Origin of the sequence: Bradyrhizobium sp. IC4059, from assembly GCF_020193615.1 — a bacterium.
Classification (GTDB): Bacteria; Pseudomonadota; Alphaproteobacteria; order Rhizobiales; family Xanthobacteraceae; genus Bradyrhizobium; species Bradyrhizobium yuanmingense.
This window is the reverse complement of sequence record NZ_JADYVH010000002.1, coordinates 1-115,343: the sequence shown is the minus strand read 5'-3', so window position 1 is coordinate 115,343 and position 115,343 is coordinate 1. Positions and strand designations below refer to the sequence as shown.

Below are 115,343 nucleotides of genomic sequence, written 5' to 3'. Positions count from 1 at the left end.
CCGGATAATCCGGATCGAGCGGCAGATAGGCGCCTCCGGCCTTCAGAACCGCGAGCAGCGCGATGATCATGTCCGGGCTTCGGCTCAAGGCAATGCCGACCAGCCGATCCGGACCGACGTTCCAGAGGCGAAGGCGTCGTGCGAGCGCGTTCGCACGCGCGTTCAACTCGCCATAGGAGATGCGCTGGTCGCCGCAGACGATGGCAATGGCAGACCGCGCCTGCGCGGCCTGTGCTTCGATATGCATCACGACGTCGGCGCAGGATGATGCGGAGGTCAGCCGCGCTGCGCCACTCCATTCGAGAGCTCGTCGCGCGTCCTGCTCGACTGCCGCAGAGAGATCACCGAGCGCACATTCCGAATTCGCCGCAATCCGTTCCAGCAGGGCGTGGAGAATGTCGCGAAGGCGCAGGATCGCCGCCTCGTCGACCCGGCTCCGGTCATAGTTGAATTCAATGTTCAGCCGATCGCCGGCGGCGAACACCGCGACCGCCAGCGCATAGTTCGTCGGCGTCACATGCGCCACACGTCCCAGCCGCGGACCACCTTCCCCGCCTCGCAGCACCCCCTCGTCGATCGGATAGTTTTCGAACACCAGGATACTGTCGAACAGCGGCTGCCCGGCACGGCCGGCGAGGCGCTGAATGTCGTAGAGCGGCGTCCAACCGTGCTCGCGCAGCGCCAAATTCTGTTCCTGCAACTGGCGCAGCCAATCGCCCACGATAGCTTGCGGGCTGGTCGCATCGACGATGGGAAGCGTGTTGATGAAGAGGCCCACCATCTCCTCTGAACCGGGCAATTCGGCCGGACGGCCCGAGATGGTCACGCCGAAAGAGACCGCGGACTGCCCTGAATGACGCCGCAGCAGCTGTGCCCACGCGCCCTGGATGAGCGTATTGAGCGTCACCCGTTCATGCCTGGCAAAGGACTTCAGCCGCTCGGTCAATGCCGCGTCCACCGCAAGCCCGGCGCTGGCATGGCCTTCGGCGAGGGATGTTTTGGGGGGCGTCAGTGTGTTCGCGAGCAATGTGGGCGCCTCAAGCCCTGCCAGAGCCTCGCGCCAGAACCTCTCGGTGCTCTCGCGATCGCGGCCCTGCAACCATGCAATGTAGTCGCGATAGCCGCCCTGCACGGCCGGCAGCGGGCGGCCGCTCGCCTGCTGCAACACCTCGGCCACTAGCCGGGCCGAGCTCCAACCATCGACGAAGATGTGATGATGGGTCCAGATCAGCCAGTGCCTCTCGTCGTCGAGACGGATCAGACGGATACGCTGAAGCGGCGGCTGCGAAATGTCGAAGCCCATCTCGCGCTCACGCCGGGATATCTCCGCCAGCGCGGCTTGCAGATCCGGAGGCGCGCTGCCGCGCCAGTCCTCCTCGACGAACGGCACCGTCACATGACGATGCACCATCTGCTGCGCTGCGCCCGACAGGTTCTGCCAGACAAATCCGGTCCGCAGGGCCGCATGCCGGTCGCTGACTATCTGCCACGCGGCTTTCAGCTTGCCCGCATCGACGCCGAACAGTTCGAGCCCGACCTGATTCACATAGGCGTCGTTGGCACCGTCGCGCAGCGCATGAAACAGCATGCCCTGCTGCATCGGCGAGAGCGGATAGATGTCCTCGATGCCGCGCAGATCCAGGTTCGCAGCCAACCGGTCGAGGTCGGCTTGAGCGAGCCCAGACAACGGGACATCCGATGGCGTGAGGCCGAACGCTCCGTTGCAGCAATGGGCGATCAGTTCGCGCAGTGCGTCCTTGTAATGTGCGGCGAGCCGCTCGACCGTCGCGTCCCGGTAGCGCTTGCGTCCGTATCCGAGAGATAGTTCCAATCGGCCGTCACGCACGAGGCCAGTGATGTTCAGCCAGCCGCGCATGGGTGCCGTGGCGCTACGCGAGGGACCTGCACTCTCCGCTGCGAAGGAGAAGCGCTGGTTGGTGCCTATGTTGGCGTCAAAGCGGCCTAGATAGTTGAAGACGATCTGCGGCTCCGCCAATTGAGCCAGAGCATGGCGCTGCTGCTCGGAGCCGAGATGGCGCAACACGCCATAGCCGATCCCGCGATTTGGAATCGCGCGAAGCGTCTCCTTGACCGCCTTGATCAGCGACGCCTCGTCGCCTGCATCTTTCAGCCGGACCGGGAAGGCCGTCGTGAACCAGCCGACGGTGCGGGACACATCAGCATCTGGGAAGATCTCCTCGCGGCCGTGGCCTTCGAGCTCCACGGTGATCTCGTCGTGCTGGCTCCAGCGCGACACCGTGCGCACGAGACCGGCGAGCAGGAGATCGTTGGCCCCGGTCCGATAGGCAGCCGGCGCCTGTTCGAGGAGCTGCGACGTCAGATCGGCATCCAACACCAAGGACACCTCGCCGCCATCACCGACGCGATCGACATCGCCATGGTCGTCGTTGCATGGCAGGCGTGCGCCGGCGCCACGATCCAGCCAATACGGCAATTCGGCCGCGATCTCCGCCGTTGCCGCATAGGCATGCAGCCGCTCGCTCCACGAGGCAAAGGAGTCGCTCTTCGGCGGCAGCGCGACGGGACTGCCACGCTGCAGCTGGTCATAGGCCAACGCCAGGTCTTCCAGCAGGATACGCCAGGACACGCCATCGACGACGAGATGATGGATCGCAAGCAGCAAGCGTTGGCTACCATCCGCCAGGTCCATGCCGACCGCGCGCAGCAGCGTTCCGGAAGACAGTGAGAGGCTTTCCTGCGCGGCACGGGCGAGCGCCGTGATGTCCGTCGCGCCGCCGACGCCCGCGTGAATCCATAACAGTTCGGATGACGCCGGTGCCGGGCCCTGCTCCGCCCGCCAGGCGCCATCCACCTGCTTGAACCGCAAACGCAGCGCATCGTGATGGTCCGAGATGGCCGCAAGCGCGCGCCGCAGCGTCTCCCAATCGACCTGCATACGGGGCAGCAGCAGAACCGCCTGGTTCCAGTGATCCCGGTTGGCAATGTCCTCGGCGAAGAAGCGCGTCTGAATCGGCATCAGATGGGGCATGCCAGATGCGGTGTCGCCGACTGACGCCTTGGCCGCCGGTCTCTCCTTTTTGGTCGTCCCCGCCGATATCACGGCGACCGTCGCCAACCCGGCAATCGTCTGCTGGCTGAAGATCTGCTTCGGAGTGAGCCGGATGCCGCGCTTGCGCAAGCGGGCGATGATCTGCAGGCTCAGAATCGAATCGCCGCCGAGTTCGAAGAAATTGTCATTACGGCCGACGCGCTCGCGAACGAGCACCTCGCACCAGACCGCCGCGATGGCAATTTCAATATCCCCCGCAGGCGCGGCATAGCCGGCCGACGCCCCCTCTTCGGCCGGTTCGGGCAAGGCGCGACGATCGACCTTTCCATTCGGCGTCAGCGGCAATTGCGCCAACATGACGATGTGTGACGGAACCATATAGTCCGGCACGATTGCAGCCAGCTGTTGCTTGATCGCATCGGCCTGTGGAGCGGCGCCGCTCTCAGCCACGCAATAGGCGATCAGCTCCTGGCGCTCACTTTCACCGATGGCGCGTGAAACGACCACTGCGTCACCGATTCCCTGCAGCGCCTTGATGACGCGCGCGACCTCGCCCAACTCGATGCGATAGCCGCGCAACTTGATCTGGTCATCAGAACGACCCAGGAATACCAGCCGGCCCTCGCGGTCGCAGCGGACACGATCCCCGGTTCGGTAGAGGCGCCCGCCCGCGGCGCCGAACGGATCCGGCACGAAGCGTTCCGCGGTCAGGCCCGCCGCGCCGCGATAGCCCCGCGACAGCCCAGCGCCGCCGACATAGAGCTCGCCAACGACTCCGATCGGCACCTCGTTCAAGGCGTCATCGAGGACATGGACGCGCAGATTGGCAAGAGGCAGACCGATTGGAACCGGACCGTCCTCGCAGCCTGCCGCGCACTCATGCGTCACCGCACCGACGGTCGTTTCCGTGGGCCCGTAATGATTCAGGATCCGGCATTCCGGCCGCATGCGCCGGACGTCGTCCAGCAGCGCGCCATCGCACGCCTCGCCGCCCAGGACGAGCGCGTCGCGGGGGAGCAGATCGGCCGAGCGCGAGGCCTGAAGCAGCCCTCGCAGATGGCTCGGCACGATCTTGAGAATGTCGACCTCGCCCTCGCGCATCGCTTGCGCAAACGCATCCGCATCGAACACGGCCTCCGGTGACAGCAGATGCAACGTGCCGCCGGATGCGAGCGCACCGAACAGGACAGTGTGGCCGAGGTCGGCCGCCACCGTCGAAACCATCGCCATGCTCGCCGACGGGCGCGGCTTCAGGCGCTGCAACAGGGCTTGCACGTAATTGGCCAAGGCCCCGTGCGAGACGCTGACGCCCTTAGGCGCGCCGGTCGATCCGGAGGTATAGATGACGTAAGCGGTCTGCGCCGGGTGAATGATCGTGTCGAGCGGCAGGCTCGATACCTCGGCGCGCGCCGCTTCCGCCTCCGCGTCGAGCACCAGGCAGCCCAGCTCGCGCGCATCCGTCAATTTGTCGCCTGCCGCAAGCATGATGTCGATGCCGCCGTCGGTCAGGATACGGCGGACGCGCTCCAACGGCCATTTCGGATCGAGCGGGACATAAGAGCCGCCCGCCTTCAGCACACCGAGCAAGGCGACGACAAAGGCCGGAGAGCGCTCGATCCACAGCGCAACCGGTGTCTCGCGTGCCACGCCCTTCGCGATGAGGGCGTGTGCGATACGATTTGACCGCTGCTCGAGCGCCGCAAAGGTCAGTTGCCCCCGGCCGCATCGAATGGCGATGGCGGTCTGTCGATCGACTGTCGCCGCGCGATGAAGGCTCACCACATCGGCGAAGCCGAACGCCGCAGCCTCACTCGGCACGGTCTGCCGGTGTCCGTCGTCGATGACGAAGTCCGATATCCGCCGCTCGGCGTTGTCGGCGATCTGGCGCAGCATCGAACCGAATTGCGCCGCCAGCCGTGCAATGGTCGGACGATCGAATAGGTCGGTGGCGTAGTTGAACGTGACCTTCATCCCGACGCCATCGATGACGTCGAGGGCGAGATCGAAATGCGAACCAGCGAGATCGACAATGTCGACGTCGGCAGCGAGCCCCTCCACGCCGGAGAAACCGCCCGGCGCCGTCATGTAGTTGAACTTCGCCTGGAACAGGGGATTTTGCCCACCGCTGCGTTCGGGCTTGAGGCCGTCGACCAGCATTTCGAACGGAAGATCCTGGTGCGTCAGCGCCTCGACCACCGACTCCCTGACCTGACGCAACAGGCTGGTGAAGCTCGCTTCGGCGGTCATCTCGGCCCGCAGCACCAGCGTGTTGACGAAACATCCGATCAGTCGTTCGAGCTGCGTATGCCGGCGCCCGGCGACCGGCACGCCGACACGCAAATCACTCTGCCCGGTGTAGCGCTGGAGCAGCGCGTAATATGCGCCGAGCAGCAGCATGAAGACGCTGACGCGCTGCTTGCCGGCGATCTCCCGGAGCCGGGACGCAAGCACGGCGTCGATGGCCAGACCGATCGTATCGCCGGCATGGCTCTGGATCGTCGGGCGCGGCCGATCATGCGGCGGCGCCAGCACCGGGTGAACATCGCCGAGCTTGGCGCGCCAATAGGCGAGCTGCCGATCGCCCTCGCCGCCCGCAAGCCAGCTTCGCTGCCAGGCCGCAAAATCAGCATATTGAATTGCCGGAACCGGCGGCACGCCTGCGCCTTGACCAGTACCGGCTCGATAGAGAGCGGCCAGCTCTTCGAGCAACACATCAAGCGACCTGCCATCGACGATGATGTGATGGGCCAGCAGCAGCAGTTCATACGTATCGTCCGCGAATTGAAGCAGCACGAAGCGCAACAATGGCCCGTTCACGAGATCGAACGGCTTGCCGAGCTCTGATCGCCTGACCGTCTCCGCGCGCTCGGAGCGCTCCCGCACAGAATAGGCGCGGAGATCCTCGTGCCGAATGCCGATGCTCATGACATCGTGGACGAGCTGCGTCCCACGGCCGTCTCTGGCGATGAACGTGGTGCGCAATATCTCGTGACGACGGACGATCTCGCCGAAAGCACGCGAAAGCACTGCACGGTCGAGCCGTCCCTTCAGACCGATTGTGCTCGCAACGGTATAGGCTGTCCCAGCAGGATCCATGTTCCAGAGGAACCAGAGCCGCTCCTGTGCGTGCGACAGCATCGTGCGATCGGCCGCGACGGCCCATGGGATCGGCGGGAGCGCCCGGCCAGCGCCGGTGCCCGCCAAAACATCGATCCGGCCAGCGAAGGCCGCAAGCGCCGGCGCGTCGAAGAAGGTGCGCAGCTCCACTTCCACGTTCAGGCGGTCGCGGATCGCCGCGGCTACTTGGCCAGCCGCGATCGAGTTTCCGCCCAGCACAAAGAAATCGTCCTCGCGATGCACCGCCGCGACGCCAAGCGCCTCGCACCACATCGCAGCGACGGCGCGCTCGGTATCAGTCGCCGGCACCGTCAGGGATGCAGTGCCGCGGCGACGCCCTCTCTCGAACACCGCGAAGCTGTCGAGCGTGTTGTCGGCGAGACGCGTTGCGCAGGCCGACCGCTGCAGCTTGCCGCTCGTCGTCAGCGGCATCGCTTGCGGGTTCAGCAGAACGATCACGGCCGGATATTCCTGCGCCTGCCGGAGCACGGCTTCGCCGATCGCATGTGCGAGCGCTTCCGGATTGCTACGCTTGAGCACGGCGCGGCTGAACTCCGCCGCCACTCCGATGGCTTCACGCCCCTCGACCTCGATGGGAAAGGCGGCAACCCGTCCGCTGCGGACGGATTCGACCTCGGCTTCGACCGCCTGCTCAACATCCGTCGGATAGACGTTCTGCCCGCGAACGATCAGCAGGTCCTTGAGACGACCGGCCACCACGAGTGCGCCGTCGCGAACGAAGCCGATGTCGCCGGTCCGCAGCCAACGCGCACCATCTCGCTCGACGAAGGCTTGATGCGTGGCCTCGACATTGTTCCAGTAGCCGAGCGCGACACTGGGACCGGTGACCCAGATCTCGCCCACCTCATTCGCCTCGGCCACCGCCGATTCGTCGACGCGCATGATGCGCACGGCGTGACCAGCAGCAGTTCGACCACATGCCACGAGGTCCGTGCCTTCGCTGGCGCTCGCGATGCGGCCGGCGGCGAGTTCCGCGGTGTCGAGCGTGTAGCTGACGGTCTCGGCGGTGATGTCGCTGGCCGTGACCAGCAGCGTCGCCTCCGCAAGTCCATAGCAAGCCGTCAACGCCCGTCGATCGAACCCGGCCCGCGCAAACCGGTCGCCAAATTTCTCGAAGGTGGTGCGGCGGACGAACTCCGAGCCCGAGAACGCAAACCTCCACCGGCTGAGGTCGAGCCGACGGATGGTCTCTTCCGAGATGCGGTCGGTGCAGAGTGAGTACGCGAAGTCGGGGCCACCGCTCAACGTGCCGCCGTGACGGTCGATGGCCTCGAGCCAGCGCCGTGGCCGCTCCAGGAAGTTCCGTGGCGACATCAGGACGCCGGTAAAGCCCGTGAACAGCGGGTTCAGAAGTCCGCCGATCAGCCCCATGTCGTGATAGAGCGGCAGCCAGCTCACAAACACGTCGTCCGGCGTTCCGCCACAAACCGCTTCGATGGCACGCTCGTTGGCCGCCAGATTGCCGTGAGAGACGCAAACGCCCTTCGGCTGCGAGGTCGAGCCGGATGTGTACTGGAGGAACGCGATCCCATCGGCCGCAGGCCGCGTCTCGCGCCAGTCCGCCGCGAGATCGGGCGAAATCGTGTCCACCGCAACGATCTGCACGTCGGCGAGCTCGGGCAATGCCGCCTCGATGAGGCCGCGCAGCCCCGTCTCCACCAGGATGAAGCGCGGCGCGGCATCTCGCAGGATACCGTTGAGTCGTCCCGCATAGCGCTCGGGGCCGCCCTCAGGCGGATAGGCCGGCACGGCGATTACGCCCGAATACAGGCAGGCATAGAATGCGACGGCATAGTTGATCCCGCTCGGAAGCAGGATCACCGCCCGCTCGCCCGTACCGCCCATCTGCTGAAACCAAGCCGCAAGCGCCCTGATCCGAGCGTCGAGCGCGGCGAACGTCAGCTCGTCGGCGACGTCGTCGCCTTCGAGGAACCGCAAAGCCATCTTCTGCGGTCGCAAAGCGGCATGCTCTCGCAAGCGTTCGACGAGGTTGGATCTATCCATCTTCGAAAATTCCTGTCCGGCCGCGCGCCGGAAATCCCCACGCCGAGTGCCGCCGATCACCCCTGCCGATGAGCTTCGGCCATGGCGACGATCACCTTGCGCGGCCCCTTGAACGGGGCACGCGCGTGCGCGGTGAGCATGTTGTCGAGCATCACGACGTCCCCAGCCTGCCAGGGAAAGCTGATCTTGTGCCTCTCCAGAACGGTCCGGACCGTTGACAATGTTTCGTCCTCGATCGTCGAACCGTCGCCATAGAAGACGTTGCGCGGCAAATCGGCTTCGTCGTCGACCACGTCGAGCAGACTCTCGCGCACCTCCGGGTCGAGATTGGAGACGTGGAACAAATGCGCCTGGTTGAACCAGACCCGGTCACCGGTGACGGGGTGCTGCGCCGTGCCCTGACAGATCTGGCGCGTGCGGAGCTCGCCGTCTTCCTTCCACTCGCATTCGATGTCGTGGCGAGCGCAGTAAGCCTCCACCTCCGATCTGGAGTCGGTGCCGAACACCTGCTGCCAGTCGGCGTCGAGCCCGTTGCCGTAGTTCCGCACATACATCACGCCCTTCTCGGTAAACCGCTCGCGAATGGCCGGCGGCATGTCGCGATAGATGGCGCGGCTGTCGGCGATCGGCGTCTCGCCGCCTTCCAGCGCCGGCTGCATGCAGTAGAACCAGATCTTCATCGGCCAATCGCGGGTATAGGCCTGCTCGTTGTGCAGCGGGATATGCTGGTGCGGCGGATACTCCGTGGACGTGTAGACGCCTGAGGTCACCTGCGAACGCGGCGTCGACCCGAACTCGTAGGTCAGCAGCGGGTGGCCGAAATCGGCCGCGAAGGCTCGAAACGCATCGGGACCATCGAGCGCGAAATCGCGAAACACGATGCCGCCGCTGTCGGTGAGGTACCGGTCGATCGTTGCACGCAGCATGGGAAGGGATTCGCCGAGCGGCTGCCCGGCCTCACCTGCCCTAAGCAGCATGGGAAGAGCCTTGCCCTCAATGAGTGGCTGGACGGAGAACGCGCTCATGATCCTCGCTCCGATGCAAACCGGTCGATCGCCCCGATTGCCGGGCCAGCGCCCAGCCGATCCGGTCGATCAGTTCGGCCTGCTGTGTGTGAATGAAGAAGTGATGCCCGGGCAGAATATCGAGCCTGAATGCCGCCGAGGTCTCCAGCCGCCAAGCCTCGAGTGCTTCGCGGCTGGTCTCGTCGTCCGCTCCGCCAAAAACGTGTACGGGGCACGGCAATGGACGCCGCGGCCGGTAGGCATAGGCTCCGCACATCAGAAAATCTGCGCGCAGTACCGGCAGCGCGGATCGCATCAACTCGGCATTCGACAGCGCCTCGTCGGGTGTGCCCTGAAGATCACGCAGCTCCTGCATCAGCGCCTGGTCGCTCAGGGGATGGCGCCACTTGCTGCCGTCCCGAACCGCCGGCGCTTCCGCACCCGAGGCGAAGAGAATGGCCGGCGCAGGCACTCCGCTATCGAGCAGGCCATGTGCGAGCTCGAACGCGATCACGGCACCGAGGCTGTGCCCGAACAACGCATAGGGCCCGTCGAGCTGCGCCGCGAGTTCACCAGCCAACTGCGCCGCCAGCACGCCCGGATCGGTCGCCAGCGGCTCGTCCATGCGCGCACCACGCCCGGGCCATTCGACCGGCCGAACGTCGATCCATGACGGCAGCAGCCTGCGCCACCGCGCATAGAACATGGCACTGCCGCCGGAATAAGGCAGACAAAGAAGCCGCATCGGACGACCAGACTTCGCTGACTACGTCGTCTGCTGAGGCGACGCGCCGTCCATGAACTTGCGCAAGCTGAGCGGGCGCATGTCGGTCCACACCTGCTCGATATGGTCGAGACATTCCTTCTTGCTGCCTGACTTGCCCACCGCCTTCCAGCCGGCCGGAATCTCCTTGAACGTCGGCCAGATGGAGTATTGCTCTTCGTGATTGACGACGACGGTGAAGGTGACGTCGTCTCTGTCGAACACCATCATGGCGCGATCCCCTTTTCGGAAAGCGAAAGCAGAGACGTTTGACTAGGTCAGAAGCCGACGAGGGTCAAAGCAATATCGACGCGCCTTTTTGTAAGACCTCAAAACTGGCGACGGGCGGACACAATGCAACCTCCGCGCTTGCGCGCCAATACGCGGAAAACTATTGGGATTTCAGGACGCGACGAAGATTGCTGCAATTCTAACTGCGCAAGGAGGAACTTTTCCGATGTGGCATGATGGTGCGCAATTTTATTGCAATGTCATCAGCTGCATTGAATAGGTCATGACAAGACAATGCCGCCGCGGACCAACCGCGGCGGCATCAACTCCGTTCGTCCATGAAAGCGGTCTAGAAATTGAAGGTGGTAGAAAGCAGATAGGTCCGAGGCGCGCCGAGCGTGATGACCCCACTATAGGCCGAAGCCCAGTACGCCTTGTTGCCGACGTTTTCGATATTTGCGCGCACCACGATCGGCTTTCCGTTCCAGGGCGACGTGAATGTATATCGCGCCCCGATATCGACGCGCGTCCACTCCGGCAAAGTCAGCGTATTCGCGGCGTTAACGTACTGTGATCCGGTATAGATGACCTTGCTCGTGAACGTGAGACCACGAACAAACGGCGTATCCCATTCCGCGCCCATATTGACGTTGACGACCGGCACGCCAACTGCCGTCCTTCCGTCGGTGAGCCCGCCTTGAGTTCTCTCCTGCACCCCGTCGATCAAGGCGACACCACCGAGAACACGGATGTCGGGCGTGACTTCGCCGAACACGTTTAGTTCCACGCCGCGGTTTCTCTGTCTGCCGTTGAGTTGTTGAGACGCTGAGACGCCCGATGCCACTGAGATAATGCTCGGTTGGCTTATGTCGAACACGCTCAGTGTCGTCGTGAAACGCCCTGCATCGATCTTCATGCCCACTTCAGCCTGTTTCGTCTGCGCCGGCGGGAATACGGTCCCGACGTTGCTAAAGTTGCCGGAAACGACGACCGGCGTCTGGAGACCTTCGATGTAGTTTGCGTAGAGCGCGACGTTCTCGACAGGCTTCACCAGAACTGCGTATGCCGGGCTCCAGACCGACGTGTCCTGCTGTGGTCGGCTCGAGGCTGGCGTGAGGAAGTTCGCCACTTCCGAGCCCGCGGTCTGACGACGAACGCCAAGCGTGACTTGAACGCGATTGTTCAGAATCGACATGGTGTCGGAGGCGCCGACGCTCGAAAGGGTCACGCCCGTCTTCTGATTGGCAGATACTATCGAGAAATTGGGTTTCGCTATGTTGGTCGGTTCTGTGTACAGGTTCCAGAAAATCAGATCCGCGAGAGCATTGTTCGATCGCGTCAAAACCCTCTGATTGTAGGTCCGGTCGTTGATTGAGTAGTTGACGTTTAGCGCATGGTTTACGGGACCAGTGTCAAACGTTGCTCGGATACCAGCCTCACCTGCGAGCGTCTCGAACGTTTCCTTGCCGGCAAACGGCCGCGACCACAGACCTCCCAACTGGGAGACGCCGGGTGGAGATGTCAATGCGCCGGGCGCGACATTGGAGATGTTCGGCGAGGGATAGGCGTAGTTGATGTTGCTATCGTGATAGCCGAACGCTCCGTAGGCGGTCATCCAGTCGGTGACATCCACCTCGCCTCGGGCGGTGGTAAAGAAGTCGGTCGGCGCATAATAGGCCCACGGAACCTGGAAATTCAGTCCGGCTTTTGGTGGCGGAGGAATAACTGTCGTCGTGGCAGGGACATTGAAGAAGCGTAACGGCGGATTTAGGTTGTCAGCCTGATAACCGATATCGACCGCCGCGCGTACGCGTTCTCCGCGGTAATCGAGGCCCAGAACCGCGTTTCCAAATTCATCCGTCTGTCTATTCCAAGGGGTATTTCCGTTCGAGTACGTGCTGTTCAGCCGAACACCCCACTCCTTGTGTTCCCCATAGCGGCGACTGACATCAACGATCCCGCCAAACTGCGATCTTGAAGCGTAAGTTGCTGTGAGCTGGGTAATATCGAAGTCGGGCGCATGCTTGGTGATCAGATTGACGCTTCCGCCGACCGCACCTCCGCTCGAAACGCCGGTACCGCCGGCAGTCATCCCATTGAGCAATGCGCTCGGGCCCTTCAGCACTTCAACGCGCTCCACGAAATTTGCGCCCGAAGAATAGTATGGTGCGATTCCATAGAGGCCGTTCAGCCCATAGTCGCCGCTGTCGTAGTAAAAGCCACGAATAAAGAGACTGTCCGCACCGCCACCGGCTGCCTGAACGACCCTGACCGAGGGATCATTCGCCAGGACATCACGGATCGTGCGCGCTTGCTGGTTCTGTATCAGCTCCGCCGTATAGCTCGTCTGGTTGAACGGCGTGTTCATCACGCCGCGATTGCCGAGCAGACCGAGACTCCCGCCGGTTGCAACCTGGCCGCCTGCGTAGGCGGGCGGCACCGTGCCGACCGTTCCGGTCGAGGGCACCACATAGGGAACGGGTGCAGCCTGGCGCGGAGGCGCCGCGGCGACTGATCGCTGTCCACGCGAGGCGCGCGTCGACTGTGATCTCTGGACCGGCTGACGAACTCTTGGCTTGGGGGCATCCACGGTCACGGGCGGCAGATTGGATTGCGCAACCGCATGCTGAAGGTCACCCGAAGATTCCATCGACAGTGCGAGATAACTCACCGCGCCCAACGATAGTGTACGCACGATTTTCCTGGCCGAGAGTTCACGCATCATTCCTGCGCCCCAATTCCACTTGCAAGCACGTCCCCGTCGCTTCCTAACATACGACGGTGCTGCGAGAAGGAATTGGGACCTAGAAATTATCTAAGGTTGCACGACGAAACCGTCGTGATCGGAGAAGCGATTTCCTGCTTCGAACTTCACTGCAAATTTTCGAAAGCTTCTAGTTTCAAATCGTTCTAAGTGCCGATCCAACATGTGACATGCAGGCGATACGCTGTCACTCCGTCCGGAATTCTCTATTTAGCCAAGCAGGTTGCGTATGGTGCGTATGAATATTCTTGCACCAACTTCTATCAACTGATCCGGAAAGTCGTAGTTCGGCTCATGCAGCCCGGGATGCTCTTTGCCGGCTCCCAGGAAAAACATCGCCGACTTCGAACGGGAGCCAAAACGTCCGAAGTCCTCGGAGCCACGCAGTGGAAGGCCCTCCGCCGAATGTCGCACCCCCTCTGCGTCCAGCGCGCTTCTAAGCTGGGCAACAGCATCGACGTCGTTTGCGCAATAATTGAAGACGTCGCGATAAGCGATTTCCGTGCTCAGCCCCTCACCGGCCGTCACGCTTCGAACCAAGTCTTCCGCCTCCAGGCGGAGCCGTTCCATCATCACGTCGGTGCATGTTCTCAGTGTCGCCCACAATTCGCCGAAGCCTGGCGCGATACCGAACGCAGGCTCCCCAAGTCTTGCGTGGGTGACCGTCAGCATTGAGAAGTCGTCGTCTAGCTCCGTCCCGCGCCCGAGCGCGGGTATCTCCAGCAGAAGCCTGGCGAGCGCGTCTTTCGGGGAGATACCGAGCGCCGGATTCGACGCGTGCGTCGTTCGTCCTGATAATCTGATCTGCATTCCTTGCGAGGCGCAATTCACCAAACCTTCGGCAAGAGAGACCTGTCCAAGACCGAGGCCGGGAAGGTTATGCAGCGCGAAGACAAAGTCGGGCCGCACCTGCTCAAACTTCGCGTCAGCCAGAACGGCGGCCGCACCGGACCCGTCCTCCTCGGCTGGCTGAAACAGGAGTGCTACGCGACCTCGGCTTGGACGTTGCTGGCTCAGATCTTGCGCTACGGCCGCCAGAATTGCCATATGACCATCATGACCGCAGAGATGGGCCTTTCCTGCTACCAGTGATCGATGCTTGAGTTCTGGTTTTTCCTGGATCGGCAGTGCATCCAGTTCGGCCCGAAGCATGATCGTCGGGCCAGACTCACGTCCATCATAGATTCCAAGCACGCCGTGACCACCGAGGCCCGAAACGATCCTGTCGGCACCCGCCGCCTGAAGACGGGCCCGCACGGCTTCCGCGGTTTTTGCCTCTTGCCCCGACAGTTCCGGCACGGCGTGAAGATGGCGTCGCCATGCCACCAATTCATTCAGATCGTTCTCGGTCAGGAACATTGGGCTTCTTTCTCACTCATGACCGGCGGCGAAACGCCTGTTGTAGTCGCTGCACTGCTCTCGTCAATTCGATCGCGCGGAAGCCGAGCTCAGTATCACGCCTCAGACCGTCTGCTCAAATTTGCAGTCGATAGATTTTTGTGCATCTCCCGGTGCACACATGGTGCACACGCCGCCCCTTAGCCGATTGAAAATATTGAGCTCTCGCTCCAATCCATCACGGGCGCCGTAGAGAGCTTTCCATCGTGCGAGCCTGCGGCCGACGCCTTCGTCAGCGCGGCACGACGGCCGTCGCCTCGATCTCGACACGCGAGGATGGCTCGACGAGACGCACGATCTGCACCAGCGCCATGCTGGGGTAATGGGTGCCAATGACCTCGCGATAGACTTTGCCGAGTGCCTTCAGGTTCGACACATATTCGTCCATATCCACGACGTACCAGGTCAGGCGCACGAGGTGGTCCGGCCGCGCGCCCCCCTCTGCCAGAATCGCGACGATGTTCTCGAGCGTCTGGCGGACCTGCGCAACGAAGCCGTCCGCAAATCGCCCGGCGACGTCCCAACCAACCACACCACCCGTCATGACGAGTCGTCCTTCGGCCATGACGCCGTTCGCATACCCCTTCGGCTGCGGCCAGCCGCTGGGCTGAAGCAGTTGCAGACCACGCGTCGCGGGAACTTCCGGCTTGCTGATCGTGCTCATGCGTCGCTCTCAATCCTCTCAGCGCGGCTTCAACAGCTCGCGTGCGACAATCAATTTCTGGACCTCGGTCGCGCCCTCGTAGATGCGCAGCGCGCGGATTTCGCGGTAGAGACTTTCGACGACCTCTCCCTTGCGCACGCCGCGGCCGCCGAACATCTGGACGGCACGGTCGATGACGCGCTGCGCGGTCTCGGTGGCGGTCAGCTTCGCCATGGCGGCTTCGCGCGTCGCCGGAAGCTTCTGGACATCGCGGCGCCAGGCCGCGCGGTAGGTCAGCAGCGCCGCCGCGTCGGTGTCGGTCGCCATGTCGCCGAGCGCGGCCTGGGTCAGTTGAAGATCCCCCAGCGTCGCACCGAACATGTTTCGGCTGCGGGCATGCGACAATGCCTCGTCGAGCGCGCGACGGGCAAAGCCGAGGGCTGCGGCGGCGACCGATGCGCGGAAAATATCCAACGTCTGCATCGCGAGCTTGAACCCGCCCCCGGGCGCGCCGAGCCTACGGCTCGCGGGAATCCGGCAATTAGTAAAGCGCAACGTCGCCAGCGGGTGCGGCGCGATGACGTCGATGCGCTCGGCAATGCTAAAACCGGGATCATGCGGAAAGACGACGAAGGCCGAAATGCCGCGGGCGCCCGGCGCCTCGCCCGTTCGCGCAAACAGCGTATAGACGTCGGCAATGCCGCCGTTCGAGATCCAGGTCTTCTCGCCGTCGATGACGTAGTTGTCGCCGTCGACCCGCGCCGTGCAGGACATCGCCGCGACGTCCGACCCCGCCTCCTTCTCGGAGAGCGCGAAGGCCGCGAGCCATTCGCCGGAACGCACCTTCGGCAGCACGGCCTTGCGCAACTCCGCCGAGCCACCCAGTGCAATCGCTCCGGAGCCAAGCCCCTGCATGGCGAAAGCAAAATCGGCGAGGCCATCGGCATAGGCCAGCGACTCGCGCGACAGGCAGATCGAGCGGGAATCGATCGACGTCGCATCGCCATCGGGCGCCGCGACCGCGCAATCGAGCAACCCCGCCGCGCCCATCGCGCGCACAAGCTTGCGACAGGCACCATCCACATCATTGTGATCGATCTTGTCGAGGGCTCCCGACTGCACGAAGCGATCGAGCGCCTCGCCGATCGCAAGATGGCGGAGCTCGAAGAACGGCCAGTCCAGCCATTCGCGCCGGATCATCTTTACCACGGAGTTCATCCGATCCCTCCTTCGCTCACTGCGCGGCCACGGCAGCGGCACGCGCCAGATTGGCTTCGTATTGTCCCTTGGCGGACAGATATTGCTTTGGCCAGTTGACCGCTGTGATCCCGATGCGCGCGGCTTCGTGCAGCGTCCAGGCCGGGTCGGCGAGATGCGGCCGCGCAATCGCGCAGAGATCCGCGCGGCCAGCCGCGAGAATCGAGTTGGCGTGATCGGCCTCGGAGATCGCACCGACTGCTATCGTCTCGATGCCGACTTCGTTGCGGATCAGATCGGCGAATGGCGTCTGGTACAGGCGGCCGTAGATCGGCCGTTCCTCCTTCCAGACCTGTCCCGAGGAGCAATCGATCACGTCTGCTCCCGCCTTCTTGAACATCGCAGCGAAGATCGCGGCGTCGGCCGGCGTGTTGCCGCCTTCGGTCCAGTCATGGCAGGACAGCCGCACCGACATCGGCCGATCGGATGGCCACGCCGCGCGCATCGCCCTGAAGACCTCCAGCGGAAAGCGCGCACGATTTTCGTGGTTGCCGCCATATTCGTCAGTCCGCCGGTTGGTCAGCGGCGAGAGGAAGCTCGACAGCAAATAGCCATGGGCGCAATGAAGCTCGAGCCAATCGACACCGGCGTCGGCAGCACGGCGCGTTGCGGCGACGAAATCGTCGCGGACGCGGTCCATGTCGCTGCGGTTCATCTCCCGCGGCAACTGGCTGTGCGGCAGATAGGGCAGCGCGGAAGCCGAGATCAGAGGCCAATTGCCTGAAGCCAGCGGTTGGTCAATCCCCTCCCAGGCGAGCCGGGTCGATCCCTTCCGCCCGGCATGGCCGAGCTGGATGCCGACCTTGGCATGTCCGAGGCTATGGACCAGATCGACCAGCCGGCGCCATTGTGCCGCTTGCTCATCATTCCAGAGCCCGAGACAGCCCGGCGTAATCCTGGCATCCGGTGAGACGCAGGTCATCTCGGCAAAGATCAACGCGGCGCCGCCCATGGCGCGCGCTCCGAGGTGGGCGATGTGGAAGTCGTTGATCAGCCCGTCCTTCGCCGAATACATCGCCATCGGCGAGACCATGATGCGGTTCGCCAGCGTGAGGCCGCGCACGCGGTGCGGCGTCAGCATCGGCGGCGGTACCCGTTCGCCGTCCTCGACGGCGATGCCCGAGCGCGCGGCAAACCATCGCTCGAATCCTTCCAACCAGGCACGGTCGCGCAGGCGCAGGTTTTCATGGCTGATGCGCTGGGAACGCGTCAGCATCGAATAGAAGAATTGCGGCGGTTCGAGCGTATCAGCATAGCGCCGGCCGACCACCTCGAACCATTCCATCGCATTGCGCGCGGCGTTCTGGATGCGCGCCACGTCGACGCGGCGTACTTCCTCGTAGGCCTCCAGCACGGTCTGGATGCGGTCGCGCCCGTGACCATGGCGATCGAACTGGTTGGCGAGCTCGATGGCGTCGTCGAGCGCGAGCTTGGTGCCCGACCCGATGGCGAAATGCGCGGTGTGCGCGGCGTCCCCCATCAGCACGACATGGGAGCGGCCGTTGAACACGCTCCATTTGCCGCAGATCAGGCGGCTGAAATTGAGCCAGGCCGAGCCGCGCAGATGGCGGGCGTTGGTCAAGAGCTTCGCACCGTCGAGCGTCTCGGCGAAGATCTTCTCGCAGAAGTCGATTGACCCTTGCTGATCGAGCTCGCCCAGCCCGTGAGCATTGTAGGTCTCTTCCGTGGTCTCGACGATGAAGGTCGAGGTCTCCGCGTCGAACTTGTAAATGTGTGCCTGGAACCAGCCGTGCTCGGTCCTCTGGAAATCGAACGTGAAGGCGTCGAACGCCTTCTTGGTACCGAGCCAGATGTAGCGGTTCGGCCGGATCACCATGTCCGGCTGGAACTGTTCGGCATAGCGGGCGCGAATCCTGGAATTCACACCGTCGGTGGCCACGATCAGGTCGGCGTCGGGGAATTCAAGATCGGACTCCACCTCACGCTCGAAGGCGAGCTCGACACCCAGAGCCTCGCAGCGCCTCTGGAGAATGTTGAGCAGATGCTTGCGACCAATGCCGATGAAGCCGTGGCCGGTCGTGCGCTGGCGCGTCCCCTTGAAGATCAGCTCGATGTCGTCCCAATGATTGAAGGCGTCCTCGATCTCGGCCGCGCTTTCGGGGTCGGCAAGACGCATCGCAGACATCATGGCATCGGAGAATACCACCCCCCAGCCAAACGTATCGTAGGGCTTGTTGCGCTCGACGACCGTGACGACATGTTCCGGATGTCGACGCTTCATCAGGAGGCCCAGATAGAGGCCGGCCGGCCCGCCGCCGATACAGACTATGCGCATGATCCCTCGCTTTCGCGCGTTGCGCCGAGCTCTCACCCAATTATTTTAAGTATAAAATATTTCCTCGACGCGTGCCTTGTCAAGGCGGTTCTGCAAAGGCCCTGAAGGGCACGCCCCTCGCCGCAGCGTCGATCTGAATTTTAGTGTAAATCGGATGCACGGCGGCGCCGATTCCGGATCCCTCGGACCCAGCCTTGAATTTACTTTTGGCACGAACTATCTTGCCAATGTCCACGAGAGCTGCGCCAGCTTTCGTAAGCCACGAAGCCCGGGAGATTCGATTGGCACTCGCGAAGGAGTCCACCCCTGTTTCGGCCAAGAACGAGACGGATCAGGAGGCTGAGTACAGGGCTCAAACACGCCTTTGGCTCCGACTGCTCGCCTGCACGTCCCTCATCGAAAGCGAGTTGCGGCGCCGGTTTCGCGAAGAGTTCGACTTCACGATGCCCCGCTTCGACGTTCTCGCCCAGCTCGACCGCGAACCAAGCGGACTTGTGCTGGGAGAGCTGCCCAAGCGCCTGATGGTCTCCGCCGGGAACCTCACGCCAATCGTCGACCGCCTGGTCGCAGATGGATACATCACCCGCACGGCGTCGAACCTCGACCGGCGGGTGCAGATCGTCTGTATGACGGTCGAAGGCCGCAAGATCTTCAGGCGAATGGCCAAGAGCCACGGCGCGTGGCTTGCCGAGCTCCTGGCGGATTTCCCGGCAGATCGGTTCGATGGATTGATCGGCGAGCTCGACGAACTCAAGGCCGCCGTCAGGGACGCCTTGCAAAAACCTTGAGCGGATACGACGTCAGCGTCGTACCTTCACTCCGGCCGCTTCGCGATCCCATGTATCCGTCGTGACACCGGCATCGCGCAGCACGCCCTTCTTGATCTTGCCGTTCTCCGTCAGCGGCATCTGACCGAGGATTCGCACATAACGCGGAATAGCGAAATAGGCGATCCGTCCTTCGCAATGCCTGACGATGTCGACGGGCTGTAGCAAGTGGCCCGGTTCCAGCAGAATCGCAGCAGCAACTTCATCCTCACCCAACTCCGACGGCAGCGGGTAGACCGCGCAGGCAGCGACCGCGGGGTGCGCCTGGATCGCCTGCTCGACCTCCCACGAGGACACGTTCTCGCCGCGCCTGCGGATGGAATCCTTCATGCGATCGATGAAGCGATAATGCCCGTCGGAATCGCGAACGACCCGATCGCCTGAGTGGAACCACAGATTTCGCCAGGCCTCCACGGTCTTCTCCGGCATGCCGAAATAGCCGGACGCGAACGCAAAGGGTTCTCTCGCGCGAAGCACGAGCTCGCCGGCCTCTCCATCAGGCAGCGCGGAATCATTCTCGTCGACGATCCGCGCCTCAATGCCATCGGCCAGGTACCCCATCGTCCCCGCCCGATCCGACGGAATCGTGCCGGCGAACACGAAATTCGTCTCCGTCGACCCGTAGCCGTCGACCAGCGGTACGCCGAAGCGCTCGCGGAACGGGCCGTGGATTTGCGGCGGCACGCCGCCGCCAAGAGCGACACGAAGACGATGCATTGACTCGTCTGCGCTCTTCGGCTGTGCCAGGAGCATCGACGCCATCGCACCGAGCAGATAGCCGACCGTCGCATTGTGCTGTCGCGCGGCAGCCCAAAAGCCGGAAGCCGAGAACTTCGGCTCGAGCACGTACGTGCATCCGTTCAGCAGCGCCTGATAGAACGCATTCAGCGCGTTGGTGTGGAACAGCGGCAGCGTGGTGAACAGCACATCGCCCTCGCGGATTCCGAGCGCGCGCGCCGAATAGACGCCCCACCAGAACAGCTGCGCCTGCGGACAGCACACACCCTTCGCAGGCCCCGTGGTGCCCGACGTATAGAGGATCGCAACGGTGTCACCGGGACGCACGGCGCCGGCCGGGGCTGCGGCGCCAAGAGGCGGCAGCGGGACCGCGGAAAGCCTGGCACCGATTGCGTCGGCGGCAGCTCCGATGATCCAGGTCCGAGGCGGCAGCTCGACATCCGCCTCGACACTCTCGACCGCGCTGGCGAACTGAGCCTCGATGACGAGCAGCGCGGGACGCGAGTTGCGGAAAATGTGGGACAGCTGGAAGCCGCGCAAGGCGGTATTGATCGGGACCGCAATCGCCCCCAGCCACGCACAGCCGAGATAGACCTGCAAGAACTCCGGACGGTTCGAGCACATCAGCGCGACCCGGTCGCCCGGCTTGATCCCGGCATCGACCAGCGTCTGGGCCGACGCAGCCGCAATCGCCGCGGCCTGCGTAAAGCTCCAACGCGCCTCTCCGGCAACGAGCAGAAGGCGATCGCCGTAACGCTCCGCCTGCCGCGTGAGCATCGTCGAGAGGATACGCTCAGACGGCGGGAACGACGCTATCGCGCGCGCCCAGGCAGGGGCCGCGTTCTCGCCGCCGACCAGGTCGGTGATGTTCGCCAGCGCATCTTTCTCCATTGCGACCATGCTCGCACCTCAAGGCAACAGCTTGTACTTGCCGTCCTCGATCTGAACCATGATGCGCGAGCGATCGTCGACTCCATGCCGGTCCGCCGGCGTGTAAGTGTAGACGCCCTGCGTCCCGACGACCTCCTTGGTGGTGAACAGTGCCTGGCGAATCGCGGTACGGAACTCAGGTGAGCCTGGTTTGGCACCGGTTGCCAGCGCACGCTTGGCGGCGTCGGCGAAGATCAGCCAGCCGTCGAAGGAATAGGACGAGAATGAATCCGTCGGCGCCTCGCCATTGGCCTTTTCGAAGGCCGCGCGGAAATCCAGGGCGACCTTCTGGATCGGATTGCTGGCCGGAAGCTGCTCCGCCGCGGTCACAGGTCCCGTCGGACACATGATGCCATTGGCGGCTTTGCCGGCCAGACGAAGGAAATCGGCGCTGATCAGCCCGTGATTGCCGTAGAGCGGTCCCTTATATCCCCGCTCGGACAGAGCGATGACCGGCAGCGCGCCTGGCGTGCCAGTGCCGCCGAGCATGATGGCGTCGGGACGCGCGGCGAGTGCGCGCAGCACCTGAGCCGTCACCGAGGAGTCCGACCGGGCATAGCGTTCGTTGGCGACGACCTTGATGCCGGCGGCCTTCGCACTCTGCTCGAGCGAATTGTACATGAGATCGCCGAACGCATCGGAGAAACCGATGAAGGCCACGGTCGTCAAGCTCTTCGCCTTCATGTGGTCGACGATTCCTTGCACCAGAAGCGGCGTGGGCTGCGGCGTCTGCACGACCCAGGGGCCGCCGTCGCCTGATGGCACCGGTGCGATCGGCGACACCGCGATCATCGGAATCTTCATTTCGATGGCCGCAGTCGCCATCGCGAGCGTCTGGGGAGCGCCGGACGTGCCGATCAGGATATCGACCTTCTCTTGCTCGACCAGCTTGCGCGCAGTGCGTGCCGACGCGGTCGGATCGGAGCCGTCATCGAGCTGGATGACCCGCAGCTTCTCGCCGCCGATTTCGCCGATATAGGCCTGACCTGCGGCGACGCCCTTCGCGTTGGGAATGCCGATCGATGACACCGGCCCACTGAGGCCGGTAACGAATCCGACGAGGATCTCGGCTCGCGCGAATTGCGGAACGGCAAGCAGCAATGCAGTGGAAGCCACCAGGCTCTTGATCAAGTTCATGGCACCTGTCTTTCGGGAGAATTTCTTGGTCTGATTGGCGAGCGCCATTGATTGGGGCTCAAGTGGACGACACCAGAGCGATGACTCGAAGCGGGCTGCCGGAACCGTTCTGGATCTTTAGTGGCGAGGCCACGATGACGGCGCCGGTGGCCGGAAGCTGATCCAGGTTACACAGGCATTGCAGGCCGTAGCGGCCCGCGCCGTGCAGGAAGTGATGCGCCGGATAAGGCGGCTCGAAGTGTCCGGCCTGCCCCGCATCCGTGCCGATGGTTTCGGTGCCGAAACCGATGACACCGCGCTCCTCCACCAGCCACTTCATCACCGCCGGGTTCGGGCCCGGCGTATGCGCGCCGTCGTCCCTGAGATTGGAGTAGTCACGCCAGCCCTTCTTCGACCAGTCGGTCCTGAGCAGGACCCAATTCCGCTCAGGGATCCGGCCGTGCCTGGCTTCCCAAGCTTCGACAATCGGGACGGTCAGCAGGAAATCGGGATCCTGCGCCGCCTGCGCCGAGCAGTCGATGACACAGGCCGGTGCGATCATGTCCTTGGCCGGCATCGTGTCGACGGCATTGTTCGGCAGGTTCTTGCCGGTGAACCAGTGAATCGGCGCGTCGAAATGCGTGCCGGTGTGTTCGCCAAACGTAACGTTGTTCCAGTACCAGGCCGGGCCGCGACCATCGTATCGCGATATCTCCTGGATGCGGACAGGCGCGGCCTGACCGAATTCCGGCGGCAGGACGATGACCGGAAAGTCCGGACTGAGTGTGAAGGTCAGATCGACGACGCGCACCGCGCCGGAAGAAATCGCACTCGCTAGCTCCAGGAGATTGCTTTGCATCGTCAAGTCCTCCAGCTCGGTTGAAATCCCGCTTCTTATCGGTCGAGCTCGCGCTCGAGCGCTTTCGGATTGGCCGCGAGACGTTGCCGGATCTCTTCGGCGACATCTCCGACATACATCTCTTCGAGTCCGTTCTTGAGGCCCGACACGATCGCCTGCGCGATCGCGCGCGGTGCGACCTTCGGCGGCGGCACGGTCTGGAACCATTCGGTGTCGACAGGGCCGGTGAACAGGTTCATCACCCGGACGCCGCCCGGCCGCAGCTCCGCGCGCAAGCAATGTGACAGCGACAGGCAGGCGGCCTGCGAGGCCGAGTAAGCGCCGAAGGCGGGCCAGTTCGCCAGCGCATAGACCGAGAGAATATTGACCCATGCCGCGCTGCTGTTGATGCCGTCGGCACCGCGCATCCGCATGGCGGGGCCAAAGGCTTGAGCGAGATTGATGAAGCCGAGATAGGCCTGATCGATCTCGTCCCGTGCGATGCTCGTGCCCCTGCGGTCGAGCAGGCCGCCCGGCCGGACATATTCCGTCGTGTTGACGAGAACATCGACCTTGCCGCCGATGTCGGCCGCAAGATCGGTAGCCGATTTTTCGTCAGCAGCATCGAGAGTCACGATCTCGATCCCGTCCTGGCCGCGCAGCCGCTCCTCGCCGGCGAACGGCCGCCATGGTTCGGCAACGCCGACGAACACCGTCTTGGCACCCGCCGCCTTCAATGCGGCGACGGCTTCCTGACCGATGACGCTGCGGCCATTGGTGACGAGCACGCGACGGAATTTCGGATCGGCCGTCATTTCCCGCCACTGCTTGTCGTCTGCCATGTTGGGAGTCTCCCCTTCGGGACGGGCAAAGGCCACCGCCTGGCCGCTCTTGTCGAGTTGCAGCGACATGCTGACGGCCGCGCCCTCTGCGCAGTCGGCATGAAGATGTGCGACGATCATCGGACCGCAATCCATCTTGACGAGGCCGATCCGCCACGGCGCCCGCTCGCGGAAATAGACGTCGCTCGGCACCCGCGCCGTTGTCTCGGCAAGCAGTACACCTCGCCGCGGCGCATCGACGAAAGCGAGGCCGGCCGAAAGACAAGACGGGCAGGCTTCGCGCGCCGGATAAGCAAAGGTGCCGCAAGCCTCGCAGCGCTGCAGCATAAAGCGGCCTTCGGCGGCCGCGCGCGTGAACCCGTGCGACATCCTGCTGCGCGGTCGCGGTGGCGAGGCCGGTAGCCGCGTCCGCAGCAGCGGGTTCTTGCGCCGGGGCGGCTTGATCTGCTCTATCATCGCGACGGTCCAGCAAGGATCGCGGCACCCGAGGCGAGACCACGATCATAGTTGATCATACCGAACCCCGAGGCCAGAGCGAGGCTCGCATTCCTGACCTGCGTGGGACCGGCACTGCCCAGAACCTGCCGCAACCCTTCAACGAGGCCGAGATAGGCGCCGGCGGCACCGGCCTGCCCGACCGAGAGCTGTCCGCCCGAGGTGTTGTGCGGGAAGTCGCCATCGATGGTGAGATCGTGTTGGCGCACGAACTCAGCGCCCTCGCCCTTCTTGCAGAATCCGAGATCCTCGAACTGCATCATCGTGATGACGGGATAGTCGTCATAGGTCTGCACGACATCGAGATCGTCAGGCTTGACGCCGGCCATCGCATAGAGCTCGTCGACATCCATCGCCCAGCCGCCGCGCACCTGCATCGGATCGTCGGCAAAGGCATTGTGCCGCTCGATCGTCGAAAGGAGTCGCGCGGCGGGCAGCTTCAGGGATGAAGCCGTCTCATCGCGCATCACGAGGAAAGCTTCCGCGCCCGCACAGGGCATCACGCAATCAAACAGGTGGATCGGATCGGAAATCGGCCGGGCCGCCAGGTATTGCTCGAGCGTGAGCGGAGCCTTCATGAGCGCATGCGGGTTGCGCAGGGCATTGGCGCGCTGGGCGACAGCGATCTTGCCGACGTCCTCGCGCGCGACGCCGAACATTCGCATATAGTTGCGCGCAATCAGCGCAAAGCTGGCATTGGCGCCGCCCGCGCCGTAAGGATAGACGGCGTCCTGATTGAACCGCGAGAAATTCTCCAGCGTCACCCTGAACGAATCGACGTGATTGGTGTCGCCAGCCACGCACGCCACGATGTCGGCATCGCGCGCCTGAACCGCGCGCGCCGCCTTGCGCAGCGCCGCGATGGCGCTGGCGCCGCCGAGCGGGATCGTGTCCAACCACCGGACGCAGAGCCCGAAATGCTGCGTCAATCCGACGCCACTGTCCGTGCCCATGGTGAAACTGGAGACGCACAGGCCGTCGATATCGGAGGCCTTGATGCCGGCCTGCGCAACGAGCGCGCTCAGCGCCCGCCCGATCCACCACTGCGCGCTCTCGATGGAGTAGCGCACATAGGGAATGGTGACGGGAGCCGCGATCACCACGCCGTCATAAGGTGCGCGCAAGGTTTTGGTCACCGACCGCCCTCGTTCATCCGCCTCAGACCACCGTCAGTTTCACGTCAATATTGCCGCGGGTTGCGTTCGAATAGGGGCACCGCTCATGCGCACCGGCAACGACTTCTTCGGCCACGGCCTTCTCGACGCCGGGCAGGTTGACCTTCAGCTCGACAGCGAGCGCATATCCGACGGGCACCGGCCCCATCGCAACCTTCGCAGTCACGGACGGCTCGGCAGAGGGCACCACCTTCCGCGTGCGCGCGACGAGCTTGACCGCGCCGAGAAAGCAAGCGGCATAGCCGGCCGCAAAGAGCTGCTCGGGATTGGTGCCTTCGCCACCGGGACCACCCATCGATTTCGGCAAGGACAGGGACACCGAGAGCAGACCGTCAGCGCTGGCCGCCTTGCCATCCCGACCTCCGGTCGCCGTCACCTCGGTTTCGTACAAAATCTTCTCGGGGGTCATCATGATTGGTTCTCCAGGAACGGTTTTTCGAGGACTAGCGGCTGTTACGGGCAAGTAGCGCGCGGAAGTCATCGCGGGCCTGGGCGCTGGCCCGCCTGAAGCTCGGCCCGCGGCTGGGCTCGGTGCCATTGAGCTTCCGGAGCTGTACCCACATCTCGGCACTCTTGAGCGCCACGGCCGCGCAGTTGACCACCGGAGCGTGGCCGACCTTCAGGCCATGCTCTCGCCCGATCAAGAGGCCTGGCAACACGCCGGCCGGGATCACGACATCCGCGCCGCGTTCCACCAGCGGGAGCGCGCAGGCGACGAAGTCCTTGATCATGCGGGCTTGCGCGGCAGCGTTTCCGGCGAACGCATCGGCGAAATCATCCGGCCTGCAGCCAAGGCCGGTTACATGGACGACGCGATCGCCGAGGCCGTAACGCTCGGCCTGCTCATAGTGCAAGACCTCGAAGACGGGATCGAGCGTCACAAGACCCAGCCGCCGCCCGAGTTGTGAGGCCGCCAGCAACGTCGCCTCGCCAGTCCCAATCACGGGAATGTCGAGCGCCGAGCGCAGCTCGTAGAGTCCGGGATCCTGAAAATGCCCCATGACGAAGGCGTCGAACCCACCCTCCTCCGCTGCAATACCGTTGTCGATTGCCTGGACCGCACAGCGCAATTCCGCGAGCCGTCCGAACTCGCGGTCCGGCGGACTGATGCCCTGGACGTGGACCGTCGTGCCTGGCGCAGCGATGTCGTTCAGGTATTCCGACAGCCGCGCCATGTAGGGCGCATTCACGCTCGCATCAACAAAGCTCTGCCAGAAGATGCGCATCGTCCTTCTCCTCAAGCGGTGATCGGAGGATCGGTCGTCGGCTGCCGATGAATATATTTCAACCATAAACTAATTGACGCGTCAAATGCGCGCGGCGGCGACGGCGACCAGTGCCGTCGGGGTCAAGGCGAGCACGGCGTTTTCTATGGGTCGATGAGCGCAGGAGCGCCGCACACTGACGAAATTGTATGCAACAACATTTTTTTCTGACAGCCCCGTGACACGTGTTGACGGCGCCACCGGAGTTACTTTAGGCTTTAAGTAATTCCTCGCCGGTCAAAGACCGGTGGCCATGACAATGATGTTGCAGGGCACCGATTTTGAGAGACTCGATCGTGTGGACAGTCGCCGTGCTCGAACAGCCGGCCTTAGCAGCAGCATCGCCGTTCGCGCATCGCGGCGGCACCGACGACCTTTCATCGCTCCGGAAAAGGCCCGCTTGCATGTGCCGGTGGGCCTATCGTTCGCGCGGCACGCAACATCATGGCTGCTGAGCGCCGGGCGAGCACACTCTTTTCGGTCGCGCCCGGTATTTGGCGCCGCAGCAATGTTTTCAATCGGCCGGTTCGTCGTTCGGGGACGCCGTGCGGCAGCATCGAAGCATTCCTATCCAGCATCAACGGAGGAGAACGCATATGCGCAAGACTCTGAGTTTACTTGCACTTGCCGCCGGCATCGTCACAGCCCCCGCCGCGCGGGCCGATATCACCATCGGCTTCGTCACCTCGCTCAGCGGCAACGGCTCGTCGATCGGCATCCCCTACGGGCGTGGCATCAACGCGGCCTATGAATACAAGAAGACCATCAACGGCGAGACCGTCCGCCTGATCCAGCTCGACGACGGCTCCGACCCGTCGGCCGCGACCCGCAATGCCCGCAAGCTGGTGGAAGAAGAGAAGGTCGACCTCCTGATAGGCACGGCGACGGCGCCCTCGACCATCGCCATGGCGGCGGTGGCGAGCGAATTGAAAGTGCCGATGATCGCGGTCTCGCCGATCGGCAAACTGCCGGAAACACCCGAGCAGTGGGTGGTGTCGGTGCCGCAGCCTGCGTCCCTCCTCGTCAAGATCATCGCCGATCGCATGAAGCGCGATGGCATGAAGAACATCGGCTATATCGGCTTCTCCGACGCCTGGGGGGACCTCGTCTACAACGGCGCCAAGGCGGCGGAGGCCGCCGGCGATGTCAAGATCCAGACCAACGAGCGCTATGCGCGCACCGACACTTCGGTCACCGCGCAGATCCTCAAAGTGCTTGCGGCCCGGCCGGACGCCGTGCTGGACGGCGGCTCGGGGACGCAAGGCGCGCTGCCCCTCCTCAGCCTCGCCGAGCGCGGCTTCAAGGGAAACACCTACGGCACGGTGGCGCTTGTCAATCCGGACTTCGTGAACGTCGGCGGCAAGGCGGCCGAAGGCATCCAGGTCTCCGCCGGCCCGGTCATCGTGGCCGAGCAGCTGCCCGACGAACATTTCGCCAAGAAGATCGCGCTGGATTTCCGCAGCGTCTACCAGAAGGTCCATAACATCCCGACCACCGACGGCTTCTCGGCCTACTCCTTCGACGCCTGGCTGATCTTCGCCAACGCAGCGGAGCGCGCGCTCAAGACGGCGAAGCCCGGCACGGCGGAATTTCGCGCCGCCCTGCGGGACGCGATCCTCAGCACCAAGGAGCTGCCCGGCGTGCACGCCATCTACAACTTCAAGCCCGGCTCGGTGACCGGCGTCGATGAGCGCGCGCTGGTCGTGGTGCGCCTGACGGGCGGCGCCTGGAAATACGCGCCGTAGTCGGACAGGCCAGGCCACCAGAACAAGGGGACGGCGTTCTCAATGACGAGCGACATCGCAGCCATTCTTGCGATCGATGGGATCGCCACCGGCGCAGTCTACGCGCTGGTGGCAATCGGGACGGTCCTCATCTTCACGGTGACACGGGTCATCTTCATTCCCTTTGGCGACATCGCCGCCTTCACCGCGCTGACGCTGGCGGCGCTCGACGCGAAGCGCTTTCCCGGCACGGGCGCGCTGGTCGTCATCCTCGCGTGCCTCGCAACCCTGATCGAAATCATCTCGCTGCTGCGCAACGGCGAGCGTCGGCTGGTTCCGCGCGCGCTCTTCTTCTACCTCGCGTTGCCACTGGCCGTGGTTGGCCTCGCCTGGCTGACCATGCGCGCCGAGCCGCCGCTCGCCATCAGGCTCGTGCTGGCCTTGATGCTGATCACCCCCATCTCCCCGCTGCTGGACCGGATCGTCTTCCGTCCCATTGCGGACGGAACGGTGCTGCTGCTCCTGACCGTTTCCGTCGCCCTGCACTTCGCGCTGGTCGGCCTTGGGCTGCTCTTCTTCGGTCCCGAGGGTGTCAGGACCGAGCCGCTGACGTCATTGTCGACCGAACTTGCGGGCGTGCTGATCTCGGGCCAGACCATGCTGATCGTGATCGCAGCCCTCGTCTTCTCTGGCCTGCTCTATCTCTTCTTCGACTTCACGCTGGTCGGTAAATCGCTCCGCGCGACGGCCGTGAACCGGACCGGCTCCCGCCTGATGGGCATACGTCCCGCCCGCGCCGGCACCATCGCCTATCTCCTGGGCTCGCTGATGGCCGGCGTCTCCGGAATCCTGATCGCGCCCGTCAACACCATATTCTACGATTCCGGCTTCCTGCTCGGCCTCAAGGCCTTCGTCGGCGCCATCGTCGGCGGCATGACGAGCTATCCCGGCGCGGCCATCGGCGCGGTCGGCGTCGGTATCCTCGAAAGCTTCGCATCCTTCGAGAGCAGCGCGCTGAAGGATGTCATCGTGTTCTCGCTTCTGATCCCGATCCTGATCTGGCGATCCCTCGCCTCGCTGCATTCCGAGGAGGAGATCGAGGAATGACGCGCCTTCACGTTCAGCTCGCGGCGGTGGCGGCGGTAGCGTGCCTTGCGCTCGCGCCATTCGTCCTCAACCCCTTCAGCATCACGCTGATGAACTATATCGGCATCTATTCGCTGGTCGCGATCGGCCTTGCCCTGCTCACCGGCGTCGGCGGCATCGTCTCCTTCGGACAGGCCGCCTTCGTCGGCGTCGCGGCTTATGCCACGGCCTGGGTCTCTGCTCTGAATGGATATTCCCCGTGGCTCGGCCTCGTGTTCGGGGTGGCGCTGACCTGCGGTGTCGCGACCGTCCTCGGCGTCGTCACCTTGCGGCTCCAGGGGCATTTCCTGTCGCTCTCGACCGTCGCCTGGGGGCTCGCCATCGGCTTCCTGTTCGGCAATGTCGAGGGACTCGGGCGCTTCAACGGCATCTCGTCGATCCCGCCGATCAGTATCGGATCGTTCGCGCTCGTCTCGAGCGCCCAGATCTATTTCCTGATCTGGGGCATCGTCGTCGTGGTGCTTTTCCTCGGATACAATCTCCTGGACTCCCGGGTCGGCCGCGCCATGCGCGCGCTGCGCGGCGGCAATATCCTGGTCGAAAGCCTCGGCATCAACGCCTTCCGGATCAAGCTCGTGACCTTCGTGATCGCGGCCTTCCTCGCCTCGCTCTCCGGCTGGCTCTACGCCCATATGAGCCGCTTCATCAGCCCGGGCCCGTTCGATGCCGGCATGGGCATCGAATATCTGATGATGTCGATGGTCGGCGGCGCCGGCAGCCTGCTCGGCGGCGTCGTGGGCGCCGCTATCGTCACCTTGCTCAAGAACAGCGTGCAGGACTATCTGCCGCTGATCGCCAAGGGCGCGTCCGGCCAGCTCGAGATCGTCGCCTTCTCCGCGCTGTTCATCCTGTTCCTGCAATGGGCGCGGCAGGGCATCGTGCCGTTCGTCGCGCGCTACTTACCGAAGATCAAGCGCGAACGGCCGCCAGCCGCCCCGCCCCTGCCCCGCCGTCCCCAGCCGAAACCGGGCGAACTGCTTCTGAAGGTCGACGGCGCCGAGCGGCGGTTCGGCGGTCTCGTCGCGGTCAACAATGTCAGCTTCGAAGTCCGCTCCGGCGAGATCCTCGCCGTCATCGGCCCGAACGGCGCCGGCAAGAGCACGATGTTCAACTGCCTGACGGGCGCGCTCAGGGTCAACAAGGGCGAGATCGTCTTTGCCGGACGCGCCATCACGCGCGATCCCCAATCCCGCATCGCCAAGGACGGCATCGCCAGGACCTTCCAGCATGTGAAGCTGCGGCCGCGCATGAGCCTGCTCGAAAACGTCATGCTCGGCACCTACGCGCGCACCAGCACGGGCCTGTTCGCCGGCGCCCTGCGCCTCAACCAGCGCGAGGAAGCCAGCACCCGGCACGAGGCCTTGAAGCAGCTCGAACGCGTCGGGCTCGGCGACAAGCCGTTCGAGCTCGCGGGCAATCTGCCGCTCGGCAACCAGCGCATCCTGGAGATCGCGCGCGCGCTCGCCGCAGACCCGGCGCTGCTGGTGCTGGACGAGCCGGCCGCTGGCCTGCGCCGCCAGGAGAAGCTCAGGCTTGCGGAGCTGCTCCGCTCGCTGCGGTCGGACCATCTGACCATCCTGATCGTCGAACATGACATGGAGTTCGTGATGTCGCTGGTCGACCGCATCGTCGTGCTCGACTTCGGCTCCAAGCTCTGCGAGGGCGCGCCCGCCGCGATCCGGAGCGACGAACGGGTTCAAGAGGCCTATCTCGGAGGCGTCGCGTGAGCGAGATGTTTTCCATGACGGATGTGACCGTCTGCTACGACAATGTCGAAGCGGTCCGCAACGTCTCGCTGTCGGTCGAGGAAGGCCAGATCGTTACCGTGATCGGCCCGAACGGCGCCGGCAAGACCACGCTGCTGATGGCTGCCATCGGGCTGCTCGCCTCCCGCGGCCGCCTCGTCTTTCAGGGCAACGACATCGGCAGGATGTCCGTCGAGGACCGCGTCGAGCGCCGGCTGTGCCTCGTGCCGGAGAAGCGCGAGCTGTTCTCCGACATGTCGGTGGCCGACAATCTCCTGCTCGGCTCCTACAGCCTGCGCGACCGCTCGGGCGTCCAGAAGACGCTGGACGAGGTCTATGATCGCTTTCCGCGCCTGAAGGAGCGGCAGCGCCAGGCCGCCGGCACCCTCTCCGGCGGCGAGCGCCAGATGCTGGCGCTCGGGCGCGCGCTGATGGCCAAGCCGAAGCTGCTCATGCTCGACGAGCCGAGCCTCGGCCTCGCACCGCTGATCGTGCGCGAGATCTTCCGCACCATCGCCTCGCTGCGCGATCTCGGCGTCTCGATCCTGCTGGTCGAGCAGAACGCCCGCGCCGCGCTGGAGACGGCCGACTACGGCTATGTGCTCGAGACCGGCGAGATCGTGCAGTCCGGCCCCGCCAAGGATCTCATCCACGATCCCCGGCTGATCACGGCCTATCTCGGCGGACATTAGCGCCGGCCTGGATCAGGCCCCGCTCGCTGAAAACACAAAACGTCGAAAACAACCCCATGCACAGTAGCCGGTGACAGCGATTTCAATGACTTGGCGGCTTCATTGGCCAGCCTTGCGGATTTTACGAATCCAGGTTGATCCGTCGGGCAAAACAGGGGCATAATGCCATCATCGACGCTCCTGGATGCCGACGGCTTCAACAGCCAACCTGGACTGCCGTTTTCATAGGTCACTGCAAGACGCGCCGATAGTCTGAATCCCGTGCGACGCCAATTCTCCAACGCTCTCGCCAATCTGGGGCGTGGACTCATAACGCGCGGCCCGCCATAGCCGGATAGATGCGAGTTCGACGAAGGCGGGGTAATTTCCCGGAATCCTGTGACTTACATCACCTTATTCAAGTAACCCCCTCCGATCGTGCGCCTCACGTCGCGCCGATTTTGAACTCCCCCGCTTTGCGTAGCCACCAACGGCTACTCTGAACTCGAACTCCATAGGGAGGAAACCATGATTGCCAAGACGCTGTTCGTCGGACTTCTTACAGTCGGATTTCTCTCTGCATCTTTCGCAGTTGATGCAGAAGCAGAACCAACTCGTTTCCAGCAAGTGAAAAACGTGGGAACTAGCCAGAGTGGTGCCCGGGCGGGCTCCATGGATAACTGGCCGCAGACGATGGACGAACTGAACAACGCCTACAATTGTGGTCCGTATGCGGACAAAGAGTCGGCCAAGAAGTGCAAGAAGTAAGCGCGTTTTTTGATCGCTCCAGTGCTGCTGAAGGGGTCAGCTACACGCTGGCCCTTTCTTTTCGGGCAATAACTCCGTGGCGGCCGCACGGCGCTACGCAAGGACCCGGCTTTCGATTTCGCCGCGCTCGATCGTCAGCGTCACGTCGGCGAAGGTCTCGAGCAGCTTCGGGTTCGACTCCGTGATCAGAAGGGTAATGTCCCGGTCATGCGAACGAAGCCGACGCAGCGCCTCGGCATACCTCTGCGCCAGCACGGGGGCGAGACCCTGGAACGGCTCGTCCAGAATGACGAGGCGGGTGCCCAGCATCAGGGCGCGCCCGAGGGCGACCATCTTGCCTTGGCCGCCCGAGACGGAGCCCGCCGGGCGACCCGCCAGTTCCTCGAGCTCCGGCAGGACGGAGTAGGCTCGCTCCAGCCGCCGGCGCGCCTCTTCCGCGCTAAGTTTCGCGACGCGAGCGGGCAAAAGAATGTTTTCTTCCACCGTAAAGGCCGAGAAGAGACGACGGTCCTCGGGGGCGTAGCCGATGCCTAAGAAGGGCCGTCGGTGCGGAGGAACATGCCCCAAGTCCTGACCGCCTAGGCGCACGGTACCGCTCGCCTTCGTGAAGCCCATGATGGTCCGTACCGTCGTGGTTTTGCCGGCGCCGTTTCGCCCGATGAGCGCGGCGGTCGCGCCCGGTGGCAGCGAGAAACTGACGCTGCGCAGCACCGGCGCATCGGCGATCGCGACGTTGACGTTCTCGAAGTCCAGCATCGCCGTCATATGCCGATCACCTGTTCGCGGACCTTGGGATCGGCCAGAACCTCCGCGGGCGTGCCGACCTTTTGGATCTTCCCGACGTTCCACACCGCGACTCGATGGGCATAGCGCTCTACCATGTCCATGTCGTGCTCGACGAAGACCGAAGTCACCTTCTCCTTGGCGAGCGCGGACGTCAGGATGTCCATGATCTCCAGCTTCTCGGCGGAGGCGACGCCCGAGGTGGGCTCGTCCATCAGCAGCAGTCTGGGCTTCAGCGCGAGCGCCAGAGCGATGTCGACCAGCTTGCGTTGTCCCTCGGGAAGCTCCCTCGCCTTGCGAGACGCGTACGACTTGACGCCGACGAGATCCAGAAGGCGCTCCATTTCAGGCAGCTCAGGCAGGGCGGAAAGAGCCGTGAAGCCGGAAGGGCTTCCCAGCCGCGAGGCCGCGGCGATCAGCATGTTCTCCATCACAGTCTGATCAAGAAAAAGCTGCGGTATCTGAAAGGCCCGCGCGATGCCGAGCTTGGTGATCGTGCGCGGGAGCTGCGCAGTGATTTCCTGCCCGAGGAAGGTGATGCTTCCGGCCTGCGGCCGCAGATAGCCCGTCGAGATGTTGAGGAAGGTGGTCTTTCCGGCGCCGTTCGGTCCGATGATCGCGAGGTTCTCGCCTTGGAGCACGTCCAGATCGATACCGTCGGCGGCGACGACGCCACCGAACCGAATCTTGATGCCCTTCGCGGAAAGGAGGACGTTGGTCATCAATGTCCTCCCTGCTTCGCCTGGCCGTAGCGCTGCCTGAGACCTATCAGTCCGTTAGGCGCATAGAGAATGATGACGATCAAGACCACGCCGAGGATCAGCTGCCAGGTGTCGGCCAGGTGGGCCGCAGCATAGAAGCGCACGCACTCGAACATCGCCGCGCCGGCGAATGCTCCGAAAGAGTGGGCGCTGCCGCCGAGGATCGCGATAAAGACGAACTCGCCCGACTTCGTCCAGAACCCGAACTCGGGCGTGGCGATCTGCTGGATGATCGCCACCAGCGTGCCGCCGATGCCGCCGAGAAAAGCCGAGATCACGTAGCCTATCAGAAGCACGCGCCGTGCGGACGTCCCGAGGTACTCGAGCCGCGTCTCGTTCGATTTGATGGCACGCAGCATGTGTCCGAGCGGGCTATCGAGATAGCGTTGCACGCCGTAGAAGGCGACGACCGCGATCAAGAGGCTCACGTAAAGAATGACGTACTGGAAGGTTTCGGGCGTAAACGACAGCCCCAACAGGGCCGGACGAGGGACCCGGATGCCGTCGGCGCCGTTGGTGTAATGAAACATCTTCTCCAGCAGCGACCACAGCACCATCGAAAACGCCAGATTCAGCATTCCGAAAAAGATTTCCCGGTAGCGCACGACGAAGAGCCCGACGAGGAGGCCGAAGACCGCGGAGGTTATGCCGCCCAGCGCGATAAAGAGCACGATGTCGCCGCCACCGACGTACTTGCCCCAGAACGCCGCGGTATATGCCCCGGTAGCGAAGAACATTGCATGTCCGAACGACACCTGTCCCGCCTGCAGCAGAAGAATGATACCGAGAACGACGATGCCCTTCGCTAGGATCAACGCGAACAGGGTTGCCCAGCTCGCTACAAAAAGGGGCGCGACGGCGCTGGCCAGAAAGAAGATGGTCGCGATCGTGGTGACCGGCTTGATGCGACCGCTCATCATATTTTCCTTACCTGCACGGCGCCGAACAGACCGAACGGACGCACCAGAAGCACCAGCACCATCAGCAGATAGGGAACGAGAACTTCGAATTCCGGCTGGAGATAGATCACGAAGGCACGGGTCAGGCCGATCATCAGCGCGGTGAGCGCGGTGCCCTCGATCTGGCCGAGACCCGCGGTCGCAGCGACGGCAAAGGAAAGCACGATCATATCGGCGCCCATACCGGGGACCAGCGAGGTGGTCGGCGAGGCCAGCGCTCCTCCCAACGCGGCCAGACTCGCGCCGATGACGAAGGTGACGAAATATACGCGTTTTGCGTCAATCCCGATGGCCGTCGATGCTTCGCGGTCCTCCGTGACCGCAAGGATCACCGCTCCCGACAGCGTCCTGCGCAGGAAGTAGCGGAGCCCGAACAGCGTCGCCAATGCGACGCCGGGCAGCAGAATGACCTGGTATGACGTGTAGCTGACGCCGAACACGGCGATGTTGGGAAGTAGTCTCAACGGCTCCGCGGCGAAGATGGGCTGCACGCCCCAGATCAGACGCTGCAGGTTGTCCATGATCATGAAGGCCGCGAAAGTGATCAGAAGCTGGAGGACGTCCTCCTGTCCGGAGAGCGGTCGCAACAGAAACCGTTCGATGAAACCGCCGCACACGACGCCGATCACGATGGAGGCGGCCAGCAGCGCGGGATAGGTGAGCCAAGGCGAGATCGGCGCGATTGCAAGGCTGAACGTCGCAGCCAGGTAGGCGCCGAACGCGTACAGCGAACCGTGCGCGACGTTGACCACGCGCAGCACGCCGAAAATCAGGCTGAGCCCGACCGAGACCAAGAACACCAGTGCGGCGTAGCTGATCCCATCGAGGATCGCCAAGATAGCGAGTGTCGAGTTCATGATGGCCTTCGGAAAAGGTCCGTCCTCCGGGACGGGCTCGGAGGACGGGGATCAAAAGTTCAGCGCGCCGTTACTGAGCTTTGAAGGTCGGCACGTCCATCTTGACGAAGTCCGGCTTGAGCGTCTTGAGCCACTCAACCGATCGTACGCCCGCCGGGTTGGTGATCACCTTCGGATCGAAGATCATCATGTTGTCGAGCAGCTTGAAGTCGTACCCCGGAACGGATTTGGTGACGCCGACCAGCTGAGCTTCGAGACCCTGGTTGTCCTCGGGCCGCAGCGTAATCGGACGGCCGAAGCCGGTCGCGAACTCGATGCCCGCCGTCGCGTCGACGACCTGTTCGCGCGTGGGCCAGTTGCCGCCGTTGGACTTGATCGCCTTGTCGTAGGCCGTCTGCAGGGCCTTGAACGCCTGCGCCATGTGATAGACCGGGTAGATCGGCCATGCACCGGTCTTCGCCTTGAAGGCTTCATTGAACGCCTTGAAGGCCGCGTCGTTCTTCTTCTCGGGATGCAGGAACCAGTGGTCTCCGCGCGCGCCGACGATCAGGCCTTCAGGCAAGTCCTTGCCCAACCGCTGGATCGATGATTCGCCGATCCCGAGCACGAAGGTCGACTGCTGCAACAGGCCGCGCTGACCGGCCTGGCGGACGAGCGTGTCGAGATCTCCGCCCCAAGACGTGGTCAGAACCACATCCGGCCGCAGGGCCAACAGACGGGAGACTTCAGTGGAGTAATCCGGCGCGCCGAACTTCGGGAAGAGCTCCGCGACGACTTGCACGTCCGGCTTCATCGCCTTGAGCGCCGTCGAAAAGATTTCCCAGCTCTCCCGCCCCCATGCATAATCCTGATTGACCACCGCGATCGTCTTAAAGTCGGGCTTGGTCTTGAGCAGGTAAAGGAGCACGGCCAGCATTTCCGGCGTGCCGTTCGCCTGAGTCCGGAAATTGTACCGGTACTTCTTGGTTTCGAGGATGGAGGCCGCACCGCAGTCCCACATGAAATTCATGACTTTGAGGTCTTCGGCGACGGGCACCAACTGAGTGCAGCTTCCCGACGAGATCGAAGCAAACGTGGCATCGACCTTTTCGTCCTGCACCACGCGTCGGTAGTTCGAGACGAGCGCTTCGCCTCCCGCGCCTTCGTCGATGAAGGAGAGCTTGACCGGCACGCCGCCGATGCCGCCCTTCTTGTTGAGGTCCTCCGCGATCATCTCCGCCGCGGCCTTCGCCGGCACACCGAAGACTGACGCAGGGCCCGACAGGAACGTCGTGATGCCGATTTTGAGCTCCGACGGCTTGTTCTGCGCAAGCGAGGTGCCCGTAAAGGCCGCAACTACAAGCCCGGCCGCAACCGCAGCCTTGAGAAATTTCATTGAAAATCCTCCCTGTTTTATTGTTGCGCCCGGTTTCAGCCGCCGTGCGCTTCTTCTTGCAACAACGCTACTATAATTGTCGCGTGTTGCCAGCCCTCTTCTGTCATTCGCGAGCCCACGAACCCGGTTCGACGCCGTCGCCCATTTTGTCGGCTGCGCATCGATTGGAACGGACAAGGGCCCCAAATGGTCGATGCCTCGAATTCCAGCGTGCGAAAAAACAAACACCGACCGCGCTTTGCGCTTTGGGCCCATCGCGACATACTGCGCCGCCGCACGAACTCGGTCGCTATAGGGAGTAAAGCAGACGTTGCTTTTGGCCGCATCACGCCGCCGGGTTATGGGTACACGGCCTGGGACCTCGCCGCCACCACCCTAGTCAGCATCGGAAAATGCTTGTTGCCGCCTGCGAATGGCGGGAATTTCACGAAGTCGGCACGCATGTGCTTGATCACGTCGGAGCCGAGTGCGTGCGCGAGGGCTGGCGGGCTGTCGAACACCAGCTTGTTGCGTTGCATGTGCTCGACGCGCCGCGACGGCAGCCGGTCGACCCAGTCGATGCGGGTGTAGATCTCGATCTGGCGGACGTTCGGGAAGGTCCGCATGATCGACGGGTGGTGCTCCAGATAATGCCGGTTCCAAGCGTTCATATCCTCGGCCGGGCCGGGATAGTGCACGAGGTAACTGCACGGGGTGGTCGTTCCCGCCGGATGCTCTGCGACATCGACCGGAAACGGGCGCGTCAGCATCACCTGGTGTGCGACATCGAGTCCGGTGAGGCCGGATAGCCCGGCCCCTGTTGCGAGGCTGGCGAGGACGCCGCCGCGGTCCATTGCCGCCTCGCAGGCGAACAGGTCGGGAAACCGGAGTTGAAGCGCAAAGGCGGGGCCGGTGCCGTCGGCCTTGTAAGGATGGTCGACCGACTGTTCCAGCGGCGTGAACAGCAGGGCCTCGGTCATATCGGGGATCGATCCGACGAGCTCCGCCACAGCGGCAACCTCATCGGGACGGAGTCGCCGTTCGCCCGTGGAATCGGAGAATGTCATGAACAGCGAGATCATGCGGGCGTTGCCTCGGTCCCCTCGCCCGCGCTCACATGCGCCATCAGTGCGACGCGAATGTCATCGGGCCATGGGATCGCATGATGATCGACCAGCGAGGTCGCAGCAAGGATCTGGCGCGCGCGCCAGCGCGGGCCATTCGCGCCGGAGATGACATGCTCGAGATGAAGAGATGACCCACCGACCCTGATGATGCGCAGCTTGAATGTCAGGAGATCGCCGAACATCGACGGCCGGGAGAAATCGCAGTTCAGGTGCACCGTGGGCGTTCCGATCTTTCGGACCGCGATCAGCTCCGGCCATGGAAAGCCGATCCGCGCCCAGAAATCTTCGACGACGCCGTTGAGAATGTTCAAATAGGACGGGAAGTACGCGATCCCCGAGGGATCGCAGTCTCCGAACCTGAGCACGCGATCGAACGAAAAATTCGTCATCAGATCGCAACGACGGGGTGGCGGATGACGCCGACGCCGTCGACGCCGGCCTCGACCACGTCACCCGGCCAAAGCCATTCCTGCGGGCTCATGCCGGCGCCGACGCCTTCAGGCGTACCGGTCGCGATGATGTCGCCCGGCTCGAGCGTCATGCCCGACGAAATGTCCGATATCAGCACCGGAATGTCGAAGATCATATATTTGGTGTTGGAGTCCTGCTTCGTGACCCCGTTCTTGGTCAGCCACAGCCGCAGATCGTGCGGATCGGCAATCTCGTCCGCAGTCACGATGCAGGGGCCGAACGGCGCATAAGTGTCCATGCCCTTGGAGAAAATCCACTGTCCGGCGCGGCGATTGTCGCGCGCGGAAATGTCGATCATCACCGAATAGCCGAAGACGTGGTCCATCGCCTTGTCGGCCGCGATGCGCGTTGCGGTCTTGCCGATAATGACGGCGAGCTCGACCTCCCAGTCGAGCTGCTGCGTCATCTTCGCATTGTGCTGGATCGCCGCGCCCGGGCCGATCACGGAGGTCGGCGGCTTGGAGAAGACGACCGGTTGCTTCGGCAGGTCCTTGTCCGTATCCAGGCTCTTGGCGGATTCCGCCACATGCGCCCGGTAGTTCAGCCCGATGCCGAAGATGTTTTTCCGCGGCCGCGGGATCGGCGCCTGCAGCTTGACATCCTCGACCGCAACCGCCGAGCCGGCCGGGAAGCGGCCATCGGCGTCCGCCAGTGCGTCCTTAAGCGCAGGCAGCAGGGTCACGCTGTTGTCGATGAACGACAGCATATCACCCGGCCATGTCACGCCGCTGGACGCACCAAGGTGCTCGACATCGACGACCAGTCCATTGACGAGGGCTCCAAGACGGGCACCGCTGGAGCCCAAGGTGTAGGTGACGAGACGCATGAAGGCTTTTATCCGGCTGTTCTGGTTGAATTCTGCAAGGGCATGTCAGGCGGCAACCGACTGATAACCGCCATTGTCGCCATAGGCCTCTTCCCGATAGAGCCCGAGGCCCTCGATGACGGGCAGGTCGTTGAAGCAGAACAGGCAGGCATCCTCGCTCGCTGAGGCATTGCCATGCTCGTGCCAGGCCCAGGACGGAACGCAGAAGATGTCGCGCTCCTCCCATTCGAGCCGCTTGCCGCCGATGATCGAATAGCCGCGTCCCTTGGCCACCTGGTAAATGAAGCTGCCGGTGTGCCGATGCGACTTGGTCTTCTCGCCGGGGCGCAGCAGCTGCATGCTCGCACCGATGGTCTGCATCACGTGCCCGCCGGTAACCGGGTTGACGTAGTTCATGAGGATGCCGTCATAGGGCGAGCCATCGGTCGCGGCCGCATATTTCTGCAAGGACTCGTAGGTCGGCTCCCACTCATATTTGAACATCGGCGAATAACCCTTCGACCAGCGCGAGTCCGCCGGCCGAAGACCGGGATTGCCCCAGGTCCGGGTCATGTCGTCCACGGGATAGCCGGACGGCTCCTGCTGGATGTTCGGATGCACGACGAAGAAATTGGCTTCCAGCGCGTTGACGAGCGGGATGTCCAGGCCGTCCTGCCAGATGCAGACCGAGCCGTTGCCTTCGACGCCATGCTCGTGCCAGGTGCCGTTCGGCGTCAGCACGAAATCCCGCGCGCCCAGCGTCATCTTGTGACCGTCGACGATGGTGTAGGCGCCCGCGCCCTCCATGATGAAGCGTAGCGCCGAGGCCGAGTGGGCATGGGCCGTGGCGACCTCGCCGGGATGCATCACCTGCAATCCGGAATAGAGCCAGCCGACCGCGGCCGACACGTCGCGCCGCCCGGGATTGTTGAGATAGATCACGCGCCGCCCGGCTTTCTCGGGCGAGACCAGCTCGACCGAGCGCAGCACGTGCTCGCGCAGATCCTTGTAGCGCCAGAGCACGGGAACCGAGGCCGATTGCGGCGCCCACGGCTCGATCTTGTTGGCGACGGTCCAGAGCGCTCCGGCTTCGTACCTTTCGAGATCCTTGTAATAGGCCTCGAGCTCGGGCGTGTCCTCGACATTGGCCCGGCCGATCACGTTCTCGCGCATCCTATCCTCCAAGTCCTGTCTTATGATCCCGCACCCTCAAGCGAACCGGCCCGTCATTCCGATCGACCTGGAATCGACGAGAAGCCCGCCTGCTCTTGGCCGGCGACGGCTTCCGCCTCTGTCAGACCGAGCGGCGTCTGCGGACGACGGTTGACCCGCAGATCGAAAATGTCGAACCGGTTATAGTGCCCGACGATGTCGTGCATCTGCTTCGGCTGGATGCAGCGCTCGAGGTCGATGTCGGCATAGACGATGCCTTCGTCGTCGATCAAGGGATCGCCGACCACGCGCCCGTCCGGACCGATGATACCGGAGAATGCGCTCGACTTCCGTTGCAGACGTGCGCGTGCGTCGGGAACGACGGTCTCCATCGCCGCGATGATCTCTTCCGACACGGTCGAGCAGGAGACGATCGTGAAGATCTTGCCTTCGAAGGAGTGGGCAATCGCGCGCAATTTGATCGCCTCCGCCATGTCATAGTCAGGGGGCGCGACGGGAAGCGAGATATAGCTGGCGACGTGCACGAGCTCGCCCTGCCCGAGCAGCGCAAAGCGCGCGAGCGTGTTGGTGTTCTCGCCGCAGGCCAGGCCTCCGAGACGCCCGATCTCGGTATCATAGACGCGCAGGCTCGACCCGTCACCGCCCGTCCAGGTCAGCTTCTCTGCCCAGGTCGGCACCAGCTTGCGATGCTTGCCGAGCAAGGCGCCGTCAGGACCGATGAAAACCAGCGTATTGTAGATCGCGCCGAGCGAGACCGGGCTGCGCTCGTTCACGCCGAGCACGACGTGGCATCCCGTATCGCGCGCGGCCTTGCGGACGATTTCGACCTCCGGCCCCGGCACCAGCACCGACGCCTTGGCGAGCTTCTCGAACCATGCACTGCCGGTGACGGGATCGGCGATCCAGTTCCAATAAGGATAGCCGGGAACGAACACTTCGGGGAACGCGACGAGCTTCGCCCCGTTGGCTGCGGCCTCACGGACCAGTGAAGCCGCCTTCTCCGCGGTCGCGCTTGCGTTGAGATAGACTGGTGAAGCCTGGACGGCGGCAGCTTTAAAGCGAGGCAGCATCAGCATCGGCCCTACCCTGTCGCTGGCTCATGACCGCCTTGTCGGAGAGAGCATCCGCAAGCGTGATAGCATGGCGCGGCGTTGACTTACTTCACATGTAAACGTATGCTATCGCATATTTCTGGAGGGTGCAATGGCTGAACGGTCTTTTGCTCGCGAGGTCGAGGATCTCAGGCTCGGCGATGGCGACACGTTCCGCGGCGAAGGCATCCTCGCCATCACCAAGGCGCTGCTGCAATCGGGGGTCGCCTATGTCGGCGGCTATCAGGGCTCGCCGATCTCGCACCTGATGGACGTGCTGGCCGACGCCAAGGACGTGCTCGACGATCTCGGCGTCGTATTCCAGAGCTCGGCCAACGAAGCCGCCGCCGCGGCGATGCTGTCGGCATCGGTGATGTATCCCCTGCGCGGCGCGGTGGCGTGGAAGTCGACCGTCGGGACCAACGTCGCCTCCGACGCCCTTGCCAACCTCGCCTCGGGCGGTGTCACCGGCGGCACCATGATCATCGTCGGCGAGGACTATGGCGAAGGCTCCTCCATCATGCAGGAGCGTACCCACGCCTTCGCGATGAAGTCGCAGATGTGGCTGCTCGATCCTCGCCCAGAGCATGAATGCATCGTCAATCTGATCGAGAAAGGCTTCGAGCTCTCCGAGTTCTCCAACACGCCGGTCATGCTGGAGGTGCGCGTGCGCGCCTGCCACATGCACGGCAGCTTCGCCTGCAAGGACAATGTCAGGCCGGCGCACACCATCAAGGACGCGCTCAACAATCCCAAGCGTGACGTCAACCGCATCGTGCTGCCGCCGGCGGCCTATGAGCACGAGCAGGAGAAGATCAAGACGCGGATGCCCGCGGCCATCGGATTCATTCGGGACAACAAGCTGAATGAGTGGATGGGGCCGAAGCAGGGCAAGGTCGGCATCATCATGCAGGGCGGCATGTACAACAACGTCATCCGCGCGCTGCAATATCTCGGGCTGTCGGATGCCTATGGCAACACGCAGATCCCGCTCTACATCATGAACGTCACCTACCCCGTGATCGACACCGAGGTCGCTGAATTCTGCATCGATAAGGAGGCCGTTCTCATCGTCGAGGAAGGCCAGCCGGAATATCTGGAGCAGGCGATCAATACGGTCTTGCGCCGCAAGGACATCCAGGCGCGCGTCCACGGCAAGGACGTGCTGCCGATGGGCGGCGACTACACCGCTCAGGTGCTGCTCGGCGGCGTCAGGGAATTCCTGGAGAAGACCGAGCCGCGGCTGCTCGGCAACCGGCCGCCGGCGCCGGACGCAGCGCCCGTGCTCAATCACCCCGCGGTCGAGAAGCTCAAGCAGGTGGTGCCGGCGCGCCCGCCCGGGCTGTGCACCGGCTGCCCGGAACGGCCGATCTTCGCCGCCATGAAGCTGGTCGAGGAAGAGCTCGGCCAGCACCACGTCTCCGCGGACATCGGCTGCCATCTGTTCTCGATCCTCCCGCCGTTCAACATCGGCGCGACCACGATGGGCTTCGGCCTCGGCCCAGCCTCGACCTCCGCCTTCAACGTCAAGGCGGACAAGCGGTCGATCGCGGTGATGGGCGACGGCGGCTTCTGGCACAATGGACTGACCAGCGGCATCGGCAATGCCGTGTTCAACAAGCATGACGGCGTGTTCGTCATCGTCGACAATTACTACACCTCGGCGACGGGCGGTCAGGACATCCTGTCGTCACGCGCGGTCAACAAGCGCCGCAAGACCAACAACTCGATCGTGCAGGCGGTGAAGGGCATCGGCGGCCAGTGGGTGCGCCAGCTCGACCGCACCTACGACGTCGGCAAGATGCGCGACACGCTGAAGGAAGCGCTGACGACGAAAGAGGAAGGCCCGAAGGTCATCGTCGCTTCCTCCGAATGCATGCTGAACAAGCAGCGGCGCGTGAAGCCGCAGATCAACAAGGCGATCAAGGACGGGACGCGCATCGTCAAGGAGCGCTTTGGCGTCGACGAAGACGTCTGCACCGGCGACCATGCCTGCATCCGCCTCTCCGGCTGCCCGTCACTGTCGGTGAAGCAGCTCGACGACCCCTTGCGCGACGATCCGGTCGCGGCGATCGATAATTCCTGCGTCGGCTGCGGCAATTGCGGCGAGGTTTCCGAGGCCGCCGTGCTCTGCCCCTCGTTCTATCGAGCCGACGTCATCCATAATCCGACGCGCTGGGACATGTTCAAATCCAGGGTCGCCATGAGCGTGATCGGCTGGCTGCAGCGTCGGCGCGACCGCCGTCGGCCGGCGCTCGAGGCACTGGCATGAGGGACGAGACGGTCCGGCTGGCCCTCCCCGCCGCAGGCGAAGCGACGGAGCGGCCGATCTCGATCGCGATTGTCGCGATGGGCGGCCAGGGCGGCGGCGTCCTGACGGACTGGATCGTTCAGCTCGCCGAGAACCATGGCTGGGTCGCGCAGTCCACCTCGGTGCCCGGCGTCGCCCAGCGCACCGGCGCCACCATCTACTATATCGAGGCGATGCCGCCGCTCGACGGCCGCAAACCGATCCTGTCGCTGATGCCCACCCCCGGCGACGTCGACGTGGTGATGGCGGCGGAATTCATGGAAGCCGGTCGATCGATCCTGCGCGGCCTCGTGACGCCGGATCGCACCACGCTGATCGCGTCCAACCACCGCTCGTTCGCGATCGGCGAGAAGATCGCGCCGGGCAACGGCATCGCCTACGGCGGCGCCGTGACCGGCGCCATCGGCATTGCGGCGAAGACCGAGATCATCTTCGATCTGAACGCGCTGGCGATCGCGCATGGCAGCGTCATCTCGGCCGCGATGTTCGGCGCGCTCGCAGGCGCAGGCGTGCTGCCGTTCAGCCGCGACAGCTATCTCGACGTCATCCGCAGCGGCGGCAAAGGCGCCAAGGCCAGCGTCGAGACGTTCGAGGCCGCCTTCGAGCGGGTCAAGACCGGCCCGACCGAAGTTGCGGCGCCCGCGCCAGCCAAACCGGCCGACAATATCCCCTCTTCTACGACGCCCGATCCGCAGCTTGGCGAGCTCGTCGCAAGATTGAATCGGGAGCTGCCCCAGCCTGCACTCGGCATGGCTCGCGCAGGCTTGCGGAAGGTCATCGACTTCCAGGACCTCGCCTATGGCGGCGAATATCTCGACATCCTCAAGAGGTTGCACGCAGCCGACCGAAACGCCGGCGGTGACGCACATGCCTATGCCTTCACGGAAGCCGCGGCAAAGTACCTCGCCAACGCCATGACCTATGACGACGTCATCCGCGTCGCCGACCTCAAGACGCGCGCCGGCCGCCGCGCGCGCATCGAGAGCGAGCTCGAGATGTCGAACGGACAGGTGCTCCAGACCACCGAGTTCATGCATCCCCGCATGGAGGAAGTGATGGGCATGCTGCCGGCAGGCTTCGGCCGCTGGCTCGGCGCGCGTCCGCGCCTGCTCGGCTGGCTCGATCGCCGCGTCAACCGGGGACGCCGGGTGCGAACCTACTCGCTGCCCTGGTTCCTGGCCCTCTATGTCGTCGGCGGAATGCGCGGCCTGCGCCGCCGCTCGCTGCGTCACGCCATCGAGACCGCGCACCGGGATTCATGGCTCAAGGCCGCGACCGAGGCGGTCGGCACCAATTACCAGCTCGGTGTCGAGATCCTGCAATGCCGACGCCTCGTCAAAGGCTATTCAGACACCCACAGCCGGGGGCTGTCGAAATTCGACAGGACGCTCGCGGCGATCAAGCTGGTGGAGCGCCGCGAGGATGCCGCCGACTGGGCGCGCCGCCTGCGCGAGGCCGCGCTGAAGGACAGCGCCGGAACGGCGCTCGACGGCGTGATCCAGACCATAAAGACTTTCGCATGATTCCACGGGCGCCGGACGCAGGATTGGATTGCCGTTCGCTCCGCAGGAGGTCAGGATCAGACCGCTTGACTACGATTCTCAGGTTGTTAATCGGAGCGAACGACCCGCAGTAATTCCCTTCACTCGACGAGACATTCTGTACTCGATGGTCATGCGATGCCGGCAGCACTCAAGGAGAACGTTGTTCCCGTCCCTGGGCAGATCGAAACCCGGCTCTGGCTCCAATTGCTGTCGCTGCATGGTGAGCTGTTCGCGTCGCTGAATTCGATGCTCAATTCGGAGTTCGGCCTGTCGCTGGCAAAATTCGACGTGCTGGCCCAGCTCGATCGTTACCGGGAGGGCCTCGCGCTCGGACAATTGTCGCAAAACCTGAAGGTGACCGGCGGCAATGTCTCGGGGCTGGTGCAACGTCTTCTCGCCGACGACCTCATCAGCAGGGAGATGTCGAGCGAGGACCGGCGGTCCTTCATCGTGCGCCTGACGCCGAAAGGCGAAGCGCTGTTCCGGCAGGCGGCCGAAATCCACAAGAAGCATCTCGCCAGACGGCTCGAGAACGTCCCGGCCCGGGAGCTGGACACCGCGCTGTCCGTGCTGAAATCGCTTTCCTCGAAACTTCATACCGAGAGCAAGAAGCAAAGTCGCAAGAGATAATGGCCAGAGAATCCAAGAGCAGATGGAAGTCGGGTCCGCCGAGGACGAGGGACCAGCTGCAAACCTATATTCCGTATCTGTTCAACCGGCTCGCCAATCGCTGGAACCTGGATCAGAACCGCGATTTGAGCGAGCACGGCATCAACAATGTCGTGTTCCGGACGCTGTCGGTGCTGTTCATCTACAAGACCCTCACGGTCAACGAGGTCGCCGTTCTCGCGGTGACCGAGCAGTCGACGGCGAGCCGCATGGTCGAGTCCATGGTGTCGTCGGGCCTCGTCAAGCGCGAGATCGCCGAGGAGGACCAGCGCCGCCGCGTCGTCGGCCTGACGCCGGAGGGCGAAGCGCTGCTGCGCAAGATCTGGCCGATCATGGCGAACAATTACGACAGGCTGGTCGCGGGCATCGAGCCCGACGACATCGAGGTCTGCGCGCGCGTGCTGGCCAAGATGGTCGAGAATATCCGCCAGAACCAGATCTAGAGCGCGCGCGTCAAGGCCCGAGGCCGACGAGGCTGGTACCGCCGCAGACATAGAGCACCTGGCCGGTGACGAAATCGGAGTGCTCGTCGAGGAAGAACGAGATTGCGTGCGCGACGTCCTCGCGCGAGCCGAGCCGCCCGACCGGAACGTTGCGCGCCATCCGCTCCTGCTGCTCGGAGCCCTTCGGGATGATGCCCCAGAAATTATCGGTCAGGATCGGTCCCGGCGCGACGACATTCACGGTGATGCCGCTCGCGGCAAGCTCCAGCGCCCAGGTCCTTGCCATGCCGTGCACGCCGGCCTTGGTGGCCGAATAGGCCGAGCGCGTCACTGCCCCCATCGCGGCGCGCGAAGAGACGAACACGATGCGCCCGAAGCGGCGCGCACGCATCCCTTCCAGCGCCGCCTGGGTCAGGAGCATCGGCGCGCCCAGATGCAACTGCGCCAGCATCAATATGTCTTCCGGCTTGGCGTCGGGCAGCAGGTTCGGCAGGATGACCCCGGCATTGTGGACCAGGCTGTCGACGGCGTGATCCCGGCAGATCTCCTGCGCGATCGCACGCGTCTGTTCGATATTGGTGAGGTCGGCGCGATAGGCCGCGAGCAGATCATGTGTCCAGCCGGGCTGCTCGAGCCCGACCGAGACCACGCGCTGCCCGCGCGCGACGAGCTTCTTCGCCAGGGCCTCGCCGATCCCCGAATTGCCGCCGGTGATGAGGGTGGTGCGGATCTCGCTCATGATCAGACCTTCTTTGATCAGACCTTCTTGATCAGACTTGCCGCTTCTTGAGGTCGCGCAGGTCGAAGAACGCGCCCTCGCCCATCAGCTTCCCGACGAAATCCTTCAACCCGCCGCGCTGGATCTTCTCGGTCGCGGTCAGCGGCAGGCTGTCGGCGAAGCAGATCCAGCCCGGCGCCTTGTAATAGGCCATCTGCTCGAGGCTCCAGCGCACGATCTCTTCGGCGAGCGCGCGGTCCGCGCCGGCCTTCTCAGTGATGATGACCGCCGCAACCTCGTCGCCGCGCACCTGGTCCGGCGTCGCCGCAACCGCGGCTTGCCGGATCGCGGGATGCCGGTTGAGGACGGATTCGACCTCGACCGCTGCAATGTTCTCGCCGGAGCGACGGATCACGTTTTTCTTGCGATCGACGAAGTGCAGGTCGCCGTCCGCATCGCGCGACACGATATCGCCAGTGTGCAGCCAGCCGCCGGCCCACGCCTCGATGGTGGCAGCCTCGTTCTTGAGATATTCGCGGAAGAAGCCGTAGCGCGGATCAGCGCCGGCGCGCCGCACCAACAGCTCGCCGGGCACATCGAGGGGGGCATCATTGCCGCTGTCATCAACGATCCGAACCTCGATCTCGGGGGCCGGGCGACCAAAACAGCTGGTGCCGATCTTGCGCGGCTCGACATTGGCGGCGATGACGCCGCCGCTGCCGGTCTCGGTCATCGCCCAGGCCTCCAGCAGCGGAAAGCCGAAGCGCTGCTCGAACGTGGCATGCAGCAGCTTGTCGACGCCGGCGCCGAAGCCGAAGCGTACGCTGTGCGCGCGGTCCAGCTCCGATGGCGGCGCGCTCATCAGCATCGAGGGCATGACGCCGAGATAATGCAGGCAGGTGGCACGGCTGTCGCGCACCGAGGCCCACCAGCTGCGCGGGTGGAAGCGATCGAGCATGGTCAGGCAGCCGCCGACCGACAGCATCGCCATCAGAGACACCGCCATCGCGTTCATGTGGAACAGCGGCAGCGGCGTGATCATCCGCTCGCCGTTCGGCTTGAGGTCGATCAGCCCGCCGACGTCGCGATACCAGTTTCCGGAATGCAGGAAATAGGTGTTGGTGAGCACGCAGCCCTTGGGCTGGCCCGTCGTCCCCGACGTATAGAGCAGCGCGCATTCGCTTCCCTCGCTTGCCGCGGTCAAGGGCCGCGCACCGCCGAAGGGTGCGGGAACGTCGTCCTGATCGTCCACGACAGGGATTGGCCTGCCGGCCTGACGCGCGGCCAGCTCCACCTCCTCGCGCCGTTCGGTGAGGACGAACGCAGCATTCATCTCGGAATGCCCGATGATGTATTCGAGCTCGCTGAGACGGAGGTCCGGATTGATCGGCACCACCGAGACGCCGAGCGCATTGAGCGCGAACCACAGCTCGATGAAGACGGGCCTGTTCTGGAGCAGCAGCCCGACCCGGTGGCCTTCGCCGTAGCCGCGGCTCGCGAACGCCGCGCGACGGCGCTCGACCCGGTCGAGCATCGCGCGGTAGGAAATCTCGCCCGCCGCGATGCCGTAGATGCCTGCGGTCTCCGGCAGCACGTTGAGGAAACCCGCCTCGCCGCGGCGGAGCGCGGTCTCTTGAAAACGGGCATGGACACTGGTCGCAGCGGTCAAGGCAGTCTCACATGAAAAGCTGGATGTTGCCGAACGGCGCATCGAAATTGACGAGATCGACGCGCTTGAGCTTGATCTTCAGGGCATCGCCGACCTGCACGAGCTCGTGCGAGGCCCATCCCGAATAGCGCTCCAGCATATCGCCGCGCGTCTCGGTGTAGATGTAGGAGGTCCGGGCCTTGAACATTCCGGCAGCAGGATCGCACGCGACGATCCGCGGTGCCTGGAGCAGATGATGGCAACGGCTCTTCGGCTTCTGGCTGAAGGTGCGCTCGCCGGCGAGCCGCTCGACCCGCACCTTCAGGAGCAGCAGATCCTCGTACATCAGGGACGGCTGCAGCACCGGATCCTGCTGCTGCCATTCCAGCGGCATCCAATAACGCCCTTCGGAGTGAAACAGATCGAGCCAGGCCTGCCACTCCATGGTGTCGAGCAGCTCCGCCTCGCGATAGATGAAGTCCGTGATGGTCTTCTCGCCGATCATTCCGCAGCCTCGATGCGCTTGTCCATGTCCATGGTGATGAATTTCGCCCAGGCGTGAAACTGGTTGCGCATCTGCCGCTCGGACGTGCCGTTGATCACCGCCGTGACGTCCTGCTCTTCATGGCCGTCGTAGAGCCGCCGCAGATTGACCCATTGATTGCCGTTGGACTTCAGTCCTTCCTGCGCCCGCTCGTACATTTCGAGGTCGTCGTGCCCGACAATCGACGTCGGCGCGTTGATGAAGCGGTTGTACATCAATGCGCGCTCGTAGAGCTTGTCGGGCGCGCCGACCAGGCGATAGACCCAGCTCTCGACCAGCGTCTTGTCGACCGCGATCGGGATGAAATTGCGCAGGATCTGGACAGCACCTTTCACCATGATGTTCGGGAAGTAGACGGTGTTGTGCCTGACTTCGCCAAGGATCTCATGCGCGCGCTGCTCGCCGTAGGCTGCGACCATCTGGTCGAGATAGCCCGGGATATCAGAGTAGTTCGAATGGATGGAGTTGGCGACGCCGGTGTGGCCGTGGCCGTTCGGCCAGATCCGGATGCCGCTCTGCTCGTAGAACTCGTACGGGCTCATGAAGGGACCGTAGAGCTGTACCGCCATCGGTGTTTCCGTGGAATCGCCCTGCTCGCGCTTCCAGACCTTGACCGCGGTGCCGGCCGAGCTCTCGTGCGCCACCATCGGATGGCAGGTGTCGGTCTGGTTCTCGACCAGCATCTTCCAATTGCACGTGTGCATGTAACGGATCGGCGTCGCCTGGACCGCGAGCTTCCCCTCCGGCGAGCGGTCGACCATGTTGTCGATGGTCGAGAGACTTTCGCCGAAATAATCCTCGAAGGAGACGCCTGAAACGCTCAGGCGAGCGAAGATGAAATCGCGGTAGATGACGACGTTCCTGACCTTCGACAAGCCCTCATTCGCCTGGGTGTCGCCGAAGCCGGTGCCCTCGTAGCCCTTCTTCAGCGGGATCGCGAGCAGGGAGCCGTCGGTCTTGAAAGACCATGCGTGATAGGGGCAGCGGAAGAACTTTCCGGTGTTGCCGCAGGGTTCGGACGCGATCTTCACGCCTTTGTGCGGGCAGCGATTGTAGAACACATGGATGGACCCGTCGGTATGGCGGCTGGCCATGACCGGCTGCCGGCCGATATTGGCCGTGATGAAATCGCCGGGTTTTGCAAGTTGACTGGCATGGCCGACATAGACCCAGCTGTTGGGAAACAGATGCTCCATCTCGAGCTCGAAGATCTCGGGGTCGACATAGACGTCGCGATGCACCTCGGCCTCGCGCACCAGCGCCGCAATCGCACGGGCATTCCCGCCGTATCTTTTCATGGCGTCCCTCGTCTCCCCTAGAGATCCAGCACCAGTCGTTCCGACTTCGCGCGTGACACGCAGATCTGCATGACCTTGTTGGACGCCCTCTCCTCGTCGCTGAGGATGACGTCGCGATGATCGGGGACTCCCGCGATCACGCCGCACTGGCAGATGCCGCAATCGCCGCGCCGGCAGTCGTAGAGCACGTCGAAACCGGCCGCCTCCAGCGCCTCGATGATGGTCTGCCCCGCAGCAACGCCGACAACCTGCCCGGTCGACTTGATCTCGACCTCGAACGGCCGGTCAGGCGATGACGGCTGCTCGGACTTGAAGAGCTCGTAATGAACGCGATCGGCTGACACCCCGGCGGCGGCCGCAGCGGCCTTCACCGCGTCAATCATGCCCGAAGGGCCACAGACATAGACGTGGGCGTTTGCTGCGGCATCGTCGAGCGCCGCGGCAATGTCGAGGCGGGATTCATCGCTGTCGTAGTGGACGGACAGCCCTCCGGCGCAGATCTCCTGCAATTGCGGCAGGAACGCCAGCAATCCTTGCGTGCGCCCGGCATAGTGCAGGCGATATGAGCTTCCCCGCGCCGCCAGTTCCGCCGCCATCGACAGAACGGGCGTGATGCCGATGCCGCCGGCGAACAGCAGCGCCGGCGCTGCTCCCTCGTGCAGTCGGAAATTGTTGACCGGCGCGCTCGCCTTCACGACGTCGCCGACCTTGAGCGCGTGCATGAACTGCGAGCCGCCGCTCGAAGCCTCCTCGCGCAGGACACCAAGCGCCAGCGCATCTTCAGGAAGTCCCGGCAACGCCATCAGCGAGTACGGCCGGTCTCCGCCATTCGGGAGCGCGACGCGGAGATGCGCACCTGCCTGCCATTGCGGCACGACGCCGTCCACCACACCAAACACAAGGCTCCGTATGAACGGCGTCTCCGCGACATACGACCTGACCTTGAGCTTGAGCGGATGCACGTCCATTCAGGCATCTCACGGATTATATGAATTTGCATATTTTTAGACATGTAATAATTCGCTGTCAATCGTCAGCGTGGGGCAGGTCCGGATGATGCAATCAATGGATCGCCAGCTGGCGTCTCGGGCGATCGCCCGCCGGCAACGTCAGTGGGCCAGCCGGGGGGCTCGCTACCGGCTTGCCGCCGGTCGTCAGGCCCGGCGCATCATGCGCTCTCCTGCGCTCGGCATCGAGCAAGGATACAAGGGGCGAAAGCCGGCGGTAATGGCGATCCGGTGATACTTCGAGGCACCTGCCCATCTCGGCACGCAGCTCAGGAAGGCGGCAGGCGGCATACCGGACGCAACGAATGCAAGCTGGCCGACTTCATTCCAGAAATCAGAACTTACAACCTGACAGCGCCGCTCCTCCCCACGTGAGGGCACGTCGCGATCAAGCGGCAGCCGCCTGGTACAGGCACTCGCGAAGCCAGGCGTGGCCTTTGTCCTCCTGATTGCGCGGATGCCACAGCGCGACGATGCGAGCGGGCGGCAGATCGAGCGGCGGGGGCGTGAGATCGAGCTCGTGCGCGAAGCGGATCAGGAACCGCCGCGGAAGGGTGCAGATGCAGTCACTGTGCGCAAGGATGACCGGCGCGAGCGCATAGGTCTGGATCGAGACGGCAACGCGCCGGGAGCGGCCGAGCGCGGCAAGCGCGTCGTCGACCAGGCCCGAGAAACCGCCGCCATCGGCGGAGATCAGCAGATGGTCGAGCGCGCAAAAGCTGTCGAGATCGAGCGGACCGATGCCGCGGGGATGACCCTTGCGCTGTGCGGACAGGAAGCCGTCTTCGAACAGCGGCCGCTGCATCAGCTCGCCATGTGCGCGGTCGGCGCCCGTCACCAGGATGTCGATCTCTCCCCTTTCGAGCTGATCCACGACATCGCGCGCGGGGTGAACGAGGGCGAGCCGCGCCCGCTCGGCCATCGCGGTCAAGCGCGCGACCAGGCCGGGCGCCAGCGTCACGGCCGGATTCTCGTGGATGGCAACGACGAAGGTACGCTGGCTCTTGGCGGGGTCGAACTCAGCCGGCCCCTCCACCATGCGACGAAGCTTGCCGAGCACGTCCGCAAGCGCCGTCTGCAACTCCACCGCCCGCGTCGTCGGCACGACGCCGCGCCCGCTCGCGGCGGGTACGAACAGCGGATCGGCAAAGATCTGCCGCAGCCGGTTCAGCCGCGCCGAGAGCGCAGGCTGCCCGATATTGAGCCGGGAGGCCGCGCGCGTCACGTTCCGCTCGCGCAGGAGAGCCTCCAGAGCCAGCAACAGACCGAGGTCGATCTCGGCGAGATCGTTATCATCGGCCGGCCGACCCCGGCCGTGTTCCGCATCCTGCATCGGTGGCACCTCCGTCTGGGGCATGTCGCGACCGCGACGAGCCGCGATACGAGGGTTAGGGCCAAAACGCCGGTGTGAAAAGCTGAGCCAGCGTCCTTTCCGATATCGACCATGTCGATGGGACCTATCGAGCCCGCGACTCTCCCCAAGGCCTGGCGCGCTTCGTACCTCACCGTCACCGCGGCCCGGGCAACCAGCCCTACGCCGCGGTCCAGTGGAGGACATCTTGATGATTCACGCGGCCAAGACCTATCAGGTCGGCGAAGCATCCATCACGCGGATCGACGAGTTGCGGCTTGCCGCATTCAGGTTCGACGCGCTCTATCCGGGAGGCGAGCCAGAGGCGCTGGAGCGCAATCGCGACGAGTTTCAAGCGGGCTCGTTCGATGCTGCGACCGGCACCTTCATCCAGAGCATTCACAGCTGGCTGGTCAGGACACCGCACCACACGATCCTGATCGACACGGCCACCGGCAACGACAAGAACCGGCCGGAGATTCCGCCGCTTCACCGGCTCAACGAACCGTTCCTGGCGCGGCTGGCCGCAGCGGGCGTCACGCCGGAGCAGGTCGACTACGTGCTGCTCACCCACGTGCACGCCGATCACGTCGGCTGGAACACCCGTCTCGTCGAGGGACGCTGGGTCCCGACCTTCCCGAATGCGACCTACGTCTTCTCCGCGATCGAGCAGGCCTATGGCGAGAGCCTCGCGACGGGCACAGAGCCGACCGGAGCGGCCCGCCCGGCCCCGGCCCTCGGCCCCGCGCTGCGCAAGCCGGCCGACCGTGTCTATGACGACAGCGTCCGGCCGGTGATCGAGGCCGGACTTGCCAGGCTCATCGCTGTGGACGGGAGCGAGGCCATCGAGGGCATCTCGTTCGTCCCGACGCCCGGCCACAGCGTCGATCACGCCTCCATCCGCCTCGTCTCACGCGGCGAAGAGGCGCTGTTCGCCGGAGACGTGATGCACCATCCGCTCCAGGTCTATGAGCCTTCGCTCAATTCCTGCTTCTGCGAATTCCCGGAAGCCGCGTTGCGCTCGCGCGCCTTCGTGCTGGAGGGCGCTGCCGAGCGGGGCTCAATCATCTTCACCACCCATTTCGCACAGTCATCGGTCGGCCGCGTCAGCCGCACCGGAGGACGCTTCACCTGGCAATTCGTCTGAACGGAGAACGATCATGAATCAGCACGCCAGCGCGCGCGTCGACAGGCCCAAGATCGTGGTCGAGGATCTCATGATCCCGAGCGACACGGCGGGAATTTCGCTTCACTTGCGCAACAAGCGCCCCGCGGCGCTCGAGACCTTCTCCGCCGAGCGAACCATCCTGATGATCCACGGCGCGACCTACTCATCGGAAAGCCTCTTCGATACGCCACTCGGCGGTGTCTCGTTCATGGATCATCTCGCCCGCCATGGGTATGACGTCTTCGCGCTCGACGTGCGCGGCTATGGCCAATCGACCCGCCCGCCCGAGATGGACGCGCCGCCGGAGCAGTCCGAACCGCTCGTGCGCACCGAGGTCGGCGTGCGGGACCTTGCCAGCGCCGTCGCGTACATCCTCAAGCAACGCAAGATCGCGCGCCTCAATCTGGTTGCCATGTCCTGGGGCGGCTCAGTGGCTGGGGCTTACACCGCAGGCAACAACGACAAAGTCGTCAAGCTCGCGCTGGTCGCGCCGCTTTGGGTGCTGCAGGGCCCAGCTCCGATCGATGCAGGCGGGCGCCTCGGCGGCTATCGCAACGTTCCCGTACTGGACTTCAGGGAGCGCTGGCTTTCGGCTGCGCCGGAAGCGGCACGATCGAGCTTGATCCCGGCGGGCGGCTTCGAGCTCTGGGCCAACATCTCGCTCGCCACGGACCCGCTAGGCAGCGCGCAAACGCCTGCCATCATGCGTGCCGTCAACGGCCCGATCCTGGACATCCGCGAATACTGGGCCGCGGGCAAGAGGCTCTATGACGCCGCCGACATTCGCGTGCCCGTGCTCCTGGTCCACGCGGAATGGGACCAGGACGTTCCTATCGACTCGGCGCAGAACTTCTTCCTTTCGCTGACGCATGCGCCATACCGGCGATGGGTCGAGATTGGCGAAGGCACGCACATGGTTCTGCTGGAGAAAAACCGTCTGCAGGCGTTCGATGCGATCAACCAGTTTCTCGGCGAAGATTACAGCTAGCGCGGCGTCCTGCTGCACCGCGAAAATCACTCGCGCCGCAACATTCAAAAATGAGACTGCCGGTCAAGCCGAACGAGGCCGCGATGGGTGCAGCGCATCCGACTTCGGTTAGCTTTCCTCCAAAGCCGCGGGCTTCGAGAGCCACGGGCACCATACGGTTCGTCGCGGCAACAAGCGATGACACAGGGAGGAGCACATGTCGAAATGCAGCATCGGACTGCTCGCGTTGAGCAGCCTGTTTCTTTCGGGCGCGGCGATCGCCCAGGAAAAGATCAAGGTGGGCGTGACCGCAACGCTCGAGGGCACCTACACGGTGCTCGGCGAGGACGGCATGCGCGGCCACCAGACCGCGCTTAACGTGCTCGGCAAGAAGGTCGGCGACAAGGAACTCGAATTCATCGTCGCTTCGACCGATGCAACGCCGGACTCCGCCGTGCGCGCCGTGCGCAAGCTGATCGAGCAGGACAAGGTGCAGATCCTGCTGTCGCCGCTCTCCGGCGACGAAGGCATTGCGGTGAAGAATTTTGCCAAGAGCCATCCCGGGCTGACGTTCATCAATGCCGCATCCGGTGCGCAGGAAACGACCTATGTCGACCCGGCACCGAACTTCTTCCGCTACAACATGGACGGCGCGCAGTGGCAGATCGGCCTCGGCAAATACGCCTATGAAGAGAAGAAGTATCGCAAGATCGCGACCGTCGGCGAGGACTATTCCTTCATCTATACCCAGGTGTTCGGGCTGGTGCTCGAGTTCTGCGGCATGGGCGGACAGGTCACCAACCGGCAATGGGTGCCGCTGGGAACGAAGGACTTCGCCTCCGTCATCGCTGCCCTGCCCGACGACGTCGATGCCATCTATCTCGGGCTTGGCGGCGCCGACGCCGTCAACTTCCTCAACCAGTATCAGCAGGCCGGCGGCAAGGCGCATCTGATGGGCGGTTCCATCATGATCGACCAGACGATCCTGTCGTCGAAGGGCAACGCCAAGAACGCGCTGATCGGAACCATCGCGGCGAGCGGACAGGCCGACACCTGGGAGGATCCGGGCTGGCAGAAATTCGTGAAGGCCTATCAAGACGCCTTCCCGCCCAACAAGCGCTTCCCGAGCCCGTCGCTGCTCGCCACCAACTACTATAATTCAACCATGGCGCTGATCCTCGCACTGCGTCAGGTCAACGGCGATCTCTCCAACAACCAGGCCAAGTACAAGGAAGCACTGGCGAAGATCGAGCTCGACGCACCGAACGGCAAGATCAAGCTTGACTCCAACCGCCAGGCGATCGGCACCAACTTCGTCACCGAAGTCGTCGACGACGGCAAGGGCGCGCTGTTCAGCAAGGTCGTGAAGGTGATCCCGAACGTGAACCAGACGCTCGGCTACGACCCGGCCGTGTTCTCCAAGATCGGGCTGCCGAGCCGCACCGTGCCGGAATGTAAGAAGTACTGACGCATCACGTCAGGCAGACGCAACCGGGGAGCGACTCGCTGACGCGGTCGCTCTCCGCTCTTGCAATCTCGGCGGTGTTGTTGAAGGCTGGCCGAAAAGACAAGAACATTCGGGAGGGGAAGGCATGAGCCGTGCGCTCGCCGTCTTCCATGGCCGCTTCGGCCGGGCGACGGTTTATCAGTTGAACCGGCCTTTCAATATCCACGCCCATCGCGAAGGTCATCTGATCTTCCATGTCGGCGGCATGTCGGCATGCATCGATGTCTCCGACGGGCATTACGATCTCACCGAGACGTCGGTCGTCGCCGTCAATCCCTGGGAACCGCACAACTTCCTGCCGACCGATCTCGACGGCGGCGCGATCTTCTTCGTGCTCTACGTCAACGCCGAATGGTTCGCGCCGGATGCCTCCGGCTCCGACCGGTTGCGCTTCGGCCGCACCCAGTTCAGGCGCACGCCCGCACTCGACAAGCACATCAGGCGGACCGCCGCGCTCGTGTGCGGCGCACCATCGCTCTCCAGTCTCGATTCCGAGCTGAGGCGGCTGATCGACATCTGCTACGACGAAAGCTGGCAGCAGGCCGAGACCGCGCGCGATCCGCGCGCAGGCGGCGCCGTCACCGACTTTCGCGTCCGCAAGTGCATCAAGATGATGTCGGAGAGCCCCGGCGCTGAAATCGAGCTCGACACCATCGCGCGCGAATCCGGCCTGTCGCGACCGCATTTCTACCGGCTGTTCCGCGTGCAGACCGGCGTCACGCCGAACCTCTATCTCAACACGCTGATCATGGAACAGGCGCTCGAAGCGCTGGTGGCGAGCGAGACACCGATCGCCGACATCGGCTTCGATCTCGGCTTCTCCTCACAGAGCGGTTTCACGCGCTTTTTTGCCGCCAATGTCGGGATGGCCCCGACCGATTATCGTCGCGCCGCCAAGGTTTTGCGCGCCTGAGCGCAGGCTACGAAAAGATACTCACGATCAAACGTCGCCCTCGCCGCTTGGCTAGGATGCCGGCAACGCGATCCCGGAAAAGAGGATCGCGAGTGACGGGAGCGCACGTTCATGGCGAGGCTAGCGGCCGGTCACGGTCTGCATGCCCCCTCGCCCCGCTTGCGGGGAGAGGGTCTGGGTGAGGAGGAGTCTCCGCAAGTGCGGCGGCAGTTTGACTCGCGGAGAGTCCCCCTCACCCGGCGCTACGCGCCGACCTCTCCCCGCAAGCGGGGCGAGGTGAAGCCATGAACCGCTTCGTCGAACGCCATCCGGCCTGGGCGCTGATTACGATCATCGCGATTGCGGTCGCGCTCTGGCTGATCTTCGCAGTCTGGCCGCCGGGGCTGGAAGAGGCGATCGGCCGCAAGCGCGTCTTCCTCAACGCGGTGTTCAACGGCATCACGCTCGGGGGCCTCTATTTTCTGGTCGCCAGCGGCTTCACGCTGATCTTCGGCCTGATGCGCAACGTCAACCTCGCGCACGGTTCGCTCTATCTGTTCGGCGGCTATATCGGTTATGCCATCAGCACATCGTCCGGCTCGTGGATCCTCGGCTTCATCGTCGCCTTTGTCCTGACCGCCTTTGTCGGCGTGCTGCTGCAGGTGATCGTGTTCCGCCGGATGGAGGGCCAGGATCTCAGGCAAACAATGGTGACGATCGGGCTCTCGATCGTGTTTGCCGATCTCATGCTGTGGGCCTGCGGCGGCGACTTCTACCAGATCCAGACCCCGAAATGGCTGATCGGTCCCATCGAGCTGCCGCTGGTGACTGCGATCAAATCCTCGGGCGATCCGGTCTACCTCAGATATCCACTCGTCAGGCTCGTGATCTTCGTGGCCTCCGTGGTGATCGGCGTCGCGATGTGGCTCGCGCTCAACCGCACCCGGATCGGCATGATCATCCGCGCCGGCGTCGACGACCGCGATATTCTCGCCGCGACGGGCGTGCGCATCCAGCTCGTCTTCGTCGGCGTGTTCGCCTTCGGCGCGGGGCTTGCCGGCATCGCTGGCGTCGTCGGCGGCACCTTCCAGTCATTGTCGCCCGGCGAAGACATCCGTTTCCTGCTGGCGTCCCTCGTCGTCGTGATCGTGGGCGGCATGGGCTCGATTCCGGGCGCCGCGCTCGGCGCGCTGATCATCGGCCTCGCCGAGCAGCTCGGCTCGGTCTACATCCCGACCTACGCCATCGTCGTGACCTTCCTGATCATGGTGCTGGTGCTGGCGATCCGGCCGCAAGGCCTATTGGCGAGGCGCTGAGATGTCGCTCGCCCACGATACCCACGTCACCGTAGGCCGCACCACCAAGGCGCAGCGCCCGGCCCGGACGTGGCCAGAGATCAACAACCCCGCCGCCTGGGCCGTCGCGGCCATTCTCCTGGTCATGCCGCTGATCGCGAGCAGCTTTTTTCTGATCGAGATCTTCGCGACCACGCTGATCCTCGGCACCGTGGCGCTGAGCCTGATGTTTCTCGCCGGCTATGGCGGCATGGTCAGCCTGATGCAGCTCACCATCGCAGGCTTCTCGGCCTACATGGTCGCCGTGTTCGGCGTCAGCGGCAACGCCAATATCAGCCTGGGCTGGCCGTGGTGGCTCGCAGTGCCGATGGCGCTGGCACTGGCGACCGCGTTCGGCACGCTCGGCGGCGCGCTCGCGGTGCGCACCGAAGGCATCTACACCATCATGATCACGCTCGCGATCGGAGCGGCCTTCTACTATTTCACCAACCAGAACTGGGCGATCTTCAACGGTCATACCGGCATCAACACCGTGGCCACGCCACACTTCTGGGGCGTGAACTGGCGCGCCGACATTCCCTTCTATTACATCGTGCTGGCGGTCGCCGCGCTCTGCTATTTCGCCGTCGAATACCTCTCGCGCGCGCCGTTCGGCCTTGCGCTCCAGGGCGTGCGCGACAATCCGCGGCGCATGGCGGCGCTCGGCTTCAACGTCAATGCGCACCGCGTCGCGGCCTATGCCTTCGCGTCTTTCGTCGCGGCGCTGGCCGGCGTGCTCCAGGTCTGGAACTATCGCCAGATCTCGCCGGGTTCGGTCAGCGTCGGCGCCTGCATCGACGTGCTGATCATCGCCGTCGTCGGCGGCATCACGCGCCCGATCGGGCCCTTCATCGGCGCGCTGATCTTCGTGCTGCTGCGCACCTTCGCGCTCGACTTCCTGGTCCGACTCGGACTCGACGGCAACCGCTTCCGCCTGCTGATCGGGCTCGGCTTCCTCGCCATCGTGTTCTGGTCCTCGGACGGCGTCATCGGCCTCTGGCAGCGCTGGCGTCAGCATCAACGGCGCGAGGTGAGCCGCACCAGTGGAGGGCGCGGCCATGGTTAGCGTCGCCCAACGCCTCTCCGCAGTCGGTGCCGGCGCTGCGCTGGAGCTGCGCGGCGTGACGCGGCTGTTCGGCGCGCTCGCCGCGCTGACGGACGTCACCATCACCGTGCGGCCGGGCGAGCGGCGCGCCGTGCTCGGCTCGAACGGTGCCGGCAAGACCACGCTGTTCAACTGCATCACGGGCGACTTCCCACCCTCCTCCGGCACCATCCGCTTCTTCGGCGAGGACGTCACGCACTTTCCGCCCTATGAGCGCATCCGCCGCGGGCTGCGCCGCACCTACCAGATTTCGGCGCTGTTCCCCGGCCTCACCGTGCAGGACAACGTCTATCTCGCCTGCCGCGGCGTCTCGCGCGGACGCTTCTCGTTCCTACGACCGGGGCAGAACGATGCATTGATGCATGCGGCCGACAACCTGATCGAGGCCGTGCATCTGTCCGCCGTGAAGGACCAGCGCGTGGCCGAGCTCGCGCACGGCCAGCAGCGCCAGCTCGAGATCGCGCTCGCGCTCGCCGGTGCGCCGCGCTTCGTGCTGTTCGACGAGCCGGCGGCGGGCCTGTCGCCAACGGAAAGGGCCGAGCTGATCGAGATCCTGACCTCCCTGCCGGCCCATATCGGCTACATCATCATCGAACACGACATGGACGTTGCGCTGCGCGTCGTCGAGAGCGTCACGATGATGCACAACGGCCGCGTCTTCAAGGAAGGCCTGCCGGAGGAGATTCAGTCCGACCCCGAGGTGCAGGAGCTCTATCTCGGAGGCGGCCATGAATGAGATCCGCCGCAGCAATCCCGCGCTCGAGATCCGCGGGCTCGACGTCTATTACGGCCACTCGCATGCGCTGCAGGGCGTCGATCTCACTTTGGAGAGCGGCGTGTTCTCAGTCGTCGGCCGCAACGGAATGGGCAAGACCACGCTGTGCAAGGCAATCATGGGGCTGGTCGGCGTGAGCGGCGGCTCGATCCGCGTGCGCGGCGAGGATGTCACGCGGCGGCCGCCGGCCCAGATCGCCCGACTCGGCGTCGGCTACGTGCCGCAAGGACGCCGCCTCTGGCGCTCGCTCAGCGTCGACGAGCATCTGCAGCTCGCCGGCGGTCTGCGTTCGGGCGCCTGGACCGTCGAGCGCATCTACGACACATTCCCGCGCCTCGCCGAGCGCAAGGGCCACGGCGGCGGCCAGCTCTCCGGCGGCGAGCAGCAGATGCTGGCGATCTCGCGCGCGCTGCTCACCAATCCGCATTTGCTCATCATGGACGAGCCGACCGAAGGCCTCGCACCCGTCATCGTGGCGCAGGTCGAGGAGATGCTGTTGCGGCTGGGCGAAGACGGCGACATGGCCGTGCTCGTGATCGAGCAGAACATCGGCGTCGCCACCGCGATCTCGCGCAACGTCGCGATCATGGTCAACGGCCGCATCAACCGCATCATCGACTCCGCGCGCCTTGCCGCGGACCGCGAGCTACAGCAGCGCCTGCTCGGCGTCGGGCTTCATGCGGAGCTCGAACCGGATATCGAAATCGCCGCATCCGGCGCCGAAACGAAGCCGGCGCCGGCGCCACGGCGCGACGGGCCGGTGCGCATCTACATCTCCAATCCGACGCTGCCGACGCGATGGTCGCAACCGGTGCCGATCGCCCGCATCGAGGCCGCGGCGCGGACGCTCTCGACGCAGGTCGCCCGGCTCGACGAGACGGCGCGGCGCAAGCACGAACCGGTGGCGGCGCAGGCTTCGGGCCCGCCGGTGGTGCTGGTCGTCGGCACGCTCGATACCAAGGGCCAGGAGCTGCGCTACATCCGCGACATCATAGCCGAAAGCGGCCTGCGCACGCGGTTGGTCGACGTCTCGACCAGCGGCAAGCATTCCTCCTGCGATGTCTCCGCGCAGGAGATCGCCCTGAATCAGGGCCGCGGCGGCTCCGCCGTGTTCGGCACCGATCGCGGAGCCGCCGTGACCGCGATGGCAGATGCGTTTGCCAATTGGCTGCGGCGCCAAGGCAATGTCGCCGGCGCGATCTCGGCAGGCGGTTCCGGCGCGGCCTCGCTGGTCGCCCCGGGGATGCGGGCCCTGCCCGTCGGCGTTCCCAAGCTGATCATCTCATCCGTCGCCTCGGGCGATGTCGGCCCCTATGTCGGCCCGGCCGACATCACCATGATGTACTCCGTCACCGACGTGCAGGGGCTGAACTCGATCTCGCGCGCGGTGCTCGCCAACGGGGCCAATGCGCTCGCCGGCATGGTCAAGGCGCGGCTCGACACGCGTGCCGCAACGGCGCGCGAAGCCGGCGGGCTGCCCGCAATCGGCATCACCATGTTCGGCGTTACCACGCCGGCCGTGCAGAAGATCGCGGCCGAGCTGCGCGATGATTTCGAATGCCTGGTCTTTCACGCCACCGGCATCGGCGGCCGGTCCATGGAGAAGCTCGTCGAATCCGGTCAGCTCACCGGCGTCATCGACCTCACCACGACCGAGATCTGTGACCTCATGATGGGCGGCGTATTTCCCGCCGCCGAGGACCGCTTTGGCGCGATCATCCGCAGCCGCCTGCCCTATGTCGGCTCGGTCGGCGCACTCGACATGGTCAATTTCGGCGCGCCCGACACCATTCCCGAGCGCTATCGCGGCCGCAAATTCCACGTCCACAATCCACAGGTGACGTTGATGCGGACGACGGCGGAAGAGAACGAGCGCATGGGCCGCTGGATCGGCGAGCGGCTCAACCAGATGGATGGCCCGGTGCGTTTTTTCCTGCCCGAGGGCGGCGTCTCGGCCCTCGACGCGCGAGGTCAGCCGTTCTGGGATCCGGATGCCGACGCCGCGCTGTTCCGCACATTGGAGCGGACCGTGCGGCAGACCGGCAACCGCCAGCTCATTCGCATCCCCAAGAACATCAACGATCCCGATTTCGCCGCCGCCATCGTCAGTGCGTTCCGAAACCTGTTCGGGCGGACCGGTGTGCGGCGGAGAGTAGCGAGGTGACCGATGGCCAGGTTTGAACGCGCGGCGCTGCTGAAAAAGTTTCGCGACATGGCAAGGCGCGGCGAGCCGATCGTCGGCGGCGGCGCCGGCACCGGGCTCTCAGCCAAATGCGAGGAAGCCGGCGGCGTCGACCTCATCGTCATCTACAATTCCGGCCGCTACCGCATGGCCGGGCGCGGCTCGCTCGCGGGCCTGATGGCGTATGGCGATGCCAACGCCATCGTGCTGGAAATGGCGAGCGAGGTGCTCCCCGTGGTCGACCAGACCCCGGTGCTGGCGGGCGTCAACGGCACCGATCCCTTCCGCGACATGGACGTATTTCTGGACCAGCTGAAGGCACTCGGGTTCGCCGGCGTCCAGAACTTTCCGACGGTCGGCCTGATCGACGGTACCTTCCGCGCCAATCTCGAAGAGACCGGCATGTCCTACGCGCTCGAGATCGACATGATAGCCAAGGCGCACGACAAGGACATGCTGACCACGCCCTACGTATTCAGCGAGAAGGAAGCCGCGGCGATGGCCATCGCCGGCGCCGACATCATCGTCTGCCACATGGGCCTGACCACCGGGGGCACGATCGGTGCGCAAACCGCCTTGAGGCTCAAGGACTGCCCGGCGCGGATTGACACCTGGGCCACCGCCGCGCTCAGCGTCAATCCGGACATCCTGGTGCTGGCGCATGGCGGCCCGATCGCAGATCCCGCCGACGCTGATTTCATCATGAAGAACACCCGTCATTGCCACGGCTTCTACGGGGCGTCCTCGATGGAGCGGCTGCCGGTGGAGCGGGCGCTGACGGAACAGGTGCGGCAATTCAAGGCGATCGGCGCGCGATAACGCCTGATAGGTTCGAGGGAGGGAAAGATGTCAGGGATGTTGGTCGGTGAATTGATCCTCTGGCTGATCGTCGCGATCATCGTGATCGTGGTTGGCGTCTATATCGTGAACTGGCTCTACCACCGCTCCTCCAAGGAGACATCGTTCGTCCGCACCGGCTTCCTCGGCGAACGCGTGGTGATCAATGGCGGCGCCTTCGTGCTGCCGTTCATCCACGACTACACGCCCGTCAACATGAACGTGCTGCCGATGGGCATCGTGCGTTCGAAGCAGGATGCCGTGATCACCCGCGACCGCATGCGCGTCGACATCGAGGCCGACTTCTACGTCCGCGTGCAGCCGACCCGGGAGGCCGTCTCGATTGCCGCGGCGACACTCGGCCGCCGCACCCTGGAACCCGGGCAGCTCCACGCACTGCTGGCCGGCAAGTTCATCTCCGCGATCCGCTCGGTCGCCTCCGAGATGACCATGGAGGAAATGCACGAGCGTCGCGGCGACTACGTCGCGCGGGTCAAGACCGAAGCGGCGGAAGCTCTCGCCCAAAACGGCCTCGAGCTGGAATCGGTTGCGATCACCGATCTTGACCAGACTGACCTCGAGTTCTTCAACCCTTCGAACCGGTTCGACGCCGAAGGCCTGACGCGGTTGATGGAGGACATCGAGGCCAGGCGGAAGCTGCGCAACGATATCGAGCAGGATTCGATGATCAAGATCCGCTCGCGCAACCTCGAAGCCGAGCGGCAGGCGCTGGAGATCGAGCGCGAGAGCGAGACCGCGCGGCTGGAGCAGGAACGCGACATCGAGATGCGCCGCGCGCTCCAACGCACCGAAGTCGCCCGCGAACGGGCGCTGCGCGAGACCGAGGCCGAACAGGCGCAGATTTCCGCCCGCGAGGCCATCGAGCGCGCCCGCATCGCCAATGAGCAGGCGATCGCGGAAGCCCGCATCGCCTCCGAGCGCGAGACCCGCCAGAAGGAGATCGAGCGGACCCGCACCATCGAGGAGAAGGAGCTGCTGGCGCGCGAGGAGATCGAGAAGACAAGGATCGCCAACCAGCGCTCGATCGATACCACACGCATCGCTTCGGAACGCGAAGTCCGCCAGCGCGAGATCGAGCGGATGCGCACGGTAGAGGAAGCCGAAATCGCCGCGCGCGAGGCCATCGAAAAGGCCCGCATCCAGCAAGACCGCGTCGTCACCGATGCCCGCATCGCCAATGAAGAGGAGACACGCCGCCGCGAGATCGAGCGGACGCGCGCGGTCGACGAGGCCGAGATTGCCGCACGCGAGGCCACCGAAAAGGCGCGCATCGCCCAGACGCTGATCGTCAATGTCGAGCGCATCTCGTCCGACGAGCGCACCCGCGCGCTGGAGATCCAGCAGGTGCGGACTATCCAGGAGGCCGAGATCGAGGCACAGCGCGCGGTCGAGGCCGCCCGCATCGCCCGAGAGCGGACGCTCGCCGCCGAGCGCATCGCCGCCGAGCAGAGCACGCGGCAGCTGGAGATCGAGCGCAACCAGGCGCTCGATGTCGCCGGCATTGCGGCGCGCGAGACCACGGAAGCCTCGCGCATCGCCCAGGAGGAGCGCGTGCGCTCCCTGGAGATCGCCCGCAACCGCGCCGTCGAGGAAGCTGACATCGCCTCGCGCGAGGCGATCGAGGCGGCCCGCATCGCCCAGGAAAAGGCGGTTGCGGCCGAGCGCATCCAGGCCGAACGGGAGACGCGCGCGCTCGAAATCGAGCGGACCGGCGTCCTCGAGGCGGCCGAGCTGAAGCGGCGCGACGCCATCGAGCGGCAGCGCATCACGGTCGACCTGGCGCTCGAGGCCGAGCGCATCAATTCCTCCAAGAAGCGCGAAGTGCTCAACATCGAGCAGAAGAAGGCGATCGAGATCGCGGACGAGGACCGCGTCATCGCGCTGTCGACCAAGAAGTCCGAGCGGATCGACGCCGACCGCCAGGTCCGGCAGGCCGAGATCGTGGCGCGCAAGGAGGTCGAGACCACCGACGTCTCGCGCGAGCAGGCACTGGAGGCGGCGCGCATCGAGCGGCGACGTGCGATCGAGCAGCTCGAGGTCGCCCGCGTCCAGTCGCTCCAGGAGGCCGAGATTGCTGCGCGCGAGGAAGTCGAGCGTGCCCGCATCGCCTCCGACCGCGGCCTCGACGAGGCCCGCATCGGCCGCGAGCGCGAGCTGCGCAAGCTCGAGGTCAATCGTGAGAAGGACGTCGAGACGGTGCTGATGGAGAAGGCGATCGCGATCCATCAGAAGTCGCTGGAGGAGTCGGCCGCGCGCGCAGCCGCCGAGGAGGCGCGGATCCGGGCGACCGAAGCCGCCGAGCGCGTCGTCACCGCCCGCGAGAGCGAGATCGCCAAACGGCGCAAGACCGTCGAGGTTCTGCTGGCGGAGAAGCAGGCCGAAGAGACCCGCATCGCCGCCGAAGCCGAGCGCGTGCGCGCCGCGGTCGAAGCTGAAGCGCAACGCATGCTGAACGAAGCCGAGAACGTGCTGACTGACCAGGCACGCTACTCGCTGTTCCGCAGAAAGCTGCTCGACCGCATCGAGGGCATCGTGCGCGAGAGCGTCAAGCCGATGGAGAAGATCGAAGGCATCCGCATCCTCCAGGTCGACGGCCTCAACGGCAACGGCCACGGCAACGGCAATGGCGGCCGCAGCGCCACCGACGAGGTGATCGACTCGGCCCTGCGCTACCGCGTCCAGGCGCCGCTGATCGACTCCATACTGTCCGACATCGGCGTCGAAGGCGGCAGCCTAGCCAAGATGCCGGGGCTGATCCGCGAGGCCCGCGACATGCAGGGCATCAAGGAGGCCGCGCGCAAGGGTGGCGGCGGAGGTGGTGGCGGCGGCGACAAGCCGGCGGCCGCTCCGCCTGCGACCGAGGGCGGCGAGCCGCCGGCCGAGCGCGGGCCGCGGAAGAAGAGCTGAGGTTTGAGCGATGGCCCGCGTCTACGTCTCCACCGTCGTCAACGCCCGCAACGACCGCGTCTGGGCGCGGGTGCGCGATTTCAACGGCCTGCCGAACTGGCACCCGGCCATCGCCGAAAGCCGGATCGAGGGCGGCGAGCCCGCCGACAAGATCGGCTGTGTCCGGGATTTCCGCCTGCGCAACGGCGACCGCATCCGCGAGAAGCTGCTCGGCCTCTCCGATTACGACATGTTCTGCACCTACTCGATCCTGGAATCGCCGATGGGCGTCGAGAACTACGTCGCCACCCTGCGCCTGACGCCCGTCACCGACGGTGACCAGACGTTCTTGGAATGGACCGCCGAGTTCGATTGCGCCCCGGAACGCGAGACCGAGCTCGTCAACAATATCGGCGGCGGCGTGTTCCAGGGCGGCTTCGACGCGTTGAAGCGCGTGTTCGGAGGCTAGCCGTGCCGCATATCGTCAAGAGCACGATCCTGAACGCACGGACGGACGCGGTGTGGGACGTGCTGCGCGATTTCAACGGGCACGACCGCTGGCACCCGGCGGTTGCGACCTCCTCCATCGAACGCGCGCAATCCGCCGACAAGATCGGCTGCGTGCGACGGTTCAAGCTGAATGACGGCTCGGAGCTGCGCGAGCAGCTGCTGGCACTGTCCGACCTGGAACAGACCTTCAGCTATTGCCTGCTCGATACGCCGGTCCCGATGTTCAACTACGTCGCGCATGTCCGGCTGCTGCCGGTGACCGACGGTGACCGCACCTTCTGGCACTGGGAATCGCGGTTCACGACGAAGCCGGAGGACAAGGACCGCATCACCCACATGGTCGCGGAAGACATCTATCAGGCCGGATTCGAAGCGATCCGCCGCCATCTGAAGGAGGCCGCTTAAGCCATGGCCGTGACGGTAAAGACCTTTACGAATGCGAGCGAGGCGGCTGGCGCACTGTCGTCGGACCGGAGCGCGCGCTATCTCGGCGGCGGCACGCTGGTGATGCGCGCGCTGAACGAAGGAGACGTCTCGATCTCGACGATCGTGCGGGCGCAGGACCAGGCGCTGACCCGGATCGACGCGTCCGGTCCGCGCATCACACTGGGCGCCGGCGTCACCTTCGCGCGCGTGCTCGCCGAGCGCGACCTCGCCTTCCTGCATGCCCCTGCCCGCTCGATCGGCGGTCCCGCCGTCCGCAACATGGGCACGGTCGGCGGCAATCTGTTCGCGCCGAACCCTTACGGCGATTTCACCGTGGCGCTGCTGGCGCTCGACGCCACCATTGCGGTTCAAGGCGGCTTCGGCTCGCGCGATACTCCGATCGAGGAGTTTCTGCAGGGGCGCGAGCGTCAGGCCGGAACTTTGGTGCTGTCGGTGTCCTGCACGCGGCCGGCAAGCAGCGAGGCGTTCCGATATCGCAAGATCGCGCGCATCAAGCCGAAGGGCGGCTCGGTGATCACGCTTGCCGCGCATCTGCCGGTCAGCGGCGGACGGATTGCGGGTGCGCGGATTGCGCTGGGCTCGATGGCGCCGACCCAGATCCGCGCTCGCGCCGCCGAGCGCGCGCTGGAGGGCCGCTCGCTGGATGCGGCAACCATCGCAGCTGCGGCCTCTGCCGCCACAGAAGGAACTTCGCCCTCGGACAACGCGCTCGGCAGCGGCTGGTATCGCCGCGAGATCGTCGGCGTGCATCTGCGGCGCCTGCTGTCGGGACAGGAATAACTGGCCATGACAAAAATCCCCCTGCAGTTTCGCCACAACGGCCGCGACGTCGCGATCTTCGTCGACGGCGGCACGAACCTGCTCGTCGCGCTGCGCGAGCTGATCGGCGACATGACGCCGAAATTCGGCTGCGGCCAGGGTGGCTGCGGCACATGCAGCGTGCTGATCGATGGCGAGCTTCACCTCTCCTGCCTGACGCTCGCCGAGACCGTCGCGGGCCGCTCGGTCGAGACGCTCGACGGCATGAAGCAAGGCCCGAACCTGCATCCGCTGCAGCGCGCCTTTGCCGACAATTTCGCCGCCCAGTGCGGCTATTGCACGCCGGGCATGCTGATGGCTGCAAAGGCGCTGCTCGACCGCAATCCGACCCCGAGCCGGGCCGACGTCATCGAGGCGATCTCCGGCAACATCTGCCGCTGCACCGGCTACGAGCCCATCATCAATGCCATCCTCGCCGCCGCGGGCGGCCGGGCCAGCGCCTGAGGTCAGACCATGCTGGAACTGCGCAAGGACATCTTCGCCGACGAGCGTGACGATAATTTGAAGGAAATCGGCAAGGGCACGCAGCGGCAGGACATGCTCGGCCACATCACGGGCACGTCCAGCTATTTCAACGACCACAAGCTGCAGGGCATGCTGCACCTGAAGGTCGTTCGGTCGACCCAGGCCCATGCAAGGCTGCGCCGCATCGATACCACCGAGGCCGAGCGCTCGGCAGGCGTGCGCCGGATCATCCGTGGCGCGGACGTGCCACGCAACCTCAACACGCTGCTCAGCCTGATCAACTTCGGCAAGGACGACGAGCCGTCGCTGGCGGTTGACAAGGTCCGCTACAAGGGCGAGCCGATCCTCGCTATCGTCGCCGACAGCGAGCGCGAGGCGTTCGAGGCGATCGCAAAGGTCAGGATCGACTACGAGCCGCTGCCGGCCGTTTTCGACGTCGAGGATGCGCTGAAGCCGGGTGCGCCCGTCGTCAACGAGACCTATCCGAAGAACGCCTTCATCTATCATGACGTCTACGACCACCAGCGCCTGCGCTTTGGCGATGCCGATGCCGCGCTCGCAACCGCCGACCACGTGCTCGAGCAGCGCTACCAGATGTCGCCGATCGAGCACGCGCCGACCGAGACCAACGGCGCCATCGCCGCGCCCGATACCAACGGCCGCTACGTCGTCTATACCTCGACGCAAGCGCTGTTCTTTTCGGTCGACACCTGCGCCAAGATCCTCGACGTGCCCTCCAACACCTTCCACTTCATCGGCGGCACGGTCGGCGGCGGCTTTGGCGGCAAGGTCGACACCTTGACCGAACCGCTCGCGATCCTCGGCGCCATGTTGACGGGGCGCCCCGTCCGCTACGTGTTTGGCCGCGAGGAGGAGATGCAATACGGCCCGCCGCGCGGCGCCGAGCGCATCTACATCAAGGACGGCGTGATGCGCGACGGCCGCATCGTCGCGCGCAAGATCCGCGCCTATTTCGACAGCGGCGCCTATACGCGGCTGTCGAGCTATGCCGCCGTGAAATGCGCCGCGCACCTGCCGGGGCCCTACACCATCCCGAACGTCTATGGCGACGTCTATTGCGTCTTCACCAACCGCACGCCGGCCACGGCCATGCGCGGCTTCGGCGTCACCGCGATGGATTTTGCCATCGAATGCCAGATGGACAAGCTCGCGAACCTCGTCGGCATGGACCCGATGGAGTTCCGGATCCTGAACGCCTATCGGGACGGCGACATGAAGGCGCACCGGCGCGAGGCCAAGAACACCGCGCTGATCGAATGCGTGCAGGTTGCAGCCGAGAAGGCCAAATGGCCGATCCGCGACGAGTTCAGGCGCGCCTCCTCGCGCAAGGACGGCGGCGGCAGCCGCGCCGTCATCCCGCCAACACCGACGGATTCGCGCAGCCGGCCCGCTGCGCCGGCGCAGCAGCGCACGACCTACGACCGCGCGCCGGTGACGGCGACAAGAGAGCCGCCGCGCGAACCACCTCCGCCGCCGCCGCCACCTCCCCCGCCCCGCCCGGCCGCGCCATCGCACGGCGCGACCCGATTCTCCTCCGTGTTCGGCACCAGGAGACGCTGAGATGACCCGGCATCGTGGACGCGGCATGGCGTCGATCAACTACCCCATCGGCATGAATCTCGGCGGCGATCCGAGCCAGGCGCTGGTGCATTCCAACCCGAGCGGCAAGTTCACCGTGGCCTTGTCCTCGATCGACCTCGGCCAGGGCATGAAGTCGGTGACGCGCCAGATCTGCGCCGAGACGCTCGGCGTGCCGGTCGAGGACGTCTATGTCGACACCGCGGATTCCGACACCGGCCCGCATTGCATGGGCTCGTTCGCCTCGCGCGGCACCCATCGCGTCGGCAACGCCGTGATGGCCGCCGCCCGCGAGGCGCGCGGCGTGATGATGGAGGCGGCGGCCGAGGAGCTCGAGGTTAACGCCGCCGATCTCGAGACCGACGGGCGCGGCAACATCCACGTCAAGGGCGCGCCGCACCGCTCGATCTCGACAAAGGACGTGGCCATTGCCGCGCAGTTCAAACAGGGCAAGACCATCTCCGGCCGAGGCATCTTCCTGGTGCCGCTCTCCAACGTCGACCCTGAAACGGGCGAGATGTCGCCGGCAACCTGCTATGCCCATGCCTGCCTTGTCGCCGAGGTCGAGGTGGACGATGAGACCGGCGAGGTCGCGATGGTCCGGATGGACTCGGCTTACGAGCTCGGCCGTGCGCTCAATCCGCGCCTCGTCGAGCAGCAGCTGGTCGGCGGCGCTTGGATGGGCGTCAGCCACGCCCTCTACGAGACGCCGGAGCCGTACTATCCCGATCCTGTCCACGGGCCCCGCGACTTCGTCGAATATCTGATGCCCGGTCCAGGCGATATCTGCCCGCACGATATCGCGGTGCTTGAACGCCCTGCGCCTGATGGTCCGTTCGGGGGAAAAGGCCCCGGCGAGATGTGCGCCAATCCGGTGCTGCCCGCCGTGGCGAACGCAATCTTCAACGCCGTCGGCGTGCGGATCGACGACCTGCCGATCACGCCCGAGAAAGTGCTGCGGGCGATCAAGGCGCAGGGCGGCGCGCGGCCGCAGGCGCGGCGTTAGAGGATCGGCCGTGGCGGTTCGCAGCAACATCGTCGGCATCGACAGCCCGGAGGCGCTGGAGCGGGCGCTGCGGGCGGCCTATTATCTCGCCGACGAAGGGCTCGCGACCGCCGCCTATCTCGGCCTCGCGCTCGGCAAGCCGCTGCTGCTCGAAGGCGCGCCCGGCGTCGGCAAGACGGAGGCCGCCAAAGCCATCGCCGCCGTGCTCGGCCGCCGCCTGATCCGCCTGCAATGCTACGAGGGCATCGACGCCTCTGCCGCGCTCTATGAGTGGAACTATCCACGCCAGATGCTGGCGATCCGTCAGGCCGGCGACGAGAGCATCGACATCTATGGCGAGACGTTCTTGATCGAGCGGCCGATGCTGGCGGCGCTGCGCGCACCTGATTCCACCGTGCTCCTGATCGACGAAATCGACCGCGCCGATCAGGAGTTCGAGGCCTTCCTGCTCGAATTCCTCTCCGACTTCCAGATCTCGATTCCCGAGCGCGGCACGGTCCGCGCGGCCGAGCGGCCGGTGGTCGTGCTCACCTCGAACCGGACCCGCGATCTGCACGAAGCCTTGCGCCGCCGCTGCGTCTATCACTGGATCGATTATCCGACGGCGGAGCGCGAGGCACGCATCATCATGATGCGCGCTTCCAGCGTCGCCGAAACCACGGCCCGCGCCGTCGTCGCGGCCGTCGAGAGATTGCGGCGTGAACCGCTGAGCAAGGCCCCCGGGATCGCCGAAGCCGTCGACTGGGCCGAGGCCGCGACCCTCCTCAACAAGGGCGGCGCGCGCTGGCCTGATGCCTTCAAACGCTCGATCGGAGTCGCGCTTAAGGACGAAGAGGACCTGCACTTCATCGCGCCGCGGCTCGATGCCATGCTCGCGGAGGCGACCGCATGAGCATCGAGCCACAGCTCCCGCGCGCTGCCCGCACCTTTGTTTCCTTCGTCGCCCTGCTGCGCGCCAACGGCTTCGCCGTCGCGCCGGAGCAGACCACCGCGTTCCTCGCCGCGATTGCGCTGCTCGGACCGCGCAAGCTCGAGGACATCAAGCAATCTGCGCTCGCCACCCTCGCCCCTCCGCCCGAGCGCCGCGCCACCTTCGATCGGCTGTTCGACCTGCATTTCCGCGGCAGCGAGGCGATCGAGCGTGCCGACGACGGCGAGGACGACGAGACCGTCCGTCTGCAGGAGGAAGGTCGCGGCGACGAGGAGCCCCTGCTCTCCGACGAGGCCAACGAGTCCGGCCTGACTGCATCGCGCACTGAGGCGCTGGTCGAGCGCCGCTTCGTGCAGCTCTCCACGACCGATGCGCTCCGACGGCTGGCGCGCGAGGCCCCGCGGCGCCTGCCGCGGCGGCGCGGGCACCGCCGCATGCGGGCGCGCCGCGGCCCCTTTGCCGACCTCCGCCGCACCTTGCGCGACTCTGTCCGCAGCGACGGCGAGATCCTGCGGCTCGGCCACATGAAACGGCGGCAACGGCCGCGCAAGGTGTTACTGCTGATCGACGTCTCCGGCTCGATGAAAAGCCGCACCGAGGAGAATATGAAGCTTGCGCATACGCTGGTGCAGGCCGCGCCCAATGTCGAGGTCTTCACCTTCGGCACGCGTCTGACCCGTGTCACCCGCGCGCTGCGGCTGAAACGGCGCGAGCAGGCGCTGAGCGCCGCGGCACATCTGGTCAGCGACTGGGACGGCGGCACTCGGATCGGCGACGCGCTGCAAGCGTTCCTGGCGGTCCCGCGGTTCGGCGGCTACGCCCGCGGCGCCGCTGTGATCATCATCTCCGACGGGCTCGAGCGTGGAGAGCCGGACGCCCTTCGCGACGCTGTCGCGAAACTATCGCGGCGGGCCTGGCGCCTGAGCTGGCTGACGCCGCTCGCGACAGGCCCCGCGTTCCGTCCGCAGACAGAAGCGCTGGTCGCGATCGAACGCTTCGTCGACGATCTCGTGGACGGCGGGTCGAGCGCATCGATCGTCGCCCACGTCCTGGCACTGGGAAGGAGAGCTGCGTGAGCAATATTGTCGACGGCCATCATCACATCTGGCGGCAGGCCGATCTGCCCTGGCTGACCGGTCCCATGCAGCCCCGCATCTTCGGACCGTACGAGCCAATCCGGCGCGATTATCCGATCCAGGAATATCTCGACGATCTCAAGGACAGCGACGTCACCCGTTCCGTCTATGTGCAGACCAATTGGGCGCCCGAGCATTTTGAGGAGGAAGCAGCGTGGGTACAGCGTACCTCCGACGAACATGGCTGGCCGCACGCCATCGTTGCCTACGCCAATTTCGCGGCCGAGGACGTCCGTCCGCAGCTCGACCGCCTCAATCGTTATCCGCTACTGCGCGGGGTGCGCATGCAGCTGCATTGGCACGAGAACCCGCTCTATCGCTTCGCAGCGCGTCCGGATCTCTGCACCGACCCGACGATCCGTCGCAATGTCGCACGTCTTTCCGATTACGGCTGGAGCTTCGATTTGCAGGTGTTCACGCCGCAGATGCCGGATGCTGCGCAGCTGGCCGAATCCTGTCCCGGCGTGACCTTCATCCTCCAGCATGCCGGCATGCTCGAGGATCTCTCGCCGGCTGGACGGGCGGCCTGGCGCGCCGGGATGGCCCGGCTCGCGAGTTGTCCGAACGTGGTCTCGAAACTGTCCGGGCTCGGCACCTTCATCCATCGCAACGATCCCGCGCATATCGCCGCCGTGCTCACTGATACCGTCGCGATCTTCGGCGCCGAGCGCTGCCTGTTCGGCTCCAATTTTCCGATCGAGAAATTGTGGACCAGTTATCGCGAGCTCGTCGCAGCCTTTCGCGACGCCGCCGCCCCGTTCAGTGCGGAGCAGCAGGATGCGATCTTCAGGACGACGGCGACGCGCGTCTATCGGCTTTGACAGACAAGAAACGAGACGGGAGGGAAACGAATGGCGCTGGAGATCAAGATCCTGGACTACGGCGATATCGAGCTGGAATCGAGCTTCCTGGTGCTCGGCCGCGACTGCGGCCGCACCCGCCGCGTCCTCACGCTCGGCTTTTTGATCCTCGGCGGCAAATATCCTGTCGTGGTCGACACCGGCTATCGCTCCAACCAGATCATGGAGACGCTGGGCATGCGCGGGCTCCAGTATCATGAGAACATGATCGAGAACCAGCTCGCGCGCCACGGCGTTCGCATGGGCGACGTTCGCTTCGTCTGCCACACGCATTTGCATATCGACCATGCCGGCAAGGACGACCTGTTTCCGATGAACACGACCGTCGTGCTCAACCGCAAGGAGCTCGAATATTCCGTCTCCGGCCTGATGCATCCGCAATATCCCGCGCCAGACATCAAGCACCTGATCGACCGGCTGCATACCAAGAGCGCACTGCGCTTCCTGGACCTCGAGATCACCGGGCCGATCGAGCTGATGCCCGGCGTCTATTGCGACGCCGCCAACGCGCACACCGAGGGCTCGATGAACATCATCGTCGAGACCGCCGACGGCATCGCCACCATCTGCGGCGACGTGATCTACGACTTCAACGACCAGATCGTCACGCCCTTCCATGAGATCCACGATTGGGAGCCGCGTACCACCGGCAACCATGGCACCACCAAGCGCGCGGAAAAGGCGGCGATCAAAAAGCTGCTGAGCAGCTCGCGTTACCTGCTCCCGGTCCACGACCGTCCCGCCAAGATCGAAGGCGGCAATGTCGTGGGGCGTCTGCACGATCAAGTCCCTGGCCCGATCGTGCAGTCGCTGCCCGAGCGCAACTGGTTCCCGGCTTGACGTTGTCGAGGATCGACCGATGACGCATGTGACGTTGCGAAGCGAGTTCGAAACCCTGATCGACCCCTATGCGCCGGTCGCACAGATCGGCACCGGCTTCGACTTCACGGAAGGGCCGATCTGGCATCCGGTCGATCATTATCTGCTGTTCTCGGACATGCCGGCCGACGTGCGGCGGCGCTGGGATGCGCGGCGCGGGGTCGTCGAGGTCAAACGCCCGTCGAACAAATGCAACGGCATGACCTATGACGCCGAGCTCAATTTGATCGTCTGCGAGCACGCGACCTCGTCGCTGATCCGCGAACGCCCGGACGGACGGCGCGAGGTGCTGGCCTCGCATTTCGGCGGCCAGGAGCTCAACAGCCCGAACGACGTCTGCGTGCACTCATCCGGCGCGATCTATTTCTCCGATCCATGGTATGGCCGCATGCCGGTCTATGGCGTCGAACGGCCGCGCCAGCTCGGCTTCCAGGGCGTCTACCGCGTCGTGCCGGGCGGCGAGCCGAAGCTCGTGGTCGAGCGCAATCTGTTCGACCAGCCGAACGGGTTGTGCTTCTCGCCGGACGAGAGGCTGCTCTATGTCAACGACACCGTGCAAGCCCTGATCCGCGTGTTCGACGTCAACAGCGATGGTTCGCTGTCCAATGCGCGCGTGTTTGCGAGCGGCATCAAGTCCGAGCTCGAGCTCGGTCTGCCCGACGGCATGAAGTGCGATCAGCACGGCAATGTCTGGGTCACCGCGCCCGGCGGCGTCTGGGTCTATTCGCCGCGCGGCGAACTGCTCGGCAAGGTCCGCGTGCCGGAGCTGGTCGCCAACCTCGCCTGGGGCGGGCCGGATTTCCGCACGCTCTATCTCACCTCGACGCACTCGGTGTATGCGATCCCGACCCGGGTCGGCCCGCGGCATGAGCCCTATATGAGCGGCAGGCGCGCTGGCGGCGGAACAAGCCCGGGCTCATCGCCAGCCGCACCTATTCTGACCGAGGGCGAGATGCGCCTCGATCCGCAACGCTGCGCCATGATCATTCAGGATCTCCAGAACGACGTCATCATGGACGGCGGGGCTTTCGCCGAGTCGGGCGCGCCGGGTCACGCCAAGCAGCAGCATGTCGTGGAGAATGTGCGGCGCCTGGCGGAAGCCGCCCGCGCCCGCGGCGTCACCATCATCCATGTCTGGTTCGTGGTCGAGCCCGGCGCGCCCGGCGTCACGCTGAACGCTCCGTTGTTCGAGGGCCTGGTCGACAGCAAGGCGATGGTGCGCGGGAGCTGGGGTGCGGCCCCGGTTTCAGGCCTCGAGCCCCGGCCCGGCGATTTCGTGGTCGAGAAGATGCGGATGAGCGCCTGGGAAGGCACGCGGCTGGAGACGATCCTGAAAGCGACCGGTCGCGACATGATCATCAATACCGGCGCCTGGACCAACATGTCGATCGAGCACACGGCGCGGACCGGCGCCGACAAGGGCTATTTCATGATCGTGCCCGAGGATTGCTGCTCGACCATGAATGCCGACTGGCACAATGCCTCGATCAACTTCGCCATGCAGAACGTCGCGGTCGTGACCAGGGCCGATACCGTGATCAGAGCGCTGGGATGAGCTGTGGCAAAGCTCCTGCACTTGTCCTGCTCGCCGCGCGCCGAGGCCGAATCGACAGCCGGCGCGCGGCTCTTTCTCGATGGCTTCCGCCAGGCCCGGCCGGATTGGGACATCGATGTCGTGGACATCTGGCGTGAACGGATGCCGGAATTCACAGGTCCGATCGTCGAGGCCAAATACGCGCGCATGAAGGCTCAGGTCTTCACCGATGCGCAGCGCGACAGCTTTGCCGAGGCCGAGCGAATGGCGTTGCGCTTCTCGCTCGCCGATCGCGTGCTGATCTCGACCCCGATGTGGAACTTCGGCCTTCCCTACAAGCTCAAGCAGTGGTTCGACATCATTGTCCAGCCCGGCCTCACCTTTCGGTTTGATCCGTCGCAGGGCTATCTACCGCTGCTCAAGGACCGGCCGACGCTGGTGATCATCGCCAGCGGCAGCGATTTTGCCACCGGCATGAACCGCGGCCGCATCGACATGGCAACGCCCTACTTACGGGAGATCCTGCGCTTCATCGGGATCAGCAATGTCCGCTTCGTGCTGATCGGTCCAACCACGGGACCGCAAGCGCCGATCGATGCTGCCCGCGAACGGGCCCATCAAAGGCTCGCTGCAATGGCCGCGACGTTCTGAAGCGCTTTGGCGGCGTGTCGAGCCGGATCAGATCAGGCTCGACTTGCCCCGGCTCAGCACCTGGCCTGCGCCTTTGGCGCCGACGATCCGGCCCTCGCTGCAGACCACCTCTCCCCTCGCGATCGTCGTCACCGGCCATCCCGTGACCTCGAAACCTTCCCAGGGCGTGTAATCCGCGCCGTGATGCAGATCGGCCTGCCGGATCGGCTTCTTCAACTTGGGATCCCAGAGAACGATGTCGGCATCGAAGCCGACGCCGATCGAGCCCTTCCGGGGATAGAGACCGTAGATGCGGGCGTGGTTGGTCGCGGTCAGCTCGACGAACTTCTGCAGGGTGATGCGGCCCTTCGAGACGCCTTCGGAGAACAGGATCGGCAGCCGCGTCTCGACGCCGGGGATGCCGTTCGGCACCCAGCGGAACGAGGTACGGGCGTTCGGCGTCAGCTTGCCCTTGGGATCATCGTAGCGGAACGGGCAGTGATCGGACGAGAAGGTCTGGAACACGCCCGACGTAATGCCCTCCCAGATCGCCTCCTGGCTCTCGACATCGCGCGGCGGCGGCGAGCAGACGTATTTCGCGCCCGTAATGTCCATGTTGAGGCCCTTCATGTCGTCGGCCGTCAGCGTGATGTATTGCGGGCAGGTCTCGGCATGAACGGGCAGACCGCGCTGCTGCGCCCAGCGCACCTGCTCCATCGCCTCGCGTCCGGAGACGTGCACGATCATGATGGGAACGCCGATCACCTCGGCATGGCTGATGGCCCGGTGCGTCGCCTCGCGCTCGACCGCCTGCGGCCGCGAGGTGCCGTGATAATACGGCGCGATATGACCTTCGCGCTCCAGCTTGCTGGTCAGGAAACGGATGGCGTCGTAGCCCTCGCAATGGACCATGACCAGCGCCTCCTCGCGGCGCGCGACCTCGAACACTTCGAGCAGCTGCTTGTCGCTGAGCACGAGGTCGTCATAGGTCATGAACACCTTGAACGAGGTGTAGCCGTCCTTGACCAGCGCCGGCAGCTCCTGCCCGAGCACCACGGCAGTCGGATCGGAGATGATGAGATGGAAGGCCGTATCGATGTAGCACTCACCTTCGGCGAGCTTGCGATAGTTCTCGACACAGCTGCGCAGCGAGGTGCCTTTCTCCTGCAGCGCAAAGGGCAGCACCATGGTGTTGCCGCCGGCTGCGGCTGCGCGCGTCGCCGAGGCAAAATCGTCGGCCATCACCACGTCGGGGCCCGAGGGCTGGGAAATATGGACGTGGCTGTCGATGCCGCCCGGCAGCGCCAATAGGCCCGACGCATCGACCTCGCGCGCTGCGCCCGCGATGCTATCGGCGATGCTGACGATGCGGCCGTCGCGAATTCCGATATCAGCGCGAAACTCGTCGCTGGCCGTCACGATGGTGCCGCCGCGGATGGCGAGGTCGAGCTGCGTCACTGATGTCTCCGTCACCTGATATTTGGCATTGTCTGGAAGATCCGTCCCCATTGCGCAAGGGCCGTCACATCGCCGCCGGCGAGGCAGAGGGTCCGCCACAGCGTCACCGCGACCGAATCGAGCACGGCGATATCCAGCTCCCGCTCCAGCGTGGCCGCAAGCGCCGCACCATCGAGATTGGTGCAGAGGATGACGATCGCGTCAGTCCCCTCCGCCGCCACGGCGCGGATCATATCCGTGATCGTCGACGGCGCGACTTCGCCAAAGGAAAAGTTGTCGCGCAAGCCGAGATGCCGCTCGGCATGCGGGGCGATCCCCTCCTCAGCCCAGACGTCGGCAATGCGCCGCTGCACGTCGTCGGTATAGGGCGAGACCAGGCCGACGCGCCTGGCGCCGAGCGCGCAGGCGGCATCGATGCAGGCCAGGGTCGATGTCGTCGCCGGCACATTTGTGCGGGCCGTGATCGCCTCGCACAGGCTGCGGTCGCGGCCGATGCCGAGCCAGCTTGCGGACGTTCCGTTCCAGGCGATCGCGTCGACCTTGGCATCGGCCAGCAAATCCGCGGCCGGAAGCATCACGGATGCGTCGAACTGGCTCAGCGCGGCGGCATCGAGTGCGATCTCGGTGACGCGGAAGCGAGAGAAATGCGCGGTGACGCCGGAGACACCGGCCAGCATGGCGCTGGTGACGGGCTCGAGCACCGAGTTGGAGGACGGCGTGATCATCCCAAGGCGTTTGCGCATGGCTGACATCGATCACGATTGCTCCGTTGCTCCAAGGTCACCGGCTCCCTCGAAACGATCATCGGCATCCCCGGCGCGACGCGCAACCCGCAATTTGCATACTGCATACAGTTTGTTCGATATGCATTTGTTTTAAGCCACATACGTCACCTATTTGGGCATCGCGTTCGGCTTGGTATGGCTAGGATGAGTTGCAAGCAGGAAGCCTCGCGTGCAGCAAAAATCCGAAACGAACCCGGCGCGAAAGTCGCCCAAGCTCAAGCGGATGGGCCTGCATGAGCGCGCCGCCGCGCGGATGCGGACGATGATCATTCGCGGCGAGCTGCCGCCGGGCTCGCAGACTCAGGAGACCAAGCTGTCGAAGGAGCTCGGCGTGTCGCGCACGCCCTTGCGCGAGGCGATGAAGGTGCTGGCGGCGGAGGGCTTGATCGAGCTGCGTCCGAACCGCAGCCCGCGCATTGCCGATATCGCGGTCGACGGCATCTCGGAATTGTTCGAGGCGCTCGCCGGCATCGAGCGGCTCGCCGCCGAGCTCGCCGCGGAACGCGCCACCGAGCGCGATCTCGTCCGCCTACGCACGCTGCAGACCCGGATGGAGGGTCATCACCGCAGCGGCAAGCTCGACGATTATTTCGCCCTCAACGGCGAGATCCACAACACCATCGTCCGTATGGCCCGCAACACGCCGCTCCGCGAGGCGCACGAGACGCTGATCTCGCGCGCCGAACGTGCGCGTTTTCTCGCGCTCGGCGCCGACAGGCGCTGGAGCAATTCGGTCGACGAGCACGCCGACATCCTGGCTGCGCTCGAAGCGCGCGACGGCGAAGCGGCCGGCCGGCTGCTCGGCGCGCACGTCGCGCGGACCGGCACGGCGCTGCTGGAAGTCCTCGCCGCCTCTCAGGCCAAGCGGCCGGCGGCGTGATCATGAAGCTGCTCCTGCTCAACCCAAATACCAGCACCGAGGTCACGCAGCTGATGCTGGGCGTCGGGCGGCGCGCCGCCTCAAAAGGCACCGAGCTGATCCCCTGCACCGCGACCCGCGGCGTGCCCTATATCGCCACGCGCACCGAAGCGCAGATCGGCGGCGCCATCGCGCTGGAGATGCTTGCCGAGCAGCACAAAAAGGTCGACGCCGCGATCATCGCGGCCTTCGGCGATCCCGGCCTGTTCGCGGCGCGCGAGACCTTCGACATTCCCGTTGTCGGCATGGCGGAAGCCGCGATGCTGACCGCGTGCATGGCCGGACGCCGCTTTGCCATCGTCACCTTCGCGCAGGCGCTGGGGCCCTGGTACGAGGAATGCGTCCGCGCCCACGGGCTGTGGGAGCGCTGCGCCGGCATCCGCATGCTGGATACGCCGTTTCAGGCGATCTCCGAGGTCGGCACCGAGAAGGAAGACATGCTGGTCGAGCTCGCCCGGCGCGCCATCGTCGAGGACGAGGCCGATGTGCTGATCTTTGCCGGCGCCCCGCTCTCGGGCCTTGCCGAGCGCGTCGCCGACCGGATCCCCGTCCCCGTGGTCGATCAGGTCATAGCTTCAGTAAAGCAAGCCGAGGCGCTGCATGCGCTGCGTTTGCGCAAGGCCGTGGCCGGCACCTTCCGCCGCCCCGCCGCCAAGCCGACCATCGGCCTTGCCGATGCGCTCGCCGCCCGGCTCGAGCATCGCGACAGCTGATCAGAGAGGCGGCCGGCGATGCGAAAAACCCAGTTCGTTCTCGAGCACGCGGCCGAAGGCAAACAAGCGGGATTCGCATCCCGGCGGTGCGACGATCTGCATGCCGAAGGGCAGCACATTCTCCCCGCGCGGCACCGGCACGGTCAGCACCGGGAAGCCGACCAGCGACACGATGAAGGTCACGGCGAGATAGTCGATCGACGTCTCCAGCGCGGCCCCATCGATGGCCGTGACGTCGGCGATTTCATTCGGCCAGGGCAAGATGGACGCGGCCGGCGCGACCAGGAAGTCGGCGCGATTGAACAGCTGGCGAAAGCTGCGGTAGATCGCGGTGCGGCGCCGCTCGGCGTCGAGGTAGTCCTGCACGGACAGGTTTGCACCGGCTTCGATATTCCAGATCACGGTCGGCGTGAGCTCCGCACGCCGCGTTCTCAGCAACTCGCCGTAAGCGTTGGCGATGTGCGCGGCGCGCAAGGTGCGGAAGGCTTCGATCGCCCCGCCGCAATCCGGCGAGGACGGCACGACATCGGCGACACGCGCGAGCGCCTCGCACGCCGCCGCGAAGCGGGCACGAGCCTCGCGCGCAACGGGCGCCACACCGAAATCGGGCGTGACCGCAATCCGGGCACGGTCGGGGACTGGTCGATCATCATCGGTACTGCCGAGCGAGAGCGGATCATGCGGATCGCTTCCGGCGCAGACCGACAACGCGAGTTCGAGATCATCGACACCGCGGGCGAGGAAGCCGTGGGTCGCCAGCATGTCCCAGCCGAGCGGCCGGCGCGGCAATGCAATGCGGCCGGGTGTCGGCCGGATCGAGGCGACACCACAGAAGCTGGCGGGCGTGCGCACCGAGCCGCCGAAATCGGTGCCGTGCGCCAGCGGCACCATGCCGGATGCGACCGCGACGGCAGAGCCGCCGGACGATCCGCCGGAGGTCAGCGCCGGATCGAAGGGGTTGCGTGTCGGCCCGCACAATCTGTTGGTGCAGACCGCGCCGAAGCCGAACTCCGGCGTGTTGGTTTTGCCCAGAATGATCGCGCCGGCGCGCCGAAGCCGCGCCACCAGGAGATCATCCTCGGCCGGGACGTGATCGCGGAACAGCAGGGATCCGTAAGTCGTCGCAAGTCCCGCAGTGTCGGTGAGGTCCTTGACCGCAATGGGCACGCCGTGCAGCGGGCCGATCGGCGCAGAGGCGGCATCGCAGATCTGCGCTGCACGGCGGGCACCATCCGCATCCACCGTCACGAATGCCGCCAATCGGCTGTCGAGGCTCGCCATCCGCGCCAGATGCGCTTCGACGGCCTGGCGGGAGGACACTTCGCGCCTTGCAATGGCGCGCGCGAGCTCTGTCGCCGTGAGCATATCGATCGATCCGATGTCATGGGGTCACCATGCCAAAACGCTCCGCGAAAAGCGACAGTCGCGGGCACGAGACTTGCTTTCTCCTCTGGGGCAACGGGAGGCAACACCATGGTTGAAGCGCCAAGCAGCCGATCGCTTGTCGTCGATGCGGTCACCCACCGGTATCCGAGTGGCGCGCTTGCGGTCGAGAACATCAATCTCGACATCAGGGGCGGCGAGATCATTGCGCTGCTGGGTCCGTCCGGCTGCGGCAAGACAACGCTGCTGCGCATCATCGCCGGCTTCATCGCGCAGACGCAAGGGAGGATCATCATCGGCGACGACATCGTCGATGCGCTGCCGCCGAACAAACGCGCCGTCGGCATCGTGTTCCAGAACTACGCGTTGTTCCCGCACCTGTCGATCAGCGAGAACGTCGCCTACGGCCTCGCCGCCCGCGGCATCGACAAGGCCTCACGTCAGCGCGAGGCGCAGCGCCTGCTGGAGCTGGTGCAGCTGCCTGCTATGGCCGACCGGCTGCCGCGGCAGCTCTCCGGGGGCCAGCAGCAGCGCGTTGCGCTCGCCCGCGCGCTCGCGATCAAGCCGTCGATCCTGCTGCTCGACGAGCCCTTCGCCGCGCTCGACAAGAATTTGCGGCTGGACATGCAGATCGAGGTCAAGCGGCTGCAGCGCGTTTCCGGCATCACCACGCTGATCGTGACGCACGACCAGGAAGAAGCGCTGTCGATGGCCGATCGTGTCGCCGTGCTGAGCCATGGCAAGCTGGAGCAGTTCGGCTCGCCATCGGACGTCTATGACCGTCCGCAGACGCTGTTCGTCAACACCTTCGTTGGCTCCACCAACCGCATGCCCGGCATCGTGGTCTCAGCGGACCGCACGGCAGCGAAGGTGCGCCTCGATGCCGGCGCGGAGATCATCGCGCGTCCCGCGGGCGGTGCGCTCAGCGAGGGCGGCCGCGTCACCGTCTGCATCCGCCCCGAGCACCTGCAATTCGTCGGCGACGAGACCGGCTTTGCCGGCGTCGTTGGCATGTCGCTGCCGCTGGGCGCCACCGTCGTGCACGAGGTCACCACGGCCGATGGCTCCGGCGTCAAGGTTTCTCAGGCGCGCATCGGCGAGACGCGCGCCCTGGAGAGCGGCGCTGCGGTGCGCCTCGCACCGCTCGCCCCATCGCTCGCCAACGCCTTTCCCGCAACGCTTTAGATCCAGTCTTTGTCCAGAGGGGAGTTTGATATGATCATGAATCGCAGAAGCCTGCTGACCACGGCGCTCACGCTCGGGGCCATGAAGGCGTTTCCAGGCCTGAGCTACGCCCAGGCGCGTCCGCTGGTGTTTGCGACCTTCACCGGCAGCTGGGAGGAAGCGCACAAGGCCGTGCTGGTGCCGGCGTTCCGCAAAGCCAATGCGGACGCCGCGATGGTGCTCGATCCCATGCTCTCTGTCGACCAGATCGCCAAGGTCAACGCGGCGAAAGCAAATCCGCCGATCGACGTCATGCTGCACGACCCGGGTCCTGCCCTCGTCGCCGTCGGCCAGGATCTGGTCGAGCCTTATCCGGTCGAGAAGAGCGCCTACTACAAGGACCTGATCGCCGAGGCACAGGAACCGATGGGCCCCGCCCCGTTCTTCCAGGTCGTCGGCCTCACCTACAATCCGGAAGCGGTCAAGACGCCGCCAACGTCATGGGCCGATCTCTGGAAGCCGGAATTCAAGGGCCGCGTCGGCATCACCAACCTCAACTCGACACTCGGCACCGGCTGGCTGGTCGAGATCGCCAAGATGCGCGGCGGCTCGGAGGCCAACGTCGACCCGGGCTTCAAGGCACTGGAGGAGCTCAAGCCCAATCTCGCCGCGGTCGCCGCCAATCCCGGCGCGCTCGCGACCCTGTTCCAGCAGGGCCAGATCGACATCTCGCCCGGCAATTTCAACGCCATCCAGATCCTGAAAGCGCGTGGCGTGCCGGTCGAGTTCGTGGCGCCGAAGGAAGGCGCCATCGCCTTCAAGACCACGATTCACATCGTCAAGAACTCACCGAACCGCGAGCTCGCCTTCAAGCTGATCGAGGCGGCCCTGACGCCGGAGGTGCAGACCACGCTGATGAACCCGCCCTACCTGATCGTGCCGACCAACTCCAAGGTGACGATGGGCGGCGAGATCGCGCGCGTGCTGGCCAAGGACACCGCCGAGCTGAAGAAGAAGTTCGTGTTCCAGGACTGGAAGAAGATCAACGAGCAGCGCTCGGCCTGGATCGAACGCTTCAACCGCGAGATCAAGATCTAAAACCTCGAGATTCAAGCCATGGGCGCAGCGCCGGCAGCACGGGACGTGACGTCCTACGGAATGGGATTGGCAGCGCCGCTGGCGCTGTTCTTCCTGGTCTTCTTCGTCGCGCCGCTGCTGCAATTGTTCTGGCTCTCGCTGCACAACGACACGGCCGGGCTCCATTGGGGGCTCGGCCAGTACCTGCACTTCCTCACCGATCCGTTCAGCCTCGGCGTGCTCGGCTCGACGCTGCTGCTGGGCGCCGAGGTGACGGCCGTCTGCCTCGTGCTCGGCTTTCCCATCGCCTGGCTTTATCAGCGGGTCGGGCCAAAACTTCAGACGGTCATCATCCTGATCGTGCTGCTGCCGCTTCTGACCAGCGTCGTGGTCCGCACCTTCGCCTGGATCGTCATCCTCGGGCGCCAGGGCATTATCAACGCGACGCTGCAATCGCTGGGCCTGATCGATACCCCGCTCAAACTGCTCTACACCCAGTTCGGCGTGGTAATCGCGCTGGCACAGGTGCAGATGCCCTTGATGACGCTGCCGCTGATCACCGCGCTCGGCCGCATCGATCCCAATCTCGACGATGCCTCCTGCTCGCTTGGCGCCGGAAGCTGGCGCACTTTCTTCCGGATCTTGCTGCCGCTGTCGCTGCCCGGAATCATCGCCGGCTGCACGCTGACCTATGCCGCCGCGATCACCGCCTTCATCACCCAGTCGCTGATCGGCGGCGGGCAGATGCTGTTCATGCCGATGTATCTCTACCAGCAGGCCTCGACGCTGCAGAACTGGCCGTTTGCGGCGGCGATCTCGATCATCTTCCTGCTCGCCGTGCTCGCGGTCGTCTCGGTCTTCACCACGCTCGGCCGCATGTCGCGCGGCTATGGAGGCGCATGATGAGCGGCCGCAAGCGCACGCTCGAGGCGATCAGCTTCGAGCTCGTCATGACCGTGATCGCGGTGATCGCGCTTCTCATCATCATTTCCCCCTCGCTCGTGGTGCTGATCGTCTCCTTTACCAGCGGCTTCTCGCTGCGCTTCCCGCCACCGGGCTATTCGCTGCGCTGGTACGTTGAGCTGTGGAATGCCTGGCAGCTGCACTTCGCCGCCAAGAACAGCCTGATCGTGGCGCTATGGGCGACCGGCCTGTCCGTTACCCTTGGCGTCGCCGCGGCGCTGGCGATCTCCAGGTCGCGGACGCTGTCGGCGCGGCTGCTCGATTCGCTCTTCATGTCGCCGCTGGTGCTTCCCGCGCTCGCCTTCGGCCTCGCCGCCCTGATGCTGTTCTCGCTGGTCGGCCTGCCCGTGTCGCCGCTGACGCTGGTGATCGGCCACACCGTGGTCTGCGTGCCCTATGTCGTGCGCAACACGGTCGCAGCGCTGGCCCAGCTCGAGCCGACCCTGCTCGAAAGCTCGGCCGTGCTCGGCGCCAGCCGCCTCTACACGTTCCGCCGCATCGTGCTGCCGCTGATCCGGCCGGGCATCATCGCGGGCGCCTTCATCGCCTTCATGTCGTCCTTCGACAACGTGCCGGTCTCGCTGTTCCTGCGCGATGCCGCCACCGACATGCTGCCGATCCGGATGTGGCAGGATCTCGAAGGCAAGCTGGATGTCACCATCGCAGCCCTCTCGGGCGTGCTGATCATCGCCACCGTCGCGCTGGTCGCGGTGATGGAGCGCGTCACCGGCCTGTCGCGGCGGCTGACCAACTGATCAGGCGCCGCGGAACAGCGAATAGCCCCAGCGCGTGAATTTCAGCGGCAGATGAAAATGCTCATCAACGTTCTTGATGCGAAAGCGGAACGGCGTCACGGTGAGGAAACCGTCGCGCTCGCCAAAGAACTCGCCGAGATGAAACAGCACCTCGTACGCGCCTTCCGTCACACCGGCACCTTGCGCGACGGCATGATCGAGCACGCCGTTGGCGCCGAGCCGCCCGTCGGCGATGCGCTGGGACTCCGGATCGATCCGCCAGATCTCGACGCGCAGCCCCTGCGCCGGACGCCCGCTCGCGACATCGACCGCGTGAATGGAAATACCGCCTGCCACAATGTTCCTCCCATGAGCACGCCGCCATGGTAGACGGAAACACGGCCGCTCGGCCAGCACCCGCACTGCTGCCGGCCCTGGGCGCGATGACCGCGCTTCAGGCCCTGGTCGCGCTGGCCTTGTTCGCGCCCGGCGTGGTCGCCCCGCGAGCCCATATCGAGGTCTGGCAGCTCTCGATGTTCTCCGCCGCCGTGTTCGCGGTCGGCATCCCCGCCTCGTTCTGGGGCGGCGGCTTCATCGCGCGCCTTGGCTCGCTGCGGATCGCGAGCCTGTGCGCGGCGGCCATCGTCGTCGGCATGGCGCTGGCTTCGCTCGGGACGAGCGCCGCCCTGCTGGCTGCGGGCCTGTGCATCGGCCTCGCTATGGGACCCGAGACGCCGGCGAGCGCGGCGCTGCTGGCGCGGCTCGTCACTGCCGAGCGGCGCGCCTTCGTGTTCTCGGTGCGCCAGACCGGCAACCAGATCGGCGCCGTTTGCGGCTCGCTGGCCCTGCCCGCGATCGCCATCGCGTTCGGACCGGTCTGGTGCTATGCGGCCGTTGCTGCCTTGGCGCTACTGGCGATCGCGCTGTTCGAACGGTTGCGGCCGGCCTATGCCGGCAAGGTCGCCCCGCCGCCAAAGCTCGATCTCCGCGCGCGACTGGCGCTGGTGATCGCGGACCGGCGGATCGCGATGCTGGCGCTGGCCTCGATGCCGTTCAGCGCGATGCAGGTGTCGCTCAACACGGTCTTCGTCACGCTCGGCACACGCGAGCTCGGCCTCAGCCATATCGAATCCGGCATGGCGCTCGCCTGCGCGCAAGCCGGCGGCCTGATCGGCCGTCTCGGCTGGGGCTATGTCGCCATGCGGCTCGATGCCTCGCGCGCCGTCCTCGTCGTCATCGGCCTCGGCATGGCCCTCTGCGCCGCGCTGCTCGGCCTGAATGGCGCTTCGCTCGGCCGCAGCGGACAATTCATCATTGCCGCATTGTTCGGCCTGACGGCGTCGGGCTGGAACGGCGTCTTTGTCGCCGAGATCGCCCGCCTCGCCCCGCAGGACCGGATCGGCGAGACCACCGGCGCGGTGCTGACCGCGTCCTATGCCGGTCTCCTTGCCGCGCCCGCGCTGGTGTCGATCCTGGACGGCGTGGCCAGCCTCGGCATGGCCTTCTTCGCCCTGGCGTGCCTTGCCCTTGGCGGTACATTGGCGTTGATCTGGGGAGGCCATGACAACGCGGACAAATAACGCGCGCGAGATCGCTGCCGCCGTCAGCGCCGGGCGGACCAATGCCGTCGAGACTGCGAAAGCAGCGCTCGGCCGCATCGAGGTCGCCAAGGCCTTGAACGCGGTCGTCACGATCGATCCTGCGCGCACGCTGTCGGATGCTGCGGCGGTCGATGATCGCCTGCGTATGGGCGAGATCATGCCGCTCGCCGGCGTTCCCGTGATCGTCAAGGACAACATCTGGGTCGGCGGCTGGCGCGTGACGCAGGGCTCGCGCCTATTCTGCGATTTCATCGCGCCGCGCGATGCCATCGCGGTCGAGCGGCTGCGCAAGGCCGGTGTCGTTGTCGTCGGTATCGGCGCGACCTCCGAGTTCGCCTGCAAGGGCGTGACGACCTCGCAACTATACGGGCCGACGCGACATCCGCTCGATCCCGCGCTGACGCCCGGCGGCTCATCCGGCGGCCCGGCCGCAGCGGTTGCGGCCGGCCTGGTGCCGCTGGCGATCGGCACCGATGCGGGCGGCTCCAGCCGCAGGCCGCCGGCCCATGTCGCCGTCGCCGGCTTCAAGCCGTCCTACGGCGCGATCCCCTATGGGCCAGGTTTCGCCGAGCCCTTCTTCGGCCTCTCCGTCATCGCGCCGATCGCATCGGACGCGGCCGATATCGCGCTGGCGTTTGAAGCCATGGCCGGCGCCGACCCGCGCGATCCGGAGTCTGCCGTCGTGGTGCAGCAGGCCAAAAACATCGGCAGTCAGCGCATCGCGTTCTCGCCGCGCCTTGGTCTCGACGTCGCGATCGACGACGTCGTCGCGAATGGCCTCGCCGCCGCCGTCGAACGGCTTTCCGCAGCAGGTTTGCACATTACACAACGCGATCCCGCCTGGCCGGCAGGCGCCACGGAGGATGCGATCATGCCGCTGCAGCATGCGGGGCTCGCGGCACTCCACGGCGAACGCTTTCGCAAGGATCCGACTGTCTTCGATCCTGACATCGCCAAGCAGATCGAGCGAGGTCTGTCCTGGTCGGGTGCGGACGTTGCAGCGGCGCTGCTCGCCAGCACCGCGATCGCCAATGCCTTCGCAGCCTTCTTCACGGACGTCGACCTGCTGCTGACGCCGACCGTCCCCTGCGTCGCCTGGCCGCTGACGCAGCTCGGCCCTGATATGATCGGCGGAAAACCCGCAAGCCCGCGGGCCCACGCGGTGTTCACGCCCTTCGTCAATCACGCCCGCCTGCCGGCGATCTCGATTCCGTGCGGAACGGATCGGCGCGGGCTTCCCTTCGGCCTTCAGATCATCGCGGCGCGCGGGCAAGACCGCTCGCTCCTCGCAGCAGCGCAAGAGATCGAAGCGATCTTGCGCAGTGCCTGACGCAAACGGAGACTCCCATGGTTGAGAACGCTCATTCGACAATTCGACCGCTCGACCCCCGCGACCGGTGGTCCGAGCTGTCTCGGGCGGAACGCAGTGCCGCCTATGACAACAACGCGGCGGTCAAGAACAGCCCCGCCCTGATCGCCGAGCGCAACGAAGCCTCAAGCCGGCTGCGGGGCACGCTCAGGTCCCATCTCGACCTGCCCTACGGCGAGCGGGCGAATAACAAGATCGACCTCTACCCGGCCGCGAAGCCTGATGCGCCCTGCCTGGTGTTCCTGCATGGCGGCTACTGGCAGCGCAATTCGCGCGAGCTGTTCGCCATGCTGGTCGAAGGCGTCGCCGCGCATGGCTGGTCGGTTGCGATCCCCGGCTATTCGCTGGCGCCCGAGGTGTCCCTCAGCGACATCGTCGCCGAGATCCCGCGCGCGCTCGACTGGCTCGCGGCGCACGGCGCGTCCTATGGAATTGCCGGACCGGTCGTGCTGTCGGGCTGGTCCGCCGGCGCCCATCTCGCTGCCATGGCGCTGGATCATCCGCGTGTCCATGCGGGGCTCGCGCTCTCGGGCGTCTACGATCTCGCGCCGATCCGCGATACGGGGCTGAACGAGGCGCTGAAGCTGACGGACGCGGAGATCGCCACGCTGTCGCCGTTGCGCCTGCCCGTCACCCGGAAGCGTCTCGACATCGCCTATGGCAGCAGCGAGCTGCCGGCGCTCGTCTGCGATTCCATCAATCTCTTCGACAAGCGCGTGGCGGCGGGAGCGCCGGGCAAGCTCATCTCGGTCGAAGGCGCCGACCATTTCACCATTCTCGAGGCTCTGCGCCGGCCGGACGGAGTCCTGGTGGAGGCCGCGCGGCGGCTGCTGGACGAAAAGTGCGAAAAACAACCCCATGCACAGTAGCGATGTCGTTGTTTGCAAAGGCGAATTGTTTGAGGGTCGATCGACACCGCCTTTGCCGCTTTGACTCGTCGGGCAAAACAGGGGCATGATGTCATCATCGCCCCGGCTGCCGCTCCTGCATCTCAATCCAGATTCGCTCGCCCGTGATCCGCACCGGATAAAGCCGCAGCGGCCGGCTCGGCCATCCCGCGGTGATTGCGCCATCGCGCAAATCGAACGACGCCGCATGGCGGGGACAATTGAGGCGCCCGGCCGTCACCTGCCCCAAGGCCAGATCCGCCTGCTCGTGCGGGCATGCACGTTCGCAGGCGACGACGTCGCCCTCGTTCCAGATCACGAGCAGGTCGCGCCCGGCGACGCGGACGATCGTCTCCGCCTTCAACCGGTCGAGATCGCAGACGGCAATCCACCCGGCCTCGTCACCCACCGAGATAGGCCTTGCGCACATGCTCGTTCGCGATCAGCTCGCTGCCGGCGCCCGATAGCACGATGCGGCCGTTCTCGAGCAGATAGGCGTGGTCGCACATCTCGAGCGCAGCGAAGGCGTTCTGCTCGACCAGCAGCACCGTGGTGCCGGCATCGCGAATGCCGCGGATGATCGCAAAGGTGCGCTCGACGATATTGGGGGCGAGCCCGAGCGACGGCTCGTCGAACATGATCAGGCGCGGCCGCGACATCAGCGCGCGGCCGATCGCAAGCATCTGCTGCTCGCCGCCCGACAGCGTGCCCGCCGCCTGCCGGCGCCGCTCGGCGAGCCGCGGGAATTCCGAGTAGATACGGTCGCGGTCGGCCGCGATCTCGCCCGAACGACGCCGGAGGTAAGCGCCCATATCGAGATTTTCCTCGACGCTCATATGCGGAAACACGCGCCGCCCTTCCGGGCAATGCGCGATGCCGCTCGCCAGCACGCGCGGCGGCTTCGCGCCGGTGATGTCGATGCCCTCGAACTTCATCTGGCCCGAGCGCGGCGCCACCAGGCCGGAGATCGCGCGCAGCGTCGTGCTCTTGCCGGCGCCGTTGGCTCCGATCAGGGCGACCAGCTGGCCGGCCTTCACGTCGAGCGAGATGCCGCGCAGCGCGGTGACGCCACCGTAGCCGCAGACCATGTCGCGTATCTCAAGCACGTCCTGCTCCATGTCCAAGATAGGCTTCGATGACAACAGGATTGTTGCGGATCACATCGGGCGTCCCTTCGGCGATGATGCGGCCATAGTTGAGCACCACGATACGGTCCGAGACGGTCATCACCATCGGCATGTCGTGCTCGACCAGCAAAATCGTGATGCCGCGGTCGCGGATGCTGCGGATCAGCTCGACGAAACGGTGCGTCTCCGAGGCGTTCATGCCGGAGACGGGCTCGTCGAGCAGCAGCATCGACGGCTCCGCCGCCAGCGCCAGCGCGACACCGACCAAGCGCTGCTCGCCGTAGGAGAGCGAGCCCGCCGCATCGTGGGCGCGGCGTTCGAGCCCGACCCATTCGAGCAGCTCGCTCGCGCGCTGCCGCAGCTTGCGCTCCGAGGCGCGGGCGCCTGGCAGGCCGAGGATGGCGTCGAGCAGCCGGACCCGGCCCTGCCGGTGCAGGCCGATCAGGAGGTTGTCATAGACGGTGTCGTTCGGGAATACGCTGGTGCGCTGGAAGGTGCGGATCAGGCCGAGATCGGCGATCTCGTGCGGCTTCAATCCGGCGAGCGCAGTGTTGCGATAGGTGACGCGGCCGGCGCTCGGCGTCAGGAAGCCGGTCATGACGTTGAAGGCGGTGGTCTTGCCGGCGCCGTTCGGCCCGATCAGGCTGACGATCTCGCCCTCGCCAACCTCAAAGCTCATGTCGGAGATCGCGACCAGCCCGCCGAAGCGGACGGCGACCTGATCGATGGTCATGGCGATGCTGCGCGCGGTCATCACGCCGGCTCCTTGGCGCCGGTTTCAGTGAGCGTCACCGGTGCCAGCGCCGTCGTCCCGCTCCGTCGCCGGGTCAACCGCTGCGCCAGCGACGGCACGATGCCGCGCGGCAACACGAACAGGATGGCGATCAGCACACCGCCATAGGCGATCCACTGCGCTTCCGGCGCCATCACAGGCCGCAGCGCAACCGGCAAAAGACCGAAGATCAGGCCGCCGACGACGGGACCCGCCAGCGAGCCCTTGCCGCCGCTGATGACCATGATCACCATGGTGACGGTGTTGATGAAGGCGAAGACTTCAGGGTCGATGATCCGGATGTAGTGCGCATAGAGGCTCCCGGCCGCGCCGGCGATCGCGGCGGAGATCACCGCAGCAATCGTCAGCGTCCTGGTCACGTCGATGCCGACCGAGACGGCGAGCGTTTCGTTCTCCATCAGGCCACGCATGGAGCGGCCGAAATGGGAATGAACGAGGCGCGCGATCAGGAGATAGGCGATGAGCGCAACGACCAGGACGAGATAATAGTTGTGGAATTTCGTGCGCAGTGTCAGCTCGCCAAAGCCGGGCAAGGGCAACGCGACGGACGGGATATTGGTCAGCGCCAATGGACCCTGCGTCAGCTCGACCCAGTTCAGCGCGACCAGCCGGACCACCTCGGCAAAGGAGATCGTCACAATGACGAAATAGGCGCCGCGGACGCGGAACGACAACAGACCGACGAAATAGCCGCACAATCCTGCAATCAGGATCGCCAGCACGAAGCCTATGATCGGCGGCCAGGGCGTGTGAACCAGCCGAAAGCCGCCGGGCAGGCCGATGTCGAAACCAAGCGACGTCAGCGCGCTGACATAGGCGCCGATGCCGAAGAAGGCGATATGGCCGAGGCTGAGCTGGCCGGTGAAGCCGAGCAGCAGATTGAGACTCATCGCGCCGATGACGAAGATCCCGGTCGTGATCAGCGCGTTGAGCAGATAGGGATCGCGCAGCCAGAGCGGCACCGAGGCCAGCGCCGCGACGGCGAGAATGGTGACGATCGTCTTCATCCGACGCGCTCCGCGCGCGCGAACAGGCCGGTCGGCCGGAAGATCAGCACCGCGATGATGATGAGAAAGCCCATGGCATCGCGGTAGCCTGACGAGACGTAGCCGGCGCCGAGCTCCTCGGCCAGCGCCAGGATGAAGCCGCCGATCACCGCGCCCGTGATGTTGCCGAGGCCGCCGAGGATGACGATGGCGAAAGCCTTGACCGCGGCGAGATCGCCCATCTGCGGGAAGATCACGTAGACCGGCCCGAGCAGCGCGCCCGCGGCGGCGGCGAGGCTAGAGCCGATTGCAAAGGTCGAGGTGTAGATCATATCGACGTTCACGCCCATGAGGGACGCCGTGTCGTGATCCTGGAAGGTCGCCCGCATCGCGCGGCCGAGGCTGGTCTTGTTGATGAGCAGATACGTCACCAGGATCAACATGGCCGCCGCGGCGAGCACGAACAGGCGCAGCCAGGAGACGGAGACCGGCCCCAGCACCAGCGGCGCCTCCGGGAATGGCGTCGCCACCGCTTTCGCGACTCCGCCCCAGATCCACAGCGTGCCCGACTGCATCGCGATCCAGGCGCCGATCATCACCAGCATGGTGGTGTCGATGTCGGAGCCGCGCAGCGGACGCAGCAAGGTCAATTCGATGGCCGCACCCAGCAGCCATCCGGCCAGCACGGCCACCGGTAGCGCGAGAAAGAAGTTCAGCCCGATCTGCTGCACCACGATGAACATGATGTAGGCGCCGAACGTGTAGAGCACGCCATGCGTGAAGTTCACGACGTTCATGATGCCGAAGATCAAGGTCAGCCCGATACCCAGCAGCGCATAGGTGCCGCCGAGCACGAGCATGTTGATCAAATGCTGGAGGAATTCGCTCAAGATTGTTCCCGATTAGTCCGTATTCGGCGAGAGCGGTGACGTACCGCCCTCGCCTGCGAACAAGCGCGTCAGAGCGTCTTCATCTCGATCTTGCCGTCGGCGATCTCGATGAGATAGACATTCGGCTGGCTCTGACCGCTTTCCTTGCCCTCGGGGCCCGACTTGCGGAACACGATGTCGCCGTTCAGCCCCTTGATGTTGATGTTCCAGAGCGCCGCCTTGATCGCGGCAGGCTCAGCCTTGCCGGCCTTCTCGATCGCGGCGGCGACGGTGCGGATGCCGTCATAGCCACGGAAACTCTCGGTGCAGCCGGCGAAGTCGAAGCCGCGCTTCTTCCATTCCGCGATGAAATAGTTGGTGGCTTCCGGGTTCGGCGTCTTGTCCGGGAACCAGGGCAGGAAGGTGGTCAGATGCATGGTGCCGTTGGCGGCCGCTCCCGCCTGGGCGATGATCTGGTCCGGGTTCTGCGAGCCGCCGGTGGTGATGATGCGCTTCTTCAGGCCGAGCGCAGCGGCCTGCTTGAAGATCAGCGTGAGCTGGTCGACGGCGGTGGTGACGATGACGGTCTCAGAGTCCGAGCTCTTGATCTTGGAGAGCTGCGCGCTCATGTCCTGCGCGCCCTGGTCCATGGTCTCGACCAGGCCGATGCCGATGCCCTTCTCCTTCATCATCTTGCTGAAATCCTCGGCGGTGCCGCGGCCCCAGTCGTTGTTGATGACGAGAAAGTCGACCTTCTTGAGCGCGAGCTTGTCGACGATGTTCTTGAACGCGGCCGCCTCGATCGCGGAGGGCGGCGAGATGCGGAAGATGAAGGGATTGCCCGTCGTCGTGATCTTGCCGGAGGACGAGGTCTCCACCACCATCGGCGTCTCGTATTCCATCAGCTTCGGCATCACCGCGAGCGTCAGGCTCGAGCCCCAGGCGCCCATCAGGACCGGCACCTTGTCGCTTGTGATGAGCTTCTCGGCGACGGCGGCGGCCTCCGTCGGGTTGCTCTTGTTGTCCTCGATGACGAGCTCGATCTTCTTGCCGAGGATGCCGCCCTTGGCGTTGATCTCGTCGGCGGCGATCTTGGCACCGTTAACGACGTAAGTGCCTGAGGCCGCGAACGCGCCGGTGAGCGGCTCGTTGACGCCGATCTTGATGGTCTGCGCCCCCGCGGCGCCGCCGAACAAGGCCGTCGCCAACGCGATTGCCGGAACCAGTCCGAGTGTTCGTGTCATGTTTGTCTCTCCAAATCCCACGCTGTTGATGTCAGGGCAGTCCAGGCTTCGTCACTCCGCGGCGCCGGTTCGCCGATCATTCCGCGCCACCTCTTCCGAAGGTGCGGCGAAATGTTTGCACGAGCCGGGCTCGCAAGACGTCCGATGCAATCGACCAGAAGCTGAGCTCCGCCGGACCTGCCTGCCCCGACGAGGCGCCGGACATGTGGCGGTCGAGATTGGCGGCGAACTCCGCAACGAGACGTTTTGCAAGGTCTCGCACCAGGCCGGGACGACCGACCTGAGCCAGCATTCCCGTGAGCGTGTAGCCGATCGACAGTTCGACCGCGGTCGCCGCGCCGCCTTCGAGCGGCAGCAGGCGGTAACGGATCTCGCCCTGCGTCGCGGAATGGCTGCGCTGGTCGGTACCGATGCCGACGATGCGCCCCGAGAGTGTCGCGGGATCCCGCTCGACACGCGCGGCCCCCTCGAAGCTTGCTGCGATCGGACCGAGCCTGACGCGGATCGATCCTTCGACGCGCTCCGGCTTTGGCGTCGACGACAGCGATACGCCAGGGAGGCAGGCGGCGATGCCTGCGATGTCCTCGAACATCGCGAACACCTTTGCCGGCGGATACGGCAACGTGAAGCGCTGATCGAGCACGGTTGCCGGCGTGAAGTCGGGGATGCTGCTTGGGGTGGCACTTTCCGGTGCCGGAGCTGGCGCGTGCCGCGCGCGCCGCAGCTCGTTCCGGGCGGTTGCCGCTCGCCCCGAGCCGGCAGGACCAAGGACGGTCCGGCCTCCATCCGCCACCGGCGCGACGTTGCGCGCGCGCCTTGCCTCGATCACGGACTGCACCGCGCGCACAATGCCGACATAGCCTGTGCAGCGGCAGAGATTGCCGCTGAGGCCAATGCGGATCTGGCGCTCGTCGGCGTCGGGCAGACGCAGCACCAGGTCGCGCGCCGAGACCAGCATGCCGGGCGTGCAATAGCCGCACTGAAGCGCGTGCTCGCGGGTGAAGGCAGCGCGCAGCTCGGTCGTGATCTCGTCCTCGTCGAGGCCTTCGATCGTGGTGACATCGGCGCCCTCGCAGGCCGCCGCATAGGTGATGCAGGAGCGCGCCGGCACGCCGTCGAGCAGCACAGTGCAGGCGCCGCAGACCCCGTGCTCGCAGCCGAGATGCGTGCCGGTGAGATCGAGCCTGTCGCGGACGAAATCGGCAAGACTGGTGCGCGGCTCCGCGTGCAGCTCCACCGCGCGGCGATTGACCTGAAGCGCGATCGTGGTCATGCCGCGGCCTCCAGAACGGCGCGCTTCAGCACGCTGACATGGATGTGGCGCTGCGCGGCATCGTCGATGCCGGCGCTTGCGAGCAGGGCATCGGCGACACGAACATCGAAACGCTGCTTGTAGTCGGCGGCGATCCGCCCGCCGAACAGCTCGGCATTCGTGACGACGATCGGCGCCGTGTCGATTGCACCGATGACGATACGCGCCGCGGCGGCGGCGGGATCGACCAGCACCGCACCGATCGCGTGGGCAAATTCGCCGGTCTTGCGGCAGCTCTTGGCATAACCCCAATGCGCCGTCGCTGATCGCGCCGGCACATGGACCGCCTCGACGATCTCGCCGGCATGCAGCGCAGATTCCAGCGCACCGACCACAAACGCTTCGACCGCCATCGATCGCACACCGGCAAGACTGCGCAATGTCACGCGCGCACCCAGGGCCGCCAGCGCCGAGATCCAGTCCGCGGCGGGATCGGCATGGCTGAGCGAGCCGCCGATCGTGCCGCGATTGCGCACCGCGCGATAGGCGATGTTGGCAGCGACAGCCCGCATGGCGCCGCGGGTCACGTCGGCCGTGCGGCCGTCCTCGATATCGGCATGGGTGACGAGGGCGCCCAGCACGAGCTCGTCGCCGGAGACCTCTGCGCGCTTGAGCTCGGCAAGGCCGGAAATGTCAATAATCAGCTCCGGCTGCACCAGCCGCAGATTGAGCATCGGGCCGAGCGATTGGCCGCCGGCGATGATCTTCGCCGATCCGCCGCTTGCGGCCAGCATCGAGAGAGCCGCATCGAGATCGCGCGGGCGCTCGTAAGCAAAGGGCGCCGGTTTCATGCCGCGCTCCTCTCAGCCGCACGCGCGGCCAGCACCGCCGCGACGATGCGATGCGGCGTGATCGGCGACTGCATCAGCTCGACGCCGAGCGGGCGCAGCGCGTCGTTGACGGCATTGGCGATTGCGGCGGGCGGTGCGATGGCGCCGCCCTCGCCGATGCCCTTCACCCCGAATTGCGTATAGGGCGACGGCGTCTCCATGTGGTCGAGGCGCGCGGCCGGGACCTCGGTCGGGCCGGGCAGCAGGTAATCCGCGAGCGTCGTCGCCAGCGGCTGGCCGGAGGCGTCGAACGGCATTTCCTCGTAGAGCGCGGTGCCGATGCCTTGCGCGAGGCCGCCATAGATCTGGCCGTCGACGACGAGCGGATTGACCAGCACGCCGCCGTCCTCGACGATCACATAGTCGAGGATCTCGACCTCGCCGATATCAGGATCGACCGCGACCACGGCTGCATGCGCGGCATAGCTGAAGGTGCCGCTGTCGCGCACGGGCTTGTAGCCTTGGGTGACCTCGAGCCCGCCGGGATCGACGTCTGGCGGCAAATCCTGCGGGCGGCGGTACCAGGTGTGGGCGATCGCCTTCAGGCTGACGCTGCCGTTGACGCCGCGCACCTCGCCATTCTGCAACACCACCGAGGCCGGATCGTGCTGCAAGAGTTTCGCGCCGATGCGGCGCGCACGTTCGCCGAGTTCGCGGCAGGCCGTCGCGACCGCACCACCCGCCATCACCATCGAGCGCGAGCCCCAGGTGCCGGTCGAATAGGGCGTCATCGCGGTGTCGCCGAGGACGATGCGGATGTTTGCGACATCCACGCCGAGGATTTCGTGCGCGACCTGGGCGAGCGTCGTCTCCATGCCCTGCCCGTGCGAGTGCACGCCGACGCGCAGTTCAAGGCCACCGTCCGGCGTCAGGCGCGCCGAGGCCTGCTCATGGCCCGGCACCATCGGGATGCCCCAGCCGGAATAGACCGAGGTGCCGTGCGCGGCCTGCTCGCAATAGATGGAGATGCCGACGCCGATGCGGCGGCCGTCGGCCTCGCCCTGCTTTTGCCTGGCGCGGATGGCGTCGATGTCGATGGCCGCGAGCGCGCGGCGCATCGCTTCCGGATAATCGCCGCTGTCGAAATGCTTCTTGGTGATGTTGTCGAACGGCATCTGTTCAGAGCGCACCAGATTGCGCAGCCGCACCTCGCCGGGCTCTAGGCCGGCTTCCGCCGCCACGAGGTCGAGCATCAATTCCAGCGCAAAGCAGACGCCGGTGCGCGCGACGCCGCGATAGGGCAGGATCGGGCATTTGTTGGTGGCGACCGAGAAGGTGCGGCAGCGATAGGCCGGCATCTTGTAGGGACCGGGCAGGATGCTGGCGACCTGCGCGGCTTCGAGACACGCGGAGAACGGATAGGACGAGTAGGCGCCGGAATCCACCGTCGCTTCGCAATCGATGCCGCGCAGCGTGCCGTCACGGTCAGCATAGACCGTGATTTTGTAATGATGTTCGCGGCAATTGGAGCTGGCGACGAGATGCTCGCGGCGGTCTTCGAGCCAGCGGACGGGATGGCCGCAGCGCATCGTCAGCCAGGACAGGCAGACCTCTTCGGGCAGCAAAATTCCCTTGTGACCGAAACCACCGCCGACGTCGGGCGAGATGACGCGGATCTGGCCCTCCTCCATGTCGAGGCATTCGGCGAGGCCGCTGCGCGTGATGTGCGGCATCTGGGCCGCCGAATGCAGCGTGAGCTGGTCGAGCCTCTTGTCGAAGTTCGCGACCACGCCGCGGCCTTCCAGCGGCGACATGCATTGCCGCGCCGTCGAGATCTCGCGCGTCACCTTGATCGGCGCATCGAGCGCGGCGGAGATGTCGACCTCGTAATTGGTCTCCAGGAAGACGTTGTCGCCCCAATGCTCGTGCACCAGCGCCGAGCCGGGCTCGCGCGCCTTCAGCATGTCATGGATCGCCGGCAGCTCCTCCAGATCGAGCGTCACGGAGGCCGCGATGTCCTCGGCCTCGGCGCGGGTCGGCGCGAGGCACATCGCGACGAGCTCACCGACCTGGCGCACCTTGCCGGTGGCGAGCACCGGCTGCTCCGAGATCTTGAAGCCCGGCAGGCCCGACACCGCACGGATCGGCTTGATGCCGACGAGATCGGTCGCCGTGAACACGCTGCCGCGATGGCGTTCGGGCACATGGATGCCGCGGATGCGCGCATGCGCCAGCGGGCTGCGCACGAAGGCGACGTCCTGAAGGCCGGCGAGCCTGACGTCGCCGACATATTGGCCGCGGCCGCGCATCAGGCGGTCGTCTTCCTTGCGCGGGAGCCGCGCGCCAACGCCCTGCCCCGTCTTTCCGTCCGGAAATTCTCGCTCGCTGCGCAACTTCGCGTTCTCCTTCACCGCCCGGCCTTATGCCGCGACGGCCTGCGGCAGGATCGGCGCGACCGCGTCGAAGCGGGTGCCGGCGCGCAGGCAGAAGGCTGGCTGCAGCAGGCGCTCGGCAATCACCTCGTTGTTCTCGTTGTCCTTGAGGACGAAGCGGCCGTTTTTCTCCGTGAGCACGGAGACGTCGGCGTCCATGCCGATCTTGAGCGCACCAATCTCGTGGCTGCGACCAAGCATTTTTGCGGGATTGGAGGTGACCATCGGCACCACCTGTTCCAGCGACAGGCCGAGCGCCATCATCGAACTCATCGCCTGGACCAGGCTGAACTTGGCTTGCCCCGCGAAGGGATGATTCTCATCGTCCTCGTGCTGGTCGGGCGTTCCGGCCGGCGCGGGCACATGGGTGTTGTAGCCGTGGATGTCGGCGCCGAGCGTGGTCGGAATGATTCCGGCGGCGATCGCCTTCTTCGCGAGCCGATAGGAGAAATGGCTGCCGTGGCCGACATCGACCTTGAGGCCGCGGTCGAGCGCGGCCTGGATCACCGGATGCACCTCGCCCTCGCGATTGACGAAGCCGCCGGGATGGCGCGTGAAGGGATGAGCGAGGATGTCGCCCTCGCGCAAGAGCGGAATGACGCGGGTGAGGATGGTGTCGGCATCCTCGCCATTGGCGCCGCTCTCGGGCAGGCCCCAGAGTTGGCCGAAATGCACATAGACCGGCAGGTCGGCGCGCTTGCCGATCTCGGCCGCCATCTCGATCACGCGAATGCCCCAGCGCGCGAAGCCGCCGATCTCCGCGTGAGCCTTGATGCCGCGCACGAGATCGAGATTGGCGGTTGCCGCCTTGACGGTCGCATCGATGTCGACGCCGTCGGGGCTGTAGAGCTGCGGATAGAAATGGCCCTCGAGGCCGCCGACGAGATAGGCGGAGATAAACGCATAGACGCGCGAGGCCGAGGCTTCCGCGATGAAATGGCGGAAACCCGGCAGCGTCATGCAGGACGGACCGCCCTGGTCGACCAGCGTGGTCACGCCGGACTGCACCCCGACCATGTCGGGGTTCATGCCGAAACGGCCGGAGACATATTGATAGACGTGCGCGTGGGTGTCGATCAGCCCGGGCAGCACGAGCTTGCCGCTGACATCGGCGACCTCCTTCGCGCTGGTCGGCAGAATGTCGGACGCGACCGCCGCGATCTTGCCATTGCGGATGGCGACGTCCTTGAGGCCATCGACGCCGGAGGCCGGACAGATCACGCGGCCACCCCGGAGCAGAAGATCGAAGCTGGCAGTGACGGACATGGCGCTCTCCTCTTCTTGCGAGGGGCGACGGCTTCGTCCCTCGAATTACGAAGCATGCTTCGCATTTTGACAAAAGCAAGCATCGTGCCATGATCCCGATGTGGCAGGCGCACTCGAATCGAGCTAAGCGCGGCAGGGTTTCGGCTTGGGAGTGTGTGCATTGCGGCAAGCGAAGACACGTCGCGGCGGGACGCGGCACCGCCCCTGGCCCTTGTCGGAACGGCCCGGCTATCTGATCCGCCGGCTGCACCAGATTCACGTCGCGCTGTTTCAGGAAGCCTGCGGCGAATTCGAGGTCACGCCGCTGCAATACAGCCTGCTCTCGGCGCTGGCGGTGCGAGAAACCGCCGATCAGACCACTTTGGCGGCCGATATCGCGCTCGATCGCACCACGACGACGGGCGCCTTGAAGCGCCTCGCTGCGCGCAACCTGGTCGAGCGCGCGGTGAACAAGGACGATCGGCGCGCGCGATTGTGCCGCCTGACGCCGGCCGGCGCCGCGCTGCTGGTTAAAATCGAGGGCGCGGCACGGCGGGCGCATCGCGCAACGCTCGGCGATTTGAGCCAGCGGGAACAGGCGCTCTTCATCGAGATGATGCAGCGCATCGTGGCCGGCCATCCCAGTCGCGACAGCGCCGCTGCCCTATTCGACTAGAGGCGAGTGCTGCGCTTTTGAGTTGGGCTGCTTAATTTATCATCGTACCGCTGCCCGGCCGTGCATCGATCGCCGTCAACTGGCGGCGGGTCCGGTGTGCTGCGGCAGGCCGGCGCGTCGGCATGGCCGGCGCTTGAAAACGCAGTCGCATCCGAGGCGAGCCTCGCTGCGTCCGGCATCGAAACGCGCCCGGCCCGGCCGCTCCGCAACCCATGGCACGATTTATGCTGCGATGATGCGAAGCGTGCTTCGTATTGGGGGATGCCATGACGGATTCCGAACTTCGCGCTGATATTCACAGCATCGAGCCAATTCCCGACGCGGACCGGGACTCCTCCGGGCCGCAGCAGATGTGGATCTGGGCCGGCGCCAACGTCGCGCCGGTGAACTGGGCGCTCGGCGCGCTCGGCATCATCCTCAAGCTCGGCCTGATGGAGACAATCGCGGTCATCGTGCTCGGCAACATCGTGGGCTGCGCGATCTTCGCGACCTTCACGGTGATGGGACACAAGACCGGCGTCAACCAGATGGTGCTGAGCCGGTCCGCCTTCGGCGTCCGCGGCGCCTACCTGCCGAGCATCCTGATGTTCCTGATGACGCTGGGCTGGATCGGCGTGAACACCTATTTCCCGGTCAAGGTCTCGATGGGCATCCTCGGCCAGTTCGGCGTGCCCGACACCTGGCTGGTCGAGATGATCGTCATTACGCTGGTGATGGCGGTGCAGGTGATGATCGGCGTCTACGGCTTCTACGCGATCCGCACCTTCGAGAAGTACACGGTGCCGCCGACCATCGCCATCATGGTGCTGATGAGCGTGCTGGCCTGGACGCGGCCCGGCGTCGTCAACTGGAACCTGACCACCTCGCTGCCGCCCGGCGCGCATCTGGCGATGCTGACGATGCTGATGACCGCAATCGGCGTCGGCTGGGGGATTTCCTGGGTCACCTGGGCCTCCGACTATTCGCGCTTCGTGCCGCGCTCCACGCCGTCGAAAGCCGTGTTCTGGTACAGCTATGTCGGCATGTTCGTGCCGACGGTCTGGCTCGGCATTCTCGGCGCGACCATTGCCTCGACGACGCTGGACACGGATCCCGCCAAGATGGTCAGCGCGGTGTTCGGCGGTCCCGTCAGCATCCTTGTCCTCCTGATGGTGCTGCACGGCCCGATCGCTACCAACATCCTCAACGTCTATTCGGCGGCGCTGGCGGCCTTAAGCGCGGGGCTGAAACTCTCGCGCTTCTGGCTCACCGTTATCGTCGGCGTCGCCGGTTATCTGGTCACCCTCTACTTCATCTTCGCGCCGTCCTTCGCGAAGGCGTTCGACCATTGGATGATCAGCCTGCTGTTGTGGATGAGCCCGTGGGCCGGCGTGGTGCTCGCCGACTTCTACATCAAGCGCAAAGGCAAGATCGAGGTGGCCGAGCTCTATCGCTCGCCGGAGAGCAGCGCCTATGGCGACATCAACTGGGCCGGCATGATCGCGTTCTTCGCCGGCCTCGTTGCCGGATGGCTGGTGCAGGACGGCCTCGTCAGCGCGCTGCAGGGGCCGATCTCGATCTATCTGCTCGGCGGTGCCGATCTGAGCTGGTTGTTCGGAATCGGCGTGGCGGGCCTCGTCTACCTTGGGCTCGGCAAGTTCGCGACCTCGCCCACACCGGCCGTCGCGAGCCGTGCCGGCAGCTAGCCTGAGAGCGCTGACCCTCGTCTGTCGTCAGCGCTTGCGGCCAAGCCTCACGATCATGTCGCCGGGCGCAAGTGCTCCGGCGACATGACGGCGCAATCGCCACAGGCTCTCGCCGTCGACCAGCGACGGCATCGGCAGTTCGAGGTCGGCGAGATTGGCGACAATCTGCAGAACGTCGCCCTGCTCGGTCTGCCAGCGCACATCCACGCCGCCCATGCTGGGATCCGCGCCGAGCAATTGTCGCTGCGCCGAAACGAACCCGCGTTTGATCAGCGGCACGATCTTCTCGCGCCGGATCGTCAACAACTGCGTCGTCAGTGCTCGGAACCTGGTGCCGGAAGGCGATTGCTCGATGCGGGTCCAGTCCAGCTTGGAGGCGCGGAAGGTTCTTTCGTCGCACGGGTCCGGGATTCCGGCGCGCGTTTCGGGCGTCGCGAACGCCTTGAAGTGTGAAAACTCCTTGCGGCGGCCTTCCCGTGTCAGTTCGGCGGCTTCGCCCGACCAGTCGGCGAAGAACAGGAAGGGCGTTTCGGCTGCCGCTTCCTCGCCCATGAACAGCATTGGAATATGCGGGCTGAGCAGAACCAGTGCGAGGGCCAGCTCCAGCTTGTCCGGACCGACCAACCGCGACAGCCGCTCCCCGAAAGCGCGGTTGCCGACCTGGTCGTGGTTCTGGGCGAAGAAGATGGTCGCTTCGGGCGGCAGATGAGCGCTCGGCTCGCCGCGCGGCGCCTGGTGCAGGGGAAACACCTCGCCCTGATAGGCAAAGCCCTCGGTGAGGGATCGCGCCAAATGCTCGAGCGGCTTGTCCGCAAACGCCCGGTAATAACCTTCGTCCTCGCCCGTGAGCAGGACGTGGAGCGCATTGTGGAAGTCGTCGCCCCATTGCGCATCGTAGTACGTCGCTCGTCCCTGCGAACGCGCGAGCAGGTGCGCCTGATTGGCTTCGTTCTCCAGCATCAGATGGATGCGCCGGCCCGCCAGCTGGCTGCGCAGGGTCTCGGCGAGCTCGACCAGGAAATGACGTTTCGAGTCGTCCTTCAGTGCATGAACGGCATCGAAGCGCAGGCCGTCGAACCCATAATCGCGCAGCCACATCAGGGCATTCTCGATCAGAAACCCGCGCACGAACGCGCCGTCGGCTCCTTCGAGGTTGACGGCGGGCCCCCACCCGGTGGTGTGGCGCGGGTTGAAGAAGTTCTCCGCATAGAGATGCAGATAGTTCAGCTGCGGCCCGAAATGGTTATAGACGACGTCGAGATAGACCATGAGGTCAAGGGCATGCGCCGCGCGCAGCAGCCGCTTGAGATCCTCCGGCCGGCCATAGCGGGCATTCGGCGCGTTCAGGAGCACGCCGTCATAGCCCCAATTGTGCCGCCCGGGGACGTCGTTGAGCGGCATCAGCTCGATGGCGGTGATGCCGAGATCGCGAAGATAAGGCAGCTTCTTCTCGACGCCGGCATAGGTCCCCTCCTCGCTGAACGTGCCGACATGCAGCTCGTAGATCACGGCTTCCGCCCAGGGACGGCCCGGATAGAGCACCGGGTCCCGCAACGCGACCGTATCGACCACCTCGCTCGGCGCGCCGACGTCGTTCGGCTGGAAGCACGAGGCGGGATCGGGCACGACGAGGTCTTGGTTGATCCTGAACTGATAGCGCGTGCCGGCGCGCGCAGTTTGGCTCAATAGCTGATACCAGCCGTCCGCATCGCGCGGCATCTTGCGTGGCGACTGGCCGATTTCGAGCAGCTCGACCGATCGCGCCGTCGGCGCCCACAGGTTGAACGAGACCCCATGATCGACGATCTGAGGACCATGGCGCCGACTTTGCTCGGCCGTTCCCAGTCTTTGACTCAAGCCCATCCCCTTTCGCGGCATGCCCACCTCGGCATGCAATTGCGCGCGTCGGGGCGACAAAGCGGAGCCGTGTGCGTTCGTTCCTCCACGGCGCCGACGCCGGACATTTGCAGCGCAACGGGAACGGAATCAGCAGCGCGACGGTTACCACCCCAGACAGGAGCCGTGGCCATGCGCCGCCCGAAGCCGCAACTGATCCGCAACAAGCTCGACCTGACCGACCGCGCCCAGGTGCGCCTCGTCAAGAAACGGCTCGGACTTTCGGACGCTGAGCTGATCGCGATCGTCGGGCGGATCGGCAACTCCATTCCGGCCATCAGCAAGGAGGCGGCTCTGCAAAAAGCCAACGCGCCGTCCAAGCCGGCCGACGTGGAGCCCACCGCCGCGACTGCGCCGACATCCTGACGGGCAACTCGGGGGCAGAGATGGACCAGCCAGCACATTCAGACGACGCCCTGACGCGGACGGCCTCACGCCTGCGCCGCACCCGGATCACCGAAGGCAGACCTTTCCCGCTCGGCGCCACCTGGGATGGCCTCGGCGTCAATTTCGCGCTGTTCTCCGCCCACGCCAACAAGGTCGAGCTCTGCCTGTTCGACGATGCCGGCGAAACGGAACTCGAGCGCATCGAGCTGCCCGAATTTACCGACGAGGTCTGGCACGGCTATCTGCCCTCCGCCCGGCCCGGCACTGTCTACGGCTATCGCGTCCACGGCCCTTACGAACCCGACGCCGGCCACCGCTTCAACCCCAACAAGCTTGTGCTCGATCCCTACGCCAGGCAGCTGGTTGGCCAGCTCCGCTGGGGGCCGGAGCTGTTCGGCTACCAACTCGATCACGCCGACAAGGACCTGTCATTCGACGAACGCGACAGCGCGCCCTTGATGCAAAAATGCCGCGTCATCGATCCCGCCTTTACCTGGGGCGTGGCGCGCAAGCCGGAAGTGCCGTGGGAGCGCACGATCGTCTACGAGATGCACGTCAAAGGCTTCACCCAGCTGCATCCGCTGGTGCCGGAAGCCGATCGCGGCACGTTCTCGGGCCTCGCACATTCGGAAATCCCGGCCTACTTGCGCTCGCTCGGCATCACCAGCGCCGAGCTATTGCCGATCCATGCCTTCGTCGACGACAGCTATCTGGTCGAGAAAGGCCTGCGCAATTACTGGGGCTACAACTCCATTGCCTTCTTCGCGCCGGAGCCGCGTTACCTGAAGGCGACGTCGGCCAACGAATTCAAGGCCATGGTCAACCAGTTTCACGCCCATGGCATCGAGGTCATTCTCGACGTCGTCTACAATCACACCGCCGAAGGCAACGAGCTCGGCCCGACCCTGTCGTTCAAAGGCATCGACAATGCCAGTTATTACCGCCTGCTGCCGGACGAGAAGCGCTACTACATCAATGACACCGGTACCGGAAACACCGTCAATCTCTCGCATCAGCGTGTGCTGCAACTCGTCGCCGATTCCTTGCGCTACTGGGCGACCGAGATGCGGGTCGACGGCTTCCGTTTCGATCTCGCCACCATCCTGGCGCGCGAACCCTATGGCTTCGATGAAGGCGGCGGCTTCCTGGACGCCTGCCGCCAGGATCCCGTGCTCTCCAGCGTCAAGCTGATCGCAGAACCCTGGGACATCGGGCCCGGTGGCTACCAGGTCGGTCAGTTCCCGCCGGGCTGGGCCGAGTGGAACGACAAGTTCAGGGACACGGTGCGAGCCTTCTGGAAGGGCGATCCGGGCACGCTGCCCGACTTCGCCAAGCGCGTCTCGGGCTCCGGCGACCTCTTCAACAAGCGCGGACGCCGGCCCTGGGCCAGCGTCAATTTCGTCACCGCGCATGACGGCTTCAACCTCAACGATCTCGTCTCCTACAACGACAAGCACAACGAGGCGAATGGCGAGGACAATCGCGACGGTCACAGCAACAACCATTCCTGGAATTGCGGCGCCGAAGGGCCGACCAACGACCCCGAGATCACCGCCTTGCGTGAGCGCCAGAAGCGGAATCTGCTGGCGACGATGCTGCTGTCCCACGGCACGCCGATGCTGCTCGCAGGCGACGAGTTCGGGCACACCCAGAACGGCAACAACAACGCTTACGCCCAGGACAACGAGACCACCTGGCTCAATTGGATGGGCATCACCGCGAACGGCCGCAGCCTGCGCGAGTTCGTGCGCAAGCTGATCGCCACCCGCAAGGCGTTTCCGATCCTATATCGCAGCCGCTTCCTGGTCGGCTCGCACAACGAGGAGCTCGACGTCAAGGATGTCACCTGGCTGTCGCCGTCCGGCGAGGAGATGACGACGGAGCAATGGCAGGACGGCAACGCCAAATGCTTCGGCATGCTGCTCGACGGCCGCGCGCAGGAGACCGGGATCAAGCGGCGCGGCTCGGATGCGACCATGCTGCTGGTCTACAACGCGCACCACGACGTCGTGAACTTCACCCTGCCGGAGGTCACCGAAGGACACAGCTGGCTGGGCTTGATCGACACCAATCGGCCCGACGCGCCGATGGCCGAGTTCGAGTTCGGGCATGCTTACGCGGTGACCGCGCGCTCGCTCGTGGTGTTCGGCCTTGCCAACGACAGCATCGCGACGCGGCGCCTCCGTCAAGGCCTCGGCGCGCTGCTGGACATCGCCGACACGCCTCTGCCCGAGTAGGTGCGTGCCGGCCGTTCACGATCAGCGATCGACTTCGCCGAACACGATGTCCAGCGAGCCCAGGATCGCCGAGACGTCCGCCAGCAAATGCCCTTTGCAGAGGAAATCCATCGCTTGCAGATGGGCGAAGCCGGGCGACCTGATCTTGCACTTGTAGGCGGTGTTGGTCCCATCCGCGACGAGAAACACGCCGAATTCGCCCTTGGGCGCCTCGACGGCGACGTAGATTTCGCCGGGGGGAACATGGAAGCCCTCGGTGTAGAGCTTGAAGTGATGGATCAGCGCCTCCATCGACCGCTTCATCTCACCGCGCCGGGGCGGCGCGACCTTGTTGTCCTGCACGATCACCGGGCCGCCGCCGTCCGGCGACTTCAGCTTCTCGATGCACTGCTTCATGATGCGGACGGACTGCCTCATCTCCTCCATGCGAATGAGATAACGGTCGTAGCAGTCGCCGTTCTTGCCGATGGGGATGTCGAAATCCATCTCCGCATAGCAGTCGTAAGGCTGCGCCTTGCGCAAATCCCAGGCGGCGCCCGAGCCGCGCACCATCACGCCCGAAAATCCCCACGCCCAGGCCTGCTCCAGCGTCACCCTGCCGATATCCACGTTGCGCGCCCTGAAGATCCGGTTGAGCGTTAGCAAGCGGTCGAGATCATCCACGACTTTCAGAAACGGATCACACCAGGCCTCGATGTCGTCGATCAGCTTGGGCGGCAGATCCTGGTGCACGCCGCCCGGCCGGAAATAATTGGCATGCATCCGGCTGCCGGAGGCGCGCTCGTAGAACACCATGAGCTTCTCGCGCTCTTCGAAGCCCCACAGCGGCGGGGTCAAGGCGCCGACGTCCATGGCCTGGGTGGTGACGTTCAGAAGGTGCGAGAGGATGCGGCTGATCTCGTGATAGAGCACCCTGATGAGCTGGCCGCGGCGCGGCACCTCAATGCCGATCAGACGTTCGATGGCGAGGCAGAAGGCATGTTCCTGGGTCAGCGGAGCAACGTAGTCGAGCCGGTCGAAATAGGGAATGGCCTGGAGATAGGTCTTGGCCTCGATCAGCTTTTCGGTGCCGCGGTGCAGAAGGCCGATATGCGGATCGACGCGCTCGACGACTTCGCCGTCCAGCTCGAGCACCAGCCGCAACACCCCGTGCGCGGCGGGATGTTGAGGACCGAAGTTGATGGTGAAATTTCTGAGGCTCGGAGATTGTTCTGGCATCCCGCTTCCGGTCGGAGCTGTCGCAGCCGTCACCTTAGCCGCGATCTGCAGCGACCGGCTTCACACAGGTTAACGGCTCGCCGCAAAGGGCGGCCATGCGTGCCGTTTGAGCCTTTGGAACACGGCATCAAGAGCCGCGTTCAATTGTCGACATTGGAGCTTTGAGATGAATGTCGATTGCTCGCCGCCGCTCTCGCGATCAATCTTCGCTATTGCGGGAGATACCGGTGATCGGCGCGACCACCCGACCGGCAATTGGCGCCCGTCTTGACCGACCGTGCAGCTGAGCCTGGCGGCACAGCCGAGCGTCCTCTCACCGCCATCACGTTCTCCGGCGGGCTCGGCCTCGGCGCCTATCATGGCGGTGTGTTTGAAGCCCTCAGTTCGCTTCGGCTGCCGATCGACTGGGTGACCGGTTCGTCGGCCGGGGCCATCACGGCCGCGCTGATCGCGGGGAGCCCGTGCGACGATCGGCTGCGCAATTTACGCAGCTATTGGCATGCCCCAAGCAGTCCAGCCGACGTGCCGAACGCCGGCCGCCATACTTTTGCGTGGCTGAGCTCGATCAGTACGCGCGTGCTGGGTCATTCCGGTTTCTTCCACCCCCGCCTCCCCATTCCGGCGTCTCACTACGGCGGCATCTACGATCTCGGCCCGACCCGCCAACGCCTGCAGCGCTTGATTGATTTCGGACGTCTGAATGGCGGCGATCTGCGCATCACGATCTGCGCCACCGATGTCGAGAGCGGCGATGCCGTGTTGTTCGACTCCGCATCGGAGCGGATCGAAATGGACCATATCCTGGCCAGCTGCGGCTTTCTCCCCGAATTCGCTCCGGTGCAGATCGCCGGCCGCTGGCTTGGCGACGGCGGGTTCTCGCTGAACGCGCCGTTCGATCCGATCCTGGAGACTGCAGGCCCGCTCCGCCTCTATGTGATCGATCTGTTTCCGCGCGACGGCAAAGTCCCCGATGGGCTCGAGGCCGCCTCCGAGCGCAAGAGCGACCTGACCTTCGGCAACCAGACCTTCCAGCGCCTCGGCTACGCTCTGGAGGCCCGTCAGCTCCGCGCCGAGCTTCAGGACCTCCACTACAAGGACGAGGTCTATCTCCTGAGCTACCGGCCGGGCCGCGAGGAGGCCGGGCCGGAAAAGTCCTTTGATCTGTCGGAGACGGCCATGGCGCAGCGCTGGCGCGCCGGCTTTCTGGATATGCAATATGCCGCAAGCCTCACTCTAGCCCCGAACGAGATCTGCAGCGTGCGGCGGCCCTAGCGATGTCTCTCGGTGTCGGGACCGGAGCTAGGCGCTGTCCTGCCGTCAAGCCGCTCGCGAATGTCGCGCAGCAGCCGCCTGAGACCGTCATCGGCAGCCATACCCTCGGGCGGGGCGATGGTGGTGATGCCCCAGTTGGCGAGCACCGCCTCCTGCACCGGATTGCGCTGCGCGACGAATACGAAGGATCGCGGCCGGTCCTGGCTGTGCCCGGACTCGTCCCAGATCTGCCAGATCCGGTGCAGCAGCAGCCGGATGTTCGGATCGGACATGCTGTATCCGACGAAGAGCAGCGTGCTTCCCAGCGCATCCGCGCGAAAGCGGATATCGAGCGGGGAATTGAAGGCGAGCCGGTTGAGAAAATCGGTCTCGGTCAGAACCAGCGAAGCATCGTCATCGAAGTCGCCGTGGAATTTGATGATGTGGGTGACGCCGGCGCGAGCGCTCGCGATCTCCTTCGCGTTGCTGATCTTCGCAAAGGGCTTGTTCAGCACGTCGAACGCGGTTTCGAGGTTGCGATCGTAATTGGTGGTGTAGATGACCGGAAAATCCAGCTCGACGATCATCCGGTGCAGCTCTGAAGCGGCGATCTTCTCGGGGTCGACACGCCAATTGCGGTCGAGCCAGCTGCGCAGCGGGCCGATCCCGCCGCGCTTGATCCGATAATATTCCGCGAGCATCTGATAGCCGCCATGCATTCCATCGATGAGGTTGCGATCGAGGCCGAGATCGTCAAGGAGATGATCGATCAGGGACTGCCAGGACGGTAGGCCGACGGCCATCGAGACCCCGGCGCCCACAAACAGGACAGCGCGGCGTCGCTCGATCGCCGCTGCCAGGATGTCGTGAGGCGGCCGCTCCTCCGATATGAGCCCCGTGGTTTGTTGGTCCATCAACCTTGAATGATTGGGCGCGCGACGCGTTCCTAATCCCGGACCACCCCTCAGCGGCCGAGCGGCGAGGATGTCTCGCGCGCCGTCTGCGCCGCGAACCGGGCGATCAGGCGCCGGAGCTGCGCCTTGTGCACCAGGCGCGCCGCCGTCTTCGGCGAGACCCAGATCGCCTCCCGCTCGCCCTTCTCGGGCCACCAGCGCTCCCGCCCGTGCACCTTCATGGGGAAGACGGCAACGTTCATGGTCCGCTTGCGATCACCTTTTCGCTTGCGATGCTTGAAGCTGCCCAGTGCGCGCGTGGCCACGACACCGACCAGGCCCGCCTCCTCATAGGCTTCGAGCGCAGCCGTCAGGTGCGGCTCCTTGTTGCGCATCGGCGATCCCTTTGGGACGCTCCACCTGCGCTTGCGCCTGGTCGTGATCAGCATCACCCGCAGCTCGGACTTGTCCAGCCGAAACGGCAGAGCGGCAAATTGCTTCTTTCCCATCAGGCGCCTCCAACTCGCGTCTGATAAGCGAGCGCCGCAGCCATGGTTCCTGTTTTGCGCAGTGGCGTCTCGCTCGCGATCAGAACTTCCGCTCGACCATCTTGAGCCGCAGAGCCGAAATGGCTTCTCCGGGATTGAGGCCCTTTGGGCATGCTTTCGCGCAATTCAGAATGGTGTGGCAGCGATAAATCCTGAAGGGATCCTCGAGCATGTCGAGGCGTTCGCCGGTGGCTTCGTCCCGGCTGTCATTGATCCAGCGCGCCGCCTGGATCAGGGCTGCCGGCCCGAGAAAACGCTCGGAATTCCACCAATAGCTCGGGCATGAGGTCGAGCAGCACGCGCAGAGAATACACTCGTACAATCCGTCGAGTTTCGCCCGATCCTCGTGGCTCTGCCGCCATTCCTTCTGCGGCGTGGGGGACGTGGTCTGCAGCCACGGCTCGATGAGTGCGAGCTGCGCGTAGAAGTTGGTCAGATCCGGCACCAGGTCCTTCACCACCGGCTGATGCGGCAGGGGAAGCACGCGGAGCGGCTCGCCTTCCGCAACATCCTCGTTCATCGATCTCGTGCATGCCAGCGTGTTCTGGCCGGCGATGTTCATCGAGCAGGAGCCGCAAACGCCCTCTCGGCAGGATCGCCTGAAGGTCAGGGTCGAGTCGATGTTGTTCTTGATCCAGATCAGCCCGTCCAGCACCATCGGCCCGCAATCCGTCTGATCGACGAAATAGGTGTCGAGCCTGGGATTGCGGCCATCGTCCGGATTCCAGCGATAGACCTGAAATTCCCGCAAGCTCTTGCCGGCCGGCTTTGGCCAGACCACCCCCTGCTCGATGCGGGAGTTTCTTGGAAGCCTGAACTCCACCATGGTCCCCTCCGCGCTCAGACCGGCGAAAAACAGCGCAACTGCAAGAGATCGTCGACGGAGAGGCCGAACAGCACTGGCCGAAACGCCGGCGCCGTCGCGAGCACGAGCAGCAGCAGAAACATCACGTAGACCAGAGCCGGCGGCGTGTTTCTAACGAGCCTGTAAGCTGCCTTTCGCATGCACTCCCTCCTGCGCGCCCGCGCGTGCCATGGCAACGCCCATGACGATCATCGCAGCTCCCCACAGCAGGAAGCCGATATCCCAGATAATGCGCTGGCCGTCGGGCACGGTCTCGTTCACATGATGCAATCTCAGGATCTGGTGATCGATCACGCCTTCGACGAGATTGAAGATGCCCCACCCGATCAGGATCGTCCCGAGACACTGCGAGCGGGACCACCGCGGCGCGCCTCGGCGTGCCCGCTGCCATAACAGATAAAGCCCAGCGAGCACGAGGACATAGGCGGTACTGTGAAAGATGCCGTCCCAAGTCGTATTGAGGGTGATGTTCTCGATGGAATCGAGCGGATACCAGCCGCTTAACATATGATGCCATTGCAGCAGCTGATGAAAGACGATGCCGTCGAAGAATGCGCCGAGGCCAAGTCCGAGAAGGACGCCTGCGGACGTCGGGAAATTGCTTTGTCTGTCTTGCATGTGGTGAACTCGTGCGCGGCTCGGCACTTCCGATGCGGAATTAAGCCATGCTAGACGGACACGTTCCTATGGCGATCAGCATCTCACTGGGATCGAGCTTGCGATCAATCGTGCCAATTGATCGAGACTAACATGCGTTAAGGCGAGCGAGACGTTCGTCGGCACGCGTGCGCGATTGGTCATCGGCTTCATTCCCGATAGGAACGTTCGATATCACGCTGCGTCTGTCGCTCACATGTTGGAGATGCACATGCCGAGAAGATCGTTCTTGCTTGCTTTGGGTGGCCTCGGATTGTCGACCCTGAGTAACCTCAGGGAAATCGCATAGCGCGTAGCGACGGAAGCCAGAGAGGCGATCATGGCATACGCCCTGTTCAAGGACGGAGAGAAGATGAGCCGCACGTTTCCGACCAAGGAGGAAGCGCTGGAGAGAGCCGATGAGGCGGGGTTGGTCGAGCATGCCGAGGGCGAGGCGGTGCTCGAGGACGAGTTGAAGATCAGGCCTTGCCCGGCCGACCCCGAGCCTTGCGATGATGCGGACCTGGACTGGACGCCGGTCAAGCCGGCGTCCTGATCAGGGGCAGCGCAATCGCATATGACTTGTGGCGGCGGTCTGCGCGCACGCCTCGTCTTTCGAGACGGCGCTGACGCGCCTCCTCAGGATGAGGCTAATCGGTGTCAGTGCCCGTTGAAACTGCTGCCGCGCACTCCGACCTCATCCTGAGGAGCCCGCCTCAAGCGGGCGTCTCGAAGGATGGCCGCAGGGAAAAACTCAAATGCGATAGCCCTGCTGATCAAGGGGTCAGCATCATGGACTCAGCATCCCCTGCAGATGCCTTTGATCTTTCGATCCGCCTCGGAATCGCGGGAGGTCTCCGAACGAATCTGGTCGTCGCCCTGCAGCGAGGGTCCGGGCGTGACGGTCCCATCGATGCGTCCGATATTGGTGCCGCCTGCAGGATTGCCGGGTCGGCCGACGGTCGTCGATCCCCGTGGGCCGGAGCCGCCGCTCGATTGCGCTGTCC

The 115,343-nt window shown here is 64.9% G+C and carries 100 protein-coding genes and 2 pseudogenes (1 of these 102 running past the window's edge); 47 read left to right on the top strand and 55 right to left on the bottom strand.

Features of this window, described 5'->3' with window-relative positions:
* From I6F12_RS06490 to I6F12_RS06450, 9 genes are all read right to left on the bottom strand, one after another.
* A protein-coding gene (locus tag I6F12_RS06490) for a non-ribosomal peptide synthetase (RefSeq protein WP_225155813.1) crosses the window boundary here: on the bottom strand, nt 1-8,173 show its 5' portion. It extends 1,559 nt beyond the left edge of the window; the window shows 8,173 of its 9,732 coding nt (coding positions 1-8,173); the start codon lies at nt 8,171-8,173; the stop codon falls past the left edge of the window.
* Between the two features lie 56 nt (nt 8,174-8,229).
* Nucleotides 8,230-9,198, bottom strand: a complete 969-nt coding sequence (locus tag I6F12_RS06485) for a TauD/TfdA family dioxygenase (protein ID WP_225155812.1) — start codon at nt 9,196-9,198, stop codon at nt 8,230-8,232.
* Nucleotides 9,167-9,922, bottom strand: a complete 756-nt coding sequence (locus I6F12_RS06480) for an alpha/beta fold hydrolase (RefSeq protein ID WP_225155811.1) — start codon at nt 9,920-9,922, stop codon at nt 9,167-9,169. Before I6F12_RS06480 ends, I6F12_RS06485 begins: the two co-directional genes overlap by 32 nt.
* 21 nt (nt 9,923-9,943) lie before the next feature.
* Nucleotides 9,944-10,171: an MbtH family protein gene (locus I6F12_RS06475; RefSeq protein ID WP_036013449.1), complete on the bottom strand. Its 228-nt coding sequence runs from the start codon at nt 10,169-10,171 to the stop codon at nt 9,944-9,946.
* Between the two features lie 349 nt (nt 10,172-10,520).
* Nucleotides 10,521-12,896 (bottom strand): TonB-dependent receptor, encoded by a 2,376-nt coding sequence (locus I6F12_RS06470; RefSeq protein WP_225155810.1) that lies wholly within the window; start codon nt 12,894-12,896, stop codon nt 10,521-10,523.
* A gap of 249 nt (nt 12,897-13,145) precedes the next feature.
* Nucleotides 13,146-14,294, bottom strand: coding sequence for an amidohydrolase (locus I6F12_RS06465; RefSeq protein ID WP_225155809.1), 1,149 nt, complete (start codon nt 14,292-14,294; stop codon nt 13,146-13,148).
* A gap of 271 nt (nt 14,295-14,565) precedes the next feature.
* Nucleotides 14,566-14,997 (bottom strand): RidA family protein, encoded by a 432-nt coding sequence (locus tag I6F12_RS06460; RefSeq protein WP_225155808.1) that lies wholly within the window; start codon nt 14,995-14,997, stop codon nt 14,566-14,568.
* A gap of 18 nt (nt 14,998-15,015) precedes the next feature.
* Nucleotides 15,016-16,194: an acyl-CoA dehydrogenase family protein gene (locus I6F12_RS06455; RefSeq protein ID WP_225155807.1), complete on the bottom strand. Its 1,179-nt coding sequence runs from the start codon at nt 16,192-16,194 to the stop codon at nt 15,016-15,018.
* Nucleotides 16,195-16,210: 16 nt separating this feature from the next.
* On the bottom strand, nt 16,211-18,529 hold the full coding sequence (locus I6F12_RS06450) for a bifunctional salicylyl-CoA 5-hydroxylase/oxidoreductase (protein ID WP_225155806.1): 2,319 nt from the start codon (nt 18,527-18,529) through the stop codon (nt 16,211-16,213).
* A 281-nt stretch (nt 18,530-18,810) separates the two neighbouring features.
* Here I6F12_RS06450 and I6F12_RS06445 point away from each other — a divergent pair, with 281 nt between their 5' ends.
* A complete protein-coding gene (locus tag I6F12_RS06445; protein WP_036013463.1) occupies nt 18,811-19,317 on the top strand; it encodes a MarR family transcriptional regulator in 507 nt (168 codons plus the stop codon).
* 12 nt (nt 19,318-19,329) lie between these two features.
* On the opposite strand, the gene I6F12_RS06440 is transcribed toward I6F12_RS06445, so the two are convergent.
* The 7 genes from I6F12_RS06440 to I6F12_RS06410 are packed head-to-tail and all read right to left on the bottom strand — an operon-like array spanning nt 19,330 to nt 26,716.
* The gene (locus I6F12_RS06440) at nt 19,330-20,994 is read right to left on the bottom strand and encodes an ATP-dependent acyl-CoA ligase (protein WP_225155805.1); all 1,665 of its coding nucleotides are present in this window, start codon (nt 20,992-20,994) and stop codon (nt 19,330-19,332) included.
* Nucleotides 20,995-21,003: 9 nt separating this feature from the next.
* On the bottom strand, nt 21,004-22,161 hold the full coding sequence (locus I6F12_RS06435) for an ABC transporter substrate-binding protein (protein ID WP_225155804.1): 1,158 nt from the start codon (nt 22,159-22,161) through the stop codon (nt 21,004-21,006).
* Nucleotides 22,162-22,219: 58 nt separating this feature from the next.
* Nucleotides 22,220-22,999, bottom strand: a complete 780-nt coding sequence (locus tag I6F12_RS06430; RefSeq protein WP_036013430.1) for a cyclase family protein — start codon at nt 22,997-22,999, stop codon at nt 22,220-22,222.
* Nucleotides 23,000-23,034: 35 nt separating this feature from the next.
* On the bottom strand, nt 23,035-24,276 hold the full coding sequence (locus I6F12_RS06425; protein ID WP_225155803.1) for an SDR family NAD(P)-dependent oxidoreductase: 1,242 nt from the start codon (nt 24,274-24,276) through the stop codon (nt 23,035-23,037).
* Nucleotides 24,273-25,451, bottom strand: coding sequence for a thiolase family protein (locus tag I6F12_RS06420; RefSeq protein WP_225155802.1), 1,179 nt, complete (start codon nt 25,449-25,451; stop codon nt 24,273-24,275). Before I6F12_RS06420 ends, I6F12_RS06425 begins: the two co-directional genes overlap by 4 nt.
* A gap of 22 nt (nt 25,452-25,473) precedes the next feature.
* A complete protein-coding gene (locus tag I6F12_RS06415; protein WP_081493654.1) occupies nt 25,474-25,902 on the bottom strand; it encodes an organic hydroperoxide resistance protein in 429 nt (142 codons plus the stop codon).
* A gap of 31 nt (nt 25,903-25,933) precedes the next feature.
* On the bottom strand, nt 25,934-26,716 hold the full coding sequence (locus I6F12_RS06410; protein WP_057029858.1) for an aspartate/glutamate racemase family protein: 783 nt from the start codon (nt 26,714-26,716) through the stop codon (nt 25,934-25,936).
* A gap of 635 nt (nt 26,717-27,351) precedes the next feature.
* Here I6F12_RS06410 and I6F12_RS06405 point away from each other — a divergent pair.
* The 4 genes from I6F12_RS06405 to I6F12_RS06390 are packed head-to-tail and all read left to right on the top strand — an operon-like array spanning nt 27,352 to nt 32,062.
* Nucleotides 27,352-28,500 carry an ABC transporter substrate-binding protein gene (locus I6F12_RS06405; RefSeq protein ID WP_225142719.1) on the top strand — a complete coding sequence of 383 codons (1,149 nt, stop codon included), beginning with the start codon at nt 27,352-27,354 and terminating at the stop codon, nt 28,498-28,500.
* Nucleotides 28,501-28,542: 42 nt separating this feature from the next.
* On the top strand, nt 28,543-29,586 hold the full coding sequence (locus I6F12_RS06400; RefSeq protein WP_225155801.1) for a branched-chain amino acid ABC transporter permease: 1,044 nt from the start codon (nt 28,543-28,545) through the stop codon (nt 29,584-29,586).
* Nucleotides 29,583-31,352, top strand: a complete 1,770-nt coding sequence (locus tag I6F12_RS06395) for a branched-chain amino acid ABC transporter ATP-binding protein/permease (protein WP_225155800.1) — start codon at nt 29,583-29,585, stop codon at nt 31,350-31,352. The genes I6F12_RS06400 and I6F12_RS06395 overlap by 4 nt, the downstream gene beginning before the upstream one ends.
* Nucleotides 31,349-32,062 carry an ABC transporter ATP-binding protein gene (locus I6F12_RS06390; RefSeq protein WP_109144179.1) on the top strand — a complete coding sequence of 238 codons (714 nt, stop codon included), beginning with the start codon at nt 31,349-31,351 and terminating at the stop codon, nt 32,060-32,062. Before I6F12_RS06395 ends, I6F12_RS06390 begins: the two co-directional genes overlap by 4 nt.
* Before the next feature lie 297 nt (nt 32,063-32,359).
* Here I6F12_RS06390 and I6F12_RS06385 read toward each other — a convergent pair.
* Nucleotides 32,360-32,440: pseudogene (locus tag I6F12_RS06385) on the bottom strand (IS5/IS1182 family transposase); the annotation flags it as partial.
* Nucleotides 32,441-32,569: 129 nt separating this feature from the next.
* Between I6F12_RS06385 and I6F12_RS06380 the strand changes: the two are divergent.
* Complete coding sequence (locus tag I6F12_RS06380) at nt 32,570-32,809, top strand: hypothetical protein (RefSeq protein WP_225155799.1); 240 nt, start codon at nt 32,570-32,572, stop codon at nt 32,807-32,809.
* Nucleotides 32,810-32,902: 93 nt separating this feature from the next.
* Here I6F12_RS06380 and I6F12_RS06375 read toward each other — a convergent pair whose 3' ends face one another.
* From I6F12_RS06375 to I6F12_RS06330, 10 genes are all read right to left on the bottom strand, one after another.
* A complete protein-coding gene (locus tag I6F12_RS06375) occupies nt 32,903-33,574 on the bottom strand; it encodes an ATP-binding cassette domain-containing protein (RefSeq protein ID WP_225155798.1) in 672 nt (223 codons plus the stop codon).
* Nucleotides 33,571-34,314: an ABC transporter ATP-binding protein gene (locus I6F12_RS06370; protein WP_225112763.1), complete on the bottom strand. Its 744-nt coding sequence runs from the start codon at nt 34,312-34,314 to the stop codon at nt 33,571-33,573. The genes I6F12_RS06375 and I6F12_RS06370 overlap by 4 nt, the downstream gene beginning before the upstream one ends.
* Complete coding sequence (locus tag I6F12_RS06365; protein ID WP_225155797.1) at nt 34,314-35,270, bottom strand: branched-chain amino acid ABC transporter permease; 957 nt, start codon at nt 35,268-35,270, stop codon at nt 34,314-34,316. Before I6F12_RS06365 ends, I6F12_RS06370 begins: the two co-directional genes overlap by 1 nt.
* Entirely contained in the window at nt 35,270-36,169 is a 900-nt protein-coding gene (locus tag I6F12_RS06360; RefSeq protein ID WP_036013410.1) for a branched-chain amino acid ABC transporter permease, read from the bottom strand. The genes I6F12_RS06365 and I6F12_RS06360 overlap by 1 nt, the downstream gene beginning before the upstream one ends.
* Nucleotides 36,170-36,239: 70 nt before the next feature.
* Nucleotides 36,240-37,799, bottom strand: coding sequence for an ABC transporter substrate-binding protein (locus tag I6F12_RS06355; RefSeq protein ID WP_225155796.1), 1,560 nt, complete (start codon nt 37,797-37,799; stop codon nt 36,240-36,242).
* A gap of 83 nt (nt 37,800-37,882) precedes the next feature.
* Nucleotides 37,883-38,605, bottom strand: coding sequence for a hypothetical protein (locus tag I6F12_RS06350; RefSeq protein WP_225155795.1), 723 nt, complete (start codon nt 38,603-38,605; stop codon nt 37,883-37,885).
* The gene (locus I6F12_RS06345; protein WP_225155794.1) at nt 38,602-39,039 is read right to left on the bottom strand and encodes a thioesterase family protein; all 438 of its coding nucleotides are present in this window, start codon (nt 39,037-39,039) and stop codon (nt 38,602-38,604) included. Before I6F12_RS06345 ends, I6F12_RS06350 begins: the two co-directional genes overlap by 4 nt.
* Nucleotides 39,039-39,947 (bottom strand): fumarylacetoacetate hydrolase family protein, encoded by a 909-nt coding sequence (locus tag I6F12_RS06340; protein ID WP_036013397.1) that lies wholly within the window; start codon nt 39,945-39,947, stop codon nt 39,039-39,041. The genes I6F12_RS06345 and I6F12_RS06340 overlap by 1 nt, the downstream gene beginning before the upstream one ends.
* A gap of 45 nt (nt 39,948-39,992) precedes the next feature.
* Nucleotides 39,993-41,099, bottom strand: a complete 1,107-nt coding sequence (locus tag I6F12_RS06335) for a cupin domain-containing protein (RefSeq protein ID WP_109144189.1) — start codon at nt 41,097-41,099, stop codon at nt 39,993-39,995.
* Nucleotides 41,100-41,152: 53 nt separating this feature from the next.
* A complete protein-coding gene (locus tag I6F12_RS06330; protein WP_225155793.1) occupies nt 41,153-42,175 on the bottom strand; it encodes a carbon-nitrogen hydrolase family protein in 1,023 nt (340 codons plus the stop codon).
* A 127-nt stretch (nt 42,176-42,302) separates the two neighbouring features.
* On the opposite strand from I6F12_RS06330, the gene I6F12_RS06325 reads away from it, so the two are divergent.
* From I6F12_RS06325 to I6F12_RS06310, 4 genes are all read left to right on the top strand, one after another.
* Entirely contained in the window at nt 42,303-44,462 is a 2,160-nt protein-coding gene (locus I6F12_RS06325) for an indolepyruvate ferredoxin oxidoreductase subunit alpha (RefSeq protein WP_225155792.1), read from the top strand.
* Entirely contained in the window at nt 44,459-46,024 is a 1,566-nt protein-coding gene (locus I6F12_RS06320; protein WP_225155791.1) for an indolepyruvate oxidoreductase subunit beta family protein, read from the top strand. Before I6F12_RS06325 ends, I6F12_RS06320 begins: the two co-directional genes overlap by 4 nt.
* 156 nt (nt 46,025-46,180) lie before the next feature.
* Complete coding sequence (locus I6F12_RS06315) at nt 46,181-46,675, top strand: MarR family transcriptional regulator (protein ID WP_225155790.1); 495 nt, start codon at nt 46,181-46,183, stop codon at nt 46,673-46,675.
* Entirely contained in the window at nt 46,675-47,157 is a 483-nt protein-coding gene (locus I6F12_RS06310; RefSeq protein ID WP_036023816.1) for a MarR family winged helix-turn-helix transcriptional regulator, read from the top strand. Before I6F12_RS06315 ends, I6F12_RS06310 begins: the two co-directional genes overlap by 1 nt.
* A gap of 10 nt (nt 47,158-47,167) precedes the next feature.
* Here I6F12_RS06310 and I6F12_RS06305 read toward each other — a convergent pair whose 3' ends face one another.
* The 6 genes from I6F12_RS06305 to I6F12_RS06280 form a co-directional block, all read right to left on the bottom strand.
* Nucleotides 47,168-47,896, bottom strand: a complete 729-nt coding sequence (locus tag I6F12_RS06305) for an SDR family oxidoreductase (protein WP_225155789.1) — start codon at nt 47,894-47,896, stop codon at nt 47,168-47,170.
* Nucleotides 47,897-47,927: 31 nt separating this feature from the next.
* Complete coding sequence (locus I6F12_RS06300) at nt 47,928-49,544, bottom strand: ATP-dependent acyl-CoA ligase (protein WP_225155788.1); 1,617 nt, start codon at nt 49,542-49,544, stop codon at nt 47,928-47,930.
* Nucleotides 49,545-49,551: 7 nt separating this feature from the next.
* Nucleotides 49,552-50,028, bottom strand: a complete 477-nt coding sequence (locus tag I6F12_RS06295; RefSeq protein ID WP_225155787.1) for an aromatic-ring-hydroxylating dioxygenase subunit beta — start codon at nt 50,026-50,028, stop codon at nt 49,552-49,554.
* Nucleotides 50,025-51,365 (bottom strand): Rieske 2Fe-2S domain-containing protein, encoded by a 1,341-nt coding sequence (locus tag I6F12_RS06290; protein ID WP_225155786.1) that lies wholly within the window; start codon nt 51,363-51,365, stop codon nt 50,025-50,027. Before I6F12_RS06290 ends, I6F12_RS06295 begins: the two co-directional genes overlap by 4 nt.
* Before the next feature lie 17 nt (nt 51,366-51,382).
* Nucleotides 51,383-52,333: a PDR/VanB family oxidoreductase gene (locus tag I6F12_RS06285; protein WP_225155785.1), complete on the bottom strand. Its 951-nt coding sequence runs from the start codon at nt 52,331-52,333 to the stop codon at nt 51,383-51,385.
* A gap of 427 nt (nt 52,334-52,760) precedes the next feature.
* The gene (locus I6F12_RS06280) at nt 52,761-53,705 is read right to left on the bottom strand and encodes a LysR family transcriptional regulator (protein ID WP_225155784.1); all 945 of its coding nucleotides are present in this window, start codon (nt 53,703-53,705) and stop codon (nt 52,761-52,763) included.
* A gap of 229 nt (nt 53,706-53,934) precedes the next feature.
* On the opposite strand from I6F12_RS06280, the gene I6F12_RS06275 reads away from it, so the two are divergent.
* From I6F12_RS06275 to I6F12_RS06170, 22 genes are all read left to right on the top strand, one after another.
* Nucleotides 53,935-54,870, top strand: a complete 936-nt coding sequence (locus I6F12_RS06275; RefSeq protein ID WP_225156130.1) for an MBL fold metallo-hydrolase — start codon at nt 53,935-53,937, stop codon at nt 54,868-54,870.
* 13 nt (nt 54,871-54,883) lie between these two features.
* Entirely contained in the window at nt 54,884-55,879 is a 996-nt protein-coding gene (locus I6F12_RS06270; RefSeq protein WP_225155783.1) for an alpha/beta fold hydrolase, read from the top strand.
* Nucleotides 55,880-56,075: 196 nt separating this feature from the next.
* On the top strand, nt 56,076-57,326 hold the full coding sequence (locus tag I6F12_RS06265) for an ABC transporter substrate-binding protein (RefSeq protein ID WP_036013367.1): 1,251 nt from the start codon (nt 56,076-56,078) through the stop codon (nt 57,324-57,326).
* A gap of 124 nt (nt 57,327-57,450) precedes the next feature.
* Nucleotides 57,451-58,278 (top strand): AraC family transcriptional regulator, encoded by an 828-nt coding sequence (locus tag I6F12_RS06260; protein WP_225155782.1) that lies wholly within the window; start codon nt 57,451-57,453, stop codon nt 58,276-58,278.
* A 284-nt stretch (nt 58,279-58,562) separates the two neighbouring features.
* On the top strand, nt 58,563-59,573 hold the full coding sequence (locus tag I6F12_RS06255; protein WP_225155781.1) for a branched-chain amino acid ABC transporter permease: 1,011 nt from the start codon (nt 58,563-58,565) through the stop codon (nt 59,571-59,573).
* Between the two features lies 1 nt (nt 59,574).
* Nucleotides 59,575-60,657, top strand: coding sequence for a branched-chain amino acid ABC transporter permease (locus I6F12_RS06250; RefSeq protein WP_225155780.1), 1,083 nt, complete (start codon nt 59,575-59,577; stop codon nt 60,655-60,657).
* On the top strand, nt 60,650-61,432 hold the full coding sequence (locus I6F12_RS06245) for an ABC transporter ATP-binding protein (protein ID WP_225155779.1): 783 nt from the start codon (nt 60,650-60,652) through the stop codon (nt 61,430-61,432). Before I6F12_RS06250 ends, I6F12_RS06245 begins: the two co-directional genes overlap by 8 nt.
* Complete coding sequence (locus I6F12_RS06240; protein ID WP_225155778.1) at nt 61,425-63,635, top strand: ABC transporter permease; 2,211 nt, start codon at nt 61,425-61,427, stop codon at nt 63,633-63,635. The genes I6F12_RS06245 and I6F12_RS06240 overlap by 8 nt, the downstream gene beginning before the upstream one ends.
* Before the next feature lie 3 nt (nt 63,636-63,638).
* Nucleotides 63,639-64,472 carry a phosphoenolpyruvate hydrolase family protein gene (locus I6F12_RS06235; protein ID WP_225155777.1) on the top strand — a complete coding sequence of 278 codons (834 nt, stop codon included), beginning with the start codon at nt 63,639-63,641 and terminating at the stop codon, nt 64,470-64,472.
* A 27-nt stretch (nt 64,473-64,499) separates the two neighbouring features.
* Nucleotides 64,500-67,418 (top strand): flotillin family protein, encoded by a 2,919-nt coding sequence (locus tag I6F12_RS06230; RefSeq protein ID WP_225143101.1) that lies wholly within the window; start codon nt 64,500-64,502, stop codon nt 67,416-67,418.
* 10 nt (nt 67,419-67,428) lie between these two features.
* Entirely contained in the window at nt 67,429-67,866 is a 438-nt protein-coding gene (locus I6F12_RS06225; RefSeq protein ID WP_225125943.1) for an SRPBCC family protein, read from the top strand.
* A 2-nt stretch (nt 67,867-67,868) separates the two neighbouring features.
* On the top strand, nt 67,869-68,312 hold the full coding sequence (locus I6F12_RS06220) for an SRPBCC family protein (protein ID WP_225155776.1): 444 nt from the start codon (nt 67,869-67,871) through the stop codon (nt 68,310-68,312).
* A gap of 3 nt (nt 68,313-68,315) precedes the next feature.
* On the top strand, nt 68,316-69,134 hold the full coding sequence (locus I6F12_RS06215) for an FAD binding domain-containing protein (protein ID WP_225155775.1): 819 nt from the start codon (nt 68,316-68,318) through the stop codon (nt 69,132-69,134).
* Between the two features lie 6 nt (nt 69,135-69,140).
* On the top strand, nt 69,141-69,617 hold the full coding sequence (locus I6F12_RS06210) for a (2Fe-2S)-binding protein (protein ID WP_225155774.1): 477 nt from the start codon (nt 69,141-69,143) through the stop codon (nt 69,615-69,617).
* A 9-nt stretch (nt 69,618-69,626) separates the two neighbouring features.
* Nucleotides 69,627-71,219, top strand: coding sequence for a molybdopterin cofactor-binding domain-containing protein (locus tag I6F12_RS06205; RefSeq protein ID WP_225155773.1), 1,593 nt, complete (start codon nt 69,627-69,629; stop codon nt 71,217-71,219).
* A 1-nt stretch (nt 71,220) separates the two neighbouring features.
* Nucleotides 71,221-72,243: a molybdopterin cofactor-binding domain-containing protein gene (locus I6F12_RS06200; protein WP_036013333.1), complete on the top strand. Its 1,023-nt coding sequence runs from the start codon at nt 71,221-71,223 to the stop codon at nt 72,241-72,243.
* Nucleotides 72,244-72,253: 10 nt separating this feature from the next.
* The gene (locus I6F12_RS06195) at nt 72,254-73,135 is read left to right on the top strand and encodes a MoxR family ATPase (protein ID WP_109144209.1); all 882 of its coding nucleotides are present in this window, start codon (nt 72,254-72,256) and stop codon (nt 73,133-73,135) included.
* Nucleotides 73,132-74,250, top strand: a complete 1,119-nt coding sequence (locus I6F12_RS06190; RefSeq protein ID WP_225155772.1) for a VWA domain-containing protein — start codon at nt 73,132-73,134, stop codon at nt 74,248-74,250. The genes I6F12_RS06195 and I6F12_RS06190 overlap by 4 nt, the downstream gene beginning before the upstream one ends.
* Nucleotides 74,247-75,131, top strand: coding sequence for an amidohydrolase family protein (locus I6F12_RS06185; RefSeq protein WP_225155771.1), 885 nt, complete (start codon nt 74,247-74,249; stop codon nt 75,129-75,131). Before I6F12_RS06190 ends, I6F12_RS06185 begins: the two co-directional genes overlap by 4 nt.
* Nucleotides 75,132-75,161: 30 nt before the next feature.
* Nucleotides 75,162-76,010 carry an MBL fold metallo-hydrolase gene (locus I6F12_RS06180; protein WP_036023756.1) on the top strand — a complete coding sequence of 283 codons (849 nt, stop codon included), beginning with the start codon at nt 75,162-75,164 and terminating at the stop codon, nt 76,008-76,010.
* Nucleotides 76,011-76,029: 19 nt separating this feature from the next.
* Nucleotides 76,030-77,604 carry an isochorismatase family protein gene (locus tag I6F12_RS06175; protein ID WP_225155770.1) on the top strand — a complete coding sequence of 525 codons (1,575 nt, stop codon included), beginning with the start codon at nt 76,030-76,032 and terminating at the stop codon, nt 77,602-77,604.
* A gap of 3 nt (nt 77,605-77,607) precedes the next feature.
* Nucleotides 77,608-78,234, top strand: coding sequence for an NAD(P)H-dependent oxidoreductase (locus I6F12_RS06170; protein WP_109144212.1), 627 nt, complete (start codon nt 77,608-77,610; stop codon nt 78,232-78,234).
* 27 nt (nt 78,235-78,261) lie between these two features.
* Here the strand turns inward: I6F12_RS06170 and hydA are convergent, their stop codons facing one another.
* Both hydA and I6F12_RS06160 read right to left on the bottom strand, forming a co-directional pair.
* Nucleotides 78,262-79,722, bottom strand: a complete 1,461-nt coding sequence (gene hydA, locus I6F12_RS06165) for a dihydropyrimidinase (RefSeq protein WP_225155769.1) — start codon at nt 79,720-79,722, stop codon at nt 78,262-78,264.
* The gene (locus I6F12_RS06160) at nt 79,683-80,423 is read right to left on the bottom strand and encodes an aspartate/glutamate racemase family protein (protein ID WP_225155768.1); all 741 of its coding nucleotides are present in this window, start codon (nt 80,421-80,423) and stop codon (nt 79,683-79,685) included. Before I6F12_RS06160 ends, hydA begins: the two co-directional genes overlap by 40 nt.
* Before the next feature lie 202 nt (nt 80,424-80,625).
* Here I6F12_RS06160 and I6F12_RS06155 point away from each other — a divergent pair, with 202 nt between their 5' ends.
* Nucleotides 80,626-81,336: a GntR family transcriptional regulator gene (locus I6F12_RS06155; RefSeq protein ID WP_225145852.1), complete on the top strand. Its 711-nt coding sequence runs from the start codon at nt 80,626-80,628 to the stop codon at nt 81,334-81,336.
* A 2-nt stretch (nt 81,337-81,338) separates the two neighbouring features.
* Entirely contained in the window at nt 81,339-82,088 is a 750-nt protein-coding gene (locus I6F12_RS06150) for an aspartate/glutamate racemase family protein (protein WP_225125961.1), read from the top strand.
* Here I6F12_RS06150 and I6F12_RS06145 read toward each other — a convergent pair whose 3' ends face one another.
* A complete protein-coding gene (locus I6F12_RS06145; protein ID WP_225155767.1) occupies nt 82,089-83,453 on the bottom strand; it encodes an amidase family protein in 1,365 nt (454 codons plus the stop codon). It lies immediately after the preceding gene.
* A gap of 108 nt (nt 83,454-83,561) precedes the next feature.
* Here I6F12_RS06145 and I6F12_RS06140 point away from each other — a divergent pair, with 108 nt between their 5' ends.
* From I6F12_RS06140 to I6F12_RS06125, 4 genes are read left to right on the top strand one after another with little or no spacing between them, the layout of a single operon-like run.
* The gene (locus I6F12_RS06140) at nt 83,562-84,656 is read left to right on the top strand and encodes an ABC transporter ATP-binding protein (RefSeq protein WP_225155766.1); all 1,095 of its coding nucleotides are present in this window, start codon (nt 83,562-83,564) and stop codon (nt 84,654-84,656) included.
* Nucleotides 84,657-84,686: 30 nt separating this feature from the next.
* Nucleotides 84,687-85,733 carry an ABC transporter substrate-binding protein gene (locus I6F12_RS06135; RefSeq protein WP_036004961.1) on the top strand — a complete coding sequence of 349 codons (1,047 nt, stop codon included), beginning with the start codon at nt 84,687-84,689 and terminating at the stop codon, nt 85,731-85,733.
* Between the two features lie 18 nt (nt 85,734-85,751).
* Nucleotides 85,752-86,615 carry an ABC transporter permease gene (locus I6F12_RS06130; RefSeq protein WP_036023719.1) on the top strand — a complete coding sequence of 288 codons (864 nt, stop codon included), beginning with the start codon at nt 85,752-85,754 and terminating at the stop codon, nt 86,613-86,615.
* Nucleotides 86,615-87,430 (top strand): ABC transporter permease, encoded by an 816-nt coding sequence (locus tag I6F12_RS06125; RefSeq protein WP_225156129.1) that lies wholly within the window; start codon nt 86,615-86,617, stop codon nt 87,428-87,430. Before I6F12_RS06130 ends, I6F12_RS06125 begins: the two co-directional genes overlap by 1 nt.
* Here the strand turns inward: I6F12_RS06125 and I6F12_RS06120 are convergent, their stop codons facing one another.
* A complete protein-coding gene (locus I6F12_RS06120) occupies nt 87,431-87,766 on the bottom strand; it encodes a hydroxyisourate hydrolase (protein WP_036004970.1) in 336 nt (111 codons plus the stop codon).
* A 26-nt stretch (nt 87,767-87,792) separates the two neighbouring features.
* Between I6F12_RS06120 and I6F12_RS06115 the strand changes: the two genes are divergently transcribed.
* Genes I6F12_RS06115 through I6F12_RS06105 form a run of 3 tightly spaced genes read left to right on the top strand, consistent with a single transcriptional unit; the run spans nt 87,793 to nt 91,248 of the window.
* The gene (locus I6F12_RS06115) at nt 87,793-88,989 is read left to right on the top strand and encodes an MFS transporter (protein WP_225155765.1); all 1,197 of its coding nucleotides are present in this window, start codon (nt 87,793-87,795) and stop codon (nt 88,987-88,989) included.
* Nucleotides 88,970-90,340 carry an amidase gene (locus tag I6F12_RS06110; RefSeq protein ID WP_225155764.1) on the top strand — a complete coding sequence of 457 codons (1,371 nt, stop codon included), beginning with the start codon at nt 88,970-88,972 and terminating at the stop codon, nt 90,338-90,340. The genes I6F12_RS06115 and I6F12_RS06110 overlap by 20 nt, the downstream gene beginning before the upstream one ends.
* A gap of 17 nt (nt 90,341-90,357) precedes the next feature.
* Nucleotides 90,358-91,248, top strand: a complete 891-nt coding sequence (locus I6F12_RS06105; protein WP_225155763.1) for an alpha/beta hydrolase — start codon at nt 90,358-90,360, stop codon at nt 91,246-91,248.
* Between the two features lie 94 nt (nt 91,249-91,342).
* Here the strand turns inward: I6F12_RS06105 and I6F12_RS06100 are convergent, their stop codons facing one another.
* The 10 genes from I6F12_RS06100 to I6F12_RS06055 all read right to left on the bottom strand — a co-directional run bounded on the left by I6F12_RS06100 (nt 91,343) and on the right by I6F12_RS06055 (nt 102,065).
* Nucleotides 91,343-91,696, bottom strand: coding sequence for a Rieske (2Fe-2S) protein (locus I6F12_RS06100; RefSeq protein WP_225155762.1), 354 nt, complete (start codon nt 91,694-91,696; stop codon nt 91,343-91,345).
* Complete coding sequence (locus I6F12_RS06095) at nt 91,668-92,372, bottom strand: ABC transporter ATP-binding protein (protein WP_036005223.1); 705 nt, start codon at nt 92,370-92,372, stop codon at nt 91,668-91,670. The genes I6F12_RS06100 and I6F12_RS06095 overlap by 29 nt, the downstream gene beginning before the upstream one ends.
* Entirely contained in the window at nt 92,365-93,147 is a 783-nt protein-coding gene (locus I6F12_RS06090; RefSeq protein WP_225114759.1) for an ABC transporter ATP-binding protein, read from the bottom strand. Before I6F12_RS06090 ends, I6F12_RS06095 begins: the two co-directional genes overlap by 8 nt.
* A complete protein-coding gene (locus I6F12_RS06085; RefSeq protein ID WP_225155761.1) occupies nt 93,147-94,193 on the bottom strand; it encodes a branched-chain amino acid ABC transporter permease in 1,047 nt (348 codons plus the stop codon). The genes I6F12_RS06090 and I6F12_RS06085 overlap by 1 nt, the downstream gene beginning before the upstream one ends.
* Entirely contained in the window at nt 94,190-95,062 is an 873-nt protein-coding gene (locus I6F12_RS06080) for a branched-chain amino acid ABC transporter permease (protein WP_036004995.1), read from the bottom strand. The genes I6F12_RS06085 and I6F12_RS06080 overlap by 4 nt, the downstream gene beginning before the upstream one ends.
* Nucleotides 95,063-95,130: 68 nt before the next feature.
* Nucleotides 95,131-96,285 (bottom strand): ABC transporter substrate-binding protein, encoded by a 1,155-nt coding sequence (locus tag I6F12_RS06075; RefSeq protein ID WP_036004998.1) that lies wholly within the window; start codon nt 96,283-96,285, stop codon nt 95,131-95,133.
* Between the two features lie 76 nt (nt 96,286-96,361).
* Nucleotides 96,362-97,558, bottom strand: coding sequence for a 2Fe-2S iron-sulfur cluster-binding protein (locus tag I6F12_RS06070; RefSeq protein WP_225155760.1), 1,197 nt, complete (start codon nt 97,556-97,558; stop codon nt 96,362-96,364).
* The gene (locus I6F12_RS06065) at nt 97,555-98,388 is read right to left on the bottom strand and encodes an FAD binding domain-containing protein (RefSeq protein WP_225155759.1); all 834 of its coding nucleotides are present in this window, start codon (nt 98,386-98,388) and stop codon (nt 97,555-97,557) included. Before I6F12_RS06065 ends, I6F12_RS06070 begins: the two co-directional genes overlap by 4 nt.
* Complete coding sequence (locus tag I6F12_RS06060) at nt 98,385-100,778, bottom strand: xanthine dehydrogenase family protein molybdopterin-binding subunit (protein WP_225155758.1); 2,394 nt, start codon at nt 100,776-100,778, stop codon at nt 98,385-98,387. The genes I6F12_RS06065 and I6F12_RS06060 overlap by 4 nt, the downstream gene beginning before the upstream one ends.
* Nucleotides 100,779-100,787: 9 nt before the next feature.
* Complete coding sequence (locus tag I6F12_RS06055; RefSeq protein ID WP_225155757.1) at nt 100,788-102,065, bottom strand: amidohydrolase/deacetylase family metallohydrolase; 1,278 nt, start codon at nt 102,063-102,065, stop codon at nt 100,788-100,790.
* Nucleotides 102,066-102,225: 160 nt separating this feature from the next.
* On the opposite strand from I6F12_RS06055, the gene I6F12_RS06050 reads away from it, so the two are divergent.
* Nucleotides 102,226-102,720: a MarR family transcriptional regulator gene (locus tag I6F12_RS06050; protein WP_225114753.1), complete on the top strand. Its 495-nt coding sequence runs from the start codon at nt 102,226-102,228 to the stop codon at nt 102,718-102,720.
* Between the two features lie 266 nt (nt 102,721-102,986).
* Nucleotides 102,987-104,405: a cytosine permease gene (locus tag I6F12_RS06045; protein WP_036005227.1), complete on the top strand. Its 1,419-nt coding sequence runs from the start codon at nt 102,987-102,989 to the stop codon at nt 104,403-104,405.
* A gap of 27 nt (nt 104,406-104,432) precedes the next feature.
* On the opposite strand, the gene treZ is transcribed toward I6F12_RS06045, so the two are convergent.
* Nucleotides 104,433-106,262 (bottom strand): malto-oligosyltrehalose trehalohydrolase, encoded by a 1,830-nt coding sequence (gene treZ / locus I6F12_RS06040; protein ID WP_225155756.1) that lies wholly within the window; start codon nt 106,260-106,262, stop codon nt 104,433-104,435.
* A 171-nt stretch (nt 106,263-106,433) separates the two neighbouring features.
* Between treZ and I6F12_RS06035 the strand changes: the two genes are divergently transcribed.
* Nucleotides 106,434-106,667: a DUF3606 domain-containing protein gene (locus tag I6F12_RS06035; RefSeq protein ID WP_036005232.1), complete on the top strand. Its 234-nt coding sequence runs from the start codon at nt 106,434-106,436 to the stop codon at nt 106,665-106,667.
* A 20-nt stretch (nt 106,668-106,687) separates the two neighbouring features.
* Entirely contained in the window at nt 106,688-108,925 is a 2,238-nt protein-coding gene (glgX, locus tag I6F12_RS06030; RefSeq protein WP_225155755.1) for a glycogen debranching protein GlgX, read from the top strand.
* 21 nt (nt 108,926-108,946) lie between these two features.
* Here glgX and I6F12_RS06025 read toward each other — a convergent pair whose 3' ends face one another.
* Entirely contained in the window at nt 108,947-110,143 is a 1,197-nt protein-coding gene (locus tag I6F12_RS06025) for an NADH-quinone oxidoreductase subunit D (RefSeq protein ID WP_036005022.1), read from the bottom strand.
* A 267-nt stretch (nt 110,144-110,410) separates the two neighbouring features.
* Here I6F12_RS06025 and I6F12_RS06020 point away from each other — a divergent pair, with 267 nt between their 5' ends.
* On the top strand, nt 110,411-111,415 hold the full coding sequence (locus tag I6F12_RS06020) for a patatin-like phospholipase family protein (RefSeq protein ID WP_225145655.1): 1,005 nt from the start codon (nt 110,411-110,413) through the stop codon (nt 111,413-111,415).
* Here I6F12_RS06020 and I6F12_RS06015 read toward each other — a convergent pair.
* From I6F12_RS06015 to I6F12_RS05995, 5 genes are all read right to left on the bottom strand, one after another.
* On the bottom strand, nt 111,412-112,308 hold the full coding sequence (locus tag I6F12_RS06015) for an SIR2 family protein (protein WP_225145654.1): 897 nt from the start codon (nt 112,306-112,308) through the stop codon (nt 111,412-111,414). The genes I6F12_RS06020 and I6F12_RS06015 overlap by 4 nt on opposite strands.
* Nucleotides 112,309-112,358: 50 nt before the next feature.
* Nucleotides 112,359-112,796 carry an NUDIX hydrolase gene (locus I6F12_RS06010; RefSeq protein WP_109144235.1) on the bottom strand — a complete coding sequence of 146 codons (438 nt, stop codon included), beginning with the start codon at nt 112,794-112,796 and terminating at the stop codon, nt 112,359-112,361.
* A 79-nt stretch (nt 112,797-112,875) separates the two neighbouring features.
* Nucleotides 112,876-113,661, bottom strand: a complete 786-nt coding sequence (locus I6F12_RS06005; protein ID WP_036005027.1) for a succinate dehydrogenase iron-sulfur subunit — start codon at nt 113,659-113,661, stop codon at nt 112,876-112,878.
* Nucleotides 113,662-113,675: 14 nt separating this feature from the next.
* Nucleotides 113,676-113,840 carry a hypothetical protein gene (locus I6F12_RS06000; protein ID WP_156447251.1) on the bottom strand — a complete coding sequence of 55 codons (165 nt, stop codon included), beginning with the start codon at nt 113,838-113,840 and terminating at the stop codon, nt 113,676-113,678.
* Nucleotides 113,812-114,318, bottom strand: a complete 507-nt coding sequence (locus tag I6F12_RS05995; protein ID WP_225155754.1) for a DUF2243 domain-containing protein — start codon at nt 114,316-114,318, stop codon at nt 113,812-113,814. Before I6F12_RS05995 ends, I6F12_RS06000 begins: the two co-directional genes overlap by 29 nt.
* Before the next feature lie 358 nt (nt 114,319-114,676).
* Between I6F12_RS05995 and I6F12_RS05990 the strand changes: the two genes are divergently transcribed.
* Complete coding sequence (locus tag I6F12_RS05990; RefSeq protein ID WP_225145867.1) at nt 114,677-114,892, top strand: hypothetical protein; 216 nt, start codon at nt 114,677-114,679, stop codon at nt 114,890-114,892.
* A 242-nt stretch (nt 114,893-115,134) separates the two neighbouring features.
* Here the strand turns inward: I6F12_RS05990 and I6F12_RS05985 are convergent.
* A pseudogene (locus tag I6F12_RS05985) lies at nt 115,135-115,343 on the bottom strand (hypothetical protein); the annotation flags it as partial.

Excerpts from the sequence above, each read along its gene's own strand:
- I6F12_RS06485 (WP_225155812.1), bottom strand. The coding sequence starts at position 9,198 with ATGAGCGCGTTCTCCGTCCAGCCACTCATTGAGGGCAAGGCTCTTCCC.
- I6F12_RS06480 (WP_225155811.1), bottom strand. The coding sequence starts at position 9,922 with ATGCGGCTTCTTTGTCTGCCTTATTCCGGCGGCAGTGCCATGTTCTAT.
- I6F12_RS06475 (WP_036013449.1), bottom strand. The coding sequence starts at position 10,171 with ATGATGGTGTTCGACAGAGACGACGTCACCTTCACCGTCGTCGTCAAT.
- I6F12_RS06470 (WP_225155810.1), bottom strand. The coding sequence starts at position 12,896 with ATGATGCGTGAACTCTCGGCCAGGAAAATCGTGCGTACACTATCGTTG.
- I6F12_RS06465 (WP_225155809.1), bottom strand. The coding sequence starts at position 14,294 with ATGTTCCTGACCGAGAACGATCTGAATGAATTGGTGGCATGGCGACGC.
- I6F12_RS06460 (WP_225155808.1), bottom strand. The coding sequence starts at position 14,997 with ATGAGCACGATCAGCAAGCCGGAAGTTCCCGCGACGCGTGGTCTGCAA.
- I6F12_RS06455 (WP_225155807.1), bottom strand. The coding sequence starts at position 16,194 with ATGAACTCCGTGGTAAAGATGATCCGGCGCGAATGGCTGGACTGGCCG.
- I6F12_RS06450 (WP_225155806.1), bottom strand. The coding sequence starts at position 18,529 with ATGCGCATAGTCTGTATCGGCGGCGGGCCGGCCGGCCTCTATCTGGGC.
- I6F12_RS06440 (WP_225155805.1), bottom strand. The coding sequence starts at position 20,994 with ATGGTCGCAATGGAGAAAGATGCGCTGGCGAACATCACCGACCTGGTC.
- I6F12_RS06435 (WP_225155804.1), bottom strand. The coding sequence starts at position 22,161 with ATGAACTTGATCAAGAGCCTGGTGGCTTCCACTGCATTGCTGCTTGCC.
- I6F12_RS06430 (WP_036013430.1), bottom strand. The coding sequence starts at position 22,999 with ATGCAAAGCAATCTCCTGGAGCTAGCGAGTGCGATTTCTTCCGGCGCG.
- I6F12_RS06425 (WP_225155803.1), bottom strand. The coding sequence starts at position 24,276 with ATGATAGAGCAGATCAAGCCGCCCCGGCGCAAGAACCCGCTGCTGCGG.
- I6F12_RS06415 (WP_081493654.1), bottom strand. The coding sequence starts at position 25,902 with ATGATGACCCCCGAGAAGATTTTGTACGAAACCGAGGTGACGGCGACC.
- I6F12_RS06410 (WP_057029858.1), bottom strand. The coding sequence starts at position 26,716 with ATGCGCATCTTCTGGCAGAGCTTTGTTGATGCGAGCGTGAATGCGCCC.
- I6F12_RS06405 (WP_225142719.1), top strand. The coding sequence starts at position 27,352 with ATGCGCAAGACTCTGAGTTTACTTGCACTTGCCGCCGGCATCGTCACA.
- I6F12_RS06400 (WP_225155801.1), top strand. The coding sequence starts at position 28,543 with ATGACGAGCGACATCGCAGCCATTCTTGCGATCGATGGGATCGCCACC.
- I6F12_RS06395 (WP_225155800.1), top strand. The coding sequence starts at position 29,583 with ATGACGCGCCTTCACGTTCAGCTCGCGGCGGTGGCGGCGGTAGCGTGC.
- I6F12_RS06380 (WP_225155799.1), top strand. The coding sequence starts at position 32,570 with ATGATTGCCAAGACGCTGTTCGTCGGACTTCTTACAGTCGGATTTCTC.
- I6F12_RS06375 (WP_225155798.1), bottom strand. The coding sequence starts at position 33,574 with ATGACGGCGATGCTGGACTTCGAGAACGTCAACGTCGCGATCGCCGAT.
- I6F12_RS06370 (WP_225112763.1), bottom strand. The coding sequence starts at position 34,314 with ATGACCAACGTCCTCCTTTCCGCGAAGGGCATCAAGATTCGGTTCGGT.
- I6F12_RS06365 (WP_225155797.1), bottom strand. The coding sequence starts at position 35,270 with ATGAGCGGTCGCATCAAGCCGGTCACCACGATCGCGACCATCTTCTTT.
- I6F12_RS06360 (WP_036013410.1), bottom strand. The coding sequence starts at position 36,169 with ATGAACTCGACACTCGCTATCTTGGCGATCCTCGATGGGATCAGCTAC.
- I6F12_RS06355 (WP_225155796.1), bottom strand. The coding sequence starts at position 37,799 with ATGGGCCCAAAGCGCAAAGCGCGGTCGGTGTTTGTTTTTTCGCACGCT.
- I6F12_RS06350 (WP_225155795.1), bottom strand. The coding sequence starts at position 38,605 with ATGATCTCGCTGTTCATGACATTCTCCGATTCCACGGGCGAACGGCGA.
- I6F12_RS06345 (WP_225155794.1), bottom strand. The coding sequence starts at position 39,039 with ATGACGAATTTTTCGTTCGATCGCGTGCTCAGGTTCGGAGACTGCGAT.
- I6F12_RS06340 (WP_036013397.1), bottom strand. The coding sequence starts at position 39,947 with ATGCGTCTCGTCACCTACACCTTGGGCTCCAGCGGTGCCCGTCTTGGA.
- I6F12_RS06335 (WP_109144189.1), bottom strand. The coding sequence starts at position 41,099 with ATGCGCGAGAACGTGATCGGCCGGGCCAATGTCGAGGACACGCCCGAG.
- I6F12_RS06330 (WP_225155793.1), bottom strand. The coding sequence starts at position 42,175 with ATGCTGATGCTGCCTCGCTTTAAAGCTGCCGCCGTCCAGGCTTCACCA.
- I6F12_RS06325 (WP_225155792.1), top strand. The coding sequence starts at position 42,303 with ATGGCTGAACGGTCTTTTGCTCGCGAGGTCGAGGATCTCAGGCTCGGC.
- I6F12_RS06320 (WP_225155791.1), top strand. The coding sequence starts at position 44,459 with ATGAGGGACGAGACGGTCCGGCTGGCCCTCCCCGCCGCAGGCGAAGCG.
- I6F12_RS06315 (WP_225155790.1), top strand. The coding sequence starts at position 46,181 with ATGCCGGCAGCACTCAAGGAGAACGTTGTTCCCGTCCCTGGGCAGATC.
- I6F12_RS06310 (WP_036023816.1), top strand. The coding sequence starts at position 46,675 with ATGGCCAGAGAATCCAAGAGCAGATGGAAGTCGGGTCCGCCGAGGACG.
- I6F12_RS06305 (WP_225155789.1), bottom strand. The coding sequence starts at position 47,896 with ATGAGCGAGATCCGCACCACCCTCATCACCGGCGGCAATTCGGGGATC.
- I6F12_RS06295 (WP_225155787.1), bottom strand. The coding sequence starts at position 50,028 with ATGATCGGCGAGAAGACCATCACGGACTTCATCTATCGCGAGGCGGAG.
- I6F12_RS06290 (WP_225155786.1), bottom strand. The coding sequence starts at position 51,365 with ATGAAAAGATACGGCGGGAATGCCCGTGCGATTGCGGCGCTGGTGCGC.
- I6F12_RS06285 (WP_225155785.1), bottom strand. The coding sequence starts at position 52,333 with ATGGACGTGCATCCGCTCAAGCTCAAGGTCAGGTCGTATGTCGCGGAG.
- I6F12_RS06280 (WP_225155784.1), bottom strand. The coding sequence starts at position 53,705 with ATGCAGGATGCGGAACACGGCCGGGGTCGGCCGGCCGATGATAACGAT.
- I6F12_RS06275 (WP_225156130.1), top strand. The coding sequence starts at position 53,935 with ATGATTCACGCGGCCAAGACCTATCAGGTCGGCGAAGCATCCATCACG.
- I6F12_RS06270 (WP_225155783.1), top strand. The coding sequence starts at position 54,884 with ATGAATCAGCACGCCAGCGCGCGCGTCGACAGGCCCAAGATCGTGGTC.
- I6F12_RS06265 (WP_036013367.1), top strand. The coding sequence starts at position 56,076 with ATGTCGAAATGCAGCATCGGACTGCTCGCGTTGAGCAGCCTGTTTCTT.
- I6F12_RS06260 (WP_225155782.1), top strand. The coding sequence starts at position 57,451 with ATGAGCCGTGCGCTCGCCGTCTTCCATGGCCGCTTCGGCCGGGCGACG.
- I6F12_RS06255 (WP_225155781.1), top strand. The coding sequence starts at position 58,563 with ATGAACCGCTTCGTCGAACGCCATCCGGCCTGGGCGCTGATTACGATC.
- I6F12_RS06250 (WP_225155780.1), top strand. The coding sequence starts at position 59,575 with ATGTCGCTCGCCCACGATACCCACGTCACCGTAGGCCGCACCACCAAG.
- I6F12_RS06245 (WP_225155779.1), top strand. The coding sequence starts at position 60,650 with ATGGTTAGCGTCGCCCAACGCCTCTCCGCAGTCGGTGCCGGCGCTGCG.
- I6F12_RS06240 (WP_225155778.1), top strand. The coding sequence starts at position 61,425 with ATGAATGAGATCCGCCGCAGCAATCCCGCGCTCGAGATCCGCGGGCTC.
- I6F12_RS06235 (WP_225155777.1), top strand. The coding sequence starts at position 63,639 with ATGGCCAGGTTTGAACGCGCGGCGCTGCTGAAAAAGTTTCGCGACATG.
- I6F12_RS06230 (WP_225143101.1), top strand. The coding sequence starts at position 64,500 with ATGTCAGGGATGTTGGTCGGTGAATTGATCCTCTGGCTGATCGTCGCG.
- I6F12_RS06225 (WP_225125943.1), top strand. The coding sequence starts at position 67,429 with ATGGCCCGCGTCTACGTCTCCACCGTCGTCAACGCCCGCAACGACCGC.
- I6F12_RS06215 (WP_225155775.1), top strand. The coding sequence starts at position 68,316 with ATGGCCGTGACGGTAAAGACCTTTACGAATGCGAGCGAGGCGGCTGGC.
- I6F12_RS06210 (WP_225155774.1), top strand. The coding sequence starts at position 69,141 with ATGACAAAAATCCCCCTGCAGTTTCGCCACAACGGCCGCGACGTCGCG.
- I6F12_RS06205 (WP_225155773.1), top strand. The coding sequence starts at position 69,627 with ATGCTGGAACTGCGCAAGGACATCTTCGCCGACGAGCGTGACGATAAT.
- I6F12_RS06200 (WP_036013333.1), top strand. The coding sequence starts at position 71,221 with ATGACCCGGCATCGTGGACGCGGCATGGCGTCGATCAACTACCCCATC.
- I6F12_RS06190 (WP_225155772.1), top strand. The coding sequence starts at position 73,132 with ATGAGCATCGAGCCACAGCTCCCGCGCGCTGCCCGCACCTTTGTTTCC.
- I6F12_RS06180 (WP_036023756.1), top strand. The coding sequence starts at position 75,162 with ATGGCGCTGGAGATCAAGATCCTGGACTACGGCGATATCGAGCTGGAA.
- I6F12_RS06175 (WP_225155770.1), top strand. The coding sequence starts at position 76,030 with ATGACGCATGTGACGTTGCGAAGCGAGTTCGAAACCCTGATCGACCCC.
- hydA (WP_225155769.1), bottom strand. The coding sequence starts at position 79,722 with ATGGGGACGGATCTTCCAGACAATGCCAAATATCAGGTGACGGAGACA.
- I6F12_RS06160 (WP_225155768.1), bottom strand. The coding sequence starts at position 80,423 with ATGTCAGCCATGCGCAAACGCCTTGGGATGATCACGCCGTCCTCCAAC.
- I6F12_RS06150 (WP_225125961.1), top strand. The coding sequence starts at position 81,339 with ATGAAGCTGCTCCTGCTCAACCCAAATACCAGCACCGAGGTCACGCAG.
- I6F12_RS06145 (WP_225155767.1), bottom strand. The coding sequence starts at position 83,453 with ATGCTCACGGCGACAGAGCTCGCGCGCGCCATTGCAAGGCGCGAAGTG.
- I6F12_RS06140 (WP_225155766.1), top strand. The coding sequence starts at position 83,562 with ATGGTTGAAGCGCCAAGCAGCCGATCGCTTGTCGTCGATGCGGTCACC.
- I6F12_RS06135 (WP_036004961.1), top strand. The coding sequence starts at position 84,687 with ATGATCATGAATCGCAGAAGCCTGCTGACCACGGCGCTCACGCTCGGG.
- I6F12_RS06130 (WP_036023719.1), top strand. The coding sequence starts at position 85,752 with ATGGGCGCAGCGCCGGCAGCACGGGACGTGACGTCCTACGGAATGGGA.
- I6F12_RS06125 (WP_225156129.1), top strand. The coding sequence starts at position 86,615 with ATGAGCGGCCGCAAGCGCACGCTCGAGGCGATCAGCTTCGAGCTCGTC.
- I6F12_RS06115 (WP_225155765.1), top strand. The coding sequence starts at position 87,793 with ATGGTAGACGGAAACACGGCCGCTCGGCCAGCACCCGCACTGCTGCCG.
- I6F12_RS06110 (WP_225155764.1), top strand. The coding sequence starts at position 88,970 with ATGACAACGCGGACAAATAACGCGCGCGAGATCGCTGCCGCCGTCAGC.
- I6F12_RS06105 (WP_225155763.1), top strand. The coding sequence starts at position 90,358 with ATGGTTGAGAACGCTCATTCGACAATTCGACCGCTCGACCCCCGCGAC.
- I6F12_RS06100 (WP_225155762.1), bottom strand. The coding sequence starts at position 91,696 with ATGTGCGCAAGGCCTATCTCGGTGGGTGACGAGGCCGGGTGGATTGCC.
- I6F12_RS06090 (WP_225114759.1), bottom strand. The coding sequence starts at position 93,147 with ATGACCGCGCGCAGCATCGCCATGACCATCGATCAGGTCGCCGTCCGC.
- I6F12_RS06085 (WP_225155761.1), bottom strand. The coding sequence starts at position 94,193 with ATGAAGACGATCGTCACCATTCTCGCCGTCGCGGCGCTGGCCTCGGTG.
- I6F12_RS06075 (WP_036004998.1), bottom strand. The coding sequence starts at position 96,285 with ATGACACGAACACTCGGACTGGTTCCGGCAATCGCGTTGGCGACGGCC.
- I6F12_RS06070 (WP_225155760.1), bottom strand. The coding sequence starts at position 97,558 with ATGACCACGATCGCGCTTCAGGTCAATCGCCGCGCGGTGGAGCTGCAC.
- I6F12_RS06065 (WP_225155759.1), bottom strand. The coding sequence starts at position 98,388 with ATGAAACCGGCGCCCTTTGCTTACGAGCGCCCGCGCGATCTCGATGCG.
- I6F12_RS06055 (WP_225155757.1), bottom strand. The coding sequence starts at position 102,065 with ATGTCCGTCACTGCCAGCTTCGATCTTCTGCTCCGGGGTGGCCGCGTG.
- I6F12_RS06045 (WP_036005227.1), top strand. The coding sequence starts at position 102,987 with ATGACGGATTCCGAACTTCGCGCTGATATTCACAGCATCGAGCCAATT.
- I6F12_RS06035 (WP_036005232.1), top strand. The coding sequence starts at position 106,434 with ATGCGCCGCCCGAAGCCGCAACTGATCCGCAACAAGCTCGACCTGACC.
- glgX (WP_225155755.1), top strand. The coding sequence starts at position 106,688 with ATGGACCAGCCAGCACATTCAGACGACGCCCTGACGCGGACGGCCTCA.
- I6F12_RS06025 (WP_036005022.1), bottom strand. The coding sequence starts at position 110,143 with ATGCCAGAACAATCTCCGAGCCTCAGAAATTTCACCATCAACTTCGGT.
- I6F12_RS06015 (WP_225145654.1), bottom strand. The coding sequence starts at position 112,308 with ATGGACCAACAAACCACGGGGCTCATATCGGAGGAGCGGCCGCCTCAC.
- I6F12_RS06010 (WP_109144235.1), bottom strand. The coding sequence starts at position 112,796 with ATGGGAAAGAAGCAATTTGCCGCTCTGCCGTTTCGGCTGGACAAGTCC.
- I6F12_RS06005 (WP_036005027.1), bottom strand. The coding sequence starts at position 113,661 with ATGGTGGAGTTCAGGCTTCCAAGAAACTCCCGCATCGAGCAGGGGGTG.
- I6F12_RS06000 (WP_156447251.1), bottom strand. The coding sequence starts at position 113,840 with ATGCGAAAGGCAGCTTACAGGCTCGTTAGAAACACGCCGCCGGCTCTG.
- I6F12_RS05995 (WP_225155754.1), bottom strand. The coding sequence starts at position 114,318 with ATGCAAGACAGACAAAGCAATTTCCCGACGTCCGCAGGCGTCCTTCTC.
- I6F12_RS05990 (WP_225145867.1), top strand. The coding sequence starts at position 114,677 with ATGGCATACGCCCTGTTCAAGGACGGAGAGAAGATGAGCCGCACGTTT.